This is a genomic window from Thalassotalea psychrophila (assembly GCF_031583595.1).
Classification (GTDB): Bacteria; Pseudomonadota; Gammaproteobacteria; order Enterobacterales; family Alteromonadaceae; genus Thalassotalea_A; species Thalassotalea_A psychrophila.
Map to the genome: position 1 here is coordinate 2,306,459 of NZ_CP134145.1, position 115,343 is coordinate 2,421,801.

The following is a 115,343-nucleotide window of genomic DNA, read 5'->3' on the forward strand; positions in this document are numbered from 1 at the left end:
GAATTTTTCATGATTGTCCTATTTTTTGTTTTATCGCTTTGTATGAAAATAATGTGTTAAGTTAATCGGTTAACATAGCACTTTTACCAACAGAATGAATCAACAGAACCGAACATAAATATATGCAAAACAGAACCTAGATAGAAAAAAATTAATAAACATAGCGATATCACCTGAACTCAGATAAAAATAACTGAAGATATCTCACGGCAAAACACTTAAAATAGCTTAGTTTTATGGGAACAGATCTTTTTCAAGGATACAAGTAAAATGCAATTTTCTCACCCTGAATTTGCCACGATATTCGAGGTATTTAACCGTCAGGTTTCTTTTACTGAAGAAGACTGGCGTTTGTTTGAACCTTGCCTCAAAGTCATTGATGTGGGAGCAAAGCATAATCTGCAAGCCATTGGCGAGCCTGTTACTCACCATTATTTTATTATTTCAGGCTTGGTTCGCTGGTTTTATATCACCCCTGATGGTAAAGAGCTAAATAAAGGTTTTTATGGTGAAAATTATATCGCGGGTAATCTCAGTGCCATCATTTTAAATGAAGCCAGTAGGTTTGCAATAGAAACACTAGAGCCCTGCAAACTTGTATCAATATCAACCAATATGTTCAAACCATTTGGTCAGTGTTCGAGCTGGGACAGGTTATTTAATTATAGCTGTCAAATGCTATTGATCCGCAATGAACGAAGGGAAGCCGAATTGTTAACCCTTAGTGCAAAAGATCGCTATTTGAAATTTATAAAAAATTTCCCCGGCTATATTGACCGTATTCCGCAATATCATGTTGCTGCCTATTTGGGCATAAACCCAGTCTCTTTGTCTAAGTTTAAAGAACAATGGTTGTCATCTTCCAATCAAGAAAACTAACAAACACATTGCTCTATTCTCATCGATTTAAATTTCAGCAGCCAACTGGAAACCTTGAGCAATTGCCCGCTTAGCATCAATTTCTACTGCTAGATCTGCCCCTCCAATTAAATGAATATTAGACAGTGAGGCAGGTGTTGAACCGTTGTTATTGGCTACTAATTTGTCATACAAACTACGCTCAGAACGTTGGCCAGCGCAAATAATAATAGTATCTACATTTAGTATACGTGACTCATCTTTGATCTTGATATGCAAACCATGGTCATCAATTTTGTTATATTGAACACCTGCCAACATATTAACACCTTTGCGTTTTAGACTAACTTTATGAGCCCATCCCGTGGTTGCCCCTAACGTTGAGCCTGGCTTGCTTAATTTACGTTGCAGTAAATAAATTTCTCGGTCAGCCACTTCAACTTGCGGTTTTACCCCGGTGATACCACCACGAGGATGATTGACGAAATCTATACCCCATTCACGAGCAAAAACATCAATATCTACACTTGCCGAAGTTCCTTTATGACTAGCTAACTCTGCGATATCGAAACCAATACCGCCAGCACCAATGATTGCAACTGATTTACCGATCATTTTACTGCCCGAGATAGCTTCGGTATAACTGATCACTTTTGGATGATTTATACCTTCAATGTCAGGAGTTCTGGCGTGGATGCCTGTTGCTACAATTATATGATGCCAATCACCCTCCGATAGCTGCTTAGCACTGACCGAATGATTAAGTTTAATTTCTACTTTGCTCAGTGAAAGTTGGCGTTTAAAGTAACGTAAAGTTTCATAAAATTCTTCTTTCCCCGGGATCTTTTTGGCCAAGTTAAAATGTCCACCAATCTCAGCACCGGCTTCAAACAATGTTACCCTGTGACCTCGTTTTGCTGCGGTTACTGCACAAGCTAAACCGGCAGGGCCGGCGCCAATAACGGCAACATTTTTTGGCTGGTTTGTTGGTAGGTAATTCAACTTTGTTTCATTACAGGCCCTAGGGTTTACCAGGCAACTGACAGCTTTATTTTGAAATATATGATCCAAACACGCTTGATTACAGCCTATACAAGTATTAATTTCATCACTTCTGCCCATTTTAGCTTTAACAGCAAATTCTTCATCGGCTAACATAGGTCGTGCCATAGAAACGATATCGGCATCACCATTTTTAAGTACCTGTTCAGCTACATCGGGCATATTGATGCGATTACTGGTGATAACCGGCACCGATAATCTTTTACGTAATCGTCCAGTTACCTGGGCAAAGGCGGCTCGTGGTACACGGGTAGAAATTGTTGGTATTTGAGCCTCGTGCCACGAAAAATGGGTACTAATGATATTAACACCAAGTTTTTCAATTGATTGTGCTAATGCTACCACTTCATCCCAAGAGCTACCGTTTTCCATTAATTCCATGGTCGCAAGACGATAAATCAGGATTAAATCTTCGCCTACCGCAGCACGCACTCTGCGCACAACCTCAAGAGAAAAACGCATTCGATTTGCATAACTGCCTCCCCATTGATCGGTTCGTTTATTGGTAGAACTTAGTAAAAATGAGCTGATCAAATAACCGGCAGAACCGATGATTTCAACGCCATCATAACCAGCTTCTTTAGCCAGTAATGCACAGCGGGTAAAATCATTAAGTGTTTGTTCGATGTCTTCTTCAGTCATTTCTCTTGGAGGGTAGGGGCTCATTACTGAAGAATGAATAGCCGAAGGTGCGATAACTTCGGGAATTATTGCATTACGGCCGTTATGAACCATCTGCAAACAAATTTTACAATCCGGCGCTGCCTTATGAACGGCTGATGTGACTTGTTTATGATTTACAACGTCATCGGTAGTAGCCAGGACTTCACTTGAGTGCCCATGCATAGAACCTACACGGTTAACTGCAGTGGCACCGGTGATAATCATTGCAACTCCTCCAGCGGCGCGCTCAGCGTAAAAAGTGCCAAGGCGGGCATAACCTTCACGACCGACTTGTTCGAGCCCGGTGTGCATCGAGCCCATAAGAATACGATTTTTTAACTGGGTAAACCCCAAGTCAAGTGGAGCAAATAAGTTTGGGTAATGCAAAGTCATATGATTATTCTTTATTGAAAAATACTAGGATAATCTCAGTAAATGGCTTTGTCGTTAACCTAGGCTAATTTGAGAAATAATTATTCATCGGGTGTAAAAGTTGTGTGTATTTGTGTAGCAACCACTCCACAATCTATGTGCTTTCGCTACACCTCTGGAAAATAGCTACAACAATCACAGCAGACCAAGAGGTTGATTAATAGCTTAAATTTAATTTATGTGGTTTTTGAGAAAGTATTTCACCGTTATTTAAAAGTATCTTTGGGTAATATGCCGAATTGTTTTTTATAGGCACTTGAGAAATGACCCAAATGATTATATCCAATTTGATATCCTGCCTGAGTAACCGAACATTTCCCTTGGCTAATTAACATCTGAGCTTTTAGCAAACGGTGTTGTTGAAAATACTGGTAAGGAGTCAAATCATATACTTGATGAAATAAGCGTCTGAATTTATCTCGGCCCATACCTATTTGAGAACAAATTTGTTCGATAGACAATGGCCGTTTTAGATCTGCTAACATCAGAGTCGCGCCTTGATGCAACAACGTTATGTCAGTATTTTTAATTTTTGGCATGGACTTACGTTGCGCTAATTGACTAAATACATGGTTGCATATGTTCAAGCTTGAGATAAGAGTTTGCCAATCGTCTAAAAACTCTTCATTTTTTTTATCCAGTAATTGTTGAAACTGTAATGATAAGTCTTCATTAAGCTGAAATGCTTTAAACATTGGATCATGTTCGCCAAATAGTTGTGCATTTTTTTCCATTGTCTGGGCGGGCAAGTTGAGCCAGAATTGTGGTTGTAAACGGATTAAAATCATTTTTATCGGGCCAAGCTTTGCACCAAATAAACTTACCTCCATCGGGCTATTGTAAACATAGGCAGAGCATGCGCTGTTAACTACAGACTCTGATGACTCTGACACTTGTAAGCTTTGTGATGCGGTTAATAATATTGACCACATGATGTCGCCTTGTTCACTTGCTCGGCTAATTGAAAAAGGTTCCTTTATATCGGTTTGCCAGCGCACTATCTCCAAACCGGGTGCAATGTCAAAGCCCTCAAGCACGCCATGACCATATCGTTCGTTTAGACGATAAAAACAACTTTTCTCTTTGGTTGCTTGTAATTCTTCAGCGATGTGATCCAATAAATCTTCCAGTCTTTGGCCGGTACTTGCCGAAAATTCAACGCCTGCTTGTTGATCATCCATCGAATAGCTCCCTAACAATTTAACTACTTAGTAGCACTATTTTATATCTTATAGAGTAGCACTAATTATTAAATCAGTAATAAAGTGATATTTTTCGCTGTTTTCTGGCCTTAACGTTTTGGTTGTGTGTGGTTATTATAGCTGCATCACTTTGAAAGAGAGCACTAACGCTGATTGTAAACACCATTGACGTGATGCTTTTTGTTAAACAATATAGAGAGAACATTTTATGACTTTTACTAAAACGATTTTAAGTTTGGCAATTACTTTAGCTGCAACAACTGTTATGGCAAATGACTTACCAATCAACCAGCCTGAAAAAAATCAGTGGCTAATTGATAGTGTTTACCCTACATCTCATCATAACCCAGCGCAAACTGACGCATCACCAATTGCTGGGCCTTCGGAAGGCAAAGTATTAAAAGCCAGTGATGTTAAAACAATTCCAGGATTATTTAACTCTCAGCCAGTTGTTAAAAACATTGGTGATCAACGTATATTAATCGAAGGTGGCATACTGGGTTTGCGTAAAATTAATGCAACAGGCGAGAAGTTTGAAGAAATTTCATTCATGCCTTATCCCGGTTTTGAAAAATATGCTGAAATGGCTACAGAAAGTGAGCTAAATGATATTGTAAAAGAGCTCGATAAAGCTCGTTCAGCACATGATGATGCTGCGATTTTAAAATTATCTAAGCGCATGCAAGAGATCGGTTTTAGTTTTAGAACTATTGCCAACGGTGTGTATCATTTAATTGATAAAGATCATAACCACTATGCGGTTTATGGTGGCGTAAATGTTATTAAGACCACAGATAATGGCGTTGCCGATGCACCACTAAGCATAGTTAAAACAGCAGATATTACCGCTTCATTACCTGAAAATTTAAGGAAACAGGTGACTCGAGTTGTTGGAATTGGAATGACCTATGACGGTGATATTGCCGTAGCTGCTCCTGGCATGATTGCCTTATTAGACCGCGACTTGAATATGAAAGGTTATGTTACTTTCCCAGGAGAGCACGTTGATAACAGTATTGCTATTGATGAAACAGGGATCTATGCAGTCACCTCTGAAAATATGTATAAAGTTGTATGGACCGGTGACAAATTATCGTTTGATGAAAAAGACGGTGGTTGGATCAGCCCGTATGACACCATAGATGCAGAAACTGCATTAAAAATGGGCGCAGCATCACGTGGTAGCGGTACAACACCAGCGTTAATGGGCTTTGGTGATGATGAAGATAAACTAGTACTTATTTCAGATGCAGACAGAGAAGGGGCTAAATTAGTTGCTTTCTGGAGAGATGAGATCCCGGCGGACTTTAAACAAATTCCAGGCACCGACTCTCGCCGTATTGCTGGTGAAATACGTATTGATGTAAGTGACTTAACCGTAGAAACATCGCCTGTGGTAAATGGCTACGGTACAGTATTATTTAATGGTGCATATAAAGAACCATCTTCAGCGCTTGGTGATATTTTCGGTAATATGTTTACTGCTGGAGTAACTCGATTAGCGCCAAGAGGTATTCAAAAGTTTGAATGGGATCCTGAATCAAATACTTTCTCAAAAACGTGGACCGATATTTCTACCGATAACAGTGACTGGATGGTACCAGTAGTATCAGCTAAATCAAACATGATATATACCCCTAGTAAAACAGGTTTACGTTATGAATATGTAGGTTTGGATTGGACTACGGGTGAAGTTAAAGCGCGCTGGCCTATGCCAACAACCAGCAGTCATTATAACTTAAGCTTAGGTATTGCTTATTTCTTAGATGACGGTGATATGATTGTTGGTGGTTACTTTGATACCAAGCGTATTGATTTTAACCGAAAATAGTCCTTAGCCACTCTGGCTAAATAAACCACAATTCTTTTTAAGGGTTGTGGTTTTTCGTTTTTATGGATGAAAATACTGAAGGTTTTACAGCCAGATGAAAAGGGAGCTTCATGAGAGTCATATTCTAATAAATACAGCATCATAATCTGAAAGATTTGGCATTTAGGTTTTTGTATATTTCTCCAGTATTTTAAGAATTGGAGTCGGCGATGTATCAGTATTTTATTTTAATTTTATCTTTGGTTTGTTTTAACGTTAATGCTCAAAATTTTATCGACCATAAGAAATGGAAGGTGGGGGTAGGTTCATTATCATTAATGCCTGACATTGACGAGCAGCTTTCTCTAGACGGTGCTCCTCTTTCGGGCATGTCGTTTGAAATAGACACAGTGGATAAGCTGGTGTTGTTTACTTCCTATCGTTTTAGTGAAGAACTTTCAATTTCAGCAATGATAACAACACCGATTAAAGCAACCGTAGAACTGCGAACTCCCATCTCTACGATAGATGCAATAGATTTTGAGGCATTACCTTTAGCATTGGCGATACAATATTCTCCTGAAGTATTGCGATGGAACAATTTATCACCTTTTATTGGCGTTTCACCTATTTATTTGTTGATTCAAAATGAGCAGTTAACCGATGAATTTGATTACCTGGCAAATACAAGCTTTGGCTTAACTAACGGAGAATTAGCGGTAGACAGTGAATGGAGTATTTTGTGGCAAACAGGCGTGGATTATCATATTAACGATAATTTATCGTTTCGTGCTGTTGTGATGTATTTTTATGGTGAAACATCAGCGACCGCAAGTTTTGATGATGGTCATCAATTCATTGCTGATATTGATTATAAAGTGCCGGTGTATGCGCTAAGTTTAGATTACAAAATCTAATATCTATAGAAATCAAATAGTAACTTTCTGTATTTATTAACAAGGTGGGATGAACCAGTTGTAGAGTCTGCCATTAGTTTGCTCCTAGAAATGAAATACTTTGTTAGCGTTAATTATTGAGCTTTATTTTGTGTCAGTAAAATCAACATTACTGACGGTTTTATAAATGAAAAGTACGCTGTCATCATGCGCGAGCCTAAGCGAGACGCAGGACCGCCTGACGTATGTTGTTGTTCTAAAAAACAATTAAATCAAACCATTATAAGCACGCTATAACTGTAGGAGGTACCGGATGTCGCTAGGGCTCCTCAGGCATGACGGTGTATATTTTATAGTTTATTTTGACTCCAATATGGCATTAACTGACTCGAACAACAACGAACGATAATATAGCCATATAAAAATACCACCCTCTGCAAAGAGGGTGGTATTTAATAAATATCCTATTTATCTTTTGCTAAAACTAACTCGCTTTTTTCTGCGGGATCACATAATCAGTAGTGGTTTTTACATAATTCAGGAAAAAATCAATCGCTTTCGGGTTTTTCATCGATTCACGACTTGCCGCTTTTTCTAATGGCCAACCTAATAATACTTTACGTACCGGTATTTCCAATTTTTTACCGGTTAAGGTGTATGGTACTTCTGGGATAGCATAGTATTTATCTGGTACGTGACGTGGAGAGCAATCAGTACGTAATAATTTAGAAATAGTTTTCTCTAACTCTTGCGTTAATTCAACACCGTCGGCTAATTGTAAAAACATCGGCATAAAGAATTCACCACCGGGTAATTCAATACACATCACTAAACTGTCAATGATTTCTGGCATTTTTTCAACAGTACGATAAAGCTCGGCAGTACCAATACGAACACCAAAACGGTTTAATGTTGAGTCAGAGCGACCGGTGATATAAGCACCACCACGTTCGTTGATTTTGATGAAATCACCATGGGTCCAAAGACCATCATATGATTCAAAATAAGATTCATTGTAACGTTGATTGCCTTCATCATTTAAGAAGTAAACCGGCATGTTCGGGAATGGTTTTTTACAGACTAATTCACCAACGTCACCAACTAGTGAATTACCTTTCTCATCTAATGAATCAACATCCATGCCCAGTACTCGGCATTGAATTTCTCCAGCATATACTGGTTGAGTAGGTGTTGCTCCAACAAAACCGCCAACGATTTCGGTGCCACCACTTTGTGATGTTACCCATAAATCTTCTTTTACATCGGTGTAAAACCATTTAAATGTTTCAGGGGTCGATGGCGCACCACCAACAAGAATACTGTTTAAATGTGATAAATCATGTAGCTCTTTGGGTTTTACGCCATGGTTTTCCAGTAATTGTACGTAAGTAGGGCTGGCACCAAAGAAAGTTGTTTTGGTTTCAGCGGCCATTTTCCATAATACGTCAATAGTTGGGTAAGCCGGGTTGCCATCATATAAAACGGCAGCACAACCACTTAGCATCATCGACACTTCCAGGATAAACATCACCCAACCGGTAGTAGTATAGAAGAAGCTAGTGTCATCATGTTTTAAGTTCATGTGGAAGAACATACAAGGTAGCATGCCCATTAATGCGCCTACGTGACTATGAACAATTGCTTTTGGAAGTCCAGTTGTTCCAGATGAAAATAACACCCATACCGGATGGTCGTGTGCTACCCGTTCAAATTTAAAGTTATCTCTGCCAATATCTTGAGCAGTAAATAAAGATTGATAGGCTATAGCATCAACAGGTGATTTGGCATCCGAATCTAAATAAGAAAGATGAACCACTTGTTCTAATGAATCGGATAATGCATCAACAATTGCAATGGTTTCTTCATCCCGGTTAAATTGTTTGCCACCAAACTGATAACCATCGGCAACAAATAACCATTTAGGTTTAATTTGTGTAAACCTATCTAATATAGTTTTTCGGCCAAATTCCGGCGCGGCAATTGACCACACACAACCAATACTAATGGTTGCCAGCATAGCAACGACGGTTTCGGTAATGTTTGGCATTAAACAACACACCGCATCACCAGGTTTTAAACCGCGAGCACGCATCTCGGTTGCTAATACCCGAACTTTACTAGCAAGTTCGGTCCAGCTCATTTGATCTTGTTTACGAATTTCTGATAAGTGATGTAACGCAATAGCACCTTCTCGTTCGTTGCGTAATATGTGCTCAGCAAGATTCACTTTAGAACCAATAAACCAGCTGTTACCAGGTTTCATTTCTAAACTGTCGGTTATTTGGGTGTAAGGAGTATCGGATTGAATTTCAAAATAATCCCACAACGATGCCCAGAATGCTTCAATGTTGTCTACTGACCACTGCCATAATTCTTGATAGTCGGCAGCATGTACAATGTTTTTTTCTTTAAGCCAGGCAATATATTTGCTGACGTTGGAGTTATCACTAAACTCTTGGCTTGGTGTCCATAATAGTTCACCTTCAGATACAGCCATTTTAATCTCCTTAGATTTAACGCTTTTGAATTAGATTCAAAAGCGGATATTTATTTTTATAGCGATTACCAATTTGATTATTATTTATCTATTAGTGGTAATTTGTTTTGCACTTTGCCAATTCTGCTCAAATGATGATTGCACATCGAGTAGGGCGGTGATTCGAGCCCACTTCCAGATGCCATTCTCTTTCACGTACTGTTCTTTGTATTGGCCAGCAATATAACCTGAACCTTCGATACCGACAGGGTTACCTGCTTTGAACGTGGCAGGACAATCGATATACCAACTTGCAGTGGCACGATCGCCATCAATGTTGATGACTTCATTCGAAACACGATGTTGACACCAGCTTAAAAAGCCCGGTACCCCTTGTGCGTAAAATGCGCCTACCGCTTCTTTACCTTCCGTTAATGGCATCCCAGTAAAATCAGCAACAATATTGTCGGTAAAACGGCTAATGGTTTCATTGATCGCCTCACTATCACCGTCTACTGCGCGGTCAACACAATGACAATAGTAATAATGTTTAAGGTGACGAATGGCTTCTAAATCTTCTAAATGTTTAATTCGATTTTCTAATGTAGACATAATACTTTCTCTCTATTTTTATAATGATTGATTAAAGAATTCTCGCTGAGTCGGAAAAACTCAGTAAACTTGTACTAAACAAATTTCGACACAATGCGGTCGTATGCTGACGGGAAAAGACGGGCAATAATATCCAGAGTTTTAATATCTCGACCGACTAAAATACGTTTTTTCTTTTTCTTCATACCCGACAAAATAACTTTCACAGCTTGTTCTGCGGACATCTGGCCTATGGCGGATTGCAATTTTTTCGCACTTTGCTTGGCCCCTGCCGCATGAACACCTGAATTTTGTATATTGGTATTTACCCCGCCTGGATGCACGCAACTTACCGAAATATTGGTATCGGCTAATTCTGCTCGTAGCGACTCGGTAAAGCCTCGAACCGCAAATTTACTAGCGTTATAAGAGGTATAATTTGGAATGCCAACTAAGCCTGCACCACTTGAAATATTAACAATCCAGGTGTCTTGCTTTTTCTTTAAGTGCGGTAAAAATTCTTTACAACCATACATTACACCCCACAAGTTAACCTTCAATGAGATATCAAAATCGCTATATTGGCTTTCTTCGAATGTGTGTAAACGTACGATACCGGCATTGTTGATAACAATATCAACCTGGCCGTGAGTTCTAACCACATCTTCAACAAAACACTTATAATCATCTAAGTCACTGACATCTAGTTGATGTAAACTTGTTTTTGCTGAAGTTGGCAATAATGCTGAGGTCTCTTCTAACCCTTGCATATTTAAGTCCGCTAACGCTAACGAACAACCTTCTTGCGCTAAAGCAATAGCGAAGGCACGACCTATCCCCGAACCTGCGCCGGTAATAACGGCAACTTTATTTTTAAATACAGACATAACTTCCCCAAGTCTTGTTAAATGATCTAATAGTTAATTCTAGTTAACGACTATTAAGCATTAAAAAATCATGCTCGTAATGTTGCTAAGCGCTCTAACACAATTTCAGGTTGCAAAGCAGCATCAACATGAGCAAAGTAAAAACCATTGTCAGGTTGAGTAAAGCTACCATTTGTCCAAAAATCGCTATTAAGTACTTCTCCGTTTGCGTCGTTATGATCACTCAATACCATATCGATAACATCATCGGTATTACTGATTTCGCTTGGGCTAGCAACTTGCACACCAAACGCCCAATGATAATGTTTTGCAACATTAATTATTGGCGAATAAAGCTCAAGCAATTCGGCATTAACGGCGCTGCCTTCTGGTAATTGAATAACAACACCTGATATGTTTAAGCCACTGAATGCGCGAAGAAAATCGGCAATGTAAACCGATACAGAGTCAACATCAATGTCACTAATGTCTGATTTTTCGGCATTATTGGCTTTTTGGTTTGCCCAGTTAATCAATTCACCGTTCTCAGGTAATACTAAAACTAAAGGTTGTGATACCGACTCACATAACGCACTAACAATGTCGCGAATTACGCTACGCGGTGCTTCCATACCCAGTAATTTTTTGATGGCGAAGCGAACCCGTTTTTTACCACTCATTTCACTTAGGACAGCAGGAGTTGCGTCTAACCAGTTGGTTAAAAAATTCCCCAGGTTAACCGGTGCAACACCAGGTTTTAGTAGACTCTGTAATTGGCCGTAACTATTTACAAATTCCGTAGGGTTTGTCCACGGAAATGGTTTGCCGTTGCGAACAACTTGTGCACCATACTCTTCCGCTTCTAACCAAACTAACGGTTTATTAACCTTAATACCTTGTTCTATTGCGTCTAATAAAGCATTTGCCATTTTTAATTTCCTTCTACTTAGAATAGTGGGTAAGCAATATTAGAATTGCTTACCTTTTTATTTTGATTACACCAAGAACTGCTTAGTTAGCTAATTGTGCTTTTAATGCTGCAATTTCAGCTTGTGCATGAGCCAGTTTAATATCTTTTGGATCAGGCATAATTAATGGACCATGCTCACCAGGTAACGCTTTAGGGTAAGGCCCGGCGTATAACTCGGCTGAATCATTCCATGAACCAAAATAATTAATATCTGCTGGTGGCTCATCTGTTACGTGTGTTGCAACAAACTCATCCCAACTTAATCCGCGGTTAATACGCGCTTGACGCTCTGCTGTACGAGCATTTTGAGTTGCTTGTTCATCAACAATTAAAGACTTTTCATCGTAAACCATTTTATAAAGATCAAGAGCCGTTTCATGACTTACCAGTTTTTCTTCTAAGTCTTTCACGGTTAGTGCAGTATCACGTTCTAATACATCACCATAACCACCACCAGCGCCCTGGCTTTGCATGAATAATTCGCCTTCTTGATACAGGTCGAACATTACGGCACTTGGTAGCGCTTCGTATGTAACTCCGTCTATGGGTTGATCATTCATTAGCTTGAATAAATCAGCATCCCATAGTTCTGGCTTGGCATTAAACTCTTCAAATAAATTCTTACCACGAACACGAGCTACAGCATAAGTAGGGCACGCATAACCACCAAACATACCCATTGTTGAAGGGAAGTAAGAGCCACCACAAATAGCCTGAAAGCCAAATGGTTGCTCACCAAAGCGCATTAAACCAAATTGGTAGCCGGCACCACCGCGGTATTTACCAAAACCAACATTATCAGGCCAGAATTTTTTAGATATTGCACAGACAAATGGTAAACCTTCTTCAGCAGCTTCAGCTTCACCAATATCGGTACGAGCACCAAAGTTAGGGCTTAATGAATGCTCACCATCAGCATTTGATTTAGCACCTCCTGGCATACCGTTTAAATCACCACACATGTTGCCCACTGAATCGTGATGTTGATTCACGCCACCGTAGATAATAGATTGTGGTTGGTTAAACCAACATGCTTTCGTTTGTGCATAACGCTTAGGAGCACCATAGTAAAATTTACCAAAGGCTAGCTCTGCACCAGTGATCATTTTAAACATTGGTTGCATTGATAAGGCGACCGGAACCTCTGGACTTGCGTTCATGATATTTTTATCATCAGTTAGAAATTCGAAATTATCGATAACGGCTTGTGCACAAGGTAAATCAGGCCAAATATGATGCGCTAAAGTGATCATTGTGCCTAAGGAAACAGTACTGTGTAAGTTGTTGATTGGACGATTGTATATTTCAGGAGAACTACCACGATAATCAACAATAACTTTATCGCCTTTAATCGTATAGTTAAGGTTAATACGTATCATTGCAGCTTCACGCATAGTGTGATCACAATACAAGCTAGTACGTACAGTACCATCTGGTAACGCTTCAATACGGCGTTTTGCTTCATCACGCATATATTCAATATTACTACGGCTAAAAGCAATAATGTTATTTATTTCATATTGTGCAACCTGCTCCTTATAGCGTCGCTCTAAACGCATACATGCCGCTAAACGTGCTTTAAAGTCAGCCATAATAATATGTGGTTCACGTGAATTATTTTGCACTAATGTTGCGATATCCCGTTTAATTTTATAATTTTCTACCAGCTTAACCGGAGAGCCACGGAAACCTTCATCCCATGGTGTTTCAATTGATGGACCCATACCGCCTGGATCTTTTGCACCAATTTCACCTTCATGCATCGCACAACAATTCCAGGCAACTAATTCACCTTTATCAAAAATAGGCATGAATAAATGTTGATCTGGGCTGTGAATACCGCCGTAATGACAATCATTAATAAGGAAACCATCGCCTTCATTAATACCTACAGTAGGATCGTCCTTTAAGTATTTCATGATCCAGCGAATGGTATAATGCAGCGATACGGTAAAACCTGCTACACCAAAAGTAGAACCTAAAAACAGGTCACCTACAGGGGTAAAGTAGCCGGTCGACATATCACCACAAGAAGCCGCCGGACTTGCTACGGTCATTTCAGCAATACCAAATGTTTCGTCCAATGCTGATTGTAGATTAGAGCGAATTTCACTCATTAAATGAGGATCTACCCCATGCTTTAATACTTCTTCTTCTCGAGCTGAACGAGCGCTAATATGGTGATTACGTTGAATTTCTTGATCAGGACCAATAAAGCTTACGTGCTCAGTTAAAAATTTATTAATTATTTTCTGCTCAGCTGTGTTTTGTTCAGCTGTTGTATCTAATTTTGTTTCTGTCATTTTCTTATGCCTTACTTTTGAATTAACACTTAGAGCATTTAATGCTTAAGTGTTAATAAAAAATATTGGCTAGCGGTTAATACTAGCCACAGTTTTTATCTTATTGCTTAAGCAACCAAACAGCACCTTGTGCCGCTGATTCTAAACGCCAACCTGGCTCAACCAAGTAAGTTGTAGCACCAGGGTTAACTACAGCAGGACCTTCAATTACTACGCCTGGCTGTAATGCTAATCCATCATAAATTGGTGTCTTTTGCGCACCTTCTAAACCAACAAAGTGGCAGTCTCGGTAAGCTACTGGCTTTGGTGTTGATATTTTTGTCGTTGGCGGCGTCATATCTTCAAATTTCAACGCAGGTAATTCCACCCAAGACACAACACGTACAGTACCAACCCATACACCGGATTCAGGAGATACGATTTCTTCACCGTAACGAGAACCAAAGTCTGCATTCATGGTTTCAATTAATTGAATAACATCGGTGCTACTTTCAAGGCGTGTTTTAGGCGCAACAACACTCACTTCCATTTTTTGAATGGAATAGCGCATATCCAATTCAACTCGGTATTTGATTTGCTCTTCGCTAATACCTTGTCGGATCAAATCATTACGACCTTTAACTTCTAATTCTTCAACAATGCTGTTGAAGCCATCAAAATCACTGAAAATAGCCTGTAAGTTTTTGTGGAAGAATGGGTAAGAAACATTCTTTTCATGGATGTGCATTTGGTTAAGACCAGCACCACCACAAGCAGAAAATACAGAGCTGTATGGAGGTGCTAATACTCGATTGATACCAGCACGTTCCGCGATACCACAGGCATGCAATGGACCATTACCACCGTACGCTAAGAACACAAAATCTTCAGCTTTATATCCTTGACGGTTCAATTCTTGCGTTAAACCACTAGCCATTTCACCATCAGCATTTGACTTAATAAACTTAGCCGCTTCAATTTCTTCAATATCGAGTTCATCACAGATATCTTCTAATGCTTGGTACGTGCGACGCATGTTCAATTTAATGTAACCGTTTGCGTAGTTTTTAGTATCTAAGTAGCCTAAAAGTAAATCGGCATCCGTTACGGTAGGGTTCATCCCTCCACGGTCATATGCTGCCGGACCAGGATCAGAGCCTGCTGACATAGGGCCTACTTTAACAGTATTAAATACCGAGTCGTACTTAGCTATAGAACCACCACCAGCACCTAGTGTGACTAAATGAACCATAGGAACGGTTACTAACCAACGGTCAACTACAGGATTAAAGTCATAATGTTTTTCACCACCTTTGGTAATAATACCGATATCGAATGAGGTACCACCCATATCACCACAAACTATATTATCCATATTACTTTGCTTAGATAACTCTTCTGCAGCATGAATACCCGCAACTGGGCCCGAGTGCACTGTTTGCAGAGCATCGGTAGAGTTAAGCTGTGCCATGCCACCTGAGTTATGTACTAACAGCATTGGCTTGGTATAACCATTTTCACGCAAATTTTGCTCTAACGAACTCATTGCAAAGTACATGGTTGAATGCAAGTAAGCATCGACAATTGACGATGAGGTACGTACATATTCACCTTTACGACCAACAACTTGATGGGAAAGGATCATTGGAATTGAGCCCAACATTTCTGGTGGATATTCCTCTTCAAAAATCTCTTGTACACGTAATTCATGTGTTGGGTTTTCAACTGAGTTGATCGTTGCAACAACAATAGCTTGCACACCTAAGTCGACTAATTCGCGAATGGCTGTGCGAGTTTGTTCTTCTTGTAAATCCATTAACACTTTACCACGATAATCAACACGCTCTTTTACCGTACGAATATACTTAATTGGTACCAACGGATCAGGTCGAGTCGCACGTGATAGATCTTTTGCTTCTTCATCTGGTAAACCTTCCGAATAACCGCGGCCACGAGATAACGGCACAGTACTGTCGAAACCAAATGTTGTTAATAAACCAACACGAGGGCCATTACGTTCGATTAACGCGTTTGTACCTAAGGTTGTTGCATAACGTACAGAATCAACTTCGGCTAATAATTTTTGACGTGATATTTCTAACTCAGCACAAGCGTTATCAATAGCTTCGTTAAAGCCCAAGGCTAAGTTTTGATGACTTGTAAGCGCTTTGGTTTGCAGAAATTTATCTTCCCAGCAAATAAAACAATCGGTAAAAGTACCACCGATATCAACTGCAATACGTTTCATATTAGTTCTCCCCTTGATGTGAATGAGAGCAAGAACCCTGTCCATGAGAGTGTTCATGGGCATTGTCACGTAGTGCTTTGGTTGTATCGACACCAATACCAGCATCAGTAACAGGTGCTTGGCCTAGCATTTTCTCTTTTAATGAATCGATATCTAATTCAAAATCATGTAAAGGCAGAGCACCAGGTACAGTGTATTCAACTTCAACCATAGTGCCGCAGCTTGGACAGTAGAACTCGTAAATGGCACATACTTTACGATCAGGTGCAAAGGTAAATTCATACTTAGTTGGATCTAATTTCGGCTTATGAATTTCGTGTGGGTTACGATTGTATATTTTTGTAAACTTCTTATAGTTTTCACGGGCGCTGCCCATCTCGTGTTCACAAACACGGCATTCCCAGGTTTCTTTTTCCAAATCGATTTGGAGGTATTCTGTTGCTAAATATTTCATAATTATTTTCTCAGTTTTTCAACTTATAGCTTTCAATATTGGCTTACATCAATATTTTGTTTATGGTTAAAAAGCGGTAACTAACCGCTCTGTATCACCGTTGTTCAGTCGATTTTCTTAAACAATACATCGCCATTGATAGTAAATTCGTATGCCCATCCGGCTTCAACTTTACAAGTCCAGAAGGCCTCCTCTATAACAGCAGGCCCTACACCTGTAGCGCCAGGGGTTTGATCTTCAACATTAATAACCGGCAATTCCTGAGTGGAACCGTCGGCATTCATTAATTCACGAATAGCTCCAATACGTGGTTCATGTTGGTCAACATCGATTTTTTCAGGTAATTTGGCTCGGTTAACGGATTTAATCGCACGCATACCGGCAATGACTTCGTCAATATTGCTAATAGAGTTAGAAAGGGATGGTGAACTTAAATCAAGTTCAATTTCTTTTCCGTTTATGAGTAACCACGCTTGCAGTTCACATTCTTCAATGTCAAAGCCTTCAGAAAACATGTCGCGGCTTACACGAGTTTTCAACTGTGCCAGAACTTCGGTCAGTGATGCTGCATCATTGTTATCAAGTTTCAGTTCACTCATGTGAGCAATGTCACTAAAACCAATACCGTGTGCACTAAATACGGCAGATAAACGTGGTACTAATACATTCTTCATCCCCGCAGCATCGGCAACAGCAAGAGCACCCATTGGGCCTCCGCCACCAAAGGCAGATAATACGGTGTCATCGGTTAATTCAGTGTAATTGCTCAGGCCTGTGGCAATATCGCCAGCCCATGCTTTAAGCATGTCATGAATTGCTTGATTAACGGTGATACCCAAAGGCTCGGCAATATTTTCAGCGATAATGGCACGAGAACGGTCAGCATCGAGTTTCATCTCTCCACCGAAATAAGTTTCAGGATCTAATAAACCCATTAACAATAGGGCATCAGTAATCGTTGCTTCTTTACCACCCATACCAAAACAGGCTGGACCTGGTGCGCCACCAACAGAGTCTGGGCCAACGGTAATAGAACCGTCTTTTACGCGAAAGATTGAACCTCCACCAACTCCTATAGATTTGATGTCACATAATGGGAATGAACATTCAACCCCTTCAACTTCGCCGTGAGAAAAAGCTTTCACTACATCATCTTCAATTAAACCTATATCGGTTGTTGTACCACCAACATCGAAGGTTAGGAATTTGTTAAAGCCATAGTATTCGGCATAGGCTTTAGCTGAATCCATGCCCGCACGAGGGCCTGAAGAATAGGTTTTTAACGCAACCGTTTTGGCAACACGTCCGGCATATCCATCATTACGATAAATCAATAATGGGTTGGTCATTCTAAATTCACGCAATTTGTTATCGGCGTTAAATAGGAACTGCTCCATTGCCGGATGTAAGAAGGCGTTATTAATAGCAGTCCAAGTACGGCGCAATGCATTTTGGTCACTACTTAAGCTTCCTGCATATAATAAAGGCACCGCACCTAATAAGTGACGAGGGAATAATTTAAAGCTTAAGCTACGAAAACTAGCTTCTTTTTTAAGATAATCATCACCAGAAAAACTCACCACGATTCGGTTAGCGCCGTCTGAAGATAAACGGTTAATCGCTGCTGATAATGCATGAGAATATGCATCACCAGTTAAATTGTTATCAATTTGCTCTACACGATCGCCAACAAGGGCAGGGAACATTTCAGCTTCTTTATCTGTCGATAACAAATCTTCAAGCTTGGTTTTCTTATCGATAATAAGACCAAGGCGCGGGCCTTTTTTCATTACCAGTGCGTTGGTACCTTGTGTTGTTGAATAACGAATATGATCGGTGCTTTGCAATAGTGCAGCCAGATCATCTTCACCATATATAACGCCGGAAACCTTTTTTAAGCCTTCGTAGAAGCACTTGGACAGATCGTAAGGTGTAGTTATTGTTTTTGTATGGTAAGACTTATCGCCGTCAAGCACCCAAATATCGGTAAGGGTACCGCCGTTGTCTATGTTTATCAGTTTTCCCATATTATCGTTCTCTATTATTTTAGAATGGTTATTATTCATTCAGCTTATTAGAGTTTTTAATTGAGAGTACCTATCGAAAGTTAGGGATTGGCTAGGGATTAGCTCGAACTATCAAACAACTTGATTTTAATTCAGGTGAAACAAGGAGTTAGGTAGTGAAAATAAAGCGCCCAGAAGAGGGCGCTAGTGTTAAATCGCTTATCAGTTATTGAAAATGGTAACTGCCTCTTAACGTAAATGTTTGTCCTTGCGAATAAAGACCCATATGTGAACCGGCAAACAGTGGTATGTCTTGCGACCAGGTTTTAAATTGCTCATCACCAAGGTTTCGACCGATTAAAGCAATATCCCAATCTTGACTTTGTGGTCCAAATATTAGTGATAAATTAGTTAACACGTAACTGTCTTGTTCACTGATTGGATCTAAATCGGCTGCTGCATAGTAATTATCACGGTAATTTAAGTCGAGTACTGAACGCAGGTAGTAATTATCAAAGTTGAGTTCATGCTCAAGCGATAAACTCCCCGTCCATTCTGGAGTAAATGCATTCGGTTTTCCGGCTAAATCTTGCTCACATAAACCAAGTGCATTGAGCCTGACGCCAGGGGTAACATTACCCGCATCGGCTAGTGTCTTTTGATCAACTGTACATCCAGCTGTATCATAGTCATCAAATTCAAAGTTGTTATATGCTAAAGAGCCACGCAGGGTTAATGAATCGGTTAATAACCATCTTCCATCCATTTCAACCCCTGAAATATCAGCTTTAGCGGCATTTTCAACTTTAAATGCAGTAGCGCCAGTAAATATTGAAGCTTGCAAATCGTCATATTCCATTTGATAAATTGCAATATTCAACTCGGCGGCTCCATCATCAAGGCTTAATTTTGCACCAACCTCAATGGATTGTGCTTCTTCCTCATCAAATTCGACTTCATCAGGATCTGGGCGTTGGGTGAAACTGTTAAAACCACCGCTTTTATAACCAGTACTAATTGAGCCATACAGCATTGCATCATTTGTTGCTTGCCACTGGAGGTTTGCAGACCAACTCACGTTTTCTTCATTGCGCTCTAAATCTTCAAAAACATGTGGTGTCATTTCCGATAAAAAATGTCTAAATGCGTAAATTGGTGCAAATGGATCGGTAGGATCTGGGTAACTACAAGCCTGATCTACCGTACTTGAACCAAATTCTGAACATAACATTCCTTGTTCAGCTTCTTTCTTATCGTCAGAGTAACGTACACCTGCTGTCATTTTTACTGCTTCAGTTAAGGCATATGTACCTTGGAAAAATACCGCACTTGAGGTTGATTCTTGATCGAGAAAATTGACTCGTCCAAACTTACCAAGCATACCGTAAAGTGGATTTTGTAGTGCCAGTACACTTCCTAATGAATCTGGATCTGAACCATCAACGTTAAAATTAGAAACAGCATCGGCATACAAGTCTGCTTTTTCAAAATAAACACCGGCAACATAATTGAAATCTAAGCTTGCATCAGAAGCAATGCGAAGTTCAAAGCTAGATTGCTCAAAATCTTCAGTGTCGTTATACAATAAACCATCAAACAATGAGTAATCTGCATCAACAGAGCGATCAAATTCATAAGTAGAATAGCCTGCAATTGCGGTGATCACCGAGCCATTATCTAAATTATGTTCAATGGTTAATGCGATTTCATCAATATCGCCTTCAAACACATAGTTATTACCAACATCGATTTCAGGGGAGCTATTGCCATTTGGTGCTGAAAGGTTGCTCGTGTCAAGATCTGGTTCAACTGGAAAAGTAGGTGAGAACGCGGTCATTAAAAATTGTAAGCCAGGGGATAGTTGATCGTGTTCCATTGGCAGACCGGCCTTGTCCCAATCACCGTGCTCAACTTTAAAGCTAACCAGAGTATCTTCACTTGCATCCCACTCCAAGCTTAATCGTGATGCCCAATCTTCATTGGTTGTGCTTGAGGTGTCATAATATGAATTTTCAACCCAACCTTCATCAGATTCTCTAGCCAGAAATGCAACACGACCTCGTAGATTATCTGTTAGTGAACCGGATACAAAGCCTTGTACTTCATCTTGTTCGTATTCGAATTCGTGGCTTAGTGACACACTTGCTTCAAAATCTTCTGTGGGTTTTGCGGTAGTAATATTTAATGCACCACCTATGGTGTTTTTACCAAATAAAGTACCTTGCGGGCCACGCAATACTTCGACCAAACCAACGTCTAAAAATGAAAACTGCGATTGCACCCCACGGCCCCGATAAACGCCATCAACATAGGTGCCAATAGATTGCTCAAAGCCCGATTGGAATCCTGTTTGAATACCACGAATTGAGATAACTTCGGTACCACCTGATTTTGCTACTGAAAAATTAGGAATATACGATGATAAATCTTCCAGATTTGGGATAGCCGCTTCTTTTATTTTTTCACCGCCAATAGCCGATACTGACATTGGTACTTCTTGTAAGTTTTGTGACCGTTTTTGTGAGGTTACGATGATGTGTTCAAGTTGACGAGTTTGTGCAGCATCGTTGGCATTATTTGCTGCCAGGGTTGTAGCAGATATAGAACTAGCCGACGTCAGTACCGCCAATTGTATGGCAATTCTAAGCTTAGTTTTACGTATACTTCTCATATGTGTTTCCCTAAGTTTTATATTAATTATTGTTATATTTATAAAGTATGAATTTAACTATTTGTTTTATAGGTAAATTCATTTTTGATCGTTGTTTTTTCGACCAAACTTGACGTTAGTATGGGAAGGAAAATAATGCACCTAACTAAAGTTAGGGATTAGTGTTAATTATGAAAAATATTTAGACAGTATAGCATTCAAAAAATTACTCGGTTTACGCGGTGTTGTAAAAGGGTGAAATGAAAGGGTGAGGATTGGACAATCCCCACCTGATCTGTTGTTATGCTCTTATATATCTAGTCCATGAAGTGGTAGCTGAACTGAAACGTATAAGTGGCTGGTGCGGCAGTGCCAGATTGGTGAGAACCCGATAAAAGTGGCGTATCATTGTGGTAATAGAAGTACTCTTCGTCACTCAAGTTTCGACCGATGAAGGCTACGTCCCAATCACCATCTGGAGATACCAGTTTAATGGAAGCATCAACCAAAGTGAACGCATCAACTTTAGAGCTCTCATCTAAATCTGCCGCGGCATAAAATTCATCAGAATGACTAAAGTTAACCCGTGAGACTAGCTCAAATTCACCTAAGTTAGTTGCGTACTCTAGACCGAGCATTGCCGTAAATTCAGGCACATCCTGATTAGTTTTACCACTTAAGTCGTTACCGCCATCGGCGGAACAAGCAGCGCCATTAGCATAACTACCGTTTACGATTTGCATCGCAGTACAACCAGCGTTTTCATAGGAGTCGAATTCAAAATCTATGTAACCAAAATTAGAAAATAAGGTCCAGTCTTCTGTTAGATTCCATACAAGATCTAATTCTAATCCTTGCGATGTTGCCTCAGCGGCATTGGCAACTACAAAGGTTGTACCACCGGTAAACTGAGTGGTTTGCATATCGTCAAACTTAGTGTTGAACACTGCAACGTTTAATTTTGCACTGCCATCGAGTAATGAAAATTTACCACCAATTTCGTATGATGTTGCTTCTTCTTCTTCATACTCTGCAGCGGCGGGGTCAGCGGTCATTGCTAATGCATTGAAGCCACCTCCCTTAACACCTTCAGCATAACTTGCATAAAGGTTGGTATCTTCGTTAACCGTCCATGATAAGCTCGCTGAAGGGGTGAAATGACTTTCACTACGATTAAGAACATTTTGATGTGGCTGTGCTTCAAATACAGCTAAGCCCCAAAACATTTGTTCAAGTGGGTTTGATAACTGGTTGCCACTCGTTTGACCGTAGCCAGTACCGCCATAAAGATCGACTTCTTGTATGGCATCTTTTTCTTCATCTGCATATCGACCTGACAATTCAAGTTTTAAGTTATCTGTTAATCCAATGCCTACTTGAGCAAAAACGGCCCACATATCAGATTCTTGATCTAATTGATGAAAGCGACTCGTTAGGCCATATTCTGGGAATATATCAAGTGCACCACCTGTCATCCCTAAAATAGCACCATTAAAGGCGCCGCCAACAGCAGTACCTGGAGCCGTTGCCGCTTCGGTTACACCATTGGTCAACAAATCACTACTTTGATAATAAATTCCAGCAATATATTCAAAAGTATCACTGTCATTAGAAACAAAACGAGCTTCGAAACTTGTTTGTTCAAAATCTTCTCTATCGGTAAATTGCAATATTGGCAAAGGACCAAAGTCTGCATCAACGCTGCGCTCAAAGTCATAATCAGACTGCGCGGCCATTACGGTAAAAGTTCCAGCGCTTAACGCGTAATTTGCTTTTAATGCATATTCATCAAAATTAGTGTCCATGTAATAGGTGGTATCTTCATCATTGAAACCTAGGCCTGGGTAGTCCATATTTGAACCGCTGCCTTTATGATCAACAGCGCCGTCTTCGCCAAATGAAGCGATAACAGGTGCTAGCGGTCCGGTTAACTCGGTCATTTCCCAATAAATACCATTAGATTCTTGCTCTCCAGATTCAAGGCGAAAATTCACAACTAAAGCGTCAGTGGCTTGCCAGTCTAATATGCCTCGATATGATAAATCTTCGCTGGTAATACCGGTTTCATCTTTAACATGGTTTTCCATGTAGCCTTTATCGTTGTCTTTGTATTTAAACGCTAAACGAGCTTTTAAGCTGGCGTCATCATTAAGCGCGCCAGTGACAAAACCAGATGTTTCTATTTGTTCTGCTTCGGTTTCCCAACCTGTGGTAATTTTTGCTTCCAAGTCCTCTTTAGGTTGTGCCGGATTAATCGATAACACGCCACCAATAGTATTCTTGCCAAATAAAGCTCCTTGCGGACCACGTAAAACTTCAAGCGTTTCTACATCTAAAAAAGAATAGCGCGACTGTACGCCGCGTCCATGATAAACACCATCAACAAATATCCCGACAGATTGCTCACCACCAGATTGTAAATCTGAGTTAATACCTCGAATGGAAATGGTATCTTGAATGGCGTTGGCAGAAATACTGACATTAGGCAAAGATTTTGACATATCTTCCATATTATCAATTTTCATTTGCGCTAAAGTTTCACCACCGATAACAGAAACCGATGCGGGTACTTCATGCAGCGTTTTAGGTCGCTTACCACCTTTTACCAAGATAACTTCAATATCTTTATCGCTGTCTGCGGTTTGTTCTTGTGCATAAGATGAACTGGTATATGTGCTCGTTGCAAGCGCAAATGCTATCGCTATACCCAAAGGGTGGCGCTTTTTATTAATGCTACTACTCACTGATTTCCCCAAATTATTATTTTAAATTGCAATGTTAGATTTTTGCTTTTAGGTTTGTAAAAACCTACGTTAAGCTCAAGTTTTAAGCTTAGCTTTTAGGGTGTTTGATAATGTGCAACATCTCAATAACAAAAAAGAACGAACTGGTTAACAATCCCTAGCTAAAGTTAGGGTGGCTAACAATGCCGTGGGGTGTGGCGTGCATTTTATTCAAGTTTTCATAAAGGAAAATACTCCACGTTCTAACTAAAGTTAGCCGTGGATCTTGTTCTTAGAGGATTTACTATACTTTGTTGAACATTTAAAATGACTAGTTTTCTTCTATAAATTGCGCTCGATAAGCGCCAGGGGTAAAGTCAGTCCAGCCTTTGAAAGCTCTAACAAAGCTGCATGTTTCAGTAAAGCCAAGTTTTTCAGCAATGTCTGCCATCGTGTAATTTGGTTTGTACATCAAATAAATAGCACGGTCGCGACGCATAGCGTCTTTGATTTTTTGGTAGGTAACGCCTTCACTTTTTAATTTTTGACGTAAGGTTTTTGGTACCATATGAATTTCTTGCGAAACCCAATCAAAATTAGGAAAGTCTTGTCCTTGATACGATTCGATGATTCGTTTGATTTTGGTGGTATAGTTATCTTGCTCAACTGGGTTTAACAAAATATTCATTGGAATTACAGCCATGTAATCATCCAGTTCAAGATTGTTTTTTATGATTGGCAAATTTAAATGTTTAGCGCTAAAACGAATCGAAAGTTGCTCTGAATTAAATCTTTTTGGGCTTGATGAAAACAATAAAGCATACTCAGCCTGATGAAATGGGGGCGGGAAGTTGAACTCAACCATTTTAATTTCAATTGGTTTACCGGTAAGCCAACAGCTAAATCTATGCATCGCACATAATACAAACTCAGCTAGCATATGATGGATATCTAATTCGGGTTTATTCAAAACAACTTGTATTTCAAAATCGTCATTGTAAATAACCAAATTGATTTTATAACCATGTTCGATGTAATTGTAAAAACCGATGAGAAGCTGCAATGCCTCTCCCAGAACTTTAGAATTTATTGCAAGCTTACTACCATAATAAAAAGCGTCGTTAGGTAATGGTTTTTCAGAAAAGCCAAAACTTTCATCTTTAAGTATTTTCCATGTATAGCGGCTAAAGGCAACAAACACCTCATACAATACTCTGCTTGTAGAGGCGGTTAACATTTGCTGGGTAATATCAAACTTTTTAAGAAATTCATCTGCATTATGTCCATGCCTTTCAAGGCTTTTGACTAATGCATTTATATAATGGATAGAAACTGTTTTATTGTTCATATTTTTATTTAATCTGACAGATAACTAATTGCATAATCCTCAATATTAACCAATTCGATTCCGTATTACTAAGTTTGCCAAAATCCCTATTCAAAACAGCATACAACTGAACCTGATATTTTAACAAAACAGTTTTCAAAGACTGTAAGCGTTTAAATCGTTCCTACCTTGTTAGCATAGGTAACATTACAAGTGAGTCTTTGTTTATTTTTAATTGTGTTAATAAGATCATGTTTTTCCAATGTTATAATTTAATACAGTTTTAAATTACTCCTGAAACGACAATTAGCTACTCTTGAGCCGACATAGGTGGTAGGGCTGTTTTCATTACAAAGTTACTTAATTGTGGCAACTTGGTAATACAACAGTTATGGGGAGTAGTATAAGTATGGCTCTATAAAAAAGGGAGCGTAAGCTCCCTTGAATTAAATATTGAATGTTATTTTATCATTTTTATATCATACATAGGCCATGACCTATCGAAGTAAGCTTCGGTTGGACCATAAAGGCGAAAGTAGGTAAACCAGGTATCGCCGGCTTGGGTTTTTACCCAGTTAGCGCCTTTACCTTTTGGTTCTTCAGGACCAAAGAATATATCGATTGTGCCGTCGTCATTGGTAACCAGGCCTTTTGTAAAGGTGTTTACCGCATTTTGATGATCGCCATTTTGCAACATTGCGCGAGTCTCAAGGTTATACGTACTAACATCCCAAAAACGTGCTGCTGGTGCATCTGCAGCAATGGTGAACTTATAATTTTTACTACCATCGAACCAATCACCTGCACTGTCACGATATGAGGCGAGATAGGTAGAGCCTTTACCCGGATATTTTGCTTTCATCGCCGGCGATAATCCATACGCTTCCCAGGTCCAGTCAACACGTTCTTCAAATTGCTGAGTGTATTTTGTTCTGTGATTAGGGTTAAGAGTTAAAGGGTGAGACCAACGAGTGTCATCGCGATATTTTGATTCATCTGAACGTGGTGCAAAAGATGTAACCATCGCCATTTTTTCACCTACCAATGCCGCTTTCTGCAATATCTTTTGTTGACGTGCTGTTGGTGCAAATGGCTTGTCTTTTTCAATGCCAACCGCTTTAAGATGCGACATCATATAACGATCGACTTCTAACACATCTTCTAGTTGAATATATTCATGCAGTTGCTGCCAATAGGCCATACCTTCTGGTTGTGCCATAAAGTAAGTCTCGTCACCGTCTTTTGGCGAGAAAAACTCTGTTGCTACCGGGTTCGCACGTTCAGCAAAAGGATAAACATGCAAATTTTTGTGTATTTCAGTGTCTTGTTCAGGGTTTAATACTCTAAATCCCCAAAATACTAAATTGGTCGGCACTCTAACGATACGATATTCTTCAGTGCCTTTAGGAAGTTGTTGGTTGTCACGTATTAATAGTAGTTTTTCAGGTTTCGCTCCTGCTGGAGTAATAAGCCCAACATCGGTAACATATTTCATTTGTGAATCGTGGATCACTCCAACTGTTTTGCCGCCAGGATATTCAATAACCAAAGGACCTGTTTCGGCTAAATTAGGCATATTGAAAACATAACGAACTATCGTGTTAGGCGTTAGCATACCGTCAATGCCTACATCTTTATATTGTGTCAAAGCATCGGTATTTTTAACACTGCCAAAATGATGATTCATTTTTAATTGGCCGTATACTGCCATTTGCGGCACCGACCATAAATAGGCCTGTACTGCACGTTGATAATCCATTTCATCATAAACAGTATCTATTGAATTTTTGGTTGGAAATCCTTTTGCATCAACTGTGATTTCTGCACCGAAATCAATTCGCGTTTCGGTAGTATCATTTGCCAAGGCTAATGAAGGAACACTTAGTGCCAATATCAGGCTCGTTGTTAGCATACATTTTTTCATGGGGTGGTCTCCGTAATCAAATACATTAGAGTTAAAAAGTTATGCAGCTATAGTAATGTAAACTTTTGAACCCGTATAATGAATAACTTACAGAGTTACTATGCGTTTAACGCATATTTGTATTTGTTAGTACAGAAGAACTTACGCTGGTAGAGTTTTACAATAAGCCGTTATTGAACATTGCTTAACAAAGGCTTTAATATTGCTGTAATTTCACTTGTTAACCATTTATACAGTGGATTTTGTTGGTGCCTTGCATGATAAAAAATTGTTAGTTTAAGCTTTGGCATATTGGCAACTTCAAAGTTTAATGGTTGTAATTGTTCTGGAAAGCAATGATAACAAAGTTTAGAGCCTGGAAATATTACGTCACTATTGCTCACTAAGTTGATCATAGCATCGAGTTGGGTGGTACGGTAAAGAACGTCCATTTCAATTTTATCTTGTTGTAATAATCGCTCTACAACAGAATGAGTCATATTTAAGTCAGGGATAGAATAGATCGCAAGTGGAAATTCACTTAGCATTTCTTTACTAACTTTTTTGCCCGAAAGAGGGTGGTCTTTTCGTGTAAGTAGTGTAAAGCTATCGATACCGATTTCCCTTTGCAAAAGTTGTTTTGGCATATCTATCATATCTAAATGAATACCAATGTTAACTTCTCCTTTGAGCAGTTGCTCACGAGTGCTACTGGACCAGTTATCTAATTCGAACTGTAAGTTTGGCGCTTGCTTGCCGAGTATTCCTGGTAATTGTGAGCTAAGGGCAGTTAATGCAGTTGCTACACCAGAAATTTTTATACTTCCTTTTAAATTTGCCGGGTTAAACTCTTGTTGATTGAGATATATTTTTTCAAGTTGCTCTAACAAAATGGGTAATTCAATCGCTAAGCTGTCAGCTCTTGCTGTTGGTAATAACCCATTGCGTGTACCGATAAATAGTTGATCATTAAAATCACCCCTTAGTCTTTGCAGTATACGACTAACCGCAGACTGGCTTAAATTTAGTACCTCAGCTGCCCGGCTAGTATTTTGTGTTTGATATAACACCATAAAACTGCGTAGCAAATTCAGATCTGCTTTATTAAAACTGCTGTTTGCCATATTTAAACTGTCTTGATTGGTTTATTCATATATAGGGTTTAGAAAGTATGAATGTTATTTATGGATCTACAAGGCCACTAACCAAACAATTCTTGTTTTCAAATCGAAGTATCAGATCTAGCTTGAACTAATACAAATTAGCCTAGCAAGGGTGTGCTAGGCTAAATGTTGGTTTATATTTCAACTGGTTCTAGTGAACTTTAACTAAATCGTTTAATTTCCACTCTCCGTATGCAGCCGCTGTTGGACCATAGAAACGGAAATATAAGAAGTATTCACGTCCCGCTGTAGTAGGTACCCAGTTGCCTTCTTTTCCTTTAGGCGCTTTAGCACCAAAGTAAATCGTGGTTGTACCGTCAGCATTGGTTTTTAATTGACCTGATGCTGAATCGACACCACCTTTAGGTTGATTGTCAAACCAAGTTGCATCATCGTTTGAGTAGGCGGTAACAGACCAAAACCTTTTTGCTGGTACATCTTTTGGTACGGTTAAAACATAATCATTGCTACCATTTAAACGAACAGCATCTTTGTCGCGTGAAGATTTTAAGTAATACGTAGCTTTACCTAGCTTTTTCATAGCAGAGTAGAAAAAGTTATAACCTGCACCTCGAGAGTTATACGATAAATAGTTAGGGAAATTCCAAGTCAAAGTCGTCATGTGAGTATTACCTTCATCAGGAACGGCGTTAGACCAATTTGTCCCTTCATAAGCTATGCTTGCTGATTCATCTAAGTACTCATTAATCATGTACATATGTGCATCTTTAGCCGCTTCATTGAGTGCATTTTGTTGCGCTTTAGTGATATTGAATTCTACACCTTTTTCAATACCTAGCTCACGCAGCATACCCAGCGCAACTTTATCACGCTCTTCAAGCTTTTCTTCTTGTAGTACTTTATGCAAATCTACAAAGTAACTCGCATCAAATTTTGGCAAAGCATCAATATGTTTACCTGCAACATCAATGTATTTCGTTTTAGCTGGTTTACCTGCTTCACTTAATGGATAAATTTTGATTTGCTTCACTAACTCAATCATCGTTGCCATTGTCTCAGGCTTGAAATTTTTCACAACTGGTCGAATCAACGAATAGCCATTGTAAGTTTTTTGCTGAATAGGAATATATCCAGCAGGATAAGAGCCGTCATAGTTTGGTGGTAACATTACGTATTTACCGCCATATCCACCATCAAAACCTGTAGGACCAAAATCTTCAGTAGGACGTTGCCAAGCATCAAGAAATGCACCAACTAATGGAATGCCTTTATACGTTGCCGGAATTTCAATCACAACAGGACCTTCACTAACATTCCAAAAGGTATATACGTAAGGCACGGTATTATTGTTAGTGGTAAATTGCTCAGTCCATGTTTGTACACTTGAGTGATAAGCGACATCATTAAAGCCAACTCCTGCATTCGCCATGCCTTCTCTCATCGCTATCATATTCATTAATGGCATTGACCAAATCATCGATTCAATGGCTCGGTGATGGTCAATACGTTGATCTAAAGATAAGTTATTAACATAACTTTTTGCCGCAGGAACAGTAACGGGTACATCCGCTACAGCAGGTAAAGCAATTGTACAAGCAACTAGCATACTAAGTAAAAATTTTTTCATCATTAAATTCCTAAATTAAATAATACGGTTTAGATCTTGTTTTACTCATTTGCTGGTTAGTATAAGGATTAAATAATCAATCAATGTACATTTGAAGATTGGACGGCTTAAATTTTAATGCCTAAACTCTTTAAATGTACATCACAAAACAAGCAATAAAACCATTAACACCCTGTTTTAAATAAGATAGAAGGCAAACGATGAAATATGTATTACCTAGTATTTTTTTACATCCGCTAAAATCTTTATGCATTGAACGCTATGTCGACCCGAGCAGGATTTTAGCGCAATGTAATTTACCTTTGTCTGCTTTGCACGATACTGAAATGTTAATCGATCACTATGCGTTTAGCGCGACTTTAAACACGGCTGCTAACGTGATGAATGAACCTTTATTAGGCTTTTATGTGGGAAAACAAATACAAATAGCTGGTGTTGGATTTATTGGAACACTGATGACCCATCAAACTATGTTAATGAATGTGTACCCGTTGCTTAATTATTTATTTAATGCACAAGAGCGAGGAACGCGGCATAAATTAAATATTTCAGGGAAGATTGCCAGTCATTATATTGAATTTCTGATTGAGGATAAGGTCGACTGTCATCAACTTGCACAACTAGCCCTTGCCGGGCAGCATAATATTTTTAAGCGTATAGTAGGCGAACAATGGCAGCCTACTAGAGTCACGTTTACCTCAAGTAAGAGAATTGATGTTGCGCAAATGCAAAATTATTTTAATTGTCCAGTACTGTTTAATCAAAAGTACGATGCTATTGAATTTCCCGCCCAAATCTTACATCAAAAACTTGAACCATCATTACCAATCAACAAAAGTTCGAAACTGAAATTTGCCAAATTATTGCATGAATTTGAAGATGTAGCGGGGTTAGTCAGTACATTTATTGAATCTTTTTTAGCTCAAGGTTATCAAGATAGAATCAATGTGGCGAAATCACTGGGTGTACACCCGCGAGTATTACAAAGTTGTTTACATGAACGGGGGGTAACCTATAGAGGTCTGGTTAATAGAGTGAGGCAGAAACTAGCATTTGAGTTGTTAGCTAAAACTAATTTACCGATCACGGCCATTGCCTTACAGCTTGGTTATAATACTGCATCACCATTTATTAGGGCTTTTAAGCAGCAGCAAGGCATTACTCCCGACCGTTGGCGACATGCTAACCTATTGAATTAATGAGTGTTACATATAACAAAAAAAACCGCGAACCAAAAAAGAACGCGGTTGATGTTATCAGCTCATATTTAGATTAGTTCTTTTCGATATCTGGCAATATCCACTCACCCTTAACCACTGATTGTTCAGGAGAATAGAAACGAAAATACGGGAACCACGAACGACCAGCTTCAGTTTGTATCCAGTTACTTTCCATACCTTTTGGTGCTTTAGGACCAAAATATAAATCAATAGAACCATCTTTGTTTACTTTCAGATCATGGCGCGATGATAGGTCGGCTTTTTCAGTGCTATTTTGGATGATTGTTCGAGTATTGGTTTCATAAACCGTGATTGACCAGAATGTTTTTGCTGGTGGCTTTGATGGTAAATGTAACTTGTAGTTTTCGGCGCCATCAATCCAATCACCATCTGTGTCTTTGTAAGTAGTTAAATATACCTGACCCCAACCGCCATTGGTCATGCCTTGCATTGAAACATCATTACCTACCGCTTCATAAAACCAGGCAGCACGTCCATCGAGGGCATCATAATTTTCAAAACGCTGGTCTGAAGGTGAAGTTGTTGCAACTTCCCATTGAGAGTCATCTGCATAATGACCTAATGGCAGACGATCTGTACCTGCAAAATCTATTGCTTTTACCATAGATTCACCAACGAATGCTGCTTCAGTCAATATTTTGGCTTGTTGTGGCGTTGGATTAAATGCTTTACCTTTTTCAATACCAAGTGGCTTTAACATAGCCATCATTAAACGGTCACGTTCATGAATTGGACCATTAACATTGATTGCATCAGATAAGCGCTTAAAATATTCAATACCGCGAGGGTGTGCCGCCATATATTTACGCTCTGCGGTTTCAACATAACCACGTGGTTGCGGGTTTTCAAGTTCTGAGTATGGATATATTTTGATATTTTCAAGAACCGTCTTGCGAGTGTTCGCATTTGTAGACATTAAACGCAAGCCAACAAAACCGGTATTGGTATCAAAATTAACAACTTCATAGCCTTCGGTATTTTCAGGCATTTTAGATTCAGGACCTACCATCAAATATTTACCCGGTTTGGTTATTACAGCTAGGCCTAGTTGCCACATATTACTCATTTGGCCACGTACATCACCTTCAGGAATTTCAACAATCCATGGGTCTTGTTCCATATGAACAAATGCTAAAACATAAGGCGTTGTAGTGTTGTAGGTCAATCCGCCTAATTTATCACGGTAGGTTTCGTGCAGGACTATTTGACCATTCTTAGCACCTAAATCATTAGTAAATGTATGTTGCCATTGAGCAAAAGAAACATAAGGAATAGACCAAATATACGCTTGGGTTGCACGTTGGAAATCCATTTCATTAAAAAGTGTTTCAACGGTTTTATCTGTTGGGTAGCCAGTTTCAAATGTATTGGTAAAGCTTAAATCGCCAATACGAGTCTTATGTGTTTCTTCGGCAATAACCGGTGATGAGGCAATCAAGGTTGCAATAGCGAGGCCGATCAAATTCTGTATTAGTTTCATTATAAACTCCAACAATTATAAACTTTAAAATATTGACAGATATGTCAGTTGTTGGGAATAAGTTTACGGGGTAAAATCAAATGAATTTAGCATTTCGAGAATTTGAAATGTAAATTTGAACGTTCGATTCTCGAAATGCTAAATTTGAGTGTATACTAAAATGTATTGTCGAAGTAACCTACCGTTTTATATAGGAAAAGTTATGTCTGAAATACCGCCAAAGTATACGGTTACTAGTGTATTTTTAAAGCCAATAAGAAAAATATTGCTTGATAATCTAATCGATCCAGCACGATTACTGGCAAAATACCATATTCCTGCTAATGCATTACAGCAAGATGATATGGAAATTAACCATTATAACTTTGCTAATGTATTAAATGAAACAGCTCGTCTTTCAGGAGATGACCTAGTTGGTTTTTTGATGGGCAAGGAGTTTGATTTATCAAATTGCGGACTAGCCGGCGTGTTAATTTCTAAACAAAGTATGTTGTTTAATATCTACCCGATCATCAATTATATTTTTAATGCCCAAAATCGTGGCGCTAAACACAAGTTGAAAGTAACCACTTCCCATGCTTATCATTATATGGATTTCTTAATTGACGATGTAGTGGATTGTGATCAAATCGCGCTATTGACTTTAGCCGGATATCATAATGCTTTTCGTCAATTATTGGGGGAGAGTTGGCAATTACAAAAAGTACTGATCCGTAATCCTAAAGTTATTGATATCAGCCGTTTGCAGCAATATTTTAATTGTCCTATTTTACTCGGCCAAGACATGGATGCTTTAGTCTTTTCACCAAATCTCATCTACCAAGATTCGAGCTTAGTAACATTTACCAGTGATCGTAAGTTGAAAATGGAAATTGCTGCCATCTTGCATGAATTTGACGACATTGATGGTCTGGTAATCAAATATATTGAATATTTAATGCCTGCAGGCAAAGCTAATAAAGCTGAGGTAGCTAAATCTTTGGGTGTCCATGCGCGGGTATTACAAAATTGTTTGCAAGAACGAGGCTTAAGCTTTAAATCATTATTAACCCAAACCAGACAAACTCAGGCGAAAAAGTTATTAACAGAAACAAATTTAACAATTGATGATATTGCTTACGCCTTGGGGTATAGCAGTATTGGTATATTCAGCCGAGCGTTTGTCAGTTGGATGGGCTGTTCTCCATTAAAATGGCGTAAACAAAGCAAAGCCAACAATTAGTTACTTTTATCAATACTTAACATTCGCCTAATCCCTAACTTTAGTAGGGGGTAAGCGATGATTTTTCGGCTTAGGATAATTCTGAAATAAATAAAACAATAATAAATACAGAATTAAACAACAAGAGGTCGATAATGAGATTAGAAAACAAAATAACTTTGGTAACCGGTGGTGGCTCAGGTATTGGCGAAGCCGTATGCATGCAGTTTGCTAACAATGGTGCTGTTGTTGCAGTATCTGATGTAAATCAACAAAGTGCTGAAAAAGTGGCATTGGCAATAAGAGAAAATGGCGGTCAGGCAATGGCGTTTGCATTGGATGTGACTTGTGAAGAAAGTTGGAATGCCACAATTGCACAAATTGTTGAACAGCAAGGTAAACTTGATGTATTGGTGAATAATGCTGGCATTGGCATACCGGGTAATATTGAAGATCAAACTATGGATGAGTGGAAGCTTACCGAAAAAGTTAATGTTCACGGTGTGTTTTTAGGCATGCAGAAAACTATTGATGTGATGAAAGATAACGGTGGCGGTAGTATTGTTAATATCTCTTCAATTGATGGCCTAGTCGGGGATGCCATGGCAATTGCCTATAATGCTTCAAAAGGTTCGGTACGATTAATGACAAAATCGGCAGCATTACATTGTGCGAAAAGGCAGCACTCAATTCGAGTAAACTCGGTTCATCCGGGATATATCCTTACGCCATTAGTGCAAGACAAAATGCTTGAAGCAGATCCTGCTTGGCGTGATGAATATATCGAACAAAAAGTATCAAGAGTGCCTATGGGGGGCATGGGCGAGCCTGATGATATTGCTCATGGCTGTGTTTATCTTGCCTCGGATGAAGCAAAATATGTCACTGGTGCAGAAATTGTTATTGATGGTGGCTTTACTGCTGCCTAAAAAATAATAAAATTTGACCTCTAAAGGTTAGCAGCACTTAGTCTCTTCAGAACATAACTCTGTAGAGGCTAAAATCAAATCTTATTTCTATACTGTTGACGAAAAATAAGCGGAGACATATTCATTTGGCGTTTGAAAATAGCGCTAAAATAACTACTGTCTTGATAACCCACATCCAAAGCAATATGTTTAATACTATTATCACTGTAAATCAGCATCTCTTTAGCCATTGTCAGCCGCAGTTCTTGTAAATATTGCAGAGGGTTATTGCCAGTCGCTTTTTGAAAACGGCGGGCAAAATTGCGCTTACTCATCCCAAACTGTTGCACTAACTGAGCAAAATCAAATTCTTCGCTGTAGTTCAAATCCAGCCAATTTTGAATTTGTAATATCTGTTGGTCACTATGTTGACGTTGTGACTCTAATCCTAACGGCGGTACATCGTAAGTTCGACGAGTATCATATAACATATCTCGGCTGATCCCCTGGGCGACTTTAACGCCACATAACTTGGCAATGTTATGCAACAGCATATCTGCAGACGAAGAAACACCAGCAACACAACAAAGATTATCACTTTGAGTGATTGATGCCTTCGCTTGCCAGTTAACCAATGGAAATCGTTGTTTGAAGTCATCTAAATAATGCCAATAGGTGGTTGCCTCTCGACCATCAAGTAAACCTGCTTGCGCCAGCCAAAATACGCCACTGCCAAAGGCCATGATTGGGGTTTTATGACGATTTTGTGCTTGTAACCAAGTAATTAATTTTGAATTCTTTTCAAGTTGTTCTTCAGCGTCTCCCCAAAAGTGGCTGAGCACAATAAAATCCCATTGAGCATTTTCAACTAAGGCCACATCACATTGTATCGCCGTACCACTATAGGTTTTTATTGCTTCCCCTTCAGGGCTGGCAATGACCACAGGAAATGCTTCAATCAGAGGAGATACTTCAGCTTTGGCGGCTGATTTTTGTTGCATCAATGCAAGGCGCAAGCTTGCACTGTAGAACATTTCTTTCGCTTGCATAATACCCAGGCCAAATACACCATCCGTCGCCACAATACAGACGCCTGATAAATCTTGTTTCACTACTAAACCTTATTTTTTATCAATTGCATGGCAATTATACCATGTTAGTTGGCGCTTTTGTCACTGACAATGGTGAGGTTTTCATGAATGATAGAGTCATTAATCCAGAGTTGTCTGGCATAACAATAATTATTAAAGTGAGAGTACCCTATGATCCCAAGAACCTTATTTGACTCTGATATGGAACTGTTTCGCGATACCGTTCGTAAATTCCTGAGCAACGAAGCTACCCCGCGGCACGAAAGCTGGGAAGCGCAAAAGTTTGTCGATAGAGACTTTTGGCTGCAAGCTGGAGAGCAGGGTATGTTATGTCCACAATTACCTGAACAATACGGTGGCTTTGGCGTTGATTTTCGTTATAACTGCATTGTTGATGAAGAGATTGGCCGTGCCGGTTTAAGCGGTTTAACCGGTTTTTTGATGCATTCAAATATTGTCTGCGAATATATTCTTCATTACGGTAATGAGCAGCAAAAACAAAAATATCTGCCACAAATGGTCAGTGGTGAGGCCATAGGTGCGCTTGCCATGAGTGAACCGGGTGCTGGCTCAGATGTAAAATCAATAAAAACTACGGCGGTTGATCAAGGTGATCATTACTTAGTTAATGGTTCAAAAACCTTCATCACTAATGGTTATTGCTCAGATATCATCGTTGTTGCCGTGAAAACAGATCCTACAGAAGGTAAACGTGGTGTTAGTCTGATCATTGTCGAAGCTGGTATGGCCGGTTTTGAAAAAGGCCAGAAGCTGAACAAAGCCGGCTCGCATGCTTGTGATACCGCAGAGCTGTTTTTCCAGGATGTAAAAGTACCGAAAGAGAACTTGTTAGGAGAAGAAGGCAAAGGTTTTTATTATTTGATGAATGATTTGGCGCAAGAACGTTTGGCCGTTGCCGTTAGTGGTCAGGCTGTTGCCGAGTCTATTCTTGAGCAGACCATTGAATATGTGCAAGAGCGTAAAGCATTTGGCAAAGAAGTTGCCAGTTTTCAAAATACCCGTTTTAAAATTGCCGAAATGGACACTGAACTTTCGGTAGCCCGTGTCTATTTGGATAGATGTATAGAGTTACACTTACAAAAGCAACTCTGTGGTACTGAAGCGGCCAAACTTAAGTTACATATAACCGACTTGCAATGTAAAGTGCTGGATGAGTGTGTACAGCTACATGGTGGCTACGGATATATGTGGGAATACCCAGTTACCCGGGCCTGGGCAGATTCGCGTGCGCAGCGTATCTATGCAGGCTCTAATGAGATCATGAAAGAGATAATTTCTCGTGAGATCTTTAGTCGATAAATCATGCTTTGACTATTATTACCATTGAGCATACTGGCCAGTATGCTCATAACATTCAGAGCAAAAGCTACAAGTTTTGTTATGACTGCCAGGTAATTGTGTAGGCAATTGTGTCTTTTTAAGAGGCACTTGATAAGAGTCGCCTTTAAACTAGACAATCTCTTTATTGAATTATAAAAACTACTCAACTTTGGGTAATGCCTATCGTTATTAATTTAGGTTTATAAACTGTTGTTTAGTAGTAGATTATTTAATTACTAATTATCAAAACGCCACTATAAACTAGTTTTAAAAGCATTGTCTGTAATATACAATACTTCTAACTTTTACATTAAAGATAGGACGTTTAGGTTGAAAGTAGGTGTACTTTTAAGACAATTGATATCTCAAAATCGCATTACAGATCCGAGCAGCCCCCGTGGCAAATTGCTTGCGTCTGCCGCAAAGTTATTTAAAAAGAAAGGTTACAGTAAAACAACTGTACGAGATTTAGCCGCAGAAGTGAGCATACTTTCAGGCAGTATATTTCATCACTTTAAAAATAAAGACGAGATCCTGTTTGCAGTGATGAACGAAGTTGTGATCGCCATGGATGAAGCACTTAAATCAGAAATTAAAAAAGCACATACGACTCTAGATAAAATTCGCGTTTTAATTTATATCGAATTGCAGTTTATTCATGGTAAAACCTCAAATGCTACCGCCGTTTTATTACATGAGTGGCGAGCATTAATCCCGGAAAAACAGCAGCAAATCTTATCTTCCCGGGCAGACTATTTTCAATTGTGGGATGAAGTATTAATTCAGGCTAAATCTGAGGGACTAATCGAAGTTGAGCCTGAATATCTTCGTCACTTTCTACATGGTGCTCTCACCTGGACTTCTCATTGGTATCAAGCCGGTGGTGAATTGTCTATCGATGGCTTAACTGATCGTGTCTTGATCCTGGCATTAAAAAATAATATTGATCAGTGAAATAAAGCTTAAATGAGCTTGTTGTATCTCGAAGGCGTAGTTCCTGTCCAGCGGGTGAATGCTCGGGTAAAGGAAGCCATTTCGCTGAAACCACATTTTTCTGCAACTTCATTTATATTTTTTTCAGTATGCTCAAGATAAAACGTGGCTTTACGTTGGCGAACGGTATCTTTTATTTCCATATAGCTGTTATTTTCATCTGCTAATTTTCGCTGCAATGTTCTAACTGACATACCTAAATTTTGGGCAAGCTGTTGCTGACTTGGAAACTGCGCATTGGGGGAGTTTGCAAGAAAATCTTTTATTTGACGAATAAAATCCAGGGTTTCGTGTTTATATTTAGCCAGAGACAGCGGCACTTCCAGGTATTGTTTTACTTTTTGATAATTACAGCGAATTGGTTGTTTTAGTATGCTTTTATCAAACGCTATTTCACACTGTGGCTTATTAAATGCAATCGGACAATCAAACATATATTGATAGTCACTGACATTAATCGCATCACTGCAGGAAAAATATGCATACGCCAAAGGGATCTCTTTTTTAATTAAAACAGATAATACGTCAGAACAAACATAAATAAACAAACTACAAATTAAATCATAAAAACGGGGATCTTTAACGTCGGGTAAAAATTGAATACGTACTAATGAATCATCAACAATCGTATGTAAGCCTACGGTAGACTGTGATACCTTCAATACTTGTGCAACGGATTCTAATGCTTGCTCCAGGTTTACATCCAGACATGCCGATTTTACCATTAGAGCGACCGTGCCCCGAGGCAATTTTGACATACCGGCACCTAAAAACTCATCATCTGAAAACTCAAGTAAGGTATTGTAACTATTAATCAGGTAATTCTTAGGGACGATGCCTTGCGGTTCATCAATGTCGGCTAAAGATAGCCCTATTATTTTTGCAAACTCTACTCTTTCTAAACCAATAGATTCGCCGATAAAACTAAAGTCACGAACAAACTTATTGGTAATAAATAACTGATCATTGTTATGTGATTTTTTACTTGTCTTTAAAGGTTCTCTCAACACAACTGTAGTTTCCTTAACTTACATCTGTTTGGCTTTTGTTTTTATGCGCCAACAAAGATTGGAAATGGCATTTGTTGTCATATAAAAGCAAGTTTGAAACTTGTAAGTTTTATTAATCAACAACTTATTGTTAACAAATACTCTAAAAGTAATTGTTGGCTTTTGGATTTTTTAATGAGGCTAGTATGTTAAATAAAGCCGCTATAGGCAAATCATTTCCTCCGGTTATTGCAGAGGTTGAAAAAGGTCGGTTACGATTTTTCGCTAAAGCTATCGGTGAGGCTAACCCTATTTACACCTGTGAATTGGCTGCGAAATCGGCTGGTTATCCATCTCTTCCTCTTGCTCCCACTTTTTTATTTAGTTTAAAAATGGATGTGCCTGAGCCGTTTGGCAATTATGAAAGCATTGGCGTTTCGTTATCTAAGGTATTACATGCGAATCAGGCATTTGCATATCATCAGGACGTTATTGCCGGAGATACTTTGAGGTTCGACTCTGAAGTTACTGATATATACGATAAAAGAAATGGATTACTCGAGTTCTTAGTAGAAAAAACTAAAGTATCAAACCAGCATGGCGATCATGTTGCTGATTTAACAACAACACTTGTTGTGCGTAATTAAATAATTGCGATGAGAGGATTACAGTAATGATTAAGTTCAATGAAGTTAACGTAGGTGACCAACTACCTATATTAACCACCAACCCCATTTCTCGTACTACTTTGGCATTGTTTGCTGGCGCATCAGGCGATCATAACCCGATACATATAGATTTAGATTTTGCCAAACGTGCAGGGCTCAATGATGTGATTGCCCATGGCATGCTATCTATGGCTTATTTGGGACGTTTATTAACGGGCTGGGTACCACAAAATGCCATCAAGGGGATTGAAGTTCGTTTTACCGCAATTACACAGGTTTTTGCAAAAATAACCTGTAGTGGCATTGTCAAAGAAAAATTAATACGCGATGGCAAACAAATCATTCAAATACTGGTTGAAGCGAAAGATGAGCATAACGAAGTTAAAGTTTCAGGCATTGCTGAAATACAAATCGATTAACGTTGAGCGGATTTAAATATATGGCTAGTAAAAAAGAGAGTGCAATTATGAAAAAATTACAGAATAAAGTGGCATTAATCACCGGCTCTGGCCGTGGTATTGGTAAAGCACTGGCGTTAAAACTTGCCGGTGAAGGTGCAAAAGTTGTCATTAATGATTTAGATGATGGCCCGGCAGCAGAAACTGTGGCAGAAATTGTTGCCGCAGGTGGTCAGGCGGTTGCCTTCGTTGGCAGTGTAATAGAAGCCGGGTTTGCCGAGGAGTTCATAGGTGTTGCCAAGAAATCATTTGGTACACCCGACATTTTGGTGAATAACGCCGGCTATACCTGGGACTCAATGATCCATAAGGCAACCGATAAACAATTTGATGCGATGTACGATATTCATGTCAAGGCGCCATTTCAATTAAATCGTGCATTCACCCAGGCAGTTGTTCCTGCGGCAAAATTAGAAGCAGAGAATGGCAAAGAAGTGTTTCGAAAAATCATCAATATATCTTCGGTTGCCGGTGAATATGGAAACGTTGGTCAGGTTAATTATTCATCAATGAAATCAGCACTCGGCGGCATGACCAAAACTTTATCGAAAGAATTAGGTCGTCACAAAATTAACGTAAACTGTGTTGCTTTTGGCGTTATCGAAACTCGTTTGACTCAGGCAACGGATGAGAAGAAAACCATCGTGGTTGACGGTAATGAAGTCGGTATTGGTATTCCAGAAAAAATCAGTGCCGGGTTATCAAGCATGGTGCCTTTAGGGCGGAGTGGCAGCGCCGCTGAAGCTGCCGACGGTATTTATCTCTTTTGTACTCCAGAATCAAATTACATCAGTGGCCAAACCGTCATTGTTGGTGGCGGCTTAAGAATGTAGGAGATTGATTGTGATAGCTTTTAATTGTAGCTGGCTAAATGAAGATTTACGTATGTTTTCTGATTCAATCAATAAATTTATTGATCAGGAAATCGGCCCAAACTATGAACGCTGGGAGCACGATAAATGGTTGCCCAGAGAAGTCTGGAATAAGTTAGGCAATGCCGGGCTCTTGTGCGTTGATATTCCGGAACAATATGGCGGATTTGGTGCGGATTTCAAATTTTCTGCAATTATCAATGATATTTTTTACCGTCGAGGTTTTGGGGCCATTGCCGGTGGCGGCATCGGCGTTCATGCCGGCATCGTTGCCCATTATATTTTAAATATGGGGACTGAAACACAAAAACAAACCTACTTACCGAAAATGGTCAGCGGTGAATATGTTGGTGCCATCGGTATGACAGAGCCTGGTGCGGGTAGTGATTTAAAAGAAATTAAAACCACCGCAACAAAAGTGGCGGGTGGTTATCTGATAAATGGCAGTAAAACCTTTATTTCAAACGGTCAGCATTGCGATATTGTCGTACTCGCTTGTAAAACCGACCCGAAAGCCGGTGCCAAAGGGGTTTCACTATTTATTGTAGAAACAAACACTGCTGGCTTTGTAAAAGGCAAAAAACTCAGCAAGTTAGGTATACATTTACAAGATACCTCTGAACTGTTTTTTAATGACATGTTTGTTCCAGATGATGCGGTATTAGGTACGCTAAATAGTGGGTTTATCTCGATGATGAAAGAGTTGCCCCGAGAGCGCCTGATCCTTGCGATAAGTGCACAAGCCGCCTGTGAGGGCATGCTAGATATTACCCTTGATTACGTAAAGCAGCGCAATGCCTTTGGCAAAAGAGTCGCTGACTTTCAAAATACCCGTTTTAAACTCGCGGAACTTGCCACTGCAGTACGTATTCAAAAAGCCTTTGTCGATCAATGTGTCAGTTTACTCGCTGATAACCAGCTTGATGCGGTTACTGCTGCAATGGCTAAGTTACATACCACTGAATTGCAAGGAAAAGTCGCTGATGAATGTCTGCAGTTTTTTGGTGGTTACGGTTATATGACCGAATACCGAATTGGCCGGGAATTTGTCGATGCCCGGGTACAGCGTATCTATGGCGGTACCTCAGAAATAATGAAGGAGATCATTGGCAAAGAGCTGATCAAAGATTGATAAAAAACAACAGGTAGGTTTTTAGCAACTGCCTGTTGTTGTGTAGTACGCAGCAGTAATCGAAAAGTAATAGAAAAATAGAAAAATAGAAAAATATAAAAAATAAAAATGGGGATAGTATGAAAAATAATAACATAACAAAAACTGTTTTAGCTGTATCTGTAGCGAGCGCGCTGTTGATTAACCAGTCATATGCAGAAGAAATAAATCAGCTTGATGCAAATGCCAAAGCAATAGAAGTGATTGAAGTTAGAGGCGGACAACGGGTAAAAACGCTTAGAGAAGTGCCTGCTTCGGTATCGGTGATCTCGGGTGATTCCTTAAAGCAGATGAAAATAAACAAACTTGGTGATATTTCGCAATCATTGCCAAATGTCAGCATTTCTGAAAACGCACTGCAAGATACCATTTCAATCCGTGGTGTTAATTCAGACTTACAAGCCGGTGGTGAACAATCTGTCGGTATATTTGTTGACGGTGTTTACCATGGTCGCGGGGTGCAATCACGATTTTCATTTATGGATGTTGACGCCATTGAGGTATTACGTGGCCCGCAAGGTAGCTTATTCGGAAAAAATACCATCGGTGGTGTACTCAGTATTTTGCCGTCGCAACCAACAGAAAATTTTGAAGCAAAACTCACAGCAGCCTATGAATTTGAATATGAGCAAACTGATTACTCGGGTTATCTCTCCGGGGCGTTAAATGAAAGTGCCTCCCTGACCGGGCGCCTGGCATTTCAAACCTCTGAGAGCAAAGAGGGTTGGGTCGAAAATATTGCTACATCAAAAACTATGCCCATTAAAGAAGATGATGCGGTTCGCGGTGTTTTAAACTGGCAAGTAAACGAGCAATTTAAAATTAACATCAGAACTGAGCAAGGTGAGTTTGAAAATAATGGCGCTTCCTATGAAAATGTATTTTTAGATGATGCATTTCCAATGACGGCGATAGCAAGATCATTGGGCTCTGAAGATGAGATTGATGGCAAGAATGTGATTTCTAATGGTAATTATCCAGGTTTAGGTCGAAACGGTGAAGATTCAGCCTACTTTATGAAAGCTGATTACAATGAAACAGCGGTTAAGGCGGATTATAAAATTGCTCAAGGTACGATTTCAGCAGTCATTGCTCAGTCAAAATATGATTTCGTTCGTACCACAGATGCAGATCTTGGACCCTTGCCATTAATGCAATTTACCGAAACTGAAGATTATTCACAAGACAGTGCCGAGATCAGGTTTGTTTCAAAAGATAATGATGATTTTGAATATGTATTTGGTGCGTACTGGCAAAATAGTGAACTGTTGACTGATGGTGTCACCGACGTAGCCACAGCACCAGGTACCCCGGTTGCATCGCTGCTGCCAATACCGCTTGAACATGCGGTCACTACGCGTAGAAATGGTTTAGATCAAGAAACCGAAACGTTAGCGGTTTTTGCTCAAGTATCATTCGGTTTTTATGAAGATTTCAAACTTGAGTTGGCAGGTCGCTATTCTCAAGAAGAAAAAACAGCTCGCCAGTTTGTTGAAATGTATGGCGGCGCAGGCGATGGCGCGAAATCTGGTTTACCGCTAACCAATCCGGTTGAACTTTTTATCTGGAGCCAGGCATTGTTAGATGCTACCCCGCATGACGAAGATTTAAAACGCGAAGAAGACTTGTTTTCTCCATCAATTAGTCTTTCTTGGCAACAATCTGACACGGCAAATTATTATGCTTCTGTTTCAAAAGGCTTTAAAGGCGGTGGTTTTAACGCCATAGCGATGACCCCCAATCATGACGAAATAGAATATGAAAACGAAGAAGCCATTTCTGCAGAAATTGGCGGTAAATTTGAGTTTTTTGATGGTGCATTAATGCTAAATACCGCGTTGTTCACTGTAGATTATGACGATATGCAAACCACCTTATTTACCGGGGGTACCACGTTTGTTGTTGATAATGCGGCGAAAGCTACCTCAACCGGGCTAGAAGCCGAAATGAGATGGGTGATAAATGATAATTTTCTGTTAGATTTTAACTTAGGTTATATCGATTTTGAATTTGATGAATATACCAATGCTGGCTGTACCGCTCTGCAGTTAAGAGAATCAGGATTAAGTGGAGCAGCATGTGCGGCAGCCGGAGGCAACGACCTTTCTGGTAGAACAACGCAAGATGCCCCTGAACTGACGATGTCTGCAAGTCTGCAACATGAGTTCACTTTTGGTGATTTCGAAGTCATGAGCCGTCTTGATCTAAATTACACCGATGAATACTATGCGACTGCCGATCTTGACCCGATGACAAAACAGGATGCGTTTACCCTGGTTAACTTTTCGACCAGCCTGGCACCACTTGATGGTAACTGGAAGGCAGACTTGATCTTGAAAAATGTCACCGATGAAGAATATTATTATTATGCGTCTGATGTGCCGTTATTTTCGGGCTCACATTTTGCAAATATCGGTGCGCCAAGCACAGTAACCGTGCAGTTTAGTTACTTATTCGAGTAAGGTTTAGCAACAGGGAATACTCGGTATTCCCTGTTTAACCGGCAAAAAATCAGCCGGTTTTTAAGTTCAAAAGTAGTGCCTTAAGTGAGCACTACCATGTTTTAAACCGAAAAATTTCATTCAGTAAAATATATATGCAACAGCTTAAAGCTGTCGATGTTTTCGGAAATAATAGTTAGAGGAATATAATGAGTTATACCATAGTTGCCGGTGTCGGCATGACCAAATTTTGCAAACCAGGTCAACAACAACCTTATCGAGTAATGGCAGCTCAGGCTATCAATGACGCGCTAAAAGATGCAAGCATTAACGCATCGAAGATAGAGCAAGCCTATGGCGCTTACATTTATGGAGACAGCACCTGTGCTCAACATGCGTTTTATGATGTGATCCAAAGTGGTATTCCGGTGTTTAATGTCAATAATAATTGCTCTAGTGGCTCTACCGCCCTTTATCTGGCGCGACAGGCTATTTTGTCTGGGCAGGTGGAATGTGCGTTAGCGTTTGGTTTTGAAGAAATGCAACCGGGAGCATTAGGGTCGCATTGGGATGACAGAGAAAGCCCATTTCAACGCGCTGAACCTGTTTTAGAACGATTTGATGCCCCTGATGGGCCCTTAGCTTTGCGTGCTTTTGGTGCTGCCGGTCGTCATTATATGGATAAATATAATGTGGGTTCAGATATTTTTGCCAAAGTCTCGGCTAAATCCCGCAGTCATGCGGTGCACAACCCATATTCAATGTTTAGCAAAACCATGACGTTTGAAGATGTGTTGCAAGATAGAGTTATTTATGATGGATATATGACCCGAACCATGGCTTGCCCACCAACATGTGGTGCGGCAGCAACCATCCTTTGCAGTGAAGCATTTGCGGCAAAACATGGCATCAAAAATGGTGTCAAAATCTTAGCGCAGTCGATGGCAACAGATACTGAAAAATCCTGGCAAGACCCTATTTATGCCGCAGGTAAAGGCATGACAGAAATGGCAGCGTCGCAGGTATATAATCAGGCTGGAATATGCCCATCGGATATTGATGTGATTGAATTACATGATTGTTTTACCACAAACGAAGTGATCACTTATGAGGGGTTAGGTCTTTGTGCTGAGGGTGGTGCCGCAGAATTTATCGCTAACGGTGATAATACCTATGGCGGTAAGTTTGTTATCGGTCCGTCAGGAGGCTTAATGTCGAAAGGTCATCCTATCGGAGCTACCGGACTGGCACAATGTACCGAATTAACCTGGCACTTACGTGGTCAAGCCGGTGACCGGCAAGTTGCAGATGCACGCATTGCCTTGCAGCATAATGTCGGCTTAGGTGGTGCGGTTGTGGTTACCTTATACGGTAAATAATAATAGGTATTAATGCTAAATATTTGTGATGTTAAACGCTAAATATTATTAACAGTGTTTGAACATCACACTTCCTTAAAATAATAAATAAAAAGCGATTAATGCTGACGTGGGGAAAATAAATGTTTGATTATATTATAATCGGTGCTGGCAGTGCTGGTGGTGTACTGGCAAATCGTTTAAGTAAAGACCCAAAAAACCAGGTCTGTTTAATCGAAGCCGGCAGTGGTGATAATTCACTGATAGTCGATACACCGGGTGCATTTGGTGTACATATGTTCTGGCGTAAATTTAACTGGGGTTTTACCAGTCAGCCAGATAATAGTGCCGATCAACGGAGTCATTTTTGCCCTAGAGGTAAAGGTTTGGGCGGCAGTAGCATGATCAATGGCATGGTATATACCCGGGGCCATAGTAGTGATTATGATGCCTGGGAAAACCTCGGCAATACTGGTTGGGGTTTTGACGATGTTTTACCTTATTTTATAAAATCTGAAGATAATTCTCGAGGGAAAAGTGAATATCATGGCAAGGATGGTTTATTAACTGTTTCAGATATCCCGAAAAACTATTATCCGCTAGAAAATGTGTTTATGGAAGCCGCGCAACAAGCCGGGCTGCCGCTAAATGATGATTTTAATAATGACCAACTTGATGGCGTTGGTAATTATCAGTTCACCATTCGAAATGGTAAACGTTCAGGAGTTGGCAGTTGTTTCATCAGACCGGCGATGCAGCGTAGCAATTTAACCATCATCAGCGAAGCGAGAGCAAGTAAATTATTGTTTGAAGGAAAAAAAGCCGTTGGTGTAGCATATCATCAGTCAGGCGAAACTAAACAGGTTTACGCCGCTAAAGAAGTGATCCTTAGTGGCGGCGCATTAAATTCACCTCAGCTATTAATGTTATCCGGTGTTGGCGATACGGAACATTTGTCGCAAATGGGTATTGAGACTCACCATCATCTGCAAGGGGTGGGTAAAAATTTACAAGACCATCCTGAAGTACCCTTGGTTTATAAGAGCTTACGTAAAGATGGTTACTCGTTGTCATCGATTTTTCCCAGAGTAAAGGAAGGTTTACAATACCTTTTGGGTAAAAATGGACCCATTCAAAATTCAATTACCGCAGTAGGTGGCTATTATAAATCCAGCGATGATGTCGCCGTTGCCGATGTGCAGATTCATTTTTTACCGTTAATGTTTGCTGATCATGGTCGAAATATTGAATACCTGATAGATCATGGTTTTTCCGCACATGTGAATGTTGCACGTCCAAAAAGCCGAGGTTTTGTTCAGTTACGTAATAATGACCCAATGGCCGATCCGTTGATCCAACTAAACTTGCTTTCGCATCCTGACGATATGGATGTTTTGCTTAAAGCGGTAAAAAAAATGCGTACCATCATAGGCATGTCAGCGTTGGATAGTCATCGTGGCGAAGAAGTTTTTCCCGGCAAGCATCGCCAGAATGATGAAGAAATCATGCACGGGATCAGACAAAATGTCTCTCACGTTTATCATCCAGTAGGAACTTGTAAAATGGGGCAAGACTCAATGGCCGTAGTGGATGAACAATTAAGAGTGCATGGCTTAGAGTCTTTACGCATCGTTGATGCTTCTATTATGCCAACGCTTGTATCCGCTAACACCAATGCTCCGACGATCATGATTGCAGAGAAAGCCGCAGATATGATTTTATCAGCTGCAAAAGGTGTTTAATGCTTATGACAATGATTAAAGCAGAGTCGTTTACCTATACCGATACAGATAAAAAATATTGGAACGACTTAATACCGGGTCAACAGTATGCCTATGGCGAATATCAGGTGTCGGAACAGGAAATAATAGCGTTTGCAAAAAATTATGACCCGATGGAATTTCATACCGACCCTGGAAAAGCGAAAGCATCACCTTTAGGTGTTTTATGTGCCAGTGGTGTACATACACTGGCGATTAAGCAGCGCTTGTCTTTTGATAATGTATTTAAATATTGGCATATAGTCGCAGGTAAATCCCTACGCCAGTGTCAATTTATCAGGCCTGTGCTTGTCAATGACATTATTAGTGCAACTATGACCATTTTAGAATTAGATGACTCAAGTCAACCACATCAGGGCATAGTCGTGATAAAAGTTCAGGTCAAAAACCACAAACAGCAAGTGGTGCTTAAGGTTGAGGGCGAAGTTGTTTTATTAAAGAAACCCACCTAACCCTAATAAATCAACCTGTGAAAACAGCATTGGTTACGGTTAAAAATTTAAAATAAAGAGATAATTATGGAAGCTATTGATATTGACGGTAAAGTTAATACCCGATCAGAAGCGGTTAAATGTGAAAATACAAATACACTTGAAATTAATTATGCGGTTAATATTCAAAGAGAATATTTTAAAACTGATGCAACAGTCAGTTATGAATTCAGACTGGCGCAGTTAAAAAAACTGAAACAAGCTATTGCACAAAGAACTGAACAATTTGCAGAAGCGTTACATCAGGATCTGGGAAGGCCAGAATTTGAAGCCTATTTTGAATTGACCGTTTTATATGATGATGTTAAAGATGCGATTTCCAATCTAAAAAAATGGATGAAACCGACAAAAGTTACCACCGGATTAATGGCACAACCGGGCCGTAGCAGAATTGAGCATGCTCCATTGGGCAACGTGTTGATTTTAGTGCCTTATAATTATCCTGTTGCTTTAGCATTTCAACCTCTGATAGGCGCAATTGCTGCCGGAAATACCGTCATTATCAAACCATCAGAGCATACGCCAGCCTGCTCGGCAATTATCAGTGAGCTGCTCAAAACAACGTTTGATGCAGATTTTGTAAAGAGTATCGAAGGAGGTATAGAGGCTACTACTGAATTACTAGAGCATAAATTTGATCATATATTTTTCACCGGTAGCGCTGCTGTAGGGAAAATTATTATGGCGGCAGCAGCAAAACATTTAACGCCTGTAACGTTAGAATTGGGCGGAAAATCGCCGACCATAGTGAATAAAGATTGTAACCTTGAACAGGCCGTTAAACGCATATTATCCGGTAAATTTTTAAATGCGGGGCAAACCTGTATTGCACCAGATCATGTCTATGTACATCAAGATATCAAACAGGCGTTTTTGGCAAAAGCGAAAGAAATTGTGTTGCAGTGGTACGGTGAAGATCCTATAGCAAGTAGCGATTATGGCCGTATCATTAATACCCGTCATTTTCAGCGGATCAGTAGCTTGATCCCAAAAGATAAAGTGATCGTTGGCGGGCAATTAAATGCCAAGCAGAATTTTATCGCACCGACGATATTGCAAGACATTACTGTTGCAGACGAGATTATGCAGGAAGAAATTTTTGGCCCTGTTTTACCGGTACTCGAATTTTCTGATTTAAAAGATGTCTGTCAGCAAATTGAAAAATTACCGCAACACCCATTGGCGATGTATATTTTCACCCAAAATAAGGTATTCGAACAAACACTGATCAGCAAAGTGCGTTGTGGCGGGGTAAATGTCAACAGTACTTTAATGCATGCTGTTAATCCACACTTGCCTTTTGGCGGTGTGGGCCAAAGTGGCATGGGCGCTTATCATGGCAAATATTCATTTGAATTATTTAGCCATAAAAAATGTGTACTTAAATCAGCAACATGGCTAGACATTCCACTACGTTATGCACCTTATGGAACCAAAGTTAACTTACTGAAAAAGCTTATCCGATAATTACAGGAAACCTTATGAGTCAATTTATTCATAGCGAACAACAGAAGGGCGTTTTAACTATCACTCTTAATCGAGCGGATAAAAAAAATGCCCTTGATACTCAGATGTATGAACGGCTTTGTCAGTTGTTTACTTATGCAAATGAAACCGATGAAATCCGCTGTTTGCTGATCCAAGGCGATGAAAAATGTTTCTGCTCTGGCAATGACTTAGCTGATTTCATCGCCTCGGCAAATAACAATGAAGAGCTTGCAGCATTTAAATTCATTCAGGCACTTTGCCAATTTGAGAAACCTTTGATTGCCGCAGTTGCAGGGCCGGCAGTGGGCATAGGCACAACCATGTTGTTACATTGCGATATGGTGATCGCTGCTTCTAACAGTAAATTTATCTTACCTTTTAGTCATGTTGGGATTTGCCTGGAGGCCGGCGCTAGTTTACTGCTGCCTTTAAAAGTGGGCAGTAACCGTGCTTTTGAACTTGGGGTTTTAGGAAACCCGTTTGATGCTGAACAGGCGTATCAATACGGCATAGTAAACCAGGTTTGTGAGCCAGAGATGCTACTCGAAATCGCTAAACACGTTGCCGAAAAAATTGCAAGAATGCCCGACGATCCGGTACAAACCAGTCGAAAGCTACTGCGCAGTGCAACAGATAAAGTGCTTGAGCAAGTGATTGAAAGTGAACGTGATGAAGTCATGAGACTGCTTAAAACGGATTATTGTCAGTCTGCCGTGGCGAGCTTATTGAATTAATATCAGAAGTTATACACAATGATATTAAAAAGCGACATAAATTTTATTTATGTCGCTTTTCTTTTGCCGTTTTGCTCATGCTGTTTTTTAGGGAGCCAATACTAATAGCAATTTAATCAACTTGCTATAAAGCTATAGTCCCATTTGACGGCTTGCTAAATCTCGCATAATTTCTTCAGAGCCCCCGCCGATAGCCATTACCCGTACTTCCCGGTAAATACGTTCAGTGCGACATTCTCGAATAAAGCTCATACCACCTAATATTTGCATCGCTTCTCTGGCACAAAACTCCATGGTTTGGGTTGCCTGTACTTTCATTAATGCGATATCCGCAGCCCGGGCATTGCCCGCTTGTATTTGCCAGGCACAGTTGTCCATATAAGCCTGAGAGGCATTGACTTTTCTCACCATTTCAGCAAATTTATGGCCGATAACCTGATGTTGACTCAGCTGTTTGCCAAAGGTTTTTCGCTCGATTGCCCACAAATAAGCTTCTTCAATACAAACCCGTGCAGCCGCAATTGCCCCAGCTGCTAATGTTAAGCGTTCTGAGTTAAAATTGCCGACTATGGCAGCAAACCCTTTATTTTCTGCACCGATAATATTTTCGACCGGCACTTTGACATTGTCGAAATAAATAATCGCGGTGTCAGAACACCACCAGCCTTGTTTTTCTTTTAATTGTGAGCGGCTAATACCGGCTAAATCGCCTGGGATTAACAATAATGAAACACCACTCGCACCATCATCCCCTGTGCGTACTGCGGTGGTAAAATAATCGGCGCGCATACCTGCGGTAATAAAGGTTTTAGCACCATTAACGATGTAATAGTCACCTTCTCTGCGGGCAGTGGTTTGTAAATTAGCAACATCACTACCGCCAGAAGGTTCGGTGATCGCTAGGGCTATTTTCTTTTCACCGGCAAGGACCTGTGGCACAACTTTGTCCTTCATCGCCTGGCTACCATATTTAACTACAGGGGGTAAGCCAATCGAATGTACCATCAATGTCGCCGTTACTCCGCCTGCACCGCAACGAGCTAACTCTTCATAGGCAACGATGTTAAAGAAGATATCGATGTCTTCACTAATGCCACCGTATGTTTCAGGGTAGCCCATTTGCAATAAGCCAATTTCAGCGGCTTGTTGCCAAAGTTCATCAGGTAAAATTCCCTCTTCTTCCCATTGCTTAATATTGGGCATAATTTCGTTATCAACAAAACGGCGCACTTGTTCACGCCAGGCATGATGGTCGCTATTGAAAAAAGGGGAGGGAAGGCGTGTGTCGTCAAAATTTAAAGACATAATTATTCCAAGTTTAAGGGCTCAGTTGGCTAAACCTAGTTGAGCCCTGTTTAGGTGATTAATCTACGTAAAGGTCTTTATGAAGCTCTGTACAATGAGGATCATGCTGATAGTCGGTAAAGTCGGTGACGCCTTTATCACGTAATATGGTTTCGTCGAGTAGTAATTGCCCGGTAAAGTCACTGCTGTTGCTTGTTAACATCTCATAAGCTGCATCAGCCATGATGGCAGGTGTGCGAGAGTTTGCCAGAATTTCTTCGCCTACTTCAAACTCAACGGCTGCCGTGGCAATAGTTGTTTTCGGCCATAATGAATTTACCGCAATATTATATTCACGGAATTCTTCCGCCAACCCTAAGGTTAATAACGACATGCCATATTTAGTGATGGTATATGGGATATAAGGCTTCAACCATTTAGGATCCAGGTTTAAAGGGGGTGATAAGTTAATGATATGAGCATTTTTTGAATCTTTTAGGTAAGGCAAAGCTAGCTGTGAACCAAGTAATACCGCTCTGGTATTGATTTGATAAATTAAATCAAAACGTTTGATTTCTGTCTCTTCTGCACAGGTCAAACGAATGGCACCGGCATTATTAATAACAGCATCAATGCCGCCAAAGGTATCGGCAGCCTGCTTTAAAGCGTCAGCGAAGTTTTGCTGATCACGAACATCAAGCTTGATTGCCAGTGCCTGTCCACCAGCGGCGATGACTTCCTGGGCAACGGTATGTATGGTGCCCGGTAACTTTGGGTGTGGCTCTGTGGATTTTGCCGCAATAACAATATTCGCCCCGTCTTTTGCACACTTTAATGCTATTTCCCTACCTATGCCGCGACTGGCACCGGTGATAAAAATTGTTTTACCTTTCAAATTATTCATAGCGTTTCTCTTTGGTAATTTATGTAAATTTTTGTCAATTTATTGATCATTGTTATTGTTGGCAATCGTTACCAGTAATTGTTTATTTTTAACTTGCTCACCAGCACTGGTATGAATCGATTCTATAACACCATCTATGTCTGCTTTGATTGTGTGTTCCATTTTCATAGCTTCTAAAACCACAATGCTTTCGCCTTTGCTTACCTGTTGTCCTGTACGGGTCATTACTTCAACAATTGCACCATCCATCGGTGCTTGAATTTTACCACTGCCAGTTTTTTCTTTTGCCGAAACTGGGGCATGCGTTATGTTTTCGAAACAGCTATTACCAAATTCGGCATCAATGAATAATGCCTGTTGATTGAATACAAACGGGATGCTTTCAAGGATATTATTGTGGAGATACTTAAGCCTGGTTTTGCCTATTTCCACAATTTCAAGGGTGATGCTTTCCGTTGCTGAACTGACGGTAAAAGATGGCGCTGTGCTGTTATCAATTTCAAGTTTCAGTGCATATTCCTCACTGTCATTGGTTAATACGTAATGCCAGGGAATTGCGATGCCATTTTGCAAACTGAGCAGTTCATCTGACGCTGCAGTTTTTTTGCTTGCCTGCTCGTGCATTAATATTGCTGCAATTGCCTGCGTTTTTATTGAAGTTTGGCCGGCATGTAAACTGCAGTCATCTGCAAAGTGCTGCTCGATAAATGCGGTTGTGGCCTGACCCTGAGCAAATACCTCATGCTTTAAAATATTTGATAAAAAGCGTTTGTTGTTATTGACCCCTAATAAAACAGTGTCTTCAACGGTACAAATTAATTTCCGTCTGGCCTCTTGCCGGTTTTCGCCGAAGGTAATTATTTTCGCTAGCATAGGATCATAATGGGGGCTGATGGTTTGCCCCTGGCAAATACCGTGGTCAATACGAACCCCATCCTGCTCAGGTAATTGCCAGGTCAGTGCCTCGCCTGTTTGAGGCATAAAATTATTGCTGGGATCTTCTGCATAAAGTCGAACTTCCATAGCATGACCGTTCAGTTTCACCTGTTGCTGAGTCAGCGGTAGCTGTTCTCCTGCCGCTACTTTTAATTGCCAGGCGACCAAGTCTAAGCCAGTGATAAGTTCCGTGACCGGATGCTCTACCTGCAACCGGGTGTTCATTTCGAGAAAATAAAACTGACCATCGCTATCCACTAAAAATTCAACTGTGCCGGCACCGGCATAATTACAAGCTTTGGCGGCATTAACTGCAGCAGTACCCATTTTCTGTCGTAAATTTTCATCAACGAAAGGGGAAGGGGCTTCTTCGACTACCTTTTGATGGCGTCTTTGAATCGAGCAATCGCGTTCACCTAAGTAAACAGTATTGCCGGCATTATCTGCGAAAATCTGGATTTCAATATGACGGGGCTGCATTACTGCGCGCTCCAAAATAAGTTCACCATTAGCAAATGCTGATAATGCTTCAGAGCGGGCACTTTTAAGCGCCGCTGCTACTTCGTTTGGATCAAATACCAGTCGCATACCACGGCCGCCACCACCAGCTGAGGCCTTGATCATCAAAGGGAAGCCTATTTTATCGGCTTCTCGGAGTAGACATTGATCACTTTGCTCAGCACCCTGATAGCCGGGTATACATGGCACACCGGCTTCTAACATGGCTATTTTTGATAATCGTTTGCTACCCATCAGTTCAATTGCCTCAGCTGATGGACCGATAAAAGTGATATTGTGTTGTGCGCACAGTTGTGCAAAGTTAGCATTTTCAGATAAAAAGCCATATCCGGGGTGAATGGCATCGGCACCGGTGCGTTCAGCCGCATCTATCAATTTTTCAGCAACCAGATAAGATTCATTTACCGCAGGAGCTCCTATCAAGACTGCTTGATCTGCCATTTGAACATGTAAGGCGGTTGCATCGGCTTCACTATAAACCGCAACGGTTCTATAGCCCATCGCTTTGGCGGTTGATATCACTCTAACCGCAATCTCACCACGGTTGGCGATTAAAATTTTGGAAAAATTTGTCATATATTTACTCTTTATGTTTTCGGGCCACTTATTCATTGATGGTTGATGTTGCTGTCAATTTACCTAACCCAGTTTGCCGGGCGTTTTTCAATGAATGCGTTCGTTCCTTCAATACCTTCTGCAGATTGTATTGCCATTGAAAAGTCTTGCGCGGCATTATCGAGCAATGTTTTATTGGCAATTTTACCGACACTTAGCATGATACGTTTTGTGGTTCGGTTAGCATTGGGCGCACATAATTGGATTTGCGCTAATTGCTGAGCCAATAGTTGTGACATCTCTTCATTACTGTTACTGACGAAGTGCACAACACCAAAGTTTTTCGCTTCAACGCCATCAAAACGTGCGCCGGTTAGCATGATTCGTCTGGCCTGAGTTAAGCCGATTCTTTCTACCACAAATGGGGCTATTTGAGCTGGCGGCAATCCTAAACGGGTTTCAGGCAAACCAAACTGAGTTTGACTGTCGGCAATGGCAATGTCGCTGATACAAGCCAGTCCGAAGCCTCCACCTAATACTATGCCTTCGAGTAACGTGATCACCACCTGAGGGGCTGCATTAATTTGGCTGATCATCTGGCCAAATGCCCGGTTTAATTGATAAAAAGGATCTTTGACATCATCCTTGCCCGCGTTCACGGCTTTACGGGCATTTGCCATATCTTTTAGGTCACCGCCGGCACAAAAATTGCCGTTTGCGCCGCGTAGCACCACAACTTTAATCGCCGGAACTTGCTCGATGGCAGTAAAAACAGTCATCAATTGGTTTACCAACGCCAGATTCATTGCATTACGTACTTCAGGTCGGTTCAGGGTGATAGCAAGCACACCATTTTGTTCGTTAAGTAATAAATGCTCGCAATCGGGTAAAGTTTTCATTATTTTTTCTTTCCCGGATGCGTGCCCATCATCTTACTGATAATGCCCATCATCACTTCATCAGCGCCGCCACCAATAGCCGTTAAGCGACAATCTCGGTAAATACGGTTAACAATGGTTTCTTCGATATAACCCATGCCTCCCCAAAACTGTAAACAGGAATCAGGAATTTCTCTGGTTAATTTTCCTGCTTTTAGCTTTGTCATTGAGGCAAGTAAACTGATATCGTCGCCGACAATATGTTTTTCTGTGGCGCGATAAAGCATAGAACGCAATGCCTCAATTTCAGTTTGCATCTCAGCTAAACGAAAGTGGATCATCTGATTGTCTAATAACGACTGGCCAAAAGCTTTGCGCTCTCGGGTATAGTCGATGGTGCTGTTGATACATAGTTCCAGGTATTTAAGGTTCATCGCGGCACCAAATAACCTTTCTTCTTGAAACTGCAGCATTTGATAGGTGAAACCTTTGCCTTCTTCACCAATTAAATAACGTTGTGGTACCCGCACATTATCAAAAAATACCGGCGCAGTATCAGAGGAGCGCATGCCCAACTTATGCAGTTTTTCACCAATACTAATCCCTGGTAAATTCGCCGGCACAATAATGAGTGATTTGTTTTTATGACGACTGCCTTCACTGGTATTGGCTAACAAGCAGAAAAAGTCGGCTTGAGTGGCATTAGTGATCCACATTTTGCTGCCGTTAATTATATAATCATCACCGCTTTTAACGGCTGTCGTGGTAATTGACGCAACATCAGAACCTGCCGCAGGCTCAGATACTGCAATGCTTGCTATCATCTCGCCAGTTAGCGCTGGTGCTAAAAATTCATGCCGAAGCTGATCACTGCCAAACTGAGCCAGTGCCGGGGTTGCCATATTGGTTTGAACACCGATAGATAAAGGTACACCGCCGCATATCGCTCCGCCTATTTCTTCAGCAAAGGCCACTTCAAAACTGTAATCGAGTGCAATACCGCCAAATTTTTCTGGTTTGGTAATGCCAAGTAAACCAAGAACACCCATCTTTTTAAAGACTTCTTTGGCTGGAAAGTGACCGGCTAATTCCCATTCATCTGCAAACGGGTTGATTTCATTTTCGATAAAACTTCTTGTTGTTCTTTTCAGTTCTTCATGTTCTTGGGTAAATATCATTATCAGGCTCCTTAAAAATCGGTTAATTAAAAACGGGCAATACCAAACGTGTTGCTACGAACTTTTCGTTGTTCTGCTTCATTACAAATATCTAATAACAACGCAATGATTGTTCGGGTATCTCTTGGGTCGATAAGACCGTCATCTTCAATTCTGGCGGTGCAGGCTAACGCGGTGGTTTTGCTTTGCATCATCTCACTGGTGGCTTTTTCCACAGAGGCTAATTTGTCTTGATCTATATTGCCTTGTTTACGCATTTTCGCTTCTGCAACAATTCGTAATACCATTCCGGCCTGGGCCGCACCCATAACGGCCGTTGTGCTATTCGGCCAGGAAAACAGAAAACGCGGATCAAAGCCCCTGCCACACATGGCATAGTTGCCGGCACCATATGAGCCACCGACATTAATACTAAATTTTGGCACGGTTGCATTGGCGACAGCCTGAATCAGTTTGGAGCCGTGTTTTATAATACCGCTGTGCTCTGGCTCGGTACCGACCATAAAGCCGGTGATATTGTGTAAAAATAACAGCGGTGTATTTGACTGTTCACACAGTTGTATAAACTGTCCGGCTTTTGCCGCGCCGGCAGACGTAATAGGGCCGTTGTTACCGATTATCCCGCAACTTTTTCCGGCAATTTTGGCATGGCCACAAATGGTTTGTTGATCATATTCATGTTTAAACTCCAGAAAATTTGAAGCATCGACAATTCTGGAAATTATCTCCTTGCAATCATACGGAGTTTTGGCATCAGCAGGGACTATGCCTATTAATTCTTCAGCCGAAAAAATGGGCTTTTCATAAGATAATTTTTGCTGGTGAGGTAATTGTTCATTCCAGGGCATTTGCGCCAGGATATCTCTGGCAATTCGAATACCATCGCTATCATTTTCAGCAAGATAGTCGCCAACACCAGATTCACTGGTATGCATATTGGCGCCGCCGAGGGTTTCATCATCTGCGATTTCACCGGTAGCGGCTTTTAATAATGGCGGTCCAGCCAGGTACATAGTGGCTTGCTCGCGCACCATAATGATGTAATCGGATAAACCCGGTTGATAGGCTCCACCTGCCGTTGCACTGCCGTGAACGACGGTGATTTGTGGAATGCCCGCGGCAGATAACCTGGCCTGGTTGGCAAATCCTCTGCCGCCCTGGACAAACGTTTCGGCAGCATAAGTTAAGTTTGCACCACCACTTTGGGCTAGTGACACTATCGGCAATTTATTTTCCAGGGCAATTTGTTGCAAGCGTAATTTTTTTTGTAAGCCTATTGGCGTGATCGTACCGCCTTTGATGGCAAAATTATCGACGATGATCAGGCAACGCACACCACTGACATAACCGATACCAGAAATAACACCCGCTCCGGCACCTGTACCGTCGGTGTCGTCATACATCATAAATCCGGCGAGGGAGCTTAGTTCGAGAAAAGCCGAGCCTTGATCTAGTAACAGGCTTAATCGCTCTCTTGGCATTAACATACCGCGTTTTTCATAACGTGCACGTGCTTTTTCTGCCGTAGTTATCACTTTGTTTTCTATGGCTCGAAAACTGTCAATGGCGGTGATCATGGCACTGCTGTTTTCTGAAAAATCAAGGCTATTGGTATCGATACCTGATGCTAATTTAGGCATATCATTAATCTCTTTAATTTATTTGTTATTATTTTTTAATACGTTGGGGAGCTCAGAGCGGTGAAATCCATTAAAAGATTCACTGTTGGTCGCAGCAGAGGAGGGCAATGGACAGACTACAGAACTAGAACCCAAAGAGGATGCACCGTCGACCCTTATTGTCTGGCCACTGATATAATTGGCAGCCCGGCTGATTAAAAAGCTTAGTACTGAGCTTATTTCGGCTTCGGTGGCAACGCGTTTAAGCGGTACATGGTTTTTAAGGCTGAGGATCATCGCTTTCATCGACTCATCATAAGTATCAAATCCACTGGAATTAACCCAACCCGGCGCTACGGCATTAACCCGGACACCGTATTGGCCCCATTCCCAGGCCTGTGTTTTTGTAAGATTTTCGACTCCGGCCCGGGCGGCGCCTGAATGCCCCATATTCGGCATACCATTTAAATTATCCGCGGTAATATTAACGATGGCACCACCATTGGCTTTCATGCTTTGACGAAATACTTCTCGGGAGATTAAAAATCCGCCGGTTAAATTATTTGCAACCACAGCTTCGAAGCCTTTTTTGGAAATATTTTCCATTTTGGCAGGGAACTGGCCACCGGCATTATTGACTAGGCCGTGAATGACACCGTGTTTTGCAATTAGTCTACTTATACAGGCACGTACTTCGTCTTCATCTCGAATATCCAGTGCATAGGTATCCACTAAATCATTATCCTGGCTGATCTCAGCTGCAACGTTATCTAACTTGGTCTGGGTTCGGCCAACTAAAATGACTTTCGCGCCTAAGCTTGCCATTTCATGGGCAGTACAGCGGCCAATACCACTACCACCGCCGGTGATTATGATGGTTTGGCCACTAAATATATTTGCTGCTAATGTAGATTGATAAGTCATAATGGTTTCTTTGTATTTAAATTTTATAAGAATATTTCTCTGGCTTCTTTTGGCGTAGCAATAGTGCGCCCTGCTGCCTCGGCATAGTTAACTAAGGTTTCAATTAGCTGGCCGTTACCGCTGGTACGACTTCCGTCTGGTAAATAAAAGGTATCTTCGACTCCTGTACGTAAGTGGCCACCCAATTCTGCTGTTTTGCGATGAACAGGCCAGATCTCTTCTCGGCCAATTAACGTGGTTTGCCAGTGTGCTCCTGGCTTTAGATATTTCATCAACAATTCAAGCAAGTCAGCATCAACCGGCATACCCGAGTTAACCCCCATGACTAAGTTGTAATCTAACCTGTTAACAATGCCGACTTCCTGAAACATGCCAACAGCACGGACAATTCCGACATCAAAACATTCAAACTCGGCACGGGTTCCGGTTTCTTTCATCACTGCCAGAAGTTCTTCAATTTTATCTACCGGATTCTCAAACAACATAGGTGGCCAGGCCCAACTGCCATTTGATCTTACTTTAAGGTAATTAAGGCTACCGGCATTACAGGCTGCTATTTCTGGTTTGCCGCTGCGGATACAGTTAATAGGGCCTTGTTGATCGCGTTTAATGGTACCTGTGGTGTAATTGATGATCACATCAGGACAAGCTTCGCGAATAGCATTTGACATTTCCAGCGCCACTTCAGGATCCCAACACATCAAGTGTCCTTTGCCTTCTTCTTGTTGACGAAAATGAATATGCATACAGCTTGCACCGGCATCGTATGCTTGTTTCGCGGAAGCTGCCATTTGTGCAGGAGTTACGGGAACAGGGTGCTGTTTTGGGTCTGTTAATACACCAGTTAATGAACATGTGATGACTGCTTTATCAGACATTTTTAATCTCCAAAAAATATGATTAATGTGATTTCGATTTGAATTAATTAAACCAAGCAAGCGCTTGGTTGTCAATGATAATAAAAAATTATTATCAAAAATTTCTATTTAGGCTTTAACTAAACATATCATCAACTTTTTGATTGCTATTAACGCCAATTTATTGAATAGTAATAAAGCAAGCAAGCGCTTGGTGTGCGATTAAGGTTAAATAATAATTCTCAAACAGCAGTAATTATCATTTGGCAGAAAAACTTAGGACTGGAGCCGTATGATTGAAAATTATAAATACTGTGATGAGGTTCAGCTAATTGAAGCTGATTCAGCGAAAGGCCGCCTGGTTAATGTTGCTGCAAAGTTATTTAATCAAAAAGGTTATGCCAGAACGACCGTCAGAGATATAGCCTCTGAGTTAGGGATTTTATCTGGTAGCTTGTTTCATCACTTCCCCAATAAAGAAGCAATCCTCTGCATAGCTATGGCAGAAGCCATATTGAAAGCGAGCAAATTTATGGAGCTTGCTATGGAAGGTACAACGGATGCTAAACAGCAACTCAGAATATTAATTCATTGTGAAATTACCGCCTTGCATGATGAAAATGACCCAGGTTTTCAGTTAATGATCCCTGAATGGCGTTCACTCAATGCTGATAATCGAGCTTGCATCTTATCGCTTCGACAACGCTATGAAGCAAGATGGCACAAAGTCCTTGAAAGTTTACAGCAACAAAGTGTTGTTAATGCTGAAGCACGGGTACTGAGACATTTTATCCGTGGAGCATTGCTGGAAACTTGTAATTGGTACAAGCCTAGCGGAACACTCTCTCAGAAGGAGTTATCTGACCGGCTATTTGAAAGTATAATTCATCAGCAATAACGTACAGTTAATAATAAATAATAAATAATAAAAAAATCATGAGGAAACACCGATGTCGATAGAAATACAGCAACCACTGGAGCGTTTGTACTATTGGGAAGCAAACAAACCTGAAGAAATATATTTAAAGCAGTCATATAAAGGCGAGTTTATTGAATTTACGTGGGGAGAAGTTGCTCGCCGTGCTCGTCAATTAGCGGCATATCTGCTTGAATTAAACTATCCAGTTGGTAGCCGTATTGCTATTTATTCCCAAAATAGCCCTGATTGGTTTATTGCGGATTTTGCCATAATGATGAGTGGTCATGTGAGTGTGCCGCTATATACCGGGCAGTCAATGCAATCGATGCAATATGTATTAAATCATAGTGACTGTCAGCTTATACTTCTTGGCCAGGCAGATTCACCACAAACCATTAATAAAACTTTGTCGGGCATGGATATTAAACGAGTTGCTTTAATGGGATGTGAAACACAATGTGATGTTTGCTTAGTAGACATTGTTGAAAACTATCAACCAATTCCTGATAGCCCCCTACCAAGTCTTAACGCACTTTATTCACTCATGTATACCTCAGGTACCACCGGTAATCCGAAAGGTGTTATGCATCATTTTGACAATGTCTCTTTGGCAGTAACTTACATGGCTGAAGACTTTAAACTGACTGAAAAATCCAGGTTTTTTTCATACCTGCCTTTGTCGCATACAGCAGAGCGTGTGCTGGTATTACTTTATAGTCTGTATACCGGTGGCACGGTTGCTTTTCCTGAATCTATGGAGACATTTAATAGCGACCTGAAACGTGCAAAACCGACATTCTTTTTCTCGGTACCAAGATTATGGCAAAAATTTAAAGAGGCGATAGAGAGCAAAATATCGCCAGAAGCCATGGAGACGATGCTTAATGATCCCGATCAAAATAAAGTCGAGGGATTTAAGCAACAAATCCGCACACAGTTGGGGTTAGATTGTGCCGATATTATCATTACCGGCTCTTCGCCAACCCCTTTAGAATTACAATTGTGGTATCAAAATTTAGGCATGGCACTTAAAAATGGCTATGGCATGACAGAAAACTGTATTCATGGCTGTATCTGTCTCGATAATAACCCGGTAGCAGGAACCGTCGGAAAACCTTTTAACGGTTGTGAAGTAAAAATAGGCGCGGATAACGAAATTTTATTTAAGAGTAAGGCCTTGATGAAAGGCTATTACCTGGAGCCGGAAAGAACGGCCGAAGTGTTACGTGATGGTTATTACCATACCGGCGATACCGGTATGGTTGATGAACAGGGGTTGTTACACGTTACCGGGCGTTTAAGTGAAGTCTTTAAAACCACCAAGGGCAAATTCGTTAAGCCGACAAATATTGAAAATATCTTGGGTAATATCAATTGTTTAGGGCAAATGTGTGTTATTGGACATGGTTTAGATTCGCCATTTTTATTAGCGGGTTTATCTGAACTGGGTAAAGACATGGACAAGCAGAGCGTTACCCTAATGATCGAGGCAAAACTTCAGGAGCTTAACCCGCAACTGGAATCTTTTGAGCGGGTTAAGCAGGTATTATTAGTCAAAGATGAGTGGACAATTGAAAATGAGCTATTAACGCCAACGATGAAATTGCGCCGAAATTCAATTTCAGCACGCTATATATCAATTGTGAATGCCTTACCGGCGGATCAGGGCGTAAATTGGCAGTAACTTTTAATCATTAAATGAGTTCACCTTACTTCAAAGATTTTTAACATCAAACAAACATAATAAAGAAGAGAATATCTTATGATACCAAGAACCCTATTTGATTCAGATATGGAACTATTTCGCGACACAGTACGTAAATTCCTTGTTAAGGAAGCTACTCCTCGACACGAAAGCTGGGAAGCGCAAAAATTTGTCGATAGAGATTTTTGGCAAAAAGCTGGAGAACAGGGCATGTTATGCCCACAATTACCTGAACAATATGGTGGTTTTGGCGTTGATTATCGTTACAACTGCATTGTGGATGAGGAGATTGGCCGTGCAGGTTTAAGTGGTTTAATTGGCTTTTTGATGCATTCAAACATCGTATGTGAATATATCCTCAATTACGGTAATGAACAGCAAAAACAAAAATACCTGGCTCAAATGGTCAGTGGTGAGGCCATAGGTGCGCTTGCCATGAGTGAACCCGGTGCTGGTTCAGATGTAAAATCAATAAAAACGACGGCAGTTGATCATGGCGAATATTATTTGCTCAATGGTTCAAAAACCTTTATTACCAATGGTTTTTGCTCTGATATCATCGTAGTTGCGGTTAAAACGGATCCTGAGGCAGGTTCACGTGGTGTTAGCCTGTTCATTGTCGAAGCGGGTATGGCCGGCTTTGAAAAAGGCCAGAAATTACATAAAGCCGGCTCGCATGCTTGTGATACCGCAGAGTTGTTTTTCCAGGACGTTAAAGTGCCAAAAGAAAACTTGTTAGGAGAAGAGGGTAAAGGCTTTTATTATCTGATGAACGATTTGGCACAAGAACGTTTGGCAATTGCGGTGAATGGTCAGGCCGTTGCTGAATCTGTTCTTGAACAAACCATTGAATATGTGCAAGAACGCAAAGCCTTTGGCAAAGAAGTTGCCAGTTTTCAAAATACCCGTTTCAAAATTGCCGAAATGGACACTGAACTTTCGGTAGCCCGTGTCTATTTGGATAGATGTATAGAGTTACACTTGCAAAAGCAACTCTGTGGTACTGAAGCTGCCAAACTTAAGTTACATATTACCGACTTGCAATGCAAAGTACTTGATGAATGTGTGCAACTTCATGGTGGCTACGGTTATATGTGGGAATACCCGGTTACTCGGGCCTGGGCAGATTCGCGTGCGCAGCGTATCTATGCAGGCTCTAATGAAATTATGAAAGAAATAATCTCTCGTGAAATCTTTAGTCGATAATTGTTTTAACTTTCAGCTTTACTTTGATACTGCTTGCATGGACGTAGGCAGTACCGTCTAACACCTTAAAGCTTAGTTCTAAATATTAAACAGTTCCTGGCGATATTTAGAAGGAGATTTACCACTCCAGCCTTTAAATGCGTTAGTAAAGTTGCCTGGGTCTTTGAAATTAAGGATAAAGGCAATATCTTCGATTTTGATATCGGTTGATTTAAGGTACTCTTTGGCGAGATCAAACCTGACTTGCTGGACGATATTATTAAAGCCATTGCCTTCGTCAGTTAATCGCCGACGTAATGTACGCGAAGAGATGTTAAAACTGCGTGCAACCACCTCTATGCTCGGTAGACTCCCTTGCGAGTTTAATAATAGCTCCTTTACTTTTTGAGTCATGCCACCGAAGCTGGCTAAGTTTTTATCTTGCTGCGCACAACGTTCTGAACAAAGCTTATAAGTCTCGTCATTACTGTTTGGTAATGGTGCAGTCACTCGTTCATTTTTTATGAATACTTGATAACAATCACCGCTAATATCGATCGGGCAGCCATAAAATTCTTGATACTTGTTAATATTAGCGGAAAAACTTTGCGGAAAGACGAGTCGGGCGATGGTATCTCGTCGACCTGTTATTTTATCTAAACAGACCTTATAAGAGGCAAGATCCCGGTCAGCCAGAACTTGTAGGCAGTCAGAATAATCATAGAACGGCGTAGCCTCTATAATGGTATGTTCGTCGTCAACGGTTATTTTATACTGAAAATAAGAATAAGTAAGTGCGATGTATTTTACCGCATCTTTCATCGCCGCTTGCAACGATGGCGCACTCAATAGGGTAAACCCCCAAATGCCATAACGCGGTAAAGTATATTCCTGACCTAATGCCAGCCCCAGATAGGGATCTTCCGTTAGTTTCAGTAAATATCGATAAAACTCTAATTCTTCTTTTATACAGATCCTGTTGTCATTTTCGTATATAACAAAAGGGTCGAAACCCACTTTCTTTAGTGTGGTCTCTATTGAAATGCCGCGCTTTTCAAGGAATTCACGCAATATCTCCAAGCTTCGCACTGAATGTGTTAATTGTGACATTCTATTCATATTTATTGTCCGTGCAAAGAATACATAATCTAGGTCTATAAAATATCAATAATTAGGTGCTCCTACAACAGTATAACTCACGACTTGTCCGAAAAACGCAATTTAATGACCGCTTTCACTATTCGAACTTTAATCTCTTTGCGCTATTTTTGTCATCGAATTAAAAGAAGCTGCCGATAAGTCGGTGATAAATACAAAGGAAACAAGATGAGTCAACAAACAAGAGTTTTAATATATGGTGCCAGCGGTTATACCGGTAAGTTAGTTGCAGAGCAATTAGCTAAGCGTAATATTCCATTTTATATGGCTGGTCGAACTCAGGCTAAATTAGAAAAAGCCATTACCGTTGTCGATGCTCGTTTAGAAGAGCAGGGCTTAAACGTTCGTTGTAAAGCCGAAGTCGCTGTTGCCCAGAATACTCTTGAAGAGTTGGTGCCATTGTTTCAAAAAGTAGATGTGGTGATCAACGTCGCGGGACCATTTATGCAAGTAGCATGGCCAATTGTAGAAGCGGCATTAGAAGCTAATTGTCATTACCTTGATACAACAGGTGAGCAAGATTGGACCGACGCGATTCGTGCTAAGTTTGGCAATGAGTATGAAGAAAAAGGTTTATTGTTAAGCCCGGCTAACTCTTACATGTGGGCTGCAGGTGCATTAGCAGCTGAAGTGGTACTTGAAACTGAGGGTGTAGACTCTTTGGACATTTGCTACCAAATTGATAACGGTTTACCGTCTGAAGCATCAACTAAGTCATTCTTACGTATGGTTTGTAATGGCGTATCACAGTATTACTTAGAGCAAAATGAATATGTAGCCTGGCCTAATGATGTAAAACATATGGTAGCCGTGCCACATCGCAATGCATTACTGGGCGCTCATCCATGGGGTGGTGCGTGTGAACCAATTTGGTTTAAAGATGATCCACGAGTTCGCAACTGCAAAGTATTAACCGCAATTGGTGAGCAATTAATCGATCCTGTTATTGCAGGAATTAAGGCATATAACGAACAAGCTGCACATTTACCCGCCGCTGAACGTGAAGCATGGACCAACGCCTTAGGTGATTCAATGATGGCTTATGAGCCAGAAAAAGATTGTTTAGATGTGCAGCGTAGTGTTATCACTTGTTACGGTCAGGGACGTCAGGTTACTACTTCTTTATCTTTAAACTTATCAGCTCCTTATACTTGGACGGGTGATATTTGTGCTGAAGGCGCAGAGCGTTTATTAAACGGTCAGTTGAAAAAAGCCGGCTTCCAGTCAGCAGCACAAGCCTTTGGTCACCGAGAATTATTAACTAGGTTCCATGAACTTGGTTTCTGTAGCTTACCTGCGTAAGGCAAACATTATGAAAATGAATTGTTATATTGCTGGTGTAGGTATGACCAAATTTGGTAAACACCTAGAAACGCCACTGAAAACATTAGCCGGTCAAGCCATTACAGCAGCTATTAAAGACTCGGGTCTAACTCAAGAAGATTTAGATGCAGCTTACATGGGGAATGCAGCCGGTGGCGTTGTTCAAGGCCAAGAAATGATCAGTGGTCAAGTCGCTTTACGTGAATTGGGCATTGGTAAAATACCTGTGATAAACGTAGAAAATGCCTGTGCAACGTCATCTACAGCATTTAATCAAGCGTGTACGATGATTACTGCCGGTATTTATGATGTTGTTCTCGTGTGTGGTTTTGAAAAACTTGTACACCAAGATAAAGCACGCAGTTTTGCCGCCTTTGATGGTGCTGTTGATATTGAAAATGCAAATGGCATGAAGGGGACATTACAAAAACTTGCTGATAAAGCCGGTGAAGAATTAGATCCTAATGCGGGTATTACCCGCTCGGTATTTATGGATATCTATTCGTTAATGTCCATTGCCCACATGAAAAACTATGGCACAACGCAAGCACAAATAGCTGCAGTAACGGCGAAAAACTCATATCACGGTAGTTTAAATCCACGCGCCCAATTTCAACAAGAAGTATCAGTAGATGATGTACTTGAATCTAGAGACATTATTTCCCCGCTTACACTGCCTATGTGTTCTCCATTAGGGGATGGCGCTGCCGCACTCGTACTGGTCAGTGAGAAAAAAGCGAAACAAATGGCATTGGCGAAACCGATAAAAGTTTTATCGTCGGTATTAATGTCTGGTGATGATTCACTTGAAGATGTTAGTGGCACTGCTGCAAAGGTAGCTTATACAGAAGCAAACATAACGCCATCCGATTTAGATTTAGTCGAGCTGCATGATGCCTCTGCTTTTTCAGAAATATCTGGCTATGAGTATCTAGGTTTATGTGAAAAAGGCCAAGGCGGTAAATTAATTGAGTCTGGCGATACTAAATTAGGTGGTCGTATTCCGGTCAATGTATCGGGCGGTTTATTACGTAAAGGTCACCCAATTGGTGCCACAGGTGCCGCACAAATTGTTGAGTTAACTGAACAGTTACGTGGTCAATCTGGATTGCGTCAAGTTAACAATGCCAAAGTGGGGCTTGCCCATAATGGTGGTGGCTTAATTGGTGTAGATGCTGCAGCGGCAGTTATCAGCATATTAGCTGCGGAGTAAGCAAGATGAGCGATTTAAATATATTAGCAAACCGAATTTATGACTGGACGCAAAAGCAGCCAGACTTGGATGTATTAACGTTTGTTGCAATCAATAGTCAAAAACAGATTGTTGATGAAACCCGCACTTATCAGCAACTTTGGGATAATGGCCAAAAGTTAGCTGCTCAATTGAAACAACAAGGCTTAGAAAAAGGCGATAGCTTTGGCATCATCATGGCGAATCACCCTGAGTTTGTTGAGTTAATGGTTGCTTCATCGATTCTAGGGACGACATTCGTACCGATTGATCCACGCACTAAGGGCGACAAACTGAAGTACATGCTTGACTATGCAGAGTGTAAAGGTGCCGTTGTTGCCAATTATTCTATGGATAATGTTAACCAGGCTTGGCAAGGACGTGATAACTGGATCATCTCACTAAATGATGCAACATCGGTATTGACCGCAACCAATGAAGTACCAGATTTTGCTGTAGAAAGTGATGATCCATTGGCGCCTATGCAGCTGCTTTATACCTCAGGTACCACAGGCGATCCAAAAGCGATTAAATCATCGCATATCAAATTTGCCACGGGAGCATCCGTTGCAGCTGTTTTAGGCATAACTCAAGCTGACCGCCCTTATACTGGCTTATCTCTTACTCATGCTAATGCGCAAATTGTCACCCTTGGTGCAGTACTTACCTTAGGGTTACGTGGTGTGATAAGCATTAAATTTTCTAAATCACGCTTATGGGATATTACCCGACAATACGGTTGTACCTGGTTTAATTTATTGGGCGGTATGACAACGGCTATCTATGCCGACCTACCAAAAGATAATGATGCCGATAACCCGGTACGAATTATTTTAAGTGCGGGCATGCCAAAAGCGATTTGGGCTGACTTTGAACAACGCTTTGATGTAAAACTTACTGAGTTTTATGGGGCTGCAGAAGGTGGGTTAACCTTTAATCCAGCTGGTGCAGGACCAATAGGCAGCTGTGGTAAGTCACCTCAAAATTTAGAAATGAAAATACTAAATAAAGATGATACTGAGTGCGCCGCAGGCGAGCCAGGGCAAATCTGTTTTAAAAATGCAGATGGTACCACACCGGTTGTTGAATACTTTAAAAACCCAGAAGCATCATTGAAGAAAACCCAAGGCGGCTGGTTACGTATGGGCGATATTGGTCATGTTGATGAAAATGGTTGGTTGTATTTTCATTACCGAGATGGCGGTGGAATTCGTAAAAATGGGGACTTTATTAACCCTGCTTTTATTGAAAAAGCGCTATCTGAACTTGATGCTGTCTATGATGTTTTCGTTTATGGCGTATTAAATAATACCGGTGGTGTTGGTGAAAAAGATGTGGTTGCTGCACTTGTGTTGAATAACGAACATGAGTTCAACGCTGACAGTATTTTTGATTACTGTAAAGAAAAACTGGAAACCAGTTTTGTGCCGAGCTTTTTACAAATCGTTGATCAAATACCGAAAACGGCCTCAGAAAAACCACAAGAACGCTTTTTGTTAGATGCCTTTGATGAAAATGCCGACAACATTTACTGTCAACCAGTAATTGCGTAAGAGGGGCTATATATGAAAACGGTTTTTATTACAGGAGCAGGCGCCGGTATCGGACAGGAAACTGCTCGCATGTTTGCTAAGCAAGGTTGGTTTGTTGGCTTGTACGACATTAACATCGATGCGGTTCAAGCACTACATCAAGAAATTGGTGAAAGTAACAGTTGTTTTGGTCATTGTGATGTGACTGAATTTGGTTCAATCGAACAAGCTATCAGTGAATTTTCACAGCATAGCAATGGCACCATGCATGCGTTTATAAATAACGCCGGTGTGTTGTTTGGCGGTGAATTTATCGATGTACCAATGGTGCAACATGAGCTAACCATTGATATTAATATCAAAGGCTTAACTTACTGTTCTAAAGCAGCCTTTGAGCTATTAAAAGCAACGCCAAACAGCCGATTAATCAATTTATGCTCAGTATCAAGTTTGCATGGTATTCCGTCGTTAAGTACGTATAGCTCAAGTAAGTTTTACGTAAAAGGTTTCACTGAAGCGTTAAGTATTGAATGGCAACAACATGATATTCAAGTCTCTTCGGTTATGCCTTCGTTTGTAAAAACCGGCATGCTGCAAGGTGTACCGCCGCAATTAATGGAAAAATTAGGGGTATCACAAAGCCCACAAAATATAGCCAACGAAATCTACAGCATGACAGATAGCTCAATGATCCATAGGGTTGTTTCCCTCAAGGGAAAACTGATCCGGTTATTAGTAAATATTTGCAGTGATAAAATCAATCGTACTCTGTTTCGTTATATTTCAGGCTACAACACCAAATAAAATTTGAATGGAGAAAGTAATGTCAAATTATATAGATTTACCTATGAGTGGCCTTGAGGGGCCATTAACAGAAATGGAACAAGCGGTTCAAGATATGTGTCACCGTTTTGCCGTTGAAGAAATTCGCCCTATTGCCGTTAAAGTAGACGAAATGTCTGCGCAAGAGGCTGTTGCAGCAGATTCACCAGTTTGGAACATGCTTAAAAAATCAAAAGAGTTAGGTCTAAGTATATCTGCCATGATGGAACTTGAACCAAATGAACGCTCCCGCTTAATGTTGATCGCATGTGAAGAATTAGCGTGGGGTGATGTTGGTCTTGCAGGTATGATTTTAGTTAATCAAATGCCAGCATTGTATAGTGCGCTCGCAGGTCGAATGGATATGGTTGAGTATTGTGATGGCAAGTTGGGCTGTTGGGGGATTACTGAACCGGATCATGGTAGTGATATGTTAGATCCAGTTAATGCAAATGTTGCTGATAATGGAAAATATGGCCGCGCGAACTGTATAGCCCGTATTGAAGGCGATAAAGTGATCATTAACGGTCAAAAGTCAGCCTGGGTATCGGGCTCGATGACAGCTGAAGTATGTGCATTGTATTGCCACGTAGAACAAAATGGTGAAATAAAGCCTGGGGTGACGGTGATTGTACCGCTTAATGCACAGGGTGTTACACGAGGTAAACCACTTGATAAAGTTGGTTTTAGAGGCCTAAATCAAGGCGAACTTTATTTTGATAATGTTGAGTTACCAATAGAGCATATGATCATCGGTCCTGAAGATTATGCTCATCAGGTTTATGAAACACTGGCTGAAGCAAATGTGCACGTTGGTAATATGGCTGTAGGTATTGCTCGCGCTGCGTATGAACACGCTCTTGAATATGCTCACGAACGTATCGCTGGTGGACAAGTGATCATTAAACATCAAACAGTAAAATATCGTTTATTTCATATGTTCCGTAAGATTGAATGCGCGCGCGCTATGGTTAGACGTGCTGGTGAATATAATGCCACAGCACCATCTGCTGCTTTACAAGGCTCTATTGCTGCAAAAGTAACAGCAACTCAAACTGCGTTTGAAGTAGCCAGTGATGCCTTGCAAATTTTTGGTGGTAATGGGGTTACCAAAGAATACCCAATGGAAAAACTATTACGTGACGCCAGAGCTTCAATGATTGCTGATGGTTGTAATGAGTTTCTTGCGCTTAAAGGTGGGTCTTTACTAATCAACCCTGATTTAGTGAATTAATATCCTTGTGGAGGGAGTAATCCCTCCATTATAGCAGGGGATAGTCTCCCCTTTATCGGTTACATAACAATAGTTAAAAACTAAATGAGAAGAACTTATGAGTGAGAGATTAATAAATAAAGTTGTCTTGGTTACTGGTGGTGGCTCAGGTATTGGCGAAGCCATTTGCATGCAATTTTCGAATAATGGTGCTGTTGTCGTAGTATCTGATGTTAACGAACACAGCGCGGAAAAAGTTGCCTGTACAATCAGAAATAATGGCGGTAAAGCCACGGCGTTAAAACTGGATGTTAGCTGTGAAGATAACTGGGATGTAGTAATAGCCCAAATCAAAATCCAACAAGGTAAACTTGATGTATTAGTTAATAATGCTGGCATTGGTTTGCCGGGGAATGTTGAAGATCAATCCATGGAAGACTGGCAACTTACTGAAAAAATAAACGTACACGGTGTATTTTTAGGCATGCAAAAATCAATTGCCATGATGAAAGTCAATGGTGGCGGTAATATTATTAATATTTCATCGATTGATGGTTTAGTCGGCGATGCTATGGCAATTGCTTACAACGCATCAAAAGGGTCGGTTCGCTTAATGACTAAATCGGCCGCTTTACATTGTGCGAAAAAACAATATGGCATTAGAGTAAATTCGGTTCACCCTGGTTATATTCTTACCCCATTAGTTCAGGAGCAGATGCTTGAAGCCGAACCAGCCTGGCGTGACGAGTATATTGAACAAAAAGTATCAAGAGTGCCAATGGGACAAATGGGGCAGCCTGATGATATCGCTCATGGCTGTGTTTATCTTGCCTCTGATGAAGCAAAATATGTTACTGGAGCAGAAATAGTTATTGATGGTGGCTTTACTGCTACTTAATATTCAATGATGTTTTACGATAGAGTTAATACCGTTAGTATTTAAACGTGCTAAGCGAAGGACCTTTGCCTAGCACTAGCTGTGATTGATAAATTTTTCCCGATATTCGGTTATCACTTGCTTAATTATTTCTTGTAACCAAACATACATTGGCTGTGCAACATCACGTTGATTAAAATACAAAGCAACAGACAACTCTGGAATTGGAAATTTCCAATTTATAGAGTTTTTAATAATATCGGAAGGGCGCGTACTTGCAGCAAACTCCATAGTGAGCATCAATAAATCACTGTGTTGCAGCATTTTAAATATTGTCGGAATATGCTCAGAGCGAAGTTGATAATGAAAACCATAATTTTTAATTGTTTCAGCCAATAGAGTCTGATACTCATTCAGTTCTGGTACTACCATGCCTGCTAAGGATGCAGAACTAAGTACATCTGGGGTTAACTCTTTCATCTGTAGTGGATGACCGTTACGCATTAATATTACCGGCCTATCTTTGAATATGGCAATTTGTCTAATGTTTTGCCCTACAGGCAAAGGAAAATGATTAATACCTATATTAATCTCACCTTGTTCTAACGCTGGGATTGTACCACTAGACCATTGCACCAATTGCACTAATGCTTGTGGACACTGTTTATTTAACGCAAAAACAATATTTGTGCCTAAGGCATCGATTAAAGCACCTGATACCGCTATTTGAATCTTTCCTTTAAACAATTCTGGTTGAAATGTTTGTTCTGGAAAAAAATTATTTTCCATGTCTTGCAAGATCTTAGGCAGTGTCAGTGCTATTTGTTGTGCTCGGGGAGTTGGCTCTAACGAAGATCCTTTACGGACAAAGAGGGGGTCTTCAAGTTGATCTCGCATACGCTGCATTGCTCTACTTACACCAGATTGAGTCATGCGAAGTTTTTTTGCTGCCAAAGTAAGGTTTTGTGTTTGGTAAACTTCTGAAAAGATTTTGAGTAAGTTTAAATCAAAATTATTCAAAGGTGAATCTTGCATGGTTTCTACGCTCCGAATATAAGAGATATTGACGTATTTCATTATACTACCATGACTGACAGTCATAATCATTATGCGTATTCTTTTAGATTGCTATCAATATAATGACATCTAAGTTTAATATTTATATTGGCTTTGATTAAAGCCTTAATGATTTAGTAAGGAACAGAAGATGAACAAATTAGCATTGATAACAATGACTTTATGTATGTCAGCAGTAAGTATGATGCCTGCTACAAGTATGGCATTAGAATACTCTGAATTAACCACAAACGAAAAAATGGTACATCGTCGTGCAGTAGAAACGGCAGTGTGGGCGATGCCGCTGTTGAATTATAAGACTATGCGCGATGCTCATTTAGAAGGCGCGGGTTTAGATTATAACGACGTTGGCTACTACTCAAAAATTCAAACCTGGCGTACACAAGTAACCACGCCAAACAATACTACACCATATATATTTATCAGTTGGCAACTTAACCAAGGGCCAGTTGTTATTGAAATACCAGCATCGAGTAAAGATGTGAAAGTGTTTGGTACATTAATGGACTCTTGGCAACGCCCGCTTGATGATGTTGGTGTTTTAGGACGAGATGGGGGACGTGGGGCAAAATATCTTATGGTACCGCCTAATTATCAGGGTAAGATCCCAACAGGTTACATTATGCTAGAACAGGCAACTAATATTGGTTACACCGCATTAAGACCTATTATTGCTGATGCCAGTGCAGAAAGTTTAAAGGAAGCTGAAGCTTGGACTAAACAAATTAACGTTTATCCATTAGCCCAGGCAGCCAATCCGCGTAAAACAAAACATATTGATTTACACGAAAAATTCATTGATGGCATTGTTGAGTTCAATGCCGAAATGTTTGAAAATATCCACAGCATCATTCAAGAAGAAGTGGTTGAAGAAAAAGATTTAGCCATTATGGGACAGCTTAAAGGCATTGGCATTGAAAAAGGTGAAAAGTATCAAGTTAACGCTCGAAAGCTTGAGATATTTCAAGATGCTGCGGAACAAGCGCAAGAGTATTTAAAAGATCAGTTGTTTAATGTTAATACTTCAAAATTTTATGGTGACCAACGTCAGTGGCGTAATTTAGCACCAAAAGCGGGTTTACAAACAATATTTAGTTGGCTTTATCCTAATCATTTGGCTTTAGATGCACGCGCATCAACATATTATTCAGCATTTACCAGTGTTAAAAACTTTGGAGCAGCGACGTATTACTTAATGGATTCTTATGATAGCAATGGCCAAGCATTAGATGGCGGTAAAAATTACCAAATGACCATTCCTGCTGATGTACCAGTAAAACATTTTTGGTCAGTGTTAGCTCATGATGCAGATACAGCAGGTTGGTTTAAACATCAACCGAAAGCCGGTGTGGCTTCATCTGATAAAGGCCTAGTAGAAAATGAAGATGGAACTGTAGATATTTATTTTGGTCCACAAGCACCTAAAGGTAAAGAGGCGAACTGGGTACCGACTACAGCAGAAAAAAATTACTTTTTGTTATTCCGTTTCTACGGTCCGACAAAAGAAGTGTTTATTAAAAACTGGAAATTAAATGACTTGGTAATGATGGATTAATCGTCAGCAAGTTTGTCATTAATAACCATAGGCAGAATTAATTAAGTGTCATGTACCCAAATAGGGTGCATGACACTTTGGGGTTTGTATTACTTGCAGACTAAATCAAGTGTTTATCAGCAAAGTTCACCATCATATTTAACGCCCGTTTGCTTTCAGGTAACCAAGTAAACAACGGATGTACATGCGGCATGTTATTCCAAATGACTAGTTGTGAATCTGTTCCCGCCTTATTAGCTTTGTCATTGGCACGAACCGAATTGTTTAACAGTAATTCGGTTGAACCAACATGAAATTGCATTGCTGGCAATCCATGTAAATCGTTGAGCAACGGCGATACTAATTTATTATCTCCTCCAATCGCTGCTGTGGTGTAATTTAGTGTTAATGTTTTTAACGCATCTATTGTAAATACGGAGTCTTTGCCACTATTTTCAGCCATTAATTCAAAGCCTGACGTTGATACATCGGTTGCTGGCGAAATTAAAATAGCTGCAGCTGGTGCTGGTAAATTTTGATCGCGAATTTGGATTAATGTGGTTAAGGTCAAATTGCCGCCAGCGGAATCTCCGGAAATTATGATGTTTTTCGCTTGATAACCTATCTTTAACAACTGTTTATACACGTTTAAGCAGTCGTCAATGCCGGCAGGGAATGGATGCTCCGGCGCTAACCGATAATTTGGCATAAAGGCATTTGCGTTTAAATCCTGGGCTAATTTACCGACAAAATGTTCATAGGTTTTTGGTAAATGAATGCAAAACCCGCCACCATGAAAGTACAAAAGAATCCGTTCGTTAGTACTGGTTGTTTCCAGGTAACTGCAAGGTACATTTGCCAGGTTTCTTGTTGAAAACTGTTCTGGGTTTTGTTGATTTAATGTTTGTGAGTCAGAATTTTTGGCCTTTGTTGATTTGTGCTTAGCCGCCAGTTTATCAAAATATTTTACTCCAGAACGAGAGGCTTTAACATCCAGCTCTTCTTTGGTTACTTTGCTGATCAGCGGTTTTAGTATTCGCTTTAGTAATACCGAATTAAGCAATTTTGCTTGCCAGCTGATTTTATCATTAATAAATATAATCTTTGATTTATCGTTCGCATCTATTGCTGCATTAGATACTTTTTGTGAAGACGTTATGTTTAGTTCAGGCATTAGATTCCTAACGGTGACAATGTTTTTTAATAAATTTTCCGATCTTTTTGATCGCTACACGACCTTCTGGCAGGCCCACTGCTGCGATGTGCCAACAACTTGGAACATCAGACCAAACTTCAAGAATTACCTCAACATTATGTTTCACCAGCGTTTCTGCCAGGCGCCTGGAATCATCGGCTAGCATTTCATCATTTGCTACTTGCAATAATACCGGGGGTAAATGTTCCAGTGATGTATTTAATGGGTCAATCAGAGCTTCTTGATCAGCATCAGTAGCTAAAAATAAATTTATACCACGTTCAAATACATTTAATTGATTTACACAATCTAGCTCTTGATTACTGAGTAGCGATGCTGATGTAAGACTTAAATCATAAAGTCCAGATATGCCTATAAATGCGTCGGGTAGGGGGGTGCTTAATTGTTTAAGTTGCAACATCAACTGTAATGCTAAATAAGCACCGGCTTGATCACCACCTAATACAATTGGTTTAATCGTATTTGGATTATTTATAAGTTCAATCCAAACATTGAGTAAATCTTCTACCGCTGCTGAATTGGAGTGCTCTGGTGCTAATCGATAATTAGGAACAACCATGTCGAATAATTGTTCTTTGGCTATTTCGCAAGTTACACCACGATGACTCAACGCTGAGCCCATGGCGAAACAACCGCCATGAACGTACAAAAAAGTGCCATTTAATCGCTTTGTATTATGTTTAATACGTTCACAATTAACGCCAGAAACAACTTGCGTTTCCACTTGCAACGAATTACAGGGCGTTGGCATATAATTATTGATCACAGTATCAAGTTCTTGTCGTGCCGCAGCCAAGGTTAATTCTGGTGTGAATTTAGGCTTGTAGCAATGACGAAGAAATTTCTTCAATAAATAATTTTGTACGCTCAAGTTAATTTCCTTAATTATTAATAAGATGAACCTTAATTATTAACATTCTTCTTAATTTACCTATAGATTAACTGTTGCTGGTAGTCAGCGTTGCTTGTTCATTATTTTGTTGAGCAAGATAAGGTTGATATAAATTCTCTATGGCGGCTTCTAAACGTTCATAACTTCTGTTTAAACAATCAATAAAGTATTTAGGCTCTTCAATTATTTCCGCGCATGATGACACTGAAATATTTAATGTTCCGTTGTAACTAACAACAGCAAAGAAAGCGCCAATGCCATCCATAATCGGGGCTATACCGGTAAAGTTGGTCATTTTAGCGCCCAACATATTCATCTGCATTTGAGGACCAGGTACATTACTGATGATTATATTGCCAAGTGCATTAGGCACTAAATTGGCTATGGTGCTTTTACCTGATAGCAATGATAAATAACTCAGTAATGCAGGTGGTAAACTTTTGGCCAACTCTGACACATTTTCAGGGCCAATTTTCTTTTGGTCATTTTTTTTATTTGTCGACGACTTATTTACCGCAACTAAAGCTTCTAAAGGATCGGCAATATGGATTGGGATCTCAAGGGACATGATATTCACTTCATTACCTGCGTCAGATTGTTGTTGCTGAGTTCGAGTACTTTGCGGCGCTAAAGCTTTGATATAGTCTTGAGGTGTTTCGTTTTTATATTCTAGATATTCTCTAATACCACCACTTATGATGCTACAAGCCAAATCATTAAGCGTGCAAGACGGTAATACCTTTTGCATTTTCTTTAGTTTGCTTAGTTCAAAACCGGTATATCCCCAGACTCTATCTTGCGAAATTGGCTTTGCAAACCGAGTAGGTTGTGGTGCAGATAATCGATCGGTGATTGAATCTACTGCATGACTCATCAGCTTCACACCAAGTTGTGGCCCAACTTTGGTTAATGGTTGTAGCATTTTTATTGATTGGTTAAGGTTGCTTGAAATAATTCGTGTTGCCATGCCGAATAAGCCGCCGACTTCAATAACTTCTGGTTTTGGTAAGACAACTGGCTCCCCTAAGGGTTTTAAACCATGGATTTTTGCTGTCAAATCCATCGCAGTCATCCCATCTGCAATGGCATGATGTAATTTTATCGCTATTGCAAATGCATTTTTAGGCAATGTTTTAATATTAATACCACTAACAATTTGGGCATCCCATAACGGTCGTTCAGTATCAATTTTTGCGTATTGGTATTGATTGGTAACTTTTGAAAGTTCTTTCATGCAGGTTGAATTTTGCATTTGGTAATGCTTAATATGATCCCTGGCATGAAAATCTTGTTGCTCAACCAAATATGGATTGTCTAAATCTAACGGTGTACGGTAAAGTTTGCCACACATGACCGGTATGGTTTTCATAATTTGATCAAGATATTCAACGATTAAATCGAGTGAGAAGGTACCATTAGGTAACCCACTAGGATCGTAAAAATAAACCGCTGTTATACCTGCGCTGGTTTCTGCGTTTTCGATATCAAGAAATAATCTATCTACACTGTGTAATTGTCTTGGCATTATGGCCTCCCTGTTAATTAAATTAATTTTCGTTTTGTTATTCTTAAATGAATAATCTTGATTTTCGATTAGAGTGTTGTGCATTAGGCGGTTAATATTTCATCAAAATATGAGCGCATTTGCTCTGCCATATACGGTTGTATCAAGCTGATTGTTTGCGATACGCCAAGATCAACTAGCTTGTCACTGGATTGATTTAAATCTGAATTTTTGCTGATTGACTTTTGCTTGTTTATATAGATGTAAGCATAATCAAACCATTGAGTTAGTGTTAAATGAATACTTGTTGAAAGCAGAGCTGATTGTTGTGAATTTAACTGCACTAATCCTTGTTTTTGCAGGTATTTGCAAAAGTTGTCTATAGCCAGACGAGTGGCTTTTAATAGTTGATTAAATGGTCTGTTTAGCTCAGGGTAGCGATTAATTGCGAAACTGGCATCTCGAAAAATGAAACGATATTTAGACATTAATTGAAATGTTAAATTTAAAATCAACCAAATTTCTTGTGGGCTTTTAATGTGGCGTTCGCTGGACTCTACAAATGCGGAAAAATCATTTTTAAAGCAATCGTATAGAGCAATGATAATCTCACCTTTACTTTTAAAGTGGTAGTAAAGGTTTCCTGGGCTTATATCCAAAATGTCGGCAATATGGTTCGTTGAGATCTGACCTATACCTTCTTCTGAGAAAGCATCTAGGCTTGCCAGTAATATCCTATCTTTAGTTTTCAAACTGATGAGCCTTTGTCTTCATTTACAGATTATTTACAATGACTAAATTATACTCAGCTAACCTTCAGTTCTGTTTTCTTGAACCGCCAATTAATGTTCCTGACACCATTAGTTTTTGGCGATGAATAGACTGCTATGCCTGGAATAGAACGCAATATTAAGTGTGAAAGTGACAGTGTTAACTAACGAAGTGCTTAGGGTTGATACATGTGTTTTAACGATGGAAGAATACACTCTCTTTTAGAGGTCAGCGTGATTAGTAAACTCGTTTACAATATTGCTAGATATTGAGCGAATTAAAGTCGCTGAGGGTTTGGCAAAGTAAAAACCTTGTCCATATAAAATACCAGCTTTTCTACATAATATTGCTATTTCTCTTGATTCTATTCCTTCCGCCAACAATGTACAGTTAGCGCCTATAGACCAGTTGGAAAATGTTGATAAAAATGTAGACACTTTTTCTTCATGGATACGTTCAATTAGTTTTTTATCTATTTTTATGATGACAGGAGAAAAGTCAATAATACTCACAAGTCTTGAATAGCCGACGCCTAAGTCATCTAAGGCATATTTGAAATCAATTGAATTAAGAATATTGCTGATCTCTTCACTGTTTAGGATCAATTCTCCTTTTTCACTAATTTCAATAATGAGTTTGTTTAAAAATGTAGTGTTTTTATACTTTTCCAGCATGCGGATAATATTTTTAGATTTTATATCTGCCACTTCAAAGTTAACCGTTATGAATTGATTTTCTAGTAAAAATTTTTCTTGTTCAGCCGCTATTTCTATAATTTTTTGAGTTAAACGATTTGAACCATTTGGTTCATTAATGATAAAAGGTAACCAATTTATTGTTGGCAGTAGTTTTCCATTTTTAAAATTTCTCGCTAGGGTTTCGTAACCGACAATGTCGGCGTTTATGAGAGATACAATAGGCTGAAAAAACGCGGTTACATTATCTAGTGCTGTTTCACTTTGAAGCCACGTTAAAGCAGGTTCTAGTTCTGAAAAAAGGAAGAAATTAGTCGCTGAATTTACATGTTTATGTTGGCTTATAACGGGTGTTAAAATTGCAACTTTTAAGTAAACCCCGATTCTGATAAGTTCGGTGTTTTTCGTTAAGAGCAGATGAAATAACGGGTCTATGTCTACATCGTCTGAATTTTTTGAATTTAAAACAATGAGTAAATTAACATGCGACAGTTTCTCTACAAACGAGCATATTTTATCTACATGCACCTCTATAGATTCTAATGAAGCATCAGCATCTAAATGCATTTCAATAAATTTTTCATGAATTTTTATTGTTTGAGAAGATGTATCGCTCATTTTATTATCACTATTCCATTGTGGCTTTATCGACGACAATGTTAAGTAAATCACTTATTTAGCTAAAATCAAGGAATGAAGCAGAATATATGATAAACAATAAACCTTAGCGAGGGTTTGTATGTTTATTATTGAGGTCAATTACCCCTACATTGAAATAGCAGGAATATTTGAAATAAAAAAAGCCCTCGAAAGGGCTTGGGGATAGGGCAATTAATTCCCTTAAACGTGTTCTTTACCAAGCAGCAAAAATTATTATCAGCACTTACTGACATATTTTAAGTTGCTTGGTTTTTTGCCGCTTCTACGTTGGTTTTAAATTCGATTTTTAACTTTTATCGACCCATACGACGAAGAGCTGAAGTGGTGAATTGTTTACGTTTTACTTTAATTCCCCATTCCATGAATTTAGGTTCTTCGTTTGCTAGACCGGTTACAACATAACGGCCAGAATCTAAATCGAAATTTACTTCTGTTGCTAACCAGCTAGCATCAACATCATAGAATTGAATTGGATGAGCTTCTGCTACACGCCATAATTCGCCCCGACCATCATATTTGTCAATAACAGATGCTTGCCATGTATCTTCATCAAAATGGAACACTCGTTTCGCATAAATATGACGCTCACCTTCTTTTAAAGTGGCTTCAACTTGCCAAACACGGTGAAGTTCATAGCGAAGAACATCGGGATTCATGTGACCTTGATCAACAATGTCATCATAAGATAATTCAGTGTTTAATAATGAATAACTGTTATATGGAATATACATTTCTTTTTTGCCAACTAGTTTCCACTCGTAGCGGTCTGGTGAGCCATTATACATATCATAATCGTCAGTTACGCGTAACCCTTCGATACCAGTGGCTGGCCCGTCGTAGGCTACATTTGGCGCACGACGTACACGACGCTGACCACTGTTATACATCCAAGCACGACGAGCATCTTTCACTTGATCAATGGTGTCATGAACCATTAATGCGGTACCAGTGTAAATTGAAGGAGCAGTAAATTGTTGTAAGAAATAGAACAATATATTGTCATCTTTTTTCTCATCACGTCCACCAACTAAAAATTCTGGCCATACTAAGGTATCGTTGGCAACAATCGGCACAAATGAACCATCTTTTTGTACTGGTATTGCTGTGTTATAACGCTTGGCTGCACCACCTCGGTAGCGAGTAAGATGATTCCAAACAACTTCAATACCGTTTGATGGAATTGCAAATGGAATACTCGTGTCAAAATTAGTTAAGCCATTACCACCCGATACTAATTCAGCTGTAGTCGCATTTAGTTTTATGCTGTCGTAAACCTTTTGTGGCATAGCTGCTGTACGGTGCGATTTATATATCGGCATTTTAAAAGTAGGATGCTTTTTAAATAACGCTACTTGACCTGCCGATAAGTTTTCCTTGTATTGCTCAACATTTTCATTGGTAATGGTGAATAATGGTTTCTCACTAGGAAACGGATGTTCTGGTCTGCCAGAGTCTTTGCTTTTCAAGTTACCCTTAGAGTTTAAACCGCCAGTCCATGCTGGAATTGAACCATCGCTATTGGCTTTTTGTACTGCGCCCATAGGCGTTAATTCTTTGCCTAACTTTGCCGCTTGTTCAACAGACACTTTTGCCATTGATTGACTGGCAAAAAGAGAAAGTAGCAAAATACTTGCACTTGTGAATTTATTTTTCATAATAGTTCCTTAAAAACTTACGCTAAAGCTCGCAGACATAAAGTCTTTGTCGCTATTTAAATTGTAATCACCACCGGTGTTTACGGTGTAACCAATATCTAAGCTGTAAATTGACTTGTATAAAGCATTTACAGATAGGCCTAATGATTTACGATCTTCTACAAAAGCTGCAGCTGGCTCAGGAGCATAACCAGATACATCATGTGACCAGGCAATTGTTGGTTTTAAACTAACGCCAGCGAATACATTTGGATAATCAAAAACAGCACGAATTCGATAGCCCCAGGCAGTATCTGTAGTGAAGCCGTCGGAGCTACAGTCGCCGCCAATGCCAGCTGCCTCATAGGTATCAGCGCAGCTCATGCCCGCTAATGGTGGAATTACTGCATGTAAAGTGTCTACGTACTGATCTCCTAAACCAAACCCTGAAGGTCGACCATAACCAATGATTTCTTCTTCAATATTATCGGTTAACACGACACCTGCTTCGGCAATAAGGGTTACACGTGAAGCACCTAATATTTGGTCGATAAACTTAATTGCAGTCATTTGAACTTGTGTTACGTCAAATTCATTCCAACCATCAACCGATTCACCGTACTCTGCACTGGTCATTTCTGGTGTGAACGCAAATAATGGGTTTTCAGATAACGCGGCATTCAATACTTCTGGACCACTGATTTGCACTGGCGTGTCAGGCTTGTAGCTAACCTCACCTGAAAGTGCAACGCCACCTAAATTAGTCGCAAATGTTGCGCCAAAGTATTCTAAATCTTCAGGGAATACTGCCATATAACCAGGATTTAGTGCCGAAAGTGCACCGCCGGTTGGGTCCATTGATTCTGGTACAAACACTGGTGCACCCGGAGCAATGCTATTTGTGGCACTACGCTGAGCATTGATCAATGGCAAGCGAGAGTGAATATTGAAATAATACAAACCAAACTCTGTATCGTTTAGCTCTGGGGCCACATAACGCAATGCTACACCGTATTGGCCGTCATCTTCAGGTTTTACATCTGTATAACGAGGGGCCACTAAGCCAACTTGATAAGCTGTTTCATCATCAAAAGGACCAACTGTTATGCCGTTACAGCCTGTTCCAGCAAAATCGTTATTTGAAAAGAATGTACCACAACCATCAATTTGGGTTTTTTCCCATTCATATTGATAAAATGCTTCAAGACTTAAGTTGTCGGTCATGCCTAAGTTCATGTAAACCATACCAACCGGTAACAGACCTTCTTTTAACTCGGCACCCGGACGTCGAAATGCACTTACGTCAAATGGATTAATTGAACTTAAACCACCTTGAATAAATGTGCTCTCACCCCAGCTTAGTACTTGACGACCGAGGCGAACATCAATCGGCATCTCGCCCAAGTCAAACTGGCCCCATACGTAAGCGTCGAGTAACTCTATGCCTGAAAATTTGGCAAAATCATCAAAGCCATCGTCATTTAATTTGCTGTCAGGAACCAGGCCATTATTGATGTGACCATGGTTAACTTCTTTATCTTTTAACTGATAGTCATACCAGTATTTAACTTTAAGCACTGCGCCAATATTGTCGCGAGTTAACTCTACTTCGGTTAGACCTTTAATAATTTGCGATACGGTATCGCCATCATCATAGTTTAAGTTGCCATCATCTGTTGTTGAGCTGAATGCATTACCGCCATTGCCCTGGTAAACGAAATCATTATCACGTTTTTCCATGCGTTTACTGATACCGATACTTATTTTATTGTTAACGTGCAGTTCAATATCATCATTTTCACCAAAATAAAAACTGGTTGCATGAACTGAATTTGCACATAGTCCTACTGTAATTGCTGTTGCTAATGCACACTTCTTTATTACATTTTGCATGTTTAAACTCTCCCTAGAGTATTTTGTTTTACCCAACTTTGAATATTTTATTTTTTGTTGTTGGATTTCTGGTTAAACAATTTAAGGGGTTAACAAGAAAATGAATAAGCCGAATGCGCCAAATTTACATCTTTAAATGTCGTATGTTGCATATCTTGTTTATTTTTTCAAAACTGAACCTGAAACAGTTCGCGATTATTAATAACTCATTGAAAGTGAAGTGGTTTAATTTTTATAACTGTTTAGGATAGTTTTTTGGCGGTTTAAGAGAAGTTAAGTTATTACGCTCTAGGTAACAATAATAGGATCGAAATAAACTAGAAGTAAAAGCTATGTACAACACCAAAATTATTAGCACGCTGATGGGGATGATGTTAATTCCTGCACTAGCATCGTCTGCTCTGGCAACCGAAAAGCCTACTAATCATCAAGTAGATTATCACGCTGCTATCCAAACACCTTTAGCATCAAAAAGTCTGTTGCTAGCGATTTTAAAAAATCAAAACTCAGTAATAGCCGCTGGCGAACATGGCCTGGTAATAGATTCTTCACTAGCCAAACATGAATGGTCACAACAAAGCTTTCCTGTTAATCAGACGATTACGGCGATAAGTAAATTTTCAGATGAAAAATTAATTGCTGTTGGGCACGAAGGGCTGATATTAGCAAAAACTACCGATAATGATTGGCAGGTTGTGTTTAATGGTTACCAGTTAATTGCGGCTAAAAAGCTCAATATTGAAAGCAATATAGTGCATCTACAAAAGCAAATTCAAGAAGAGTCTAACGAAGATGCAATTGATGAGTTAACGATGCAACTCGAAGAATTAGAATTTGCATTGGAGGACCTTGATGCAGAGATTGACTCGGGCCCAACGTCACCCTTACTTGATGTTGTTACTTTTGGTGATAAAAAAGCATTTGCTGTAGGAGCGTACAATGCTTTATTGCTAACAGAGGATGGAGCAAGCAGTTGGACTTTGGTAAATGATCGAGTTGTTAATCCAGAAAACTTTCATTTCAACAGCATAAAAAAATCTAAAGATTCAATATTTATCTTTGGCGAGGCTGGAGGTATTTACCGTTCACTTGATAATGGAGTGTCGTTCGAAAAATTAATGGTTCCTTATGAAGGAACCTTTTTTGGTGGTGAAGTATTTAATAATTTTATTGTCGCTTATGGATTAAAAGGCAATATGGTGTTTTCAGTCGATAACGGTGATAGTTGGCAGCACCTTCAAATTGATAATCAATCAACGTTACTAGGAAGTACATTAGACGTTGATGGTAGTGTATGGCTGGTTGGGCACGCCGGTAGCATTGTTAAAGTTTCAGCCGAAGATGCTAGTTATAAAAGCGTTAAACATCCATCAGGCGACATATTCTCCGATGTGATAATTAATAAAAATATTCTTACTTTGGTTGGTCAAAACGGCGTTGTCGTTTGGCAAGCAGAGTTGTAGGAGAACATCATGTCACAAATTCAAGATAATCAAATGTCCTTAATCGAAAGGTTCGTTTTTAACGCTCGACCTTTATTTCTAGCAATATTTTCTATCATGTTAGTTATTTTGTGTTTTCAAGCGGTGCAAGTAAAACCAGAAGCCAGTTTCACCAAAATGATCCCCAGTGATCAAGAATACATCAGTAATTTTTTAAAGTATCGACAAGAGCTTGCCAGTTTAGGTAATAGTATACGTATTGTTGTTGAAACTTCAGATGAAAATATTTTTAATGCCGATTTTCAGGAAGCGTTAAAACAAATTTCTGATGAAGTATTCTTTATGCCGGGGGTTGACCGAACAGGGCTAAAGTCTATTTGGACTCCTAATGTACGCTGGGCCGAAGTTACTGAAGAAGGCTTTATTGGCGGCACAGTAATTCCAGATGATTTTAAAGGTACTGATTCAGATCTTGTTTTGTTAAAAACTAATGTACTCAAATCAGGTCAAGTTGGTACCTTGGTTGGTAATAACTTTAGATCAGCATTAATTATTGCACCATTACAAGATATCAACCCAGAAACTGGCGAAAAGCTTGATTACCGAGAGCTGTCGACCAATATTGAGCAGCGAATTCGCAGCAAATATCAAACGGATAACATTACCATTCGAGTTGTTGGTTTTGCCAAAATTGTTGGAGATTTAATCGATGGAGCAGTGCAAGTTGGGATCTTTTTCCTTCTGGCCTTAATCATTACCGCAATAATGTTATATCTATATTGTCGTTGTATCAAAAGTACAATGCTAGTTATGCTTACGTCGGTATTTGCCGTGGTTTGTCAATTAGGTGTGTTAAATCTGTTAGGTTACGGCATTAATCCTTACTCAATGCTAGTACCATTTCTAGTCTTTGCCATAGGCGTTAGTCATGGTGTACAAATCATCAATGCGATACTTCATGAAGCGCAAAAAGGGGCGAGTAAATTTGATGCTGCGCGTTTAGCTTTTAAAGGTTTGTACGCGGCAGGCCTTACTGCATTAGTTAGTGATGCAATAGGTTTTACCACATTAATGGTCATTGACATTGAAGTAATTCAAGAACTGGCCATCGCTGCAAGTATTGGTGTTGCCATTATAATTGTTACCAACCTTATTTTGTTACCTATATTAATGAGCTATGTTGGTGTTGCTAAATCAGCAGTGAAACACTTAGATGAAAGTGACGTTGATGACGTAAAAGTCGTTAAATGGTTTTCAAAATTTGCTACGCCTAAGCATGCCAAAGTAGCGTTAGTTTCGGCTTTAGTTATTTTAGTAGTAGGATTATTTTACTCGCAACAAATGAAAATAGGTGACTTGGACGCAGGCGCTCCAGAATTACGTCCAGATTCACGCTACAACTTAGATAACGCTTATTTGGTTGATAATTACAGTACCAGTACTGACATATTCGTTGTGATGGCTGAAACAGCAGACAACCAATGTATAACCTATAAAACATTATCATTGATCGATAATTTCCAATGGAACATCCGAAATATTCCTGGTGTTCAAGACGTTAAATCTGTTGTTGATGTGAGTAAGTTTGGCTCTTTTGGTATGAACGAAGGTTCGTTAAAATGGTTTGGCTTAAATCGAAACCAGTATGTGATTAATTCTTCATTGGCCAAAGTACCTGCTGGTCTTATCAATGCGTCTTGCTCTATGGCACCTGTGTTAATTTATTTAAATGATCACAAAGCAGAAACGTTGCAAGGTGTGGTTGCTGGTGTTAAGGCTTTTGAACAACAATATGGCGACCAAGGCGTAAAGTTTACCCTGGCTGCTGGTAACGCCGGAATAGAAGCGGCAACCAATATTGTTATTGAAAAATCGCAAACTGAAATGTTAATTTGGGTCTATTCTGTTGTAATTGTTTTGTGTGCTATCACGTTCAGATCTTTACGCACAGTATTGTGTATTATTCTGCCGTTGATCTTAACCTCCGTATTAAGCCAAGGCTTAATGGCCGTACTTGGCATAGGCGTTAAGGTTGCTACATTGCCGGTAATCGCACTAGGCGTTGGCATAGGTATCGACTACGGTATTTATATTTATTCTAAGGTCAAAGAAGCCTTAGCTAGAGGCGAAAACCTATATACCACATACACCTATGCGTTATCGCAAACGGGTAAAGCAGTTGCCTTTACTGGTATCACTTTAGCCGTAGGTGTTGCCACTTGGGTGTTTTCACCAATTAAATTTCAGGCAGATATGGGGCTACTATTAACCTTTATGTTTATCTTTAATATGCTTGGCGCGCTAATATTAATTCCAGCATTGGCGTGGTTATTCAAAGTTGAAAATAAGCAAAAAATACCAGTTAAATTGCCAAATGAACCTAAATTAAAAAATGTCGCTTAACCGATAGGTACAAATTATGAATCAGCATATATTGATAGAAGAAAATCATGGTGTTTACACTATTACCTTGAATCGTCTTGATAAAAAAAATGCATTAAGCGCTGCTATGTATAATCAGCTAACTAATCACTTTAATTACGCAAATGAGCAAGATAATATTCATTGCATATTGATAAAAGGTGATGAAAATTGTTTTTGTGCTGGTAATGATCTAGCTGACTTTGTGTCAACTGCAAAAGAAGATTTACCAGCGTTGGATTTTATTAAAGCTTTAGCTAATGTTCGCAAACCTATTGTTGCGGCTGTTGCCGGTCCAGCTATTGGTATTGGCACCACTATGTTATTGCATTGCGATATGATTATTGCAGCGAGTAATTGTAAATTTGCCTTACCTTTTACCAAGTTGGGACTCTGCTTAGAAGCTGGTTCAAGTTTGTTATTACCAGCGAAGGTTGGGGCCAATAAAGCATTTGAATTGGCCGTATTAGGAGAACTGTTCAGTGCAGAACAAGCGTTAGAATATGGTTTAGTCAATCAAGTCTGTCAGTCTAATGAGCTTATTGAAAAAGCAGAATCTGTTGCTAGAACCATTGCAAACCTTCCTGCTGATGCTGTACAAACCAGTAGAAAATTAATAAGGCAATCTACAACAAAATTACTTGCTGAAGTACTTGATAATGAGGCCAAAGAGTTTGTCCGCTTGGTTAATGGTAAGCATTGTCAGTCAATATTGGCAGGTAAATAAACTAAGATTTATACACATTGGCTCATTGAAAACTCTATTTTCAGGTTTGCAGTATGTTTGATAAAAATGTACTGTAAACTTGAACGTTAATTCTATGGTGCAATCAATACTGCTTAATCAAGCTAAACAAAGCTAAACAAAGCTGAAACAAAGCTGAAACAAAGCTGAAACAATATTAATTGCATTGAACGGGTTAATCACTTGTTATTTAATTGCATCTTCTTGTAGTATTTGATCCTATAATTTAATCACCGTACGTTTTAATTTTTTAAAGGGCTATTTATTGATGAGCGATTATTTTTCAATTTTTCATGGTTGGATGATCCCTATTTCTAGGGCAACAGAAGATTATGGATTGGACTTTAATCAAGTGCTTGAGCATTGCGCTATCAAGAAAGACGACTTTAGAGATCATGAATCACGGTTGTCGGCAGAAAAAATAGCCTTGATCATTGATTACTGTAATCAAAAAACTAATAAGCATGACTTTGCGATAGGCATAGCAAAAAATTTCCACCCAGGCATGTTTCATGCGCTTGGCTATTCAATGATGTCATCGAGTACGTTAAAAGATGCGTTACTTCGAATTGCACGCTATAAAAAGGTCGTATCCAATACCTGCGAATTACATGTTACTCAAGATCTTTCTACGGTTAAGATGCAAATGGACGTCAAGCAATATGAAGACAGCAAACGACCAATCCTCAATCATGAATGCATCATCTGTTTTGCTGCCACTCTAGTTTCATTTTGTCGCGAAGCGCTCAACTCAGAGTTCAACCCACAAGCTCTTTATCTGAACTGGCCTAAACCTAAAGGCAATCTTGATTATCTCAACACGTTTTTCAATTGTGAGATACATTTTGACAGCCCATATATTGTTTTTGAATTTGATGCCAGTACTGTTAATTCTAAGCTTATTGGTGGTAACCCGTTGCTGACTCAGCACCATGAAAAGATGTTGGATGAATATATTACTCGCTTGGATAAAAGCGATATTGTTCAGCAGGTTAAAAATAATATTCATGAATTGTTAGACCTGGGTACACCTTCACAAACCGACATTGCTGCAAATATAGGTATGAGTTTACGATCTTTACAACGACAATTGCATGAAAAAAACACCAGTTTTCGTGAAATTCTTGAACAAACCCGGAAAAAGTTGGCGCTAGATTATATTACCCAACAACATTTAATGTTTAGTGAAATTGGTTATTTGCTTGGCTTTTCAACGGTAGGTAATTTTAATCGAGCGTTTAAACGTTGGACAAATTGTACGCCTGGTGAGTACCGCAATTCACATTGCTGATGCCTAAGGTTATTAACTTACCTCGTAAACTTAATATAAAACACTAATCTTTAAGAAAAACTAAAGATAAAGATTTGGCGGGTAAATATCATACCCAAGGTTCATAATTTCATAATATTGATATTAATTATTAATATCTAATTGATAGTCAACTGTCACTTTCATGCAATAACGTTTGCGGTGATTCAAGTTCTATCTTGTTAAGGAAATTTATGGATACCGCAACTCAAATTGATCATTTAAAGCAGTTATTTAAAAGCCAAAAAGCGGCTTTTAACAAATCACCTTTTCCCGACTATCGTAAGCGATTAAATAACTTGAACAAGTTAAAGTCCTTATTGTTGGATAATCAGCAACAGTTTATTGAAGCATTAAATAAAGATTTTGGTAATCGTTCTGCTGATGATTCCAAAATTGGTGACATCCTGACATCGGTTTCAGGGATTAATTACAATATCAGTAACCTAAAACGTTGGATGAAACCAGAAAAACGCCACGTAAGCGTTTTATTTCAACCAGCCAAAGCCAGAGTAGAATATCAACCATTAGGTGTTGTGGGTATTTTGGTACCATGGAATTATCCTGTATTTTTAGCGCTAGGCCCTTTGGCTGCAGCACTTGCTGCGGGTAACCGCGCCATTATCAAAATGTCAGAATTTACGCCAAATACGACTGCTTTGTTGACAAAATTGGTTACTAGTCATTTTGATGAAGACGAAGTTAGTGTTGTTGGCGGAGAAGCAGAAGTTGCCAGCGTTTTTTCAAGTTTAACTTTTGATCATATATTTTTTACTGGCTCAACTGCCGTAGGTAAGTTGGTGATGAAAGCTGCAGCCGAAAACCTGGTGCCAGTTACTTTAGAGCTGGGAGGGAAATCTCCGGCTATCATTGATAAAAAGATGAGTATTAAAACTGCAGTAGAACGTTTAATTTTAGGGAAAACTTTAAATTCAGGACAAACTTGCGTTGCTCCGGATTATATTTTATGTCCTAAGGGTAAAGTACAAGAATTAAGTGATGAATTAGCAAATTCTTTCAATAAGATGTTCCCAGGAATAAATGAAAACAATGATTACACCAGTGTCGTAAATGATGGTCAATATAACAGGTTAATCAATTTAATAGCTGATGCTAAAGCTAAAGGCGCAAGTGTTAGAGAACTTGCAATTAACCCTGAGTGTCAAAAGAGCAGACAATTGCCGTTAACGTTGATCACTAATATTTCAAATGATATGACGGTAATGCAGGAAGAAATCTTTGGCCCAATCTTACCAATCATTGAATATGACACGATTGAACAAGCGATATCATATGTAAACGATCGAGATCGCCCTCTAGCATTGTACATATACAGCTTTGATAAAAAACTTCAACAACAAATAATCAAACAAACCCATGCCGGTGGTGTGTGCATCAATGACGCAGCATTTCATGTTGCTGTTGATGATTTACCGTTTGGCGGCGTTGGGCCTTCAGGAATGGGTAGCTATCATGGTGAAGAAGGCTTTAAGACGTTCTCACATGCGAAATCGATCCTATCTCGTGGGAAAATCAGTTTTACCCCTATGCTGTTTCCTCCGTACGGAACCTTTATCCATAACCTTGTTTACAAGCTGTTTATTCGCTAATAATAAAACTAATAAGAGAGTTAAAAATGACTGATACCCACATTCAACATCAATTTAGCAACATTGCTGATTTAATTGAACATAGCCTGGTTAAATTTGCCGATAAACCTGCCTACTCATGTTTTGGACAAACGCTAACTTATGCCGACATAGACGCAAAATCAAAAGCACTAGCGGTTTGGTTACAACAGCAACCTAATTTACACGTGGGTGATAGGATAGTTATACAACTTCCTAATATCAATCAGTACCCGATAGCCGCATATGCTGCGATACGTGCAGGTTTGGTTATTGTAAATACCAATCCGCTTTACACAACAAGGGAAATGCAGCATCAATTTAAGGATTCTGGCGCAAAAGCCATCATTTTATTGCAAGATTTATTGCCAAAATTAAATGACGTAAAAGCTAAAACTGATATTGAATATGTGATCACTACTGCAGCCACTGATTTACTAACCAAGAATTTAGAGGTAGCGCCATCAGGTTGTTTTAGTTTTAATCAAATTGTTAATAATACTGAGTTAACAGAATTGGCACCAAGAACTGCTAACTCTATTAAAGATACGTGTGTTTTACAGTATACCGGCGGCACTACAGGTGTATCTAAAGGGGCCTGTTTAAGTCATGAAAACTTAATGAGCAATGCTGTTCAAACATTCTCCAGATTGGGTGCAAGCTGCCAAGAGCAGCAAGAAATATTTATCGCGCCTTTACCTCTGTATCATATATACGCATTCACCATAAATTTAATGATGTTATTTAACAGAGGAAATTTGAATGTATTAATTCCAAACCCTAGAGATTTAAACGCATTTGTTGAGGCAATGAAGCCTTTTAAATTTACTGGTATATCTGGCATTAATACCTTGTTTGTTGGCTTATGTCATAACCCTGAATTTAAAACGTTAGATTTTTCAACGTTAAAGCTAACTGTTTCAGGTGGTACTGCGCTTACCTCATCTGCTGTAAATGTGTGGAAAGAAGTTACTGGATGTTCTATTTCAGAGGGGTATGGTTTATCGGAAACGTCACCAGTTTTATGCTTGAATGAGCCAGGAAAAGAAGTGTTAGGCAGTGTTGGTAAGCCTGTAGATGCTACTGAGATCCAGCTTTGGGATGAAAACGATCAAGTAGCAGAGCAAGGGCAAATTGTTGCTCGCGGCCCGCAGGTAATGAGTGGCTACTGGAATATGGCGGAGGAAACTGCAAAAGTATTAACCAAAGATGGCTTCTTTAAAACCGGTGATGTTGGCGTTCGACTTGAAAATGGTGAAATTAAAATCGTTGACCGTTTAAAGGATATGATCATCGTATCGGGGTTTAACGTTTACCCAAATGAAATTGAAGATGTATTAACCACACACCCAAAAGTATTGGAAGCAGCGGTGATCGGTGAAGAAGATGACAAAACGGGGGAAAAAGTTTGTGCTTATATCACTTTGACTGAACAAGTCTGTGAAACTGAGATCACACAACACTGTAAGTCTCTGTTAACAGCATACAAAGTACCTCGCAAAGTCGTATTCATGGACGAATTACCAAAATCTACTGTCGGAAAGATTTTACGCCGAGAACTGCGTAAAACCGCTTAGGGTATAACTCAAAAGTATGCTTTTAAACTAGGCCTAAAATATTTGCTACAAACTTATAAATATCGAATACCTCTATTTATCTAATGAGGTATTCGTTTATTTTGACAGTATAGAAATATTAGTTGCGCGTTTTAAAACTCTATAAAAATTATCTTTATTTACAGTGAAATTGTACTAATAAATGAATCTAGAAAGGGATGTACATGACCAACTTTACCGCATCTACAAAGTACTGGCCAGAAACACATGACGTTTCTAACCAGCCCAAGCCACTCGAAGATTATAATTTATTTGACACAGATGCAGCTCTTAAAGAAGCTGTTTCTCGTGAGCCGATCGACTGGGCCGTTAAAGATATTCGTAAGTTTGGCAGTTTGCTTGGCACAAAGGACGTCTTAGAGCTAGGCTTTTTGGCGAACCAAAACAAACCTGAATTTTTTTCCCACAACCGTTGTGGTGATCGGGTAGATGAAATTCGCTACCACCCGGCTTATCATCAATTGATGAAGCTATCCATTGAGAATGGATTACACTCTAGCCACTGGACTAACAAGCGTGTTGGTGCTCATTCTGCACGTGCGGCAAAATACTTTATGATGTGCCAAGTTGAAGCAGGTCATGGCTGCCCAATTACCATGACGTCTGCTGCAATACCTACTTTGAAACACCAATCAGATCTTTATAAGCAATGGGGTAATAAGATTCTGGCCCCAATTTACGATAAGCGTAATACAAATCATCAAAACAAGATGGGGTTGACCATCGGCATGGCGATGACAGAGAAGCAAGGCGGCTCTGATGTGCGCAGTAACAGCACTTGGGCTGAACCCGTTGAATCTTCCTGCATGGATAAAGCCTATGAGTTAGTTGGGCACAAATATTTTGTTTCAGCGCCAATGTGCGATGCTTTTATAGTTCTTGCACAAACACAGGGCGGCATATCCTGCTTTTTGGTACCACGTTGGCGTCCTGATGGTAGTAAAAACCCTATACAGATCCAACGGTTAAAAAATAAAATGGGTAACGTCTCTAACGCTTCTTCTGAAACTGAATTGCGCGGAGCATTAGGATGGTTAATAGGTAAAGAAGGTCGTGGGGTTGCAACTATTTTAGATATGGTGGCTATGACTCGATTTGATTGCATGATCGGCTCTAGTGCAGGAATGCGTCAGGCTGTAGCGCAAGTTACTCATCATTGTGCTCAGCGAGAAGTATTTGGCGCAAAATTAAATAAACAACCATTAATGCAAAATGTGTTGGCCGATTTAATTATTGAGCAGGAGGCTTCGCTAACTATGACAATGCGTATGGCTAATTCGCTCGATAATCAAGATAAAGAGTTTGAACGATTACTTATGCGTATTGGCACCGCTGTTGGTAAATATTGGATATGTAAGCGGACTCCTGAACACGCCTATGAAGCTATGGAATGTATTGGTGGCAGTGGTGTTATGGAAGACTGCATAATGCCACGGTTGTATCGAGAAGCGCCGATCAACTCTATTTGGGAGGGCAGTGGTAATGTTCAGTGTTTGGACATGCTTAGAGCTGCAAATAAAAATAAAGATAGCATCGATGCTTTTATGACTGAGTTAGAAAAGAGTCAAAGTATGGAATCAAGATTCGATAAGTATGTAAATAACCTTTATAACGAATTTAAAGACCAAGCAAATTTGGAATATCGAGCAAGAAGTATTGCTGGAAAAATGGCCTTGGCTCTGCAGGGAGGACTTTTGTTAAGGCATGGGAACTCAGCTATCACGGAAGGTTTTTGCGCATCACGTTATTCCCAAAACAATACTGGCTCAGTATATGGTGAGTTACCAACAGGTACTGATTGTAAGGCAATTATTGAACGTGCCACACCATTGTTATAAATCGCATGGCTGTGCTACGAAACGAAGAAAAAACCTAGTTGATTTTAGATAAAAAAATAAGGAAAAAGAAATGATATTATGTCCTCTTGCAGCTGTTGCTGGTTGCAATAGTTGCCCGATAAATAAATTATGCCTGGCAAAACAACTTTTGGGTGATAAAAAATCCGTAGTCGAACTGTCTGACCATGATGTAGTAGAGATAGGGAACAATACAGATGACAATAATAATCCTGTAAAATAAGTTTTAGGATAGGGTCTCTACTAGCAAATGTTACATAAGCACTGTATTGGCATGAAATGAGATTATATTGGCGGATAGAGGGAATAGTTTATGCGTATATTCACTTATGCTCATTTAAAGAAAGTTAAATTACCGTTAACACTTAAAGGTATTACAATGTTACATACAACTATTATAAAAATTCGTAAACAAGCTAATAAAGTTTTGAATATCCCAATGCCTACATTAATAGAAGGTGAGGGGAAGGTTACGACCACAACGACTGTTTTGAAGCAATTAGGAGGTAGTAAACCGTTAATCGTAACTGATGGGATGCTGGTTAAACTTGGCATTGCAAAGCATTTAACCGATGCATTGGATGCTGAAGGTATGCCTTATGTTTTATTTGATCGTGTAACTCCAGATCCAACTATCCCGTTAATTAATGAAGGGATTTTAGTTTATAAAAATTCTGGTTGTGACAGTATCATCGCACTAGGAGGAGGTTCACCAATGGATTGTGCTAAAACCATAGGTGCTTCTGTCGTTAAAAATAAAGCGCCACAAAAATTAGCCGGTACAATGCGAGTTCGTAAAGAATTACCGCCACTTATTGCTATTCCTACCACAGCAGGTACGGGTTCAGAAGCTACGGTAGTAGCAGTTGTTACCGACCCTGTAGCGCGTAAAAAGTTAACGATTGTCGATCCAAAATTGGTACCAAATGTTGCAATTATCGATCCTGCATTAATGCTCGGTTTACCAGCTAAAATTACTGCTGAAACAGGCATCGATGCCTTAACGCATGCTGTTGAGTCATACATTGGTAAACATGCAACTGAATTAACTCGTGAATATGGATTAGAGGCGGTAAAACGCATTTTTAAATATTTGCCAAAAGCATATGCTGATGGCAGCGATATAGAAGCAAGACGTGAGATGTCAGTTGCCAGTTACAAAGCCGGTGTTGCCTTCACTCGTGCTTCTATTGGCTATGTTCATGCCATCGCTCACCAGTTAGGCGGTTTTTATCACATACCTCACGGTTTGGCTAACGCTGTTATTCTACCGCATGTGTTGGAATTCTCTTTTGATGAAGTATTTGAGCAGTATGCAGAATTGGCGATTGCAGCAGGTTTAGCGACTGAAAGTGATACTAAAAGGGATGCCGCGACTAAATTTGTTAACGGTGTTAAAGCGCTTAATAAACTATTAAATATTCAAACAAACTTTCCAGAGTTAAAAGAAGATGATGTTGTAGTATTAGCTGATAGGGCAGTTAAAGAAGCATTTGGTGCTTACCCAGTTCCTAAACAAATGAATCAAAAGCAATGTGAAGAAATTATGAGAAGTATAATGGGTTAATTGTTGAGTTTTATTTTTCTCAGTAAATTGCACAATTGAATATGTCCCTGATAGTAAAACCAGACCCTTTGAGGTCTGGTTTTTCGTTTCTGACCACTTATGCAATCATCTTATGTATTTAATTATTTTTAATTAATCGTTTAGTTACTTTACTCTAACTATTAACTTTAATATTCACTCAATGCTTTAGAACGCATTACAAATGTTGTTCCCCAACCAACATTGTTATTAACGTAAATTAAAATAGAATATTAAGGAAATTATTATGATTTTAGACTTTTTCAAAACAAACGAATTAACTGCAATTGGTCGTCAAGTATTAAATGCAAACAAAGAAATCGTTAACACTGTACTTTCAACTAGCCAAGATATCGTTAAAAAAGGTATCGATTACAACCGCTCTGTAATTCAAGCTGGTGCTGGTGCACTAACTAGCTCTCGTGAAGAAGCTAACCGTTTCGTTGAACAAGTAATTGAACAAACAGGTAAAGTTGAAGAGCGCGCTCTAGAAGTTTTAGACACTTCATCTGACAAAACATCTGCACGTGTTAGCGAAGCATTTGACCGTGTTGGTAACCCTGCTGAAGTTTTAGGTGGCGCTGTTGAAGATTCTGTATTGAATTCAGTAGAATCAATTGCTAAACCAACTGTTGAGTTATTAAAGAACACTTCAGAGCAACTTATTGAAGTACCAAATAAATTAATTAAAACTGCTGCAAGTTCTAAGTAATTTATTGAAAATATAAACTGCCGTACAATACGGCAGTTTTTTTGTTTTAAAGTAATAAATTCTCTTCTCTGAAAACAGTTCTAATATCCCAGTCGGGATTATTATCAAATCATAAATAATCAAAATCTCTAGAACAGGATTAAGTCACATCTCGAAATGAGGGAATAGGCTAATTCATTGCCAATTACCTAATGAACTTGATATGAGCGTAGTCATTTATGCCATAAAGCATAATTTTACATCTGAGTTCACATTATTCCTCCGCCTAATAAACATGATTTAACTGAAACAATTTCATTTTGTTAAATGTTTTCAAATAAACAAACTGTTTAGTTACTTTACTCTAATTATTATCTCTATTATTCACTCAACGCTTAAGACATGCATACCTACTGATGTTATCAACCAACATTTTTAAGGGTGCAAATATAAATAAATATTAAATATAAAGGTAAATATTATGATTTTAGATTTTTTCAAAACAAACGAATTAACTGCAATTGGTCGTCAAGTATTAAACGCTAACAAAGAAATCGTTAACACTGTACTTTCAACTAGCCAAGATATCGTTAAAAAAGGTATCGATTACAACCGCTCTGTAATTCAAGCAGGTGCTGGTGCATTAACAAGTACACGTGAAGAAGCTAACCGTTTCGTTGAACAAGTAATCGAGCAAACTGGTAAAGTTGAAGAACGCGCTCTAGAAGTTTTAGACACTACTTCTGACAAAACATCTGCTCGTGTTAGCGAAGCATTTGACCGTGTAGGTAACCCTGCTGAAGTACTAGGTGGTGCTGTTGAAGATTCTGTTTTAAATTCAGTTGAATCAATTGCTAAACCAACTGTTGAGCTATTAAAGAACACTTCAGAGCAACTTATTGAAGTACCAAATAAATTAATTAAAACTGCTGCAAGTTCTAAATAATTTATTGAAAAATTAAGCTGCCGTAGTTTACGGCAGCTTTATTATTTTAATAACGGTATTTTTAAAATATCGTTATTAAAATAATAAAAATGCTTCGTCGTAGTAATTTTCATAGTTTGGAAAAGTTTTCTATTAATTATCCGTTATTCATTTTATGACTTTATCGATGGTGTCGCTATTGCAATTTTCATCTTTAAGGAATAAAAATGGCACTTGTTAATTTTTCTGATTTACCCCTACTTAATTTAGGTTCCGAAAACAATCGTGTAGATACCTTTGTAACTATTTACGATCAAAAGGACTTAACAGCTGGTCCTGTTCGTTTTAAACAAATCTTAAACCGCATTAGCGCTAGGCTAAGGCTCTATCCCAAATATCATCAAGTTCAAAGTAATTCGCTAATCCCATTCGGCTCAAAAGATTGGTTAGTAGATGACACATTTGATCCCGAGTTCCATATACGACATGTTGCTTTACCTCAACCGGGTGATTGGAGGCAATTTTGTATTTTAGTGGCGAGAATGCATGCCCGTCCTATTGATGAAACGCGCCCTTTGTGGGAAATAAATGTTATTGAGGGATTAAATGATGTACCTTTTCCAGGCTCTGGTCATTTTGCTTTAGTATGTAAAATTCATCATGAATTAATGAGTGCAAGTGAAAAGCAAGGTCTGATTTGGGCAATACATGATGCTTTAAATGAAGATGACGTAAGAGCAGAAATTAACCGGACGGTTGAGCCTGTTAGTGTATTAGCACCGTTAAATTCACTGCTTAAAATGAATATTGACCGAATGATCCGTCCATTAGCGGAGCCGATAAGCACATCGGTTGAATTAACCAGAGGCCTAGTTTCTGCAATTCTACCTAATGTTAAATTTTTCTCCAACGCAGTGTTCTGCAAGAACGATGTTCCGTATACACGATTTAACACTGATATTTCAAGTTTCAGGGTCTGGGATAGTTGCTCATTTAATCAGGATAAATTTCAAAGTTTAAAAGATAAATATCCGCAATTTTCAACTAAAGATTTGCTCGTTACTATCATCGGTGGTGCGCTAAAGCTATATTTACAAGACAAGAAAGAACTGACTAACCACAGTTTGAAAATATTGATGCCTCGTATTGAAAAAGAGCAGCAATCAACTGACTTGCATCTAAGTTATTACGTTCATGACTTATTTACTTCAACAGAAAATACCAAAGCACGATTGGAAAGCGTGGCGATGTTTGATACTAGTGCGGAAGAAAATATTGAATCTACGCCTTTGTCTGAGCATTTGTCTGGTTTTCAGAAAATGTCAAAAGCAAATGATGTCTTACACAGTATCCAAACAACTAAAGCCGCAAGTAATCCATTAGCCAATACCGCTTTAATCGACATGGGCTCTAATCATGAATCGATGTGTTTCTTTAATGCGCCAATGGTGTATTTTTCAGGAGTTCCACAAGTTACCAATGGTTTAGGCTTAATCCATATGATGAGTTATACCGATGATAAAGTTAACCTAGCCTTTACTTCATGTCGAGAGATGTTACCCGACCCATCATTTTACAGCGAATGTATTGACGCAAGCTTTAACGAACTTTTTGATATTTTTAACTCAGGTTTATAATTATGTATAAAAAACTATTTAATGTCTTTTCAGCAGATTCGACCCCTAGTTATTTCCAAACCCTGACAGAAGTTCCTCGGGCATTGACGGAAACATTCAACCTTGGCTTATCGAGCCCTTATTTGCTTAATTTACCTAAAGGTGATGGACACCCGGTGATCGTAATTCCAGGATTTACTGTAAGTGATTCTGAAACCTACTTGTTAAGACAATTTCTAACGTCGAGAAATTATAAAGTCCATGGATTAAATATGGGCCGTAATGTTGGTCCTATGGCAGGGATAGAAAAAAGACTCGCGCAAAGAGTTAAAAGTTTATCAGAAACTTATGGTGAAAAAGTGTCTCTAGTAGGCTGGAGTTTAGGTGGACTATTTGCTCGTTATGTCGCCCATCAAGTGAGTGATCATATTAGAACTGTTGTTAGTTTAGGTAGCCCAATAGGCGTTAATCGAGTATTTCAGGGTACTTCTCCAATTATTGAACTACTTGGTAAAGCTGTTGTGTCGTCCAATTTCATCGATATAGTTGACGATGAAAGCTTGGACTACTGGAATCGAACACCACCAGTGCCTACAACTGCCATATATTCAAAAGCTGATGGTGCGGTGCATTGGAAAATTGCTATTGATCCACTTGAGCATGAGCAAACTGAAAATATTCAAGTATTTGGCAGTCATGCAGGTATGACTCATAATCCGTTAATTTTTAATATTTTAGCCGACAGATTGTCGCAAGCCGAAGGGCAGTGGCAACCTTTTGAGTATCGTGGCATAGCAAAAGTTGTGAATAACGCCTTAATGCCAGCAGAGAATTTTCTCTAAATTGAGCAATAGAGTGTAATTTCTTATTTCATTTGTTAATAATTGGATGTTGATTATATGAGTACTAAAATACTAAAAAATCCGCGTATATCAAGAAGTGTGCATGCAACGCAACCTTCAATTATGCCCGAGCAGCCTTGGTGGAATAATCTTAGTGTTGATTTTAATTACTTTTCAGATCATTTAGTACTGGATAAGAAAACTAAAAATATCGTCGACGCCACAGCTCTTTTGGATATTGGTGCCAGATCATTGGCGGCTACTTTGCTGGCAGCCCGAACGTTGCCAACAACGTTTAATCAAACACAAATGTATAAAGATATAAGTGAAGGAGAAATATACCGAAATTTGGCAGACTTACATGATGCCAAACAAGTCTTTGTAACGCCTCCTGTTGTTAATGTGACTGAAAAACAGGTCAGTGCTGGTCATAATGCTCCGTTAACTGCTATTTGTACAAAACTTACGTTTAAAAGCGTTTACGAACCCGTAAACCCTGAAATTCGTCAGCGCTATCTAGATAATAAAGCAAACTTTAATGCTCAAGCTCAATACTGGCGCCATGATAAGAACGAAGCACGGCCAACGATTTGTTTCATCCATGGCTTTATGGTTGACTCATATAATATCAATAGCAGCATGCTTAAAATGAAAGACTTTTTTGAGCAAGGTTATGATATTTTATTTTACACATTACCTCATCATGGCCCACGCCAATCTGATAAATCACCGCATAGCGGCAGCGCATATTTTTCTGGTGGTTTAGCTTGGTTGAATGAAACGGTGCTACATGCAGTTTTCGACTTTAGAACCTTTATAAATTACTTAGAGCAACAGGGTGCTGAACAATATGGGGTTACTGGCATAAGCCTCGGTGGTTATACAACTGCACTTTTAGCTTGTGTTGAAGACAGACTTGCATTTGCTATTCCAAATGTACCCGTTTCATGTATCGCCGACTTGTTTATGCTATGGAATCCGGCAAATAAAATGTTAAAAAAGTCATTGCAGTTAAGCGGTACAACGCTACAGCAAATGCGTCATACCATTGCGGTTCATAGCCCGCTAACTTATAAGCCTGTTCTTCCAAAAGAACGCTTAATGATTATTGCTGGAGCAGGGGACCGATGTGCACCGCCTAATCAGGCAAGAATATTATGGGACCATTGGCAAAGACCTGATATTCACTGGTTTCATGGTAATCATGTGCTTCATCTTGGGCAACAATTATACCTTGCTGATATGGAACGTTTTTTTGAAAGTATCGGTTTTACTGTTTAACTTTTTAGTGCATGTTTTCATTTTAATAACCTAAATAAATATTACTCCCTCGTATTTTTTCTTCACTTTTTCAAATTACTTTATCTAAGCTTTACAACTAACTTGCACACTGAAATCAGCTATATATTCGTAACTTCACATCTGATTTCAGTAAGTCCATTCAGATGTTAATTGCTACGTTTTTATCCGCAAAAAAAAAACACTCTTTCTTGGTTTAAAGTGATGCGCTGAAATTTCAGAATCGTTAATCATTCATTAACTAATTTATGTTTGTTACAACCAATTAACAATTGCAAAATGTGTTGGGCACTATTTGTTTATTTAATGGTTCAACTTCGCTCTGTACCGCACTAATGAACCCGATTTGATTATTTTATGGTTCTAAATGGTCATAACATACGATTAACACCCTAGGTAGGATCACTGAGCTACACAGAACATATAAAAAATATACAAAAATTTACAAACCTAGGGAGACGTAAATGATTACTGAAGTACATTTGCATGATCAAAAAGTGTTTAAAATAAAGTCTGTTTCATCAGCAATAAAATCTACACTGATCGGAGCTTTTCTTGTAAGTTCAGGTCAAGTTAATGCGGCTAATTTTGAGCTAGACAATGGCGTAAGTATCGATTTGGATACCCAAATAAGTTATGCCGCTCAGTGGCGTATGGAAAAACAGGATAAAACCTTATTAGACCCTGCTGCTAATGGTTTATTAGCGTGGAATGGTGAAGATGGTAATTTGGCTTTTGATAAGAATGATATGACGCAAAACCGTCTTGCATTTTCTAGTGACTTAGATATTGCTATTGATAATGATTCTTTTTCTGGCGGTGTATTTGTTCGTGCCCGTGGTTGGTATGACGATGCCTATTCAGGTGATACAGCATCAGCTATGAACCTAACTTGTAACCGTCCTGATTGTTCAACGTTTGATAACAATGATGGTATTGAAGATTATCATAAAAGCCGAGTTGAAATTCTAGATGCGTTTTTATACAGCAACTTCACTGTTGGTGATCAAGATGCGAGTTTGCGCATTGGTAGCCAAGTGGTTAGTTGGGGCGAAAGTTTAGCACTTAACGGTGGTATTTCTTTAGCGCAAGGACCACTTGATGCATCTAAATCAAATATTCCAGGTGTTGAACTAAAAGAAATTTTCATGCCAGTAGGGCAAGTATACCTAGAAACCGGTTTAACCGATAACTTTGCTCTTGGTGCTTATTATCAATACGACTGGGAAAGAACCCGTATTGATGCCCCTGGTACTTACTTTGGTGTCGATATTCTTGGTGAAGGAGCGAGTGACAGCAAATTAGTTGTACCTGTTCCTGGTGTTGGCCTAGTACCAGCTATTGATGTTGACCGTTCAGAAGAGCCTGATGGTGGTTCTTACGGTGTTGCATTACGTTATTTAGCTGACGAAGGTACAGAATATGGTTTATATGTATTGAATTATGATGACACTTTACCAACGTTCGAATTATTGGCACCTACTGGTCCTTTATTACTTAAATCTTTTGAAGACATCGATTTATACGGAGCCAGCTTTGGCACGGTATTAGGTGATACTAACGTAAGTGGTGAAATCAGTTACCGCGATGGGCATCCTGTACAGTTAAATGTACCCGGTGCTTATGTATTTGCTCCTGCGCAAACAGTACAAGCACAAGTTTCTTGGTTGCATATATTTGGCGCGAGTTTCCTAGCAGACAATATTACCTTTATGGGTGAAATTGGTTATAACGAAGTTGTTGATATTGATTCAACATTTGAAACTGATACGTTAGGAGAAATACCTGCCATTGCCCTTGGTGTAGATGTTAACGATAAAAAGTCGGCGTTAGACAATGACGTTAGTGCTGCTGGTTACTTCATGAAAGTTACTGCGGATTATTTCTCAGTGCTTCCTGCCTTAGATATGAAATTGAGTGCTTCAATAAAACATGATTTTGATGGTACATCGTCTGTTCTATTTACATTTACTGAAGATGTGATGAATGTAGGTGTTGGTGCTGATTTTACCTACCAGGGTGTTTACCAGTTTGGTGTTAAATACGCTGCGTTCTTAACCGACCCAGAAGACATCGTAGATGATGGTAAACCATTAGAGTTAGCACACCAATTTGCTGACCGTGACAATATTTCAATGTATTTAAAGTACAGTTTTTAAATCAGAAAGTAACTTAATTGATGCTATTGGCAAGCCCTGCAAACTAATAGCATTAACTTAAAAAGGAAAGATTATGAAATTTAATAAAACATTATTCGCATTAATTGCGACAACAGCCACACTTTTTACATCCAGTGCTATGGCAAAAATCAGCGCAGCAGATGCAGCTAAATTAGGTAGTGAATTAACGCCTGTTGGCGCTGAACGTGCTGCCAACGTTGATGGTAGTATTCCAGAGTGGACTGGTGGTATGACAACTGCTCCTGCTGGTTATAAAGGTGAAGGTACAACACGTATCGACCCATTTGCCTCTGAAAAACCATTATTTGTTATCGATGCAAGTAACTACAAACAATATGAAGCGAAATTAAGTGCTGGCCAAAAAGAATTATTTGCTAAGCACCCAGACACGTTTAAAATGCCAGTTTTTGCCACTCATCGTACGGCAGCTGCACCACAATGGGTTTATGATAAAACCAAAACTAACGCCCTTAATGCTGAAACTACCGCTGGTGGTGACGGTGTAGCAAATGCCTTTGGTGGTTATCCTTTCCCAGTTCCACAAAATGGTCACGAAGCAATTTGGAATCACTCTTTACGCTGGACCGGTCAAGGCAGTAACAAAAAATACAAGAACTTAACTGTGTATGGCAACGGTACTAGTACGCTTGGTCAAGGTGAAATCTGGGAAAGCTTCCCATATTACAACCCAGAAAGTAGCGCTGAAGAATATAACGGTAATATCCAACAAATCCTAGTGCAATACAGCTTACCTGTACGTCGTAAAGGTGAAGTTATATTGGTTCGTGATCCGGTAAATGCAGCAGAAACTCCTCGTCAAGCGTGGCAGTACATACCTGGCCAACGTCGAGTTCGTCGTGCACCAACTATTGCATTTGATACCCCTAATACACAGTTCGCCGGCCAAGCTACTTTTGATGATTCTTTCATGTTTAATGGTTCTACAGAACGTTATAACTGGAAATTAAAAGGCAAGCAGGAAATGTTCATTTCTTACAACAACAATGGTCTTTTTAGTGAAGCTGAAAAAGGTGATGACGCAGTAGCAAATATTGCGACACCATATCATCCAAATCCAGAGTTTTCTCGTTGGGAACTACATCGTGTATGGGTAGTTGAAGCAAGCTTAAAAGAAGATAAGCGTCACGTTTATGCTAAACGTACTTTTTATATTGATGAAGATACTTGGATGGTTGCGGCTACAGATATTTATGATGGTCGAGGTAACTTATGGCGTGCTGGTTTTGCTAACTTTTTGAATGCTTATGATGTACCGGTAACTGCAGTTCGTGCAACCTGGCACACTGATTTTCAAAATGGCAATTACGCGTTTAATGAACTTGATTTTGTTCCTGTAAAATTTTACCAAGGTGAAAAAGATAAATTCTTTACTCCTGGTCAGGTTCGTAAATTAAGTAAGCGTTAATCTAAATACCCATTAAATATGCAAGCCGAATACTATTTTGTGGCTTGCATTCATCTCCTTATAAGACCAAGAGAAAATGAACATGCCTCGCCAATTACACAGTATCGACCGCATTTTTTTAGATATGGAAACACCAGACAATTCAATGGGGATCACGCCTTTATACTTTTATGATCCAAGCGGGTTAGCCAATGGCACGTTTAACATAGAAGCTTTATTAGAACATATTGATCAATGTGTTCGCAGCATTCCTGTTCTTTGCGGTAAATTACATCGTACTCCATTAGACTTAGACAACCCTTATCTAGTTGAAGATAAAAACTATGAGGTAAACAATCACGTTACCCATTATGTATTAAAAGATAGCTCTAGCATTAAAGATTTATCCAATGCCATTACGCAATATCAAGAAAGAACATTAGATACTTCCAAGCCACTTTGGGACGCTATGGTGATAAGTGGTATTAATATTAAAACGTTACCTAAGGATTGTTTTTTGATCGCGCTTAAAATTCACCATGCTGTTGCTGATGGCATGACTTTAATGAATTTAACCGCAAAACTTCATGGTCAAATTGAAATAGGCGCACCGGTAAAACTTGCTTCAAACAGCAGTTTACTATCAGGCGGATTACTAGGTATGGCGTCTCGAGTATTTGCTAATAACCTAAAACAATCAATTCAGCTGGTTAATCCATTACTAAAGGTTGCTCCAAGACTAAGTGTTAATGCTATTAACTATTTCTTCGACAATTTAAATAAATCCAATGAGCCAGTAGCACAAACTCGCTTTGCCGGTAATGTTACGCCAAAACGTGTGTGGGGTTATACACCATTGGCTATCGAGCCACTTAACCGTGTACGTAAGCTCTTGCCTTCGTGTTCGTTGAATGATGTGCTGTTAACTGTTATTGCCGGTGCTTTAAGAGAGTATCTAGAATCAAAAAATGAATTACCAGATGTAGCAATGCGTGCAATGGCGCCGATAAATGTTCGTTCTGAAGGCGAAGTTGGAGCTGCTGGTAATGAAATATCAATGATGTCGCTGTCATTACCGGTAGAAATTGCCGATCCAATGGAGCGTTTAGTTGAAGTGATTAAATTTACCAGTAATGCAAAAGAGCAACAGCTTAAATTGGGCTCTCGTAATGTGTCAGAACTTGCCAAAAATCTTCCTGCAGCATACTTAAGCTATATGAATAAAATTGTAAGTAGCTCTTCGGCAAATAAGATGGTTTCCAAATTAGGCAATACGGTAGTGACCAATGTACCTGGTCCTAAAGAAGAATTAAATATGCTAGGTGCACGTTTGATCAATATGGCAGGAATTGGTCCTGTTAGTGATGGCGTAGGTCTACTACACGGTGTAATGAGTTACAACGGTAATATGGTAGTTAATGTTGTTTCATGTCCTTCTATGATCCCAGACATTAAATTTTATATTCAATGTTTAAAAAACAGTTATGAATCGTTATTACAAGCTGCAGATGCGCGTTATTCCAATTTAGTTAGTGAAGAACTCAGTCAAGCACTAATTAATGAAACGCATTAAGAAAAAAATAAATAAGCAAAAATGTAAACGGTCTAGACAAAGCCGCATACATTACTCGCTAACAGCTAAATTAAAACGGCAAAATAGTGTGTGGGCAGCATAGCGTTAAGCTAGCTGCCTTTAAGTCGACTGGTAAGAATATTAGTTTGATTAATCAACTGGTTCGATTAACGAATTAATAACAAAACAGTAAAAAGAAAATGAGAAAAAAATTATGATTTATCCGAAAATTAGTTCTCTAAGTAAGCGTTTACGCAATCCAAACGTATACTTTTTGTTTGCTTGTGTGGGGATTTTTTGCTCTACATTAGCCTATGCACAAGGTGACGCATTAAACGAAACCTCGGTAATATCAGCACGAGCTGAACATAGCTTAATTATGGACATTAGCAAAACCGAAACAAAATTGATTGCAGTTGGTGAAAGAGGCCATATTGTGATTCAACAATCAGGACAGAAAAAATGGTCGCAAGTGCAAGTACCAGTGCGCGTGACATTAACTTCTACGTTCTTTATTGACGATCAAAATGGCTGGGCTGTTGGACATGATGGTGTGGTTCTCTCGACAACAGACGGTGGTCAGCAATGGCAAAAGTTGCTCGATGGTGACACGGTTAACAAAATGATGATTGGTTACGCTGAGCAGTTAGTTGAAAATATACTCAATGAAATTGCAGTTGCCAACGAAGAAGAAATAGACGAGCTGAATGAGAGGTTGGAAAATTTCCAATATTTTGTTGATGATTCGTATGCCTTTGGTGATGAAGGCGCTAGTCGCCCATTTTTAGATGTTTGGTTTAACAATAAAAACGAAGGTTTTATTGTTGGTGCATACGGTTTGATTCTACGTACCACCGATGCAGGGAAAAGTTGGACTCCTTGGACTGAAAAGTTAAACAACATGGACGGTTTTCATTTAAATGCAATTAATCAAATAGGTGATGATTTATACATTGCTGCCGAAGCTGGAACATTATTCCATTCTACCGATAAAGGTCAAACCTGGAATTCATTAGAGAGCCCATATGAAGGTTCGTTTTTTGGCATTGTAGGCCATCAAGACCAAACGTTAATTGCCTTTGGTTTACGCGGTAATGCATTCATTTCTCATAATAAGGGTAATCAATGGCTTAAAATCGAGACTGGTGTTGATTCAAGTCTTTATGGTGGGCATAAGCTTAATGCAGAGCACTTTGTGTTGGTTGGTGCCAGTGGTGTCATTCTACACATCAACAACCAAGGCGAAGTGATTAAAAGCGAAACAAGTAAATTTAAATTGCCACTAAGCTCTGTTGTTTTCAATGATGCAACTAACGGTAAAGATTCTACTTTGGTTATCAGCGGTTTGGCCGGTATTCAGTCCATTTCGCAAGAAAATAAAGGTTAGGGGATAGTTTCATGAATCAAGTTAAAATAACCAAAAATCAAAACCGTTTAGAGAGTATGCTCGAAGCATTCTTTTTTAACTATCGACCACTGCATTTGATTATCTTTGCTGCGCTGACAGTGTTTTTTATCATCCAGGCGAGTGAAATTAAACCAAGTGCAAGCTTTGAAAAAATGATCCCTAAAGATCATCAATACATCGCTAACTATCTAGATCATAAAGAAGATCTTAAAGGTTTGGGTAATGCCATTAGGATTTCAGTAGAAAACACTGATGGTGATATTTTTAATAAAGAGTTTCAACATACTTTAAGCCAAATACACGATGAAGTGTTTTACATTCCTGGAGTTGACCGGGCGGCGCTAAAATCTATTTGGGCATCAGGTGTGCGCTGGATGGAAGTTACTGAAGAGGGTTTCTCTGGAGGGCCCGTCGTTGGCTCTGACTATGACGGCTCAACAAGGTCATTACAACAACTGCGTAAAAATGTTGAAAAATCCGGGCAAATTGGAGCATTAGTCGCCAATAACCTTAAATCAGCTGTTATTTATGCACCACTGTTAGAAAAAGACCCTGAAACAGGACTCGCGATTGATTATCAAATATTTTCTGAGCGTCTTGAAACATTAATTCGTGACAAATATGAAAGCGATACAATTAAAGTTCATATCACAGGATTTGCTAAAGTCGTTGGTGACTTAATCGATGGCTTAGCGCAAATCGCAATCTTTTTTGCTGTCGCTCTACTAATAACGTTTGTGCTGTTATATTTTTACTCATCATGTTTACGTAGTGCAATAATTCCATTGGTTTGTTCAGTAATAGCGGTTATTTGGCAACTTGGTTTATTGAAAACTCTTGGTTTTGATTTAGACCCATACTCAATGTTAGTGCCATTTTTAGTGTTCGCTATTGCGGTAAGCCATGGTGTGCAAATTATCAATGCCATTGCTCATGAAAGTGCTAATGGTGCCAATAAAAATAAGGCAGCACGCCTTGCTTTTAGAGCACTTTACCTACCAGGTCTTATCGCATTGATCAGCGACGGTGTAGGCTTTGCAACATTAATGGTGATTGAAATTTAAGTGATTCAAGATCTTGCTATGGCGGCAAGTCTAGGTGTTGCGGTAATCATCTTATCTAATCTAGTGTTACTACCAATATTGATGTCATACGCTGGTGTAAGTGCTAAGTCCGTACAAAAACAAATACATTCTGAAGAGCATGGTAAGCATCAAGTCTGGAATTTTCTTGCCAGCTTTACTGCCCCTAAAAAAGCTCAAGTTATTGTGTATTTGACTATTGTAGTTTCAGTTTGTGGTTTGTTTTTAAGTCAGGATTTGAAAACTGGTGATCTTGACTCTGGTGCACCAGAGCTTCGTCCAGACTCAAGGTACAACAAAGACAATGCCTTTATTACGGCCAACTATAGAACAAGTACCGATATCTTTGTAGTAATGGTCAAAACTCCAAAAGATCAATGTGCTAATTACCAAGCGCTTGATGCAATAGACCAATTGCAGTGGCGGTTAAACCAGTTACCAGGCGTACAATCAACCACCTCTTTGGTTGATAAAACCAAAAGAATTATGTCGGGTAATAACGAAGGCAATATAAAGTGGTATGCGCTTAACCGTAACCAAGTGTTGCTTGATCAAGCCTCAATTCGTACTCCAGAGAGTTTTAATGCTGACTGTTCACTCGTACCGCTGTTTGTTTATCTCAATGATCATAAAGCAGAAACGTTAACAACCGTGGTTAAGGCGGTAGAAAAATTTTCAGCTGAATTTAATCGCGATGAACTTATCTTTAAACTTGCTGCGGGTAATTCTGGGATTGAAGCGGCAACTAATATCGTGATTGAAGAATCACAATATAAAATGTTGTTCTGGGTTTATAGCGTTGTTGGCTTTTTATGTTTATTGACGTTCCGTTCAATTCGCACCGTGTTGTGTATCATTATTCCTTTAGCTATAACGTCGTTATTGTGTCAGGCATTGATGGCGCAAATAGGCATTGGAGTTAAAGTAGCAACGTTACCAGTAATCGCACTAGGTGTGGGGATTGGCGTCGATTATGGCATTTATATCTATACCAAACTTTTATCCTATTTAGATGAAGGAATGACGTTAAAAGATGCTTATTTCAATACGCTTAAAACTACAGGTAAAGCGGTTGCATTTACCGGTATTACCTTAGGTATTGGTGTTGGTACTTGGTTCTTTTCGCCAATCAAATTCCAGGCTGACATGGGCATACTACTAACCTTTATGTTCATCTGGAATATGATAGGAGCACTAGTAATGATACCGGCATTGACCTGTTTAATTAATAAAAAGGTAATTAGAAACAAGCCTGTTAGTAATGACTTATTCGTAGTAAATGATTGTGACTCAGCTGATTTAAAAAAAGCTAGTTAACTATCTTCATCTTTCTGAAGGTATGTAAATCAAAGCAATACAAAACTTGATAAGTTGCCAGAAGAAATTCTGGTAACTATCAATATAAGGAAAACCCAGGTGAAAACCAAAGATAAGATTTTAATTGCTAGTCTCGATGCTTTTGCAGACGAGGGTGTTGGCCAAATATCAACAAACCATATTGCTGATATTATGGATATTAGTCCTGGCAACCTTTATTATCACTTTAAAAGTAAATCAGAGATCATTGCCGAATTGCTACGTTGCTTTACGACAGATTTTGGCACTTTTTTAAAATCTGATACGGTTGACATATCAACAAATCAATCGATGTGGTTAAAGCTAAATTTAGGCTATCAGTTAATGGACAAATACCGATTCATATTCTGTGAATCAAGTTACATCCTTAACAAATATCCTGAGCTTAGAAGGTTATTTACCAAGGCGATGCAAACAACAAAAAATGCAATAGATACGTTTTGTCAACATTTACAAAAACAACTAATTGTGAAAGCTGATGAACAAGAAATTATTAGCCTCAGTAATAACATGCACTTGCTTTTTACTCAGTGGCCTAGTTATATTGCTGCAAGTGTTAGACATGGCATTGTAGATAATGTGAAGGGCTCAGATGAGCATTTATTTATTAAGCAGGGTGTGAATCAAATATTAAATTTAATTTACCCCTATTTGAATAGTGAAGATAAGCAGTTACTAGTTGATATTCAGCATAAAGCTTAAGTTTTACTATAGTGTTGTAGTGTTTTTATATTGCTTCGCCAATTCAAGTGAAGATGAAATAAACATTTGTTTTAACCATTGATGAGCTTCACTGTTGATAACTCTATTGTGTGATATTAAAAACAAGTCAAAATGTTTGTTTTCTTTTGAGGGGAACTTATAAATAGGCTTGATTTGCTTGTTGATAAGCTTTGAGGTCATCAGCAAATTTGAGCCAATAAATAAATAGTCAGAATTTTCCATTACCTCAATTAAAATGTGCATTTGACTGCTTGTCACTATTGTTGTTTTTACATTTTTTTCTCCAAATAATAACTTGTTTAACGGATTTTCCAGTAAAACTTGATCACCAGATTTAACCAAAAATTCAACAAACTTGTATTTTAGACAATCTTTTAACGTTACTTCTTCAGCAAATAATGGATGATCTCTCTTAGCATAAATTACTGGTATTACTTGCCCTAAATAAGTGGCTTCAAAATTATCATCAATTGGTTTTTGAAAATGAACAACGAAATCGAGAGCTCCTGATTCAAGCAATGGTAGTGGATTAAGAGTTATTTGTTGTTCATTGAGTCGAATATTAGGCGCTTGTTTTACCAGTTGATTAATTAACGGTAATGTAATTGCGTGGCTTAATATCGCTGGTACAGAAATATTAAAACTTTTATTGTTCGTTTCTGGTTCAAAACTGCTTCTTTTCATTATGTTTTCAAGAGCTGCAAGAACATCTGGCAATAACAGTTCTAACTCTTGAGCTCTTAAGGTAGGAATAATTCCTCTATTCGTTCGGTAGAATAGGGGATCGTCAAATAACTCCCTCAACCTATGCAGTGTTTTGCTCATTCCCGATTGCGATATACAGAGTTGTTCTGCTGCTCTGCTAATGTTTCGTTCTTTGAGCAAAACACTTAGTGGGATTAGTAGATTTAGATCTAATCTGGAAAGTTTCTTTTCAGTATCACTCATTTCAAGCCTTACTTTTTAGATAGTAGTTCTGGTCATATCAAGATTGATAATAATTCATTGGACGGAATATCACAAATTCACTATTATTTTCGATATCTCTATTAATTGCAGCAAGTGCTGAACTTGAACCTCGGTTAATAATTAGTTTTCTTCAATGAGAATCACTAGGAAAATATTTTATGTTTAAATTCAAATCAATTGCGTTCATATTTATCGGCTTATTTGCAAGCCAAGCAATCGCGGCTTCTACTGTAATGGAAGGAGTTATTGAAAAGGCCGAAGTGATCACGACTAAAGTGGGTAGTGATGGCAGACCGCTTCTCGGAGCCGCCATTGGTGTAGGTATTGGTTCGGCATTTGGCTCTGGTAGTGGCAAAGATGCTGCAAAAATAACTGGAGGTTTGCTTGGTGCAAGAAGAGCAGCACAAAAGCAAAAAGAAATGCTTTATGGCTGGCGATACATTGTTAAAGCAAATGATGAGTTGCATGTTGTTGATGCATGGTGTGAACAACCAAGCCAACAGTGTTCGGGTGTAATCAAAGGTAAAGACGTCTATATCATTAACAACAAAGAAGTTGTTGAAAAATAACGTAGGCAGATGAAAAGTGACTCTGTTCAGAGGAACTTTTCATTCAGTTGCTGTCTGGTACTATCTAGTAACTATTGTTTTGAAATGATGTCATTGTTTTGACATGTTTCTAGTAATAACTGCCTTATCCAACGGTGTGACTGGTAGCGTTCCATATCCCAATGCCAGTTCATATAAATATTTGCAATTCCCGTAGAAAAAGGGGGCTCAAACCAAATTAATTCATTAGTCAGAGGTTGATAATTTAATTCAGTTTTGGGGATCACACCAATATAGTCGGTTATTCGTACAATATTAAAAGTATCACTCATGCTTGGCCCGGTAAAACCAACTTTGCGCTCTCCGAATTCACTATTCATTTCTGATAAAGGGTGAATATTATCCTTATGAGGGATCAAAACCGCATGCTCTTCTGCGAGATAATCTTCTAATGATATTTTTTTCATTTTGCCCAGTCTTGGATGATTTTTGCGCGCAATAACAACAACTTTTTCTGAGTATAAAATTTCATTATTACAAGCTGATTGCGATAATTTAAGGTGTTCGATGCATAAATCGTATTCTCTATTGCGTAACGCCGATTCGGCGTCATATACAATGTCTGAGGTAATGGTAAGTTTTACGCCTGGTGCTTGTTCATATAACGCTTTGCAAAAGTCGAAAATGAATAGTCCATTATTTATATAGGTGAGGTTAATCCGAAATTGCATTGTAAGTTTTGAAGGATCGAATGCACCTTTAACAGGTAAAGTATCTCTGATTTCTTGTAAAACTTTAGTGATCACCGGGTGTATCGTAGTTGCCTTCATTGTGGGCTGCATTTTACGACCTTTTCTTTCAAAAAGAGGATCGCTATACATGTGTTGTAGCCTTTTTAAAGCCTGTGACACAGCTGGTTGAGTCATACCTAAGCTTGTTGCGGTATGGCTTAAATTTTGTAAATGCATCAATCCATCGAAAATTAACAACAGATTTAAATCAACACTTCTAAGGTTTATGTCCATAATCCAATTAACTTCAATATATAAGTAGTGCTTATAGTTATATAGTAAGCAATACTTTTTAATTATACAAATTGTTCAGTAAAATTCATTTGAAATTTAAGTTCATCCAGAACTTTATCGTTAATAACTTACATAGGTTTCAATTATGACTTTGCTAAACAAATTCAGTAAAATCGTAGCTGGTGTTTCCCTGATTGCAATGTCAGGTGCTGCATTGGCAACAACTGACACATCACGCCCAAACATTCTTGCTATATGGGGAGATGATATTGGTCAGAGTAACATCAGTGCTTATACTCATGGCATGATGGGCTATCAAACTAAGAACATCGACCGCATTGCTAACGAAGGTGCACTTTTCACTGACTACTATGGTGAAAACTCATGTACTGCTGGCCGTGCAGCTTTTATTACAGGTCAATATCCAGTACGAACAGGTTTAACTAAAGTTGGCTTGCCTGGCTCAGATGTAGGATTACGAGCTGAAGATGTCACTATCGCTGAGTTATTGAAGGACCGCGGGTATACAACAGGTCAATTTGGTAAAAATCACTTAGGTGATAAAGACGAATTTTTACCTACAAACCATGGTTTTGATGAATTTTTTGGTAACTTGTACCATTTAAACGCTGAAGAAGAGCCTGAGCATCAAGATTATCCAAAAGATCCTGCTTATAAAAAACAATTTGGTCCACGTGGTGTGTTACATACTTATGCAGATGGCAGAA

At 39.3% G+C, this 115,343-nt stretch carries 89 protein-coding genes (2 of these 89 running past the window's edge); 50 read left to right on the forward strand and 39 right to left on the reverse strand.

Translation table 11 applies throughout. The features are described from left to right. Nucleotides 1–11: the 5' portion of a hypothetical protein gene (locus RGQ13_RS09355; RefSeq protein WP_348393285.1), read on the reverse strand. 262 nt of this gene lie to the left of the window's left edge; the window shows 11 of its 273 coding nt (coding positions 1–11); its start codon is at nucleotides 9–11; its stop codon lies off the left edge, out of view. A 259-nt stretch (nucleotides 12–270) separates the two neighbouring features. Between RGQ13_RS09355 and RGQ13_RS09360 the strand changes: the two genes are divergently transcribed. Next, the gene (locus tag RGQ13_RS09360) at nucleotides 271–879 is read left to right on the forward strand and encodes a Crp/Fnr family transcriptional regulator (protein ID WP_348393286.1); all 609 of its coding nucleotides are present in this window, start codon (nucleotides 271–273) and stop codon (nucleotides 877–879) included. Nucleotides 880–906: 27 nt separating this feature from the next. On the opposite strand, the gene RGQ13_RS09365 is transcribed toward RGQ13_RS09360, so the two are convergent. Both RGQ13_RS09365 and RGQ13_RS09370 read right to left on the reverse strand, forming a co-directional pair. Beyond that, nucleotides 907–2,976 (reverse strand): NADPH-dependent 2,4-dienoyl-CoA reductase, encoded by a 2,070-nt coding sequence (locus RGQ13_RS09365; RefSeq protein WP_348393287.1) that lies wholly within the window; start codon nucleotides 2,974–2,976, stop codon nucleotides 907–909. 245 nt (nucleotides 2,977–3,221) lie between these two features. After that, nucleotides 3,222–4,196, reverse strand: a complete 975-nt coding sequence (locus RGQ13_RS09370; protein WP_348393288.1) for a helix-turn-helix transcriptional regulator — start codon at nucleotides 4,194–4,196, stop codon at nucleotides 3,222–3,224. Nucleotides 4,197–4,425: 229 nt separating this feature from the next. Here RGQ13_RS09370 and RGQ13_RS09375 point away from each other — a divergent pair, with 229 nt between their 5' ends. Both RGQ13_RS09375 and RGQ13_RS09380 read left to right on the forward strand, forming a co-directional pair. Further along, on the forward strand, nucleotides 4,426–6,048 hold the full coding sequence (locus tag RGQ13_RS09375) for a hypothetical protein (protein ID WP_348393289.1): 1,623 nt from the start codon (nucleotides 4,426–4,428) through the stop codon (nucleotides 6,046–6,048). Nucleotides 6,049–6,257: 209 nt separating this feature from the next. Beyond that, entirely contained in the window at nucleotides 6,258–6,944 is a 687-nt protein-coding gene (locus tag RGQ13_RS09380) for an OmpW/AlkL family protein (protein WP_348393290.1), read from the forward strand. Nucleotides 6,945–7,407: 463 nt separating this feature from the next. On the opposite strand, the gene RGQ13_RS09385 is transcribed toward RGQ13_RS09380, so the two are convergent. The 14 genes from RGQ13_RS09385 to RGQ13_RS09450 all read right to left on the reverse strand — a co-directional run bounded on the left by RGQ13_RS09385 (nucleotide 7,408) and on the right by RGQ13_RS09450 (nucleotide 30,173). Further along, nucleotides 7,408–9,420, reverse strand: coding sequence for an acetoacetate--CoA ligase (locus tag RGQ13_RS09385; protein ID WP_348393291.1), 2,013 nt, complete (start codon nucleotides 9,418–9,420; stop codon nucleotides 7,408–7,410). 84 nt (nucleotides 9,421–9,504) lie between these two features. Then, nucleotides 9,505–10,011, reverse strand: coding sequence for a nuclear transport factor 2 family protein (locus RGQ13_RS09390; RefSeq protein WP_348393292.1), 507 nt, complete (start codon nucleotides 10,009–10,011; stop codon nucleotides 9,505–9,507). A gap of 74 nt (nucleotides 10,012–10,085) precedes the next feature. Then, nucleotides 10,086–10,877, reverse strand: coding sequence for an SDR family oxidoreductase (locus RGQ13_RS09395; RefSeq protein ID WP_348393293.1), 792 nt, complete (start codon nucleotides 10,875–10,877; stop codon nucleotides 10,086–10,088). Between the two features lie 68 nt (nucleotides 10,878–10,945). Then, nucleotides 10,946–11,785, reverse strand: a complete 840-nt coding sequence (locus tag RGQ13_RS09400) for a hypothetical protein (protein WP_348393294.1) — start codon at nucleotides 11,783–11,785, stop codon at nucleotides 10,946–10,948. Nucleotides 11,786–11,867: 82 nt separating this feature from the next. Continuing rightward, entirely contained in the window at nucleotides 11,868–14,129 is a 2,262-nt protein-coding gene (locus tag RGQ13_RS09405) for a hydantoinase B/oxoprolinase family protein (protein WP_348393295.1), read from the reverse strand. A 100-nt stretch (nucleotides 14,130–14,229) separates the two neighbouring features. Further along, nucleotides 14,230–16,356, reverse strand: coding sequence for a hydantoinase/oxoprolinase family protein (locus RGQ13_RS09410; RefSeq protein WP_348393296.1), 2,127 nt, complete (start codon nucleotides 16,354–16,356; stop codon nucleotides 14,230–14,232). A gap of 1 nt (nucleotide 16,357) precedes the next feature. Then, nucleotides 16,358–16,810, reverse strand: coding sequence for an acetone carboxylase subunit gamma (locus tag RGQ13_RS09415; RefSeq protein ID WP_405054185.1), 453 nt, complete (start codon nucleotides 16,808–16,810; stop codon nucleotides 16,358–16,360). 104 nt (nucleotides 16,811–16,914) lie between these two features. Then, on the reverse strand, nucleotides 16,915–18,876 hold the full coding sequence (locus tag RGQ13_RS09420) for a hydantoinase/oxoprolinase family protein (protein ID WP_348393297.1): 1,962 nt from the start codon (nucleotides 18,874–18,876) through the stop codon (nucleotides 16,915–16,917). 166 nt (nucleotides 18,877–19,042) lie between these two features. Continuing rightward, on the reverse strand, nucleotides 19,043–21,487 hold the full coding sequence (locus RGQ13_RS09425; protein WP_348393298.1) for a TonB-dependent receptor: 2,445 nt from the start codon (nucleotides 21,485–21,487) through the stop codon (nucleotides 19,043–19,045). Nucleotides 21,488–21,783: 296 nt separating this feature from the next. Then, nucleotides 21,784–24,210 carry a TonB-dependent receptor gene (locus tag RGQ13_RS09430; RefSeq protein ID WP_348393299.1) on the reverse strand — a complete coding sequence of 809 codons (2,427 nt, stop codon included), beginning with the start codon at nucleotides 24,208–24,210 and terminating at the stop codon, nucleotides 21,784–21,786. A 310-nt stretch (nucleotides 24,211–24,520) separates the two neighbouring features. After that, on the reverse strand, nucleotides 24,521–25,537 hold the full coding sequence (locus RGQ13_RS09435; RefSeq protein ID WP_348393300.1) for an AraC family transcriptional regulator: 1,017 nt from the start codon (nucleotides 25,535–25,537) through the stop codon (nucleotides 24,521–24,523). 439 nt (nucleotides 25,538–25,976) lie between these two features. Continuing rightward, nucleotides 25,977–27,440 carry a DUF1214 domain-containing protein gene (locus RGQ13_RS09440; protein ID WP_348393301.1) on the reverse strand — a complete coding sequence of 488 codons (1,464 nt, stop codon included), beginning with the start codon at nucleotides 27,438–27,440 and terminating at the stop codon, nucleotides 25,977–25,979. 170 nt (nucleotides 27,441–27,610) lie between these two features. Next, nucleotides 27,611–28,543: a LysR family transcriptional regulator gene (locus tag RGQ13_RS09445; RefSeq protein WP_348393302.1), complete on the reverse strand. Its 933-nt coding sequence runs from the start codon at nucleotides 28,541–28,543 to the stop codon at nucleotides 27,611–27,613. Between the two features lie 190 nt (nucleotides 28,544–28,733). Then, nucleotides 28,734–30,173: a DUF1254 domain-containing protein gene (locus RGQ13_RS09450; RefSeq protein WP_348393303.1), complete on the reverse strand. Its 1,440-nt coding sequence runs from the start codon at nucleotides 30,171–30,173 to the stop codon at nucleotides 28,734–28,736. A gap of 197 nt (nucleotides 30,174–30,370) precedes the next feature. Between RGQ13_RS09450 and RGQ13_RS09455 the strand changes: the two genes are divergently transcribed. Continuing rightward, nucleotides 30,371–31,369, forward strand: a complete 999-nt coding sequence (locus tag RGQ13_RS09455; protein ID WP_348393304.1) for an AraC family transcriptional regulator — start codon at nucleotides 30,371–30,373, stop codon at nucleotides 31,367–31,369. 73 nt (nucleotides 31,370–31,442) lie between these two features. Here RGQ13_RS09455 and RGQ13_RS09460 read toward each other — a convergent pair whose 3' ends face one another. After that, on the reverse strand, nucleotides 31,443–32,891 hold the full coding sequence (locus RGQ13_RS09460) for a DUF1254 domain-containing protein (RefSeq protein ID WP_348393305.1): 1,449 nt from the start codon (nucleotides 32,889–32,891) through the stop codon (nucleotides 31,443–31,445). Nucleotides 32,892–33,093: 202 nt separating this feature from the next. Between RGQ13_RS09460 and RGQ13_RS09465 the strand changes: the two genes are divergently transcribed. Both RGQ13_RS09465 and RGQ13_RS09470 read left to right on the forward strand, forming a co-directional pair. Continuing rightward, on the forward strand, nucleotides 33,094–34,113 hold the full coding sequence (locus RGQ13_RS09465; protein WP_348393306.1) for a helix-turn-helix domain-containing protein: 1,020 nt from the start codon (nucleotides 33,094–33,096) through the stop codon (nucleotides 34,111–34,113). Nucleotides 34,114–34,247: 134 nt separating this feature from the next. After that, nucleotides 34,248–35,021 (forward strand): glucose 1-dehydrogenase, encoded by a 774-nt coding sequence (locus tag RGQ13_RS09470; RefSeq protein ID WP_348393307.1) that lies wholly within the window; start codon nucleotides 34,248–34,250, stop codon nucleotides 35,019–35,021. Between the two features lie 74 nt (nucleotides 35,022–35,095). Here RGQ13_RS09470 and RGQ13_RS09475 read toward each other — a convergent pair whose 3' ends face one another. Then, nucleotides 35,096–36,112 carry a GlxA family transcriptional regulator gene (locus RGQ13_RS09475; RefSeq protein ID WP_348393308.1) on the reverse strand — a complete coding sequence of 339 codons (1,017 nt, stop codon included), beginning with the start codon at nucleotides 36,110–36,112 and terminating at the stop codon, nucleotides 35,096–35,098. Between the two features lie 150 nt (nucleotides 36,113–36,262). On the opposite strand from RGQ13_RS09475, the gene RGQ13_RS09480 reads away from it, so the two are divergent. Beyond that, on the forward strand, nucleotides 36,263–37,411 hold the full coding sequence (locus tag RGQ13_RS09480) for an acyl-CoA dehydrogenase family protein (protein WP_348393309.1): 1,149 nt from the start codon (nucleotides 36,263–36,265) through the stop codon (nucleotides 37,409–37,411). Nucleotides 37,412–37,789: 378 nt separating this feature from the next. Beyond that, nucleotides 37,790–38,386, forward strand: a complete 597-nt coding sequence (locus tag RGQ13_RS09485) for a TetR/AcrR family transcriptional regulator (RefSeq protein WP_348393310.1) — start codon at nucleotides 37,790–37,792, stop codon at nucleotides 38,384–38,386. An 8-nt stretch (nucleotides 38,387–38,394) separates the two neighbouring features. Here the strand turns inward: RGQ13_RS09485 and RGQ13_RS09490 are convergent, their stop codons facing one another. Next, nucleotides 38,395–39,435, reverse strand: coding sequence for an AraC family transcriptional regulator (locus RGQ13_RS09490; RefSeq protein ID WP_348393311.1), 1,041 nt, complete (start codon nucleotides 39,433–39,435; stop codon nucleotides 38,395–38,397). Nucleotides 39,436–39,620: 185 nt separating this feature from the next. Here RGQ13_RS09490 and RGQ13_RS09495 point away from each other — a divergent pair, with 185 nt between their 5' ends. The 10 genes from RGQ13_RS09495 (at nucleotide 39,621) to RGQ13_RS09540 (ending at nucleotide 50,876) form a co-directional block, all read left to right on the forward strand. Next, entirely contained in the window at nucleotides 39,621–40,061 is a 441-nt protein-coding gene (locus RGQ13_RS09495) for a MaoC family dehydratase N-terminal domain-containing protein (protein ID WP_348393312.1), read from the forward strand. Between the two features lie 26 nt (nucleotides 40,062–40,087). Then, the gene (locus RGQ13_RS09500; protein WP_348393313.1) at nucleotides 40,088–40,501 is read left to right on the forward strand and encodes a MaoC family dehydratase; all 414 of its coding nucleotides are present in this window, start codon (nucleotides 40,088–40,090) and stop codon (nucleotides 40,499–40,501) included. Nucleotides 40,502–40,548: 47 nt separating this feature from the next. Beyond that, nucleotides 40,549–41,373: an SDR family NAD(P)-dependent oxidoreductase gene (locus RGQ13_RS09505; RefSeq protein ID WP_348393314.1), complete on the forward strand. Its 825-nt coding sequence runs from the start codon at nucleotides 40,549–40,551 to the stop codon at nucleotides 41,371–41,373. A gap of 10 nt (nucleotides 41,374–41,383) precedes the next feature. Further along, nucleotides 41,384–42,544, forward strand: a complete 1,161-nt coding sequence (locus RGQ13_RS09510; protein WP_348393315.1) for an acyl-CoA dehydrogenase family protein — start codon at nucleotides 41,384–41,386, stop codon at nucleotides 42,542–42,544. Between the two features lie 119 nt (nucleotides 42,545–42,663). Further along, nucleotides 42,664–45,045, forward strand: coding sequence for a TonB-dependent receptor (locus tag RGQ13_RS09515; protein WP_348393316.1), 2,382 nt, complete (start codon nucleotides 42,664–42,666; stop codon nucleotides 45,043–45,045). A 188-nt stretch (nucleotides 45,046–45,233) separates the two neighbouring features. Further along, a complete protein-coding gene (locus RGQ13_RS09520; protein ID WP_348393317.1) occupies nucleotides 45,234–46,403 on the forward strand; it encodes a lipid-transfer protein in 1,170 nt (389 codons plus the stop codon). 122 nt (nucleotides 46,404–46,525) lie between these two features. Beyond that, nucleotides 46,526–48,124 carry a GMC family oxidoreductase gene (locus RGQ13_RS09525; RefSeq protein ID WP_348393318.1) on the forward strand — a complete coding sequence of 533 codons (1,599 nt, stop codon included), beginning with the start codon at nucleotides 46,526–46,528 and terminating at the stop codon, nucleotides 48,122–48,124. A 5-nt stretch (nucleotides 48,125–48,129) separates the two neighbouring features. Further along, on the forward strand, nucleotides 48,130–48,615 hold the full coding sequence (locus tag RGQ13_RS09530; RefSeq protein WP_348393319.1) for a MaoC/PaaZ C-terminal domain-containing protein: 486 nt from the start codon (nucleotides 48,130–48,132) through the stop codon (nucleotides 48,613–48,615). 66 nt (nucleotides 48,616–48,681) lie between these two features. Beyond that, nucleotides 48,682–50,121 (forward strand): aldehyde dehydrogenase, encoded by a 1,440-nt coding sequence (locus tag RGQ13_RS09535; RefSeq protein ID WP_348393320.1) that lies wholly within the window; start codon nucleotides 48,682–48,684, stop codon nucleotides 50,119–50,121. 14 nt (nucleotides 50,122–50,135) lie between these two features. Then, on the forward strand, nucleotides 50,136–50,876 hold the full coding sequence (locus RGQ13_RS09540; protein ID WP_348393321.1) for an enoyl-CoA hydratase/isomerase family protein: 741 nt from the start codon (nucleotides 50,136–50,138) through the stop codon (nucleotides 50,874–50,876). A 132-nt stretch (nucleotides 50,877–51,008) separates the two neighbouring features. Here RGQ13_RS09540 and RGQ13_RS09545 read toward each other — a convergent pair whose 3' ends face one another. The 8 genes from RGQ13_RS09545 to RGQ13_RS09580 are packed head-to-tail and all read right to left on the reverse strand — an operon-like array spanning nucleotide 51,009 to nucleotide 60,551. After that, the gene (locus RGQ13_RS09545; protein ID WP_348393322.1) at nucleotides 51,009–52,181 is read right to left on the reverse strand and encodes an acyl-CoA dehydrogenase family protein; all 1,173 of its coding nucleotides are present in this window, start codon (nucleotides 52,179–52,181) and stop codon (nucleotides 51,009–51,011) included. A 58-nt stretch (nucleotides 52,182–52,239) separates the two neighbouring features. Beyond that, nucleotides 52,240–53,064, reverse strand: a complete 825-nt coding sequence (locus RGQ13_RS09550) for an SDR family oxidoreductase (protein ID WP_348393323.1) — start codon at nucleotides 53,062–53,064, stop codon at nucleotides 52,240–52,242. Nucleotides 53,065–53,103: 39 nt separating this feature from the next. Next, nucleotides 53,104–55,095 (reverse strand): acetyl/propionyl/methylcrotonyl-CoA carboxylase subunit alpha, encoded by a 1,992-nt coding sequence (locus RGQ13_RS09555; RefSeq protein WP_348393324.1) that lies wholly within the window; start codon nucleotides 55,093–55,095, stop codon nucleotides 53,104–53,106. Nucleotides 55,096–55,154: 59 nt separating this feature from the next. Beyond that, complete coding sequence (locus RGQ13_RS09560) at nucleotides 55,155–55,973, reverse strand: enoyl-CoA hydratase/isomerase family protein (protein WP_348393325.1); 819 nt, start codon at nucleotides 55,971–55,973, stop codon at nucleotides 55,155–55,157. Further along, nucleotides 55,973–57,130, reverse strand: coding sequence for an acyl-CoA dehydrogenase family protein (locus tag RGQ13_RS09565; RefSeq protein ID WP_348393326.1), 1,158 nt, complete (start codon nucleotides 57,128–57,130; stop codon nucleotides 55,973–55,975). Before RGQ13_RS09565 ends, RGQ13_RS09560 begins: the two co-directional genes overlap by 1 nt. A 26-nt stretch (nucleotides 57,131–57,156) precedes the next feature. Next, on the reverse strand, nucleotides 57,157–58,770 hold the full coding sequence (locus tag RGQ13_RS09570) for an acyl-CoA carboxylase subunit beta (protein ID WP_348393327.1): 1,614 nt from the start codon (nucleotides 58,768–58,770) through the stop codon (nucleotides 57,157–57,159). 18 nt (nucleotides 58,771–58,788) lie between these two features. Then, nucleotides 58,789–59,673, reverse strand: a complete 885-nt coding sequence (locus RGQ13_RS09575) for an SDR family oxidoreductase (RefSeq protein ID WP_348393328.1) — start codon at nucleotides 59,671–59,673, stop codon at nucleotides 58,789–58,791. Nucleotides 59,674–59,696: 23 nt separating this feature from the next. Then, the gene (locus tag RGQ13_RS09580) at nucleotides 59,697–60,551 is read right to left on the reverse strand and encodes a BKACE family enzyme (RefSeq protein ID WP_348393329.1); all 855 of its coding nucleotides are present in this window, start codon (nucleotides 60,549–60,551) and stop codon (nucleotides 59,697–59,699) included. Between the two features lie 271 nt (nucleotides 60,552–60,822). Here RGQ13_RS09580 and RGQ13_RS09585 point away from each other — a divergent pair, with 271 nt between their 5' ends. From RGQ13_RS09585 to RGQ13_RS09595, 3 genes are all read left to right on the forward strand, one after another. Continuing rightward, nucleotides 60,823–61,428, forward strand: coding sequence for a TetR/AcrR family transcriptional regulator (locus tag RGQ13_RS09585; RefSeq protein ID WP_348393330.1), 606 nt, complete (start codon nucleotides 60,823–60,825; stop codon nucleotides 61,426–61,428). A 52-nt stretch (nucleotides 61,429–61,480) separates the two neighbouring features. Further along, entirely contained in the window at nucleotides 61,481–63,133 is a 1,653-nt protein-coding gene (locus tag RGQ13_RS09590; RefSeq protein WP_348393331.1) for an AMP-binding protein, read from the forward strand. Between the two features lie 78 nt (nucleotides 63,134–63,211). Next, nucleotides 63,212–64,360: an acyl-CoA dehydrogenase family protein gene (locus RGQ13_RS09595; protein WP_348393332.1), complete on the forward strand. Its 1,149-nt coding sequence runs from the start codon at nucleotides 63,212–63,214 to the stop codon at nucleotides 64,358–64,360. 78 nt (nucleotides 64,361–64,438) lie between these two features. On the opposite strand, the gene RGQ13_RS09600 is transcribed toward RGQ13_RS09595, so the two are convergent. Then, nucleotides 64,439–65,458, reverse strand: coding sequence for a helix-turn-helix domain-containing protein (locus RGQ13_RS09600; RefSeq protein WP_348393333.1), 1,020 nt, complete (start codon nucleotides 65,456–65,458; stop codon nucleotides 64,439–64,441). A gap of 207 nt (nucleotides 65,459–65,665) precedes the next feature. Between RGQ13_RS09600 and RGQ13_RS09605 the strand changes: the two genes are divergently transcribed. The 6 genes from RGQ13_RS09605 to RGQ13_RS09630 all read left to right on the forward strand — a co-directional run bounded on the left by RGQ13_RS09605 (nucleotide 65,666) and on the right by RGQ13_RS09630 (nucleotide 72,516). Continuing rightward, complete coding sequence (locus tag RGQ13_RS09605; protein WP_348393334.1) at nucleotides 65,666–66,799, forward strand: saccharopine dehydrogenase family protein; 1,134 nt, start codon at nucleotides 65,666–65,668, stop codon at nucleotides 66,797–66,799. A 10-nt stretch (nucleotides 66,800–66,809) separates the two neighbouring features. Beyond that, nucleotides 66,810–68,033 (forward strand): thiolase family protein, encoded by a 1,224-nt coding sequence (locus tag RGQ13_RS09610; RefSeq protein WP_348393335.1) that lies wholly within the window; start codon nucleotides 66,810–66,812, stop codon nucleotides 68,031–68,033. Between the two features lie 5 nt (nucleotides 68,034–68,038). After that, nucleotides 68,039–69,604 (forward strand): AMP-binding protein, encoded by a 1,566-nt coding sequence (locus RGQ13_RS09615; protein WP_348393336.1) that lies wholly within the window; start codon nucleotides 68,039–68,041, stop codon nucleotides 69,602–69,604. 12 nt (nucleotides 69,605–69,616) lie between these two features. After that, nucleotides 69,617–70,387, forward strand: coding sequence for an SDR family oxidoreductase (locus RGQ13_RS09620; RefSeq protein ID WP_348393337.1), 771 nt, complete (start codon nucleotides 69,617–69,619; stop codon nucleotides 70,385–70,387). 19 nt (nucleotides 70,388–70,406) lie between these two features. After that, complete coding sequence (locus RGQ13_RS09625; RefSeq protein WP_348393338.1) at nucleotides 70,407–71,639, forward strand: acyl-CoA dehydrogenase family protein; 1,233 nt, start codon at nucleotides 70,407–70,409, stop codon at nucleotides 71,637–71,639. A gap of 97 nt (nucleotides 71,640–71,736) precedes the next feature. Beyond that, nucleotides 71,737–72,516, forward strand: a complete 780-nt coding sequence (locus RGQ13_RS09630) for a glucose 1-dehydrogenase (protein ID WP_348393339.1) — start codon at nucleotides 71,737–71,739, stop codon at nucleotides 72,514–72,516. Nucleotides 72,517–72,591: 75 nt separating this feature from the next. Here RGQ13_RS09630 and RGQ13_RS09635 read toward each other — a convergent pair whose 3' ends face one another. Beyond that, the gene (locus RGQ13_RS09635) at nucleotides 72,592–73,572 is read right to left on the reverse strand and encodes a LysR family transcriptional regulator (RefSeq protein ID WP_348393340.1); all 981 of its coding nucleotides are present in this window, start codon (nucleotides 73,570–73,572) and stop codon (nucleotides 72,592–72,594) included. Between the two features lie 130 nt (nucleotides 73,573–73,702). On the opposite strand from RGQ13_RS09635, the gene RGQ13_RS09640 reads away from it, so the two are divergent. Beyond that, nucleotides 73,703–75,127 (forward strand): DUF1214 domain-containing protein, encoded by a 1,425-nt coding sequence (locus RGQ13_RS09640; RefSeq protein ID WP_348393341.1) that lies wholly within the window; start codon nucleotides 73,703–73,705, stop codon nucleotides 75,125–75,127. A gap of 100 nt (nucleotides 75,128–75,227) precedes the next feature. Here RGQ13_RS09640 and RGQ13_RS09645 read toward each other — a convergent pair whose 3' ends face one another. From RGQ13_RS09645 to RGQ13_RS09675, 7 genes are all read right to left on the reverse strand, one after another. After that, nucleotides 75,228–76,280, reverse strand: a complete 1,053-nt coding sequence (locus RGQ13_RS09645) for an alpha/beta hydrolase (protein ID WP_348393342.1) — start codon at nucleotides 76,278–76,280, stop codon at nucleotides 75,228–75,230. Nucleotides 76,281–76,287: 7 nt separating this feature from the next. Then, a complete protein-coding gene (locus tag RGQ13_RS09650) occupies nucleotides 76,288–77,193 on the reverse strand; it encodes an alpha/beta hydrolase (RefSeq protein ID WP_348393343.1) in 906 nt (301 codons plus the stop codon). Between the two features lie 67 nt (nucleotides 77,194–77,260). Then, a complete protein-coding gene (locus RGQ13_RS09655) occupies nucleotides 77,261–78,739 on the reverse strand; it encodes a wax ester/triacylglycerol synthase domain-containing protein (protein ID WP_348393344.1) in 1,479 nt (492 codons plus the stop codon). Nucleotides 78,740–78,822: 83 nt separating this feature from the next. Next, a complete protein-coding gene (locus RGQ13_RS09660; RefSeq protein ID WP_348393345.1) occupies nucleotides 78,823–79,470 on the reverse strand; it encodes a TetR/AcrR family transcriptional regulator in 648 nt (215 codons plus the stop codon). A 240-nt stretch (nucleotides 79,471–79,710) separates the two neighbouring features. After that, complete coding sequence (locus RGQ13_RS09665) at nucleotides 79,711–80,802, reverse strand: EAL domain-containing protein (RefSeq protein ID WP_348393346.1); 1,092 nt, start codon at nucleotides 80,800–80,802, stop codon at nucleotides 79,711–79,713. A gap of 335 nt (nucleotides 80,803–81,137) precedes the next feature. Continuing rightward, nucleotides 81,138–82,499 (reverse strand): DUF1329 domain-containing protein, encoded by a 1,362-nt coding sequence (locus tag RGQ13_RS09670; protein ID WP_348393347.1) that lies wholly within the window; start codon nucleotides 82,497–82,499, stop codon nucleotides 81,138–81,140. A gap of 9 nt (nucleotides 82,500–82,508) precedes the next feature. Beyond that, nucleotides 82,509–84,371, reverse strand: a complete 1,863-nt coding sequence (locus tag RGQ13_RS09675) for a DUF1302 domain-containing protein (protein WP_348393348.1) — start codon at nucleotides 84,369–84,371, stop codon at nucleotides 82,509–82,511. Nucleotides 84,372–84,703: 332 nt separating this feature from the next. Between RGQ13_RS09675 and RGQ13_RS09680 the strand changes: the two genes are divergently transcribed. From RGQ13_RS09680 to RGQ13_RS09775, 20 genes are all read left to right on the forward strand, one after another. Next, on the forward strand, nucleotides 84,704–85,834 hold the full coding sequence (locus RGQ13_RS09680; protein WP_348393349.1) for a YCF48-related protein: 1,131 nt from the start codon (nucleotides 84,704–84,706) through the stop codon (nucleotides 85,832–85,834). A 9-nt stretch (nucleotides 85,835–85,843) separates the two neighbouring features. Continuing rightward, nucleotides 85,844–88,216 carry an efflux RND transporter permease subunit gene (locus RGQ13_RS09685; protein WP_348393350.1) on the forward strand — a complete coding sequence of 791 codons (2,373 nt, stop codon included), beginning with the start codon at nucleotides 85,844–85,846 and terminating at the stop codon, nucleotides 88,214–88,216. A 16-nt stretch (nucleotides 88,217–88,232) separates the two neighbouring features. Continuing rightward, the gene (locus tag RGQ13_RS09690) at nucleotides 88,233–88,961 is read left to right on the forward strand and encodes an enoyl-CoA hydratase-related protein (protein ID WP_348393351.1); all 729 of its coding nucleotides are present in this window, start codon (nucleotides 88,233–88,235) and stop codon (nucleotides 88,959–88,961) included. 286 nt (nucleotides 88,962–89,247) lie between these two features. Next, nucleotides 89,248–90,270: an AraC family transcriptional regulator gene (locus tag RGQ13_RS09695; RefSeq protein WP_348393352.1), complete on the forward strand. Its 1,023-nt coding sequence runs from the start codon at nucleotides 89,248–89,250 to the stop codon at nucleotides 90,268–90,270. Nucleotides 90,271–90,482: 212 nt separating this feature from the next. Continuing rightward, the gene (locus RGQ13_RS09700; RefSeq protein ID WP_348393353.1) at nucleotides 90,483–91,898 is read left to right on the forward strand and encodes a coniferyl aldehyde dehydrogenase; all 1,416 of its coding nucleotides are present in this window, start codon (nucleotides 90,483–90,485) and stop codon (nucleotides 91,896–91,898) included. Nucleotides 91,899–91,924: 26 nt separating this feature from the next. After that, the gene (locus RGQ13_RS09705) at nucleotides 91,925–93,493 is read left to right on the forward strand and encodes an AMP-binding protein (protein WP_348393354.1); all 1,569 of its coding nucleotides are present in this window, start codon (nucleotides 91,925–91,927) and stop codon (nucleotides 93,491–93,493) included. A 203-nt stretch (nucleotides 93,494–93,696) separates the two neighbouring features. Continuing rightward, nucleotides 93,697–95,370, forward strand: coding sequence for an acyl-CoA dehydrogenase family protein (locus RGQ13_RS09710; protein ID WP_348393355.1), 1,674 nt, complete (start codon nucleotides 93,697–93,699; stop codon nucleotides 95,368–95,370). Between the two features lie 331 nt (nucleotides 95,371–95,701). Further along, entirely contained in the window at nucleotides 95,702–96,955 is a 1,254-nt protein-coding gene (locus tag RGQ13_RS09715) for an iron-containing alcohol dehydrogenase (protein ID WP_348393356.1), read from the forward strand. Nucleotides 96,956–97,220: 265 nt separating this feature from the next. Next, a complete protein-coding gene (locus RGQ13_RS09720) occupies nucleotides 97,221–97,685 on the forward strand; it encodes a phasin family protein (protein WP_348389565.1) in 465 nt (154 codons plus the stop codon). A gap of 460 nt (nucleotides 97,686–98,145) precedes the next feature. Then, a complete protein-coding gene (locus RGQ13_RS09725) occupies nucleotides 98,146–98,610 on the forward strand; it encodes a phasin family protein (RefSeq protein ID WP_348389566.1) in 465 nt (154 codons plus the stop codon). 206 nt (nucleotides 98,611–98,816) lie between these two features. After that, nucleotides 98,817–100,226 carry a wax ester/triacylglycerol synthase domain-containing protein gene (locus RGQ13_RS09730; RefSeq protein ID WP_348389567.1) on the forward strand — a complete coding sequence of 470 codons (1,410 nt, stop codon included), beginning with the start codon at nucleotides 98,817–98,819 and terminating at the stop codon, nucleotides 100,224–100,226. 2 nt (nucleotides 100,227–100,228) lie between these two features. Further along, nucleotides 100,229–101,047 (forward strand): alpha/beta fold hydrolase, encoded by an 819-nt coding sequence (locus RGQ13_RS09735; RefSeq protein WP_348389568.1) that lies wholly within the window; start codon nucleotides 100,229–100,231, stop codon nucleotides 101,045–101,047. A gap of 57 nt (nucleotides 101,048–101,104) precedes the next feature. Then, nucleotides 101,105–102,328, forward strand: coding sequence for an alpha/beta hydrolase family protein (locus RGQ13_RS09740; protein ID WP_348389569.1), 1,224 nt, complete (start codon nucleotides 101,105–101,107; stop codon nucleotides 102,326–102,328). Between the two features lie 482 nt (nucleotides 102,329–102,810). Beyond that, nucleotides 102,811–104,505, forward strand: a complete 1,695-nt coding sequence (locus RGQ13_RS09745; RefSeq protein ID WP_348389570.1) for a DUF1302 domain-containing protein — start codon at nucleotides 102,811–102,813, stop codon at nucleotides 104,503–104,505. A gap of 73 nt (nucleotides 104,506–104,578) precedes the next feature. Then, complete coding sequence (locus RGQ13_RS09750) at nucleotides 104,579–105,952, forward strand: DUF1329 domain-containing protein (protein WP_348389571.1); 1,374 nt, start codon at nucleotides 104,579–104,581, stop codon at nucleotides 105,950–105,952. A gap of 82 nt (nucleotides 105,953–106,034) precedes the next feature. Continuing rightward, nucleotides 106,035–107,504, forward strand: coding sequence for a wax ester/triacylglycerol synthase family O-acyltransferase (locus RGQ13_RS09755; RefSeq protein WP_348389572.1), 1,470 nt, complete (start codon nucleotides 106,035–106,037; stop codon nucleotides 107,502–107,504). 214 nt (nucleotides 107,505–107,718) lie between these two features. Further along, a complete protein-coding gene (locus tag RGQ13_RS09760) occupies nucleotides 107,719–108,891 on the forward strand; it encodes a WD40/YVTN/BNR-like repeat-containing protein (RefSeq protein WP_348389573.1) in 1,173 nt (390 codons plus the stop codon). An 11-nt stretch (nucleotides 108,892–108,902) separates the two neighbouring features. Then, nucleotides 108,903–109,976 (forward strand): efflux RND transporter permease subunit, encoded by a 1,074-nt coding sequence (locus RGQ13_RS20190; RefSeq protein WP_348389574.1) that lies wholly within the window; start codon nucleotides 108,903–108,905, stop codon nucleotides 109,974–109,976. Beyond that, nucleotides 109,977–111,311, forward strand: coding sequence for an efflux RND transporter permease subunit (locus tag RGQ13_RS20195; protein ID WP_348389575.1), 1,335 nt, complete (start codon nucleotides 109,977–109,979; stop codon nucleotides 111,309–111,311). 99 nt (nucleotides 111,312–111,410) lie between these two features. Further along, complete coding sequence (locus RGQ13_RS09775) at nucleotides 111,411–112,052, forward strand: TetR/AcrR family transcriptional regulator (protein WP_348389576.1); 642 nt, start codon at nucleotides 111,411–111,413, stop codon at nucleotides 112,050–112,052. 6 nt (nucleotides 112,053–112,058) lie between these two features. On the opposite strand, the gene RGQ13_RS09780 is transcribed toward RGQ13_RS09775, so the two are convergent. Beyond that, complete coding sequence (locus tag RGQ13_RS09780; RefSeq protein ID WP_348389577.1) at nucleotides 112,059–113,021, reverse strand: LysR family transcriptional regulator; 963 nt, start codon at nucleotides 113,019–113,021, stop codon at nucleotides 112,059–112,061. 179 nt (nucleotides 113,022–113,200) lie between these two features. On the opposite strand from RGQ13_RS09780, the gene RGQ13_RS09785 reads away from it, so the two are divergent. Continuing rightward, nucleotides 113,201–113,611: a hypothetical protein gene (locus tag RGQ13_RS09785; RefSeq protein ID WP_348389578.1), complete on the forward strand. Its 411-nt coding sequence runs from the start codon at nucleotides 113,201–113,203 to the stop codon at nucleotides 113,609–113,611. 71 nt (nucleotides 113,612–113,682) lie between these two features. Here RGQ13_RS09785 and RGQ13_RS09790 read toward each other — a convergent pair whose 3' ends face one another. After that, complete coding sequence (locus RGQ13_RS09790; protein WP_348389579.1) at nucleotides 113,683–114,615, reverse strand: LysR substrate-binding domain-containing protein; 933 nt, start codon at nucleotides 114,613–114,615, stop codon at nucleotides 113,683–113,685. 145 nt (nucleotides 114,616–114,760) lie between these two features. Here RGQ13_RS09790 and RGQ13_RS09795 point away from each other — a divergent pair, with 145 nt between their 5' ends. Continuing rightward, nucleotides 114,761–115,343, forward strand: partial view of an arylsulfatase gene (locus RGQ13_RS09795; protein ID WP_348389580.1) — the start only. Its footprint extends 974 nt past the window's final position; 583 of the gene's 1,557 nt are visible here — the first part of the coding sequence; the start codon lies at nucleotides 114,761–114,763; the stop codon falls past the right edge of the window.

Coding starts and splice junctions, on each gene's coding strand:
- RGQ13_RS09580 (WP_348393329.1), bottom strand. CDS start 60,551: ATGTCTGATAAAGCAGTCATCACATGTTCATTAACTGGTGTATTAACA.
- RGQ13_RS09720 (WP_348389565.1), top strand. CDS start 97,221: ATGATTTTAGACTTTTTCAAAACAAACGAATTAACTGCAATTGGTCGT.
- RGQ13_RS09640 (WP_348393341.1), top strand. CDS start 73,703: ATGAACAAATTAGCATTGATAACAATGACTTTATGTATGTCAGCAGTA.
- RGQ13_RS09460 (WP_348393305.1), bottom strand. CDS start 32,891: ATGAAACTAATACAGAATTTGATCGGCCTCGCTATTGCAACCTTGATT.
- RGQ13_RS09600 (WP_348393333.1), bottom strand. CDS start 65,458: ATGAATAGAATGTCACAATTAACACATTCAGTGCGAAGCTTGGAGATA.
- RGQ13_RS09675 (WP_348393348.1), bottom strand. CDS start 84,371: ATGCAAAATGTAATAAAGAAGTGTGCATTAGCAACAGCAATTACAGTA.
- RGQ13_RS09740 (WP_348389569.1), top strand. CDS start 101,105: ATGAGTACTAAAATACTAAAAAATCCGCGTATATCAAGAAGTGTGCAT.
- RGQ13_RS09715 (WP_348393356.1), top strand. CDS start 95,702: ATGCGTATATTCACTTATGCTCATTTAAAGAAAGTTAAATTACCGTTA.
- RGQ13_RS09665 (WP_348393346.1), bottom strand. CDS start 80,802: ATGAGCGATACATCTTCTCAAACAATAAAAATTCATGAAAAATTTATT.
- RGQ13_RS09465 (WP_348393306.1), top strand. CDS start 33,094: ATGTCTGAAATACCGCCAAAGTATACGGTTACTAGTGTATTTTTAAAG.
- RGQ13_RS09385 (WP_348393291.1), bottom strand. CDS start 9,420: ATGGCTGTATCTGAAGGTGAACTATTATGGACACCAAGCCAAGAGTTT.
- RGQ13_RS09785 (WP_348389578.1), top strand. CDS start 113,201: ATGTTTAAATTCAAATCAATTGCGTTCATATTTATCGGCTTATTTGCA.
- RGQ13_RS09750 (WP_348389571.1), top strand. CDS start 104,579: ATGAAATTTAATAAAACATTATTCGCATTAATTGCGACAACAGCCACA.
- RGQ13_RS09605 (WP_348393334.1), top strand. CDS start 65,666: ATGAGTCAACAAACAAGAGTTTTAATATATGGTGCCAGCGGTTATACC.
- RGQ13_RS09395 (WP_348393293.1), bottom strand. CDS start 10,877: ATGTCTGTATTTAAAAATAAAGTTGCCGTTATTACCGGCGCAGGTTCG.
- RGQ13_RS09500 (WP_348393313.1), top strand. CDS start 40,088: ATGATTAAGTTCAATGAAGTTAACGTAGGTGACCAACTACCTATATTA.
- RGQ13_RS09745 (WP_348389570.1), top strand. CDS start 102,811: ATGATTACTGAAGTACATTTGCATGATCAAAAAGTGTTTAAAATAAAG.
- RGQ13_RS09755 (WP_348389572.1), top strand. CDS start 106,035: ATGCCTCGCCAATTACACAGTATCGACCGCATTTTTTTAGATATGGAA.
- RGQ13_RS09635 (WP_348393340.1), bottom strand. CDS start 73,572: ATGAAATACGTCAATATCTCTTATATTCGGAGCGTAGAAACCATGCAA.
- RGQ13_RS20190 (WP_348389574.1), top strand. CDS start 108,903: ATGAATCAAGTTAAAATAACCAAAAATCAAAACCGTTTAGAGAGTATG.
- RGQ13_RS09435 (WP_348393300.1), bottom strand. CDS start 25,537: ATGAACAATAAAACAGTTTCTATCCATTATATAAATGCATTAGTCAAA.
- RGQ13_RS09415 (WP_405054185.1), bottom strand. CDS start 16,810: ATGAAATATTTAGCAACAGAATACCTCCAAATCGATTTGGAAAAAGAA.
- RGQ13_RS09440 (WP_348393301.1), bottom strand. CDS start 27,440: ATGAAAAAATGTATGCTAACAACGAGCCTGATATTGGCACTAAGTGTT.
- RGQ13_RS09595 (WP_348393332.1), top strand. CDS start 63,212: ATGATACCAAGAACCCTATTTGATTCAGATATGGAACTATTTCGCGAC.
- RGQ13_RS09540 (WP_348393321.1), top strand. CDS start 50,136: ATGAGTCAATTTATTCATAGCGAACAACAGAAGGGCGTTTTAACTATC.
- RGQ13_RS09420 (WP_348393297.1), bottom strand. CDS start 18,876: ATGAATAATAACCATTCTAAAATAATAGAGAACGATAATATGGGAAAA.
- RGQ13_RS09390 (WP_348393292.1), bottom strand. CDS start 10,011: ATGTCTACATTAGAAAATCGAATTAAACATTTAGAAGATTTAGAAGCC.
- RGQ13_RS09405 (WP_348393295.1), bottom strand. CDS start 14,129: ATGACAGAAACAAAATTAGATACAACAGCTGAACAAAACACAGCTGAG.
- RGQ13_RS09550 (WP_348393323.1), bottom strand. CDS start 53,064: ATGAATAATTTGAAAGGTAAAACAATTTTTATCACCGGTGCCAGTCGC.
- RGQ13_RS09560 (WP_348393325.1), bottom strand. CDS start 55,973: ATGAAAACTTTACCCGATTGCGAGCATTTATTACTTAACGAACAAAAT.
- RGQ13_RS09615 (WP_348393336.1), top strand. CDS start 68,039: ATGAGCGATTTAAATATATTAGCAAACCGAATTTATGACTGGACGCAA.
- RGQ13_RS09505 (WP_348393314.1), top strand. CDS start 40,549: ATGAAAAAATTACAGAATAAAGTGGCATTAATCACCGGCTCTGGCCGT.
- RGQ13_RS09530 (WP_348393319.1), top strand. CDS start 48,130: ATGACAATGATTAAAGCAGAGTCGTTTACCTATACCGATACAGATAAA.
- RGQ13_RS09495 (WP_348393312.1), top strand. CDS start 39,621: ATGTTAAATAAAGCCGCTATAGGCAAATCATTTCCTCCGGTTATTGCA.
- RGQ13_RS09535 (WP_348393320.1), top strand. CDS start 48,682: ATGGAAGCTATTGATATTGACGGTAAAGTTAATACCCGATCAGAAGCG.
- RGQ13_RS09470 (WP_348393307.1), top strand. CDS start 34,248: ATGAGATTAGAAAACAAAATAACTTTGGTAACCGGTGGTGGCTCAGGT.
- RGQ13_RS09545 (WP_348393322.1), bottom strand. CDS start 52,181: ATGTCTTTAAATTTTGACGACACACGCCTTCCCTCCCCTTTTTTCAAT.
- RGQ13_RS09585 (WP_348393330.1), top strand. CDS start 60,823: ATGATTGAAAATTATAAATACTGTGATGAGGTTCAGCTAATTGAAGCT.
- RGQ13_RS09480 (WP_348393309.1), top strand. CDS start 36,263: ATGATCCCAAGAACCTTATTTGACTCTGATATGGAACTGTTTCGCGAT.
- RGQ13_RS09780 (WP_348389577.1), bottom strand. CDS start 113,021: ATGAGTGATACTGAAAAGAAACTTTCCAGATTAGATCTAAATCTACTA.
- RGQ13_RS09705 (WP_348393354.1), top strand. CDS start 91,925: ATGACTGATACCCACATTCAACATCAATTTAGCAACATTGCTGATTTA.
- RGQ13_RS09370 (WP_348393288.1), bottom strand. CDS start 4,196: ATGGATGATCAACAAGCAGGCGTTGAATTTTCGGCAAGTACCGGCCAA.
- RGQ13_RS09375 (WP_348393289.1), top strand. CDS start 4,426: ATGACTTTTACTAAAACGATTTTAAGTTTGGCAATTACTTTAGCTGCA.
- RGQ13_RS09425 (WP_348393298.1), bottom strand. CDS start 21,487: ATGAGAAGTATACGTAAAACTAAGCTTAGAATTGCCATACAATTGGCG.
- RGQ13_RS09360 (WP_348393286.1), top strand. CDS start 271: ATGCAATTTTCTCACCCTGAATTTGCCACGATATTCGAGGTATTTAAC.
- RGQ13_RS09625 (WP_348393338.1), top strand. CDS start 70,407: ATGTCAAATTATATAGATTTACCTATGAGTGGCCTTGAGGGGCCATTA.
- RGQ13_RS09760 (WP_348389573.1), top strand. CDS start 107,719: ATGATTTATCCGAAAATTAGTTCTCTAAGTAAGCGTTTACGCAATCCA.
- RGQ13_RS09565 (WP_348393326.1), bottom strand. CDS start 57,130: ATGATATTTACCCAAGAACATGAAGAACTGAAAAGAACAACAAGAAGT.
- RGQ13_RS09525 (WP_348393318.1), top strand. CDS start 46,526: ATGTTTGATTATATTATAATCGGTGCTGGCAGTGCTGGTGGTGTACTG.
- RGQ13_RS09645 (WP_348393342.1), bottom strand. CDS start 76,280: ATGCCTGAACTAAACATAACGTCTTCACAAAAAGTATCTAATGCAGCA.
- RGQ13_RS09515 (WP_348393316.1), top strand. CDS start 42,664: ATGAAAAATAATAACATAACAAAAACTGTTTTAGCTGTATCTGTAGCG.
- RGQ13_RS09690 (WP_348393351.1), top strand. CDS start 88,233: ATGAATCAGCATATATTGATAGAAGAAAATCATGGTGTTTACACTATT.
- RGQ13_RS09610 (WP_348393335.1), top strand. CDS start 66,810: ATGAAAATGAATTGTTATATTGCTGGTGTAGGTATGACCAAATTTGGT.
- RGQ13_RS09735 (WP_348389568.1), top strand. CDS start 100,229: ATGTATAAAAAACTATTTAATGTCTTTTCAGCAGATTCGACCCCTAGT.
- RGQ13_RS09555 (WP_348393324.1), bottom strand. CDS start 55,095: ATGACAAATTTTTCCAAAATTTTAATCGCCAACCGTGGTGAGATTGCG.
- RGQ13_RS09730 (WP_348389567.1), top strand. CDS start 98,817: ATGGCACTTGTTAATTTTTCTGATTTACCCCTACTTAATTTAGGTTCC.
- RGQ13_RS09590 (WP_348393331.1), top strand. CDS start 61,481: ATGTCGATAGAAATACAGCAACCACTGGAGCGTTTGTACTATTGGGAA.
- RGQ13_RS09695 (WP_348393352.1), top strand. CDS start 89,248: ATGAGCGATTATTTTTCAATTTTTCATGGTTGGATGATCCCTATTTCT.
- RGQ13_RS09455 (WP_348393304.1), top strand. CDS start 30,371: ATGAAATATGTATTACCTAGTATTTTTTTACATCCGCTAAAATCTTTA.
- RGQ13_RS09445 (WP_348393302.1), bottom strand. CDS start 28,543: ATGGCAAACAGCAGTTTTAATAAAGCAGATCTGAATTTGCTACGCAGT.
- RGQ13_RS09520 (WP_348393317.1), top strand. CDS start 45,234: ATGAGTTATACCATAGTTGCCGGTGTCGGCATGACCAAATTTTGCAAA.
- RGQ13_RS09575 (WP_348393328.1), bottom strand. CDS start 59,673: ATGACTTATCAATCTACATTAGCAGCAAATATATTTAGTGGCCAAACC.
- RGQ13_RS09655 (WP_348393344.1), bottom strand. CDS start 78,739: ATGCCAAGACAATTACACAGTGTAGATAGATTATTTCTTGATATCGAA.
- RGQ13_RS09365 (WP_348393287.1), bottom strand. CDS start 2,976: ATGACTTTGCATTACCCAAACTTATTTGCTCCACTTGACTTGGGGTTT.
- RGQ13_RS09670 (WP_348393347.1), bottom strand. CDS start 82,499: ATGAAAAATAAATTCACAAGTGCAAGTATTTTGCTACTTTCTCTTTTT.
- RGQ13_RS09680 (WP_348393349.1), top strand. CDS start 84,704: ATGTACAACACCAAAATTATTAGCACGCTGATGGGGATGATGTTAATT.
- RGQ13_RS09400 (WP_348393294.1), bottom strand. CDS start 11,785: ATGGCAAATGCTTTATTAGACGCAATAGAACAAGGTATTAAGGTTAAT.
- RGQ13_RS09685 (WP_348393350.1), top strand. CDS start 85,844: ATGTCACAAATTCAAGATAATCAAATGTCCTTAATCGAAAGGTTCGTT.
- RGQ13_RS09620 (WP_348393337.1), top strand. CDS start 69,617: ATGAAAACGGTTTTTATTACAGGAGCAGGCGCCGGTATCGGACAGGAA.
- RGQ13_RS09790 (WP_348389579.1), bottom strand. CDS start 114,615: ATGGACATAAACCTTAGAAGTGTTGATTTAAATCTGTTGTTAATTTTC.
- RGQ13_RS09725 (WP_348389566.1), top strand. CDS start 98,146: ATGATTTTAGATTTTTTCAAAACAAACGAATTAACTGCAATTGGTCGT.
- RGQ13_RS09710 (WP_348393355.1), top strand. CDS start 93,697: ATGACCAACTTTACCGCATCTACAAAGTACTGGCCAGAAACACATGAC.
- RGQ13_RS09570 (WP_348393327.1), bottom strand. CDS start 58,770: ATGCCTAAATTAGCATCAGGTATCGATACCAATAGCCTTGATTTTTCA.
- RGQ13_RS09380 (WP_348393290.1), top strand. CDS start 6,258: ATGTATCAGTATTTTATTTTAATTTTATCTTTGGTTTGTTTTAACGTT.
- RGQ13_RS09410 (WP_348393296.1), bottom strand. CDS start 16,356: ATGAAACGTATTGCAGTTGATATCGGTGGTACTTTTACCGATTGTTTT.
- RGQ13_RS09450 (WP_348393303.1), bottom strand. CDS start 30,173: ATGATGAAAAAATTTTTACTTAGTATGCTAGTTGCTTGTACAATTGCT.
- RGQ13_RS09630 (WP_348393339.1), top strand. CDS start 71,737: ATGAGTGAGAGATTAATAAATAAAGTTGTCTTGGTTACTGGTGGTGGC.
- RGQ13_RS09700 (WP_348393353.1), top strand. CDS start 90,483: ATGGATACCGCAACTCAAATTGATCATTTAAAGCAGTTATTTAAAAGC.